This is a genomic window from Desulfofundulus sp. JL263-se, from assembly GCF_056316025.1.
The window spans coordinates 2,795,856-2,911,198 of record NZ_CM149993.1; the positions used below are offsets into that span (position 1 = coordinate 2,795,856).

Consider the following 115,343-nt stretch of genomic DNA (forward strand, 5'->3'; position numbering starts at 1 on the left):
GGTATTCGCCCCTATTAAAACATTGGACCCCATCTCCACCCTGCCCAGGCGAAACTCTTCCGCCAAAAATTCATGGGTTAAAATGTTTGTATTATATCCTATGACGCTATTGTCGTCCAATGTAAATAAAAAAAGTGTTTCTTTACCCGCATCACTGCTTAACCTCCTCACCGCGCAAGTGCCCGGCTATTTCGCTTAACTTTCTCAACCGGTGATTTACCCCGGATTTACCCACGGGCGGTACCATCAATTCTCCCAGTTCCCGCAGACTTGCATCGGGATGCCGCAGCCTGGCCTCGGCTACCTGCCGCAGAGAATCCGGCAGCTTATTTAATCCCATTACTCTTCCAATTAATTTTATATCCTCCACCTGGCGCATGGCAGCAACAACGGTTTTATTCAAGTTGGCGGTTTCACAATTCACAAGGCGGTTTACCCGGTTCTTAACTTCCTTAAACACCCTTTTACTCTCAAAGTCCAGCAGGGCATTATGGGCACCCATTAAGTTCAGGCACCGGGATATTTGATCACTTTCCTTAAGGTACACCACATACCAATTCTTTCTGAAACTTATCCGGGCCGACAGGCCGAACCCTCCCAAAAGGTGCTTTATGTCTCTGGCATGGCGATGGTCACCGGTGGTTATTTCCAGGTGATAGTCCCGGTCGGGGTTGTTAACCGACCCTCTGCCCAGAAACAAACCCCGCAAGTAAGACCTGCGGCAACACTCGCGGGAAAGCAGTTTAGACGGGATACTTTCCTTAAGTAGACCTGACCGGCTCACTATGCCCAAATCCAGCAGTATCTCCCTCTTTTTTCCGGCCGGCACCCGCACCAGGTAAACATTGTTTTTACGCAAACGTACTTTGCGCCGCACCAATACCTCCGTACTTATGCCGAAAAGTTCCTTAACCAGAGAAAAAACTTTTCTGGCCACTGCCGCATTACAAGTACGGATGTCCAGGGATATTTGACCTCCGGTAATATGCAACGCGCCATCCATTTTTGCCAGGGCTGCCAGTTCAGCTTTTTTGCAGCAGCTACTACTTCCCATTACCCTGGCCAGTTCGTTTTTGGTAATTGTGGAAAAGCTCATCCCGCCCCCTCCTTCCATGAGGGCGCCGGCCGGGAAAAACCGAACCCCGCCCCCTGTTTTAGTTCCGGGTAAAGTTCAATGTCTCCGTTTTCTCCAGGGCCCCTTCTATAAGGCTACATATATCCAGCCGTTCCTCGGCCGCGTGCACCTTTTCCAACTTGGGCCTGGTACTAGGGTGCTTGGGGAGAAATAAAGTACAGCAGTCCTCGTAGGGCTGGATGGATATATCGTAAGTACCGATCTGCTGCGCCAGATCTACGATCTGACCCTTGTCAAAGCCCACCAGGGGCCGTAAAACCGGCATGCGGGTCACTTCGTTTATGGCCACCATACTTTCCAGGGTTTGACTGGCCACCTGCCCAACACTCTCACCGGTTATAAGAACCAGGGCATTGTTCCTTTCAGCCAGGAACTGGGCCATGCGGAACATGAAACGCCTCATTATGGTTACCCTGAGTTCTTCCGGGCAGTTTTTCTGGATTTCCTTTTGAATATCGGTAAAATGGACCACATGTAGATTGATGCGCCCCCCGTAACGGACCAGCACCCGGCACAAATCAATAACCTTTTCCTTAGATTTTTCCCCGGTAAAGGGGAAGCTGTGAAAGTGCACCGCCTCCAGCTCAATGCCCCTTTTCATGGACATCCAGCCCGCCACGGGACTGTCTATACCCCCGGAAAGAAGCAACATGCCCTTGCCGCTTACACCCACCGGCAGGCCGCCAGGACCGGGGATAGTTTCAGAAAAAACATAGGCATGTCCTTCCCGCACATCCACCGATACCACCATGCGTGGGTTATGTAAGTCCACCTTAAGTCCGGGCACATTCCGCAACAAATGGGCGCCAACCTTGCGGCTGAGTTCCATGGAATTTATGGGGAAGGACTTGTCGGCCCTTTTTACGGTAACGCGAAAAGTTACCGGCCCGTTGCTTTCACTGGAAATAATTCCTTCCCTTTCCATCCCTTGCTTCAAGGATGTTAAAGCAGCGTCGTAAATGACTTCAGGAGTTGCTTTCACCCGGCGGGCCGGGCTAAAGGATACTATGCCGAACACCCGGCGCAGGCGCTCCATTATTTCACCGGGTTCAATCTCTTCCGCTTCCACCATGAGCCGCCCCCGGAGCTTGGAAATTTTAGGGCGGCCCAGGTCAGCCAGGGCCCGCCGGATATTGGAAACCAGCCTGTTCTCAAAAACAGGACGGTTTTTCCCTTTAAGGCTTATTTCACCGTACCGTATCAAAACCAGGGTTTCGGGCTTGTAAGTTGCTTTTTCATTATTGTTATGCAAAGCTTCGCAGCTCCTTTACAGCTTCTTTTAATTTTTCTAAAACTATTTTAACTTCCTTGACGGTATTTTCAGGGCTGAAGCTAAATCGCACCGCCCCTTCCCTTTCCCGGTCGTTTAGTCCCAAAGACTTTAACACCCCGTGTTCCGCCGGCTTTCGAGCAGAACAGGCCGAGCCGGTAGAGATATATATGCCTTCACCTTCCAGCCAGTGTACCAGCACCTCTCCCCGCACACCTTCAAAGGATATATTTGCTATGTGGGGCGCGGCCCGGTGGCTGCCGGGAGGCGGCCCGTTCAAGCGGCAGCGGGGAATTTCTTCCAGTATACCTTCCACCAGCATTTTGCGAAGGCCGGCCATGTGTTCCGCCGCCCGCCCGCCTCCTCTTTCCAGTTTGGCAACCGCCGCACCAAAGCCCGCAATTCCGGGAACATTTTCCGTGCCGGAACGCAGGTCTCCCTCCTGGCCTCCCCCGGCCATGAGCGGCCGCAATGGAGTTCCGGCAGCCACGTACAAGGCACCCACTCCTTTAGGGCCATGAATCTTATGGGCACTTAAGGAAACCAGGTCAATACCCATTTCCCCGGGGGATAGCGGCAGCCTGCCCAGCGCCTGTACCGCATCCACGTGCCAAACCGGTATCCTGCCCCTTACCTTTGCCTTCTTAATTATTTTTGCTATTTCCTCCAGGGGCTGAACCGAGCCAATTTCGTTATTTACATACATGGTGGTGACTAGAATGGTATCCTTACGGAGGGTCCTCTCCAAGTCCCCGGGACGAATTACGCCCTCTTCGTCCACAGGCAGGTAAGTTACTTCAAAGCCGTCCTCCTCCAGGTCCCTGCATACATTTCTTACCGCAGGGTGTTCAATGGCAGTGGTAATTATATGCTTGCCCCGCCTGGACAGGGAATAGGCAACACCCTTTATGGCAAGGTTATTGGATTCGGTCCCTCCTGAAGTAAAAATCACTTCCTTGGGCAATACCCCCAAAATATCAGCCACCGCCTCCCGGGCCCGGCTTATTACCCTTTCCGCCTCAAGACCCTTCCGGTGGAGGGAAGAAGGGTTGCCGTATATTTTTTCCATGCATTCCACCACGGCCTGCACTACTTCCGGCACCGGCCGGGTGGTAGCACTGTTGTCCAGGTATATTTCCTGCATAAATAAAAAAGCCTCCTAATTAATTTTTTGACGGGATTAACGGGATTAACAGGATATAAAAATTAAGTTTATTTATCAGCCCTTTCTTACCACTAGTATACCGCGAAAAGGCTGAATCCTGTCAACCGTGCCGGATCCGTAACAAAGGCCCGGCTAAAAGCCGGGCCTACCTTCCCGTAACAGCGGCCTGCTTTTCCTTTTCTGGCCCGGGAGAACTTTCCCGGTGTTTGCTCAAGGAAATGACGCGGTTGCCCCTGTCCCGGTGCAGCATTACCAAATACATAATATATCGGGCCAGGCGGTCCGGGTGGTGCCGTACCATATTGCCTTCCCGAACCATATGGCCGGCCAGCACTTTCACCCCGAGTTTGGCAATTTCCTCTTCGTCAAATTTTACCGGCTCCGCTCCTTCCTTCCGGTAGCGGCTAAGAGTACGGCTGTGAATAACCTCATTATTAACCAGCACCCAGTCCACCACGGGGCCGGCATGGCTTAAAATAGCTCTGACATGATCTGCTGCGGTATAACCATCGGTTTCTCCAGGCTGGGTCATGACATTACATACATATATTTTAAGGGCCCGGGAACCTGCCAAAGCCTCGGGCATTCCGCGTACCAGCAAATTTGGCAGAATACTGGTATACAGGCTGCCCGGGCCCAAAACTATGGCATCTGCACATTGTATGGCTTCCAGAGCCTCTTTTACCGGAAAACAAACTCCGGGCTGCAGAAAAACCCGGCGGATCCTTTTGCCGCTTTTAGGAATCCGGGATTCCCCGCAAACAATTTCTCCGTCTTCCATTTCAGCGCAAAGATTTACATCCTCCAGGGTAACAGGCAGCACCTGTCCCCTTACGGCCAGCACCCTGCTAAGTGCCTTTATGGCCTCATAAAAACTGCCGTTCATATTGTTAAGGGCGGCCAATAAAAGATTTCCCAGATTATGCCCTGCTAATTCACCAAAAGGAAAGCGGTACTGAAGAAGTTTTTCCATGAGCGGCTCTTTATCCGCCAGGGCCACGAGGCAGTTGCGGATGTCTCCGGGGGGAAGCATGCCCTGGTCTCCGCGCAGGCGCCCGGAACTGCCGCCGTCATCGGCCACCGTCACTATGGCCGTAAGGTTGGAGGTATATTCTTTAAGGCCCCGCAATAACACTGAAAGCCCGCTGCCGCCACCTATCACTACTATCTTAGGGCCTTTTTTCAACTGGCGGCGCTTAAAAACCACATCCACCACGCTATCTCCAGGGACCAGGATTTCCATCAATGAGCGAAAAGCCCGGCCTAACCCCAGGTAAATTACTGCAAAACCTGCCACCACCAAGAAAATACCTGCGGGTAACAGCCTTTCGGCAATGGGACTCTGCAGGGCTGAAATAATGAAAAATTCGGGGAATATATAACCGGTCAGCAATATGCCCCCCGCTATGACCAGCAGCATTCCCGCCAGCCCCAGGGCCAGCCACCGTTTCACCTGCATTCCGGGGTATAACCATTTAACCAGCTTCATAACTAATCAGCCCCCAGGTTGGTGGTTAATGGTTGGTGATTATTTTCGGTCAACGTCCCTGTGCCGTACCGTCACCCGGTAACCTTTCTTGAGCAAAATATCCCCCAGGCGGTTAGCCAGGGTCACGGAGCGGTGCATACCCCCCGTACAGCCGATGGCAATCATCAGTGTCGTCTTTCCTTCCTCAACATACCTGGGAATCAAAAACTCGATCAAATCGCAGAATTTATGCATGAATTCTTTAGTTACCTCGGAATTCATAACATATTTCTGAACCCTTTCATCATTTCCCGTCAAGGGCCGCAGTTCCTCAACGTAATGGGGGTTGGGAAGAAATCGCACATCAAAAACCAGATCGCTGTCCAGGGGAATTCCGTATTTGTAACCAAAGGAAATAACGGTGATAAACAGGTGATGCTTCCCGTCAACCCCTTGTCCGAAAAGGCTAATTATCTCTTCTTTTAATTGCTGATTGGTCAAATCAGAAGTATCAATAATTTTATGAGCCCTTCCCCTCAAATCTTCCAGGCGGGTCCTTTCCTCTTGGATATTGCGGAGTATTTCTCCGTGATTACCCAGGGGATGCCGGCGGCGGCTTTCTTTATACCGGCGCACAAGGGTCTCGTCGGAGGCCTCCAGGAAAAGTATCTCAAACTCCACACCCTGTTTTTCTAACTCAGATAATACTTCAGAAAGGGCGTTAAAGAATTCCCCGCCCCGGATATCTACAACTAATGCTATATTATTAATTTTTTGTTTTGATTGTGCACACATCTCGGCAAATTTTGGAATTAAAGTGGGGGGTAAGTTGTCCACACAAAAATACCCAATGTCCTCCAAGCTGCGAAGGGCCGTGGTTTTGCCCGCTCCGGACATGCCGGTAACAATTACTAACTTGGACAACTCATCACCCCCTAGAATGGATGTTGGAAGTGGGGAGTTAGAGGAACCGCGTTCACAACCTGCCCTGCGGGAACATCCCACTTCATTAAAAGGGATATACCCTTGTCCATTTCACCTACAGTATCGGGATAATGGGCGTCACTGTTAACCACCACGGGCGCCCCCCAGCGGAGGGCGGCATTTATAACATCATCCTTATTATATTCATGTCCAGTGTTAATTTCCATAGCGCAATGGGTATTGGCCGAGGCCCTGGCAACCTCGTCCAAATCCACTGCCATCATTAAGCCGGGGTGGGTTACCACGTTTACCGGGTGTTTATACATGGCATCGACCAGGGCCTTGGTATTAATATTACGCATGCGGCTCTGCAAGAAGCGGCTTAAGCGTCCCAATTGATTGGGCAAAACCCAGCCCAGAGTTTCCTCCAGGGATTCCGCCATAACCTGGGGGTGCAGGCCTACCAGCAAAATGTCCATCTGTTTGCTTATTTCCGGGGGAATGTCTATACTCCCGTCCAGGCTGGTAACATTGGCTTCCGCTCCCAGTAAAACCCGTACCGGATAACGCTCCTTTAAGGCCATGATATCTTTCTTAATATCCAGGTAGGTGTCCGGACTTTCCACTCCGATAAAAATGCCCCGGGGACCGTGGTCAGTAATGGCTATTTCAGTAAGCCCCTTTTGTGCCGCCGCACGCACGTTATCTTCTACTGTGCCCCTTCCGTCACTATACCGGGTGTGGGTATGCCAGTCAGAAACCACCCTATAAGTTTTCATATTACCTTCCGGCCAGCTCGGCCTTTAGATAGTCTATTATTCTAACCGGGCCGGGATCTATACCGTACAGGGCGGCCAGGTACACGCTGGCATAATCCCCCAAATAAATTAGAGAATACATTCGCGCCAGCATACCCTGCCCGGAGGACTTGATTTCCATTACACCGGAAACCGCCCTGGCCACAATGCCCCTGGTTATTTCCATGCGGATCTTCACCCGGGGGTGATCTTCTTCGTCTTTAAGTATTACAACGTATAGCTTTTCCAAAAATTCTTTGGGCACTTCAAAGCCCACCAGCTCATTGTGGTTTAACTCGGGAAGTACATTCCAATAAGCCGGCGCCTTGGCATTTTCATTTATTTGGCCCTTAAAGCGCTGGGCCACCACCTCGGTGGTGCCGCTGGCCCCCCAGATGACCGGAATCCTGTTGTAAAAATCCCGGGCCAGCTGTTTGGCCAGATTGTCTTCCAGGGAAGCTTCCGGCTTTAAATTTTCCCTGATTTCCTCCAGGTGCTCCACCAGTTCCCTCACTTCGGTTTCCAGGCCCGACAGCAGTCCCAAGCGCTCCAATACGGCAAGGGTGGGAATAAAAAGATACCCGGTGGCGGCGCGGGGAGCAAGCCCGCCGGGGACAGTTATTACCGGCACCCCGTCCCTGTCCGCAAGCTCCTTCAGCTTCCCCCCGGTGGTAAGGGCAACGATGGGGCAGCCCCTGTTGCGGGCTTCCTCGTAAGCACTTAGCGTCTCCTCGGTATTTCCCGAATAGCTCACTACAAATACCAGGGTGCTCCGGTCCACGTATGCAGGCAGGACATAGTCGCGGTTTACGGCCACGGGGACAGCCATTTTCCCGGCAGAATATACCCGCAGCAGGTCTCCCCCTATGGCCGACCCGCCAAGCCCGGTAACCAAAACATTGCTGATTGCCCCGGTCACGGGAAGGGGCCCCTGGGTGCCCAGCCTCCAGGCATTGGCACACTGCTCGGGAAGCCCCCACAGGACCCCGAACATGTTCATACTGTCCACGTTATACATGGCTTGCGGGTCTTTCAGTACGGCTTCTATATTCATTCCGGCACCTGGTTTCCCCGGTAACAGCCGGGAAACCAGGCTCTTCACCTCCCGAAATTATATTTAATCAACCGGCTCCTTTCAAAAATAGACCTTCTTTTATAGCATAAGCAGCGGAAAGATCCACTATACAAGAATTTAAGAGCCGCCCGATATCACCGATATGGCAAGGGCCAGGGCGCCCATAACTCCCACCCTTTTACCCAGCTTTGCCGGGACAATGCGCACGGCTTCCCGGGATGTTTTTAAAGAGTGGCGGGCAAATTCATCTTGTATCGGATTCCAGAGGAACCTGCCGGCATTCATTACCCCTCCTCCCAGCACTACCATTGCCGGGTTCAATAAATTTACCAGGCTGGCTATGGCCCGCCCCAGCACCCTTCCTGCATCTCCTAATATGATCAATGCCTCCGGGTCGCCGCCGGCGGCGGCCCGGGAAATGTGCTCGGCGGTAACATCCTCCACATTCCCCCCGGCTGCAGCAAGGATATTCTTACCCCGGCCCTCCCTTATGAGGGCCCTGGCCCTCCGGGCCAGGGCCGTACCTGAAGCTACGGCCTCCAGACAGCCGCGGCTGCCGCAACTGCAGGCGGGCCCCGCTTCCTCGACAACCATATGCCCAATTTCACCGGCGCCCCCGGCAGTTCCGTGGTAAATCTTTCCGTTTAAAATGAGGCCTCCTCCCACCCCGGTGCTCACCGTCATGTAAATCATGTCCCGGACTCCTATTCCGGCACCGAAGGTTTTCTCCCCCAGGGCGGCAAGGTTGGCATCATTATCCACGGCAACCATTATCCCCAGGCGTTCCTGTAACAGGCCCGCCAGGGGCACATTTTCCCAGCCCAGGTTTGGTGCCTGGTAAACCGTACCGGTACGGGGATCCAGGGGCCCCGGCGCGCCCACTCCCACGGCCTGCACTTTACCGCCGTGACCCGCAGCAGTACACACCCGGTCAAGGGTGGCACAGATATTTTCCAGCACCCGTTCCATTCCTGCACCCGCCTCCGTGGGCACCTGTACCTCGGCCAGCACGTTACCCTCCATATCGGCCAGGGCGGTATAAATTTTGGTACCGCCCAAATCCACCCCTGCAACCAAATTCTTCAATCAGATCACCCCTTATCCTTCACCCAGCACAAACTTCCTTAGAACATGGCCCACACCGTCTTCTTCATTGGACAGGGTGACGTAATCAGCCCTGGCCTTTATCTCTTGCCGGGCATTGCCCATTACCACTCCCAGCCCGGCCCAAGCGATCATTTCCAGATCATTGTAACTGTCCCCCACTGCCATTACTTCCTCCCGGGACACTCCCAAATAACCGGCAACGGCCTCAAGGGCATGCCCCTTGGTGGCAGAGGGGTGGGAAAACTCCAAAAAGTGGGGTTTCGATTTGGTTATATGTAAACTTTCCCCGTAAACGGGTTTGAGTTCCGCCGCCAGTTCGTCCAACAGGTGCTCCTGGGAAACCACTAATACCTTGGTGGGGTCCTGCTTTTTCGCAGTTAAAAATCGTTCCAGGTCCCCCACCACTTCCAAAGGAATCCGGGAAAGGGCCGCGTAACGCCTCCCTTCTTCCGTATCCCTGGCCACGTAGAGAAAATCGTCCACATAAATATTTATGTGATATCCATACTTTTTAACCCTCCGGATAACATCCATGGCCAGTTCAAGGGGTACCGGCCGGTGGTACAGCACCTCTCCACTGCCGGAATGTTTTACCAGTGCTCCCTGGTAAGTAATCAGGGGCCCATTTATGCGGAGTTCCCTGGCAAAGGGCAAACTTGAACGAAACATGCGCCCGGTGGCCAGGGTTAGATGCACCCCCCTGTTCATTACTTCAGACAGAACTTCCCGGGTTGCCTTTGCAACTTTTAAGTCTTTTCCCAGCAAAGTATCGTCAAGATCCAGCGCCACGAGTTTGTACATATGTAAAATTACGCCTCCATGTTGTTATTATTTACTGAAGTTTCAATCTTATCTTTTTATTTCGTCGCATTGTTGCAGTTTACTACACTGCGAATTATATTTAATCTTTCGACAATAAGAACTTGATTGAACAACTGTATCCCATACAACTACCGCCTGCCCGTTTCCAAATAATATGTTACGGCAGTAGATTTTTCAATTAATTAGAAGGTACCGGGACAAAAAAGTGGTAATATATCACCGGGAAGTGATAATTATGCCAGTTACCATGAAAGATATCGCCGACCTAATGGGAAATTTTACAAGGCGCCTTATTAGCAGCGGCTACCGGCCGGAGTCCGTGAAAAGGGCGGTTGCCAAGAACGCCAAGCTGATGGCTCACTCCGTAATAATCGACCAGATCTTAAAACCGGGCGATTGCCAATCATGTCAAACTACCCACGGGTGCACCGAGTGCACCATCTACCAGGAGGGTGCCACCAGGAGGGTACCGGGACACGGCAATCCCAGTTCACCCATTATGTTTATAGGGGAAGGGCCGGGAGAACACGAGGACATGTTCGGCATCCCTTTCATCGGAATTGCCGGGACGGCTTTGACCATGTGGCTGGAAAAAATGCCCTTAAAAAGGGAACAGGTCTACATAACCAATGTGCTCAAGTGCCGGCCCAGGAATAACCGCACTCCAAACCCCAGTGAGTGCCAAACCTGTATCAGGGAACACCTGCAGCAGGAAATTAAAATGATAAAACCCAGGGTAATTGTGGCCGTCGGAGGAGTGGCCTTGAAGGGATTAATTCCGGAAGCCCCCGGTATAACTCAGGCCAGAGGAAATTGGTTTACTTATAACGGCATACCTTTAACCCCTATTTTTCACCCGGCCTATGTCCTTCGCAAGGTTAATGCCGAGTTTATCGAAGTAAACAAGCTGGTATATAAAGACCTTGTGCAGGCATATTCCAGAATATAGTATCCTGACTGAACCAGCGTCAATAATCAGCTTACATATCTTTTAGGAGGAACTTGCAGCCAGCCTTTTATTTTTCCATATTTGCACAAATTGTTAAATATATCTAATTCTTCCTTTAAAAAATCAATAAACATATCGCGCAGAGGATCATTGGTAACTATTGAACGAACAGTACGAATATGATCCTCCAAAAAGTTCTGTATGCCCATAAAAATTTGTTTAAATATGAATTCATCTTCTAATATTTCACTATTTGCAGTAATATTCACGCTTTTAGGCGGCCTGTCAGGTAAAGCCATTTTAAATTTGTTCATCTCTTTTTCCAATTTATCCACTTGTTTTTCTAAAGTACTCGCTAACCCTTCCCCTATAATATATCTAAAATCAGGGTCGTGAACAAAATTCTGGTATATTTGGGTCATTTGTATAATATCGTACCTGGTAACCAGGTGATCCCACAACAAAAATGCTTCCCCAGTACTTAATACAGGCTTTCTGGCAGTTTCTGCCCTTCCTATATGGAAGTTACCTATTTGAACCATGCGAACACTCCTTATAAAAGAGTTATAACGTGTTTATTTAGACACTAAATATTTTATCTCAAAATCCTTCCTTTAAACGTTAAACAAATTTCCATAAAAAGCAACCGGTCTGGCGCCCGGTTGCTGTTTGGGAGAATTTTTCCACGAAAGTATTATCTTTAACAAGCAGGATTTAACTTGGAAAATTTCTCCCAAATTTGGGAGAATTTTTCCACGAAAGTATTATCTTTAACAAGCAGGATTTAACTTGGAAAATTTCCCCCGAAAGGTGAGTATATTCTCCGGAGGAAAAAGTGGGTTGAGGTTAGAAATAAGGAACTCCGGGTTGGTGAGTTTTTCGGGAGGGCCTTTGTGTGAGCTCTACTACCGAAAAAGGAACTAGAAAAAGCGGGGGATGAGAGTACTCCGGCATTTATTCCACAATATACCCTTTATTAAGCCTTTTCGCCTTTGTTGATGCCAAGCTTGATCTGTTGATTGCATTTTCCACGACTTCGTAAAAATTTTTTGCCTTGCCGGGAAATTTACTGCCGGCAGCGCAAATACCCGCCGATACGGTAACGGGGACCCCGAACCCGGAAGTTTCAGCGGCTATTTTACTTATAACTTCACTTGTGAGGGTCTCGGCTTCTTCGAGTTTTTTAAGGGTGACGATGACAAACTCGTCACCGCCGTACCTGCACACATAGTCGCGTCCCTGTTCCGTATTTTCCCGCAGTATTCTCGCTATCTCCTTGAGGCACCTGTCACCGTAAATATGCCCGTACTTTTTGTTTAACTCCCCGAAATTATCAATATCAAGTAAAATGACGGAAATCTGCTGCCCTTTGCTTAATATCCCGGCGGCAAGTCGATATATGTATGCAGAATTATAAGCCCCGGTAAGCGGGTCGTACAATTGACTGGTATACTTCACTAATTGGGCCTTGGTTAGAATTCCCACCAATTTGCCGTTTTCCAATACCGGTAAACGTTCGATCTTGTGCTCTTCCATTAAACCGGCGGCATCCCAGGTTGTATCCAGTGCCGAGCAACAAATTACCCTCCTGGTCATTGCATCGGCTACAATCCTGTTGGGATGGTGGAACCGTACATCCCTTGATGTGATAATACCCACCAGATTTTCATTTTCAACAACCGGCAGTCCCCCTATATCATGCCTCTGCATATATTTTGCGGCCTGCAAAACACTTTCTCCGGGGCCAATTGTAAACACTGGAGTTGTCATGATATCTTTTACACGAAACATCTACAGATCAACTTCCTTTGAAACGGAAACTGTAACACTTATTTTTGCTTTAATCAAAGATTCTTCACTGGTTAATTTGTTAGCTTCTTCAAGTATGAAATCGAGCAATATATCCCGTGATATCCAGTTAAAAAGAATGCTTTTGACAACTACGGCTTCTACAGGGCTGTCCTGGACTGGTATTATCTCATACTGCCCGGGAGCGAGGGCATCCACCATCCTTCGCACCGCCTCGGGACCTATGGGTGCACGCCTGCCAATTAACAACACATCCTGCATTGGAGGAAGGTCAAATTCGGAAAAATGGACTTCCAGCTCAGCTTTCCTTCTGCCGGAACCTACTTTCTTCTTATCCACCATAAAAACCTCTTTTCAACCTATGCCACGGAGAAGAATATCAATATCTAAATATTCACCAAAATTCCGCACATTGTAACGGTTTTTCAAAAAATCCAGTATAAATGTTTCAAATGCTTCCACCAAATACGGTGCAAACTGGGTACCTTTATTTGCGTTCAATTCTTGCAGGGCACCGGTTAACGTTCTTGTTTCCTGGTAGGGGCGAGAACTGGTCATGGCATCAAATGCGTCTGTTATGGTTACAATACGAGCTAGTTCCGGTATTTCTTCCCCGGACAGGCCTTCATAACCCTTTCCGTCCCAGCGCTCATGGTGATAAAGAATTATGGGCAGGTACCTGCGGGCATTTTTAAACTGGCTGATCATTTTAGCACCTAAAACCGTATGTTGTTTAATAACCGCAAATTCTTTTCCTGTTAGCCTGCCGGGTTTATTTAAAATACCTTCATCAATGCAGCTTTTACCGATGTCATGGAGCAAAGCACCAACGGCCAGTGTTTTTATTTGCTCGGAAGTATGGCCGAGATATTCGGCCAATTTTATGGATAAATAACACACGTTGCGAGAATGTTCGAGCAAATCTTCGGAAAACCCTTTTAAAATGGTTTTGACAAGTTCCGGATTGAAGTGCAATTTTTTTACCCCCACGGTAACACAAGGCATATTCATCGAGGCAGGGGGGAATACATACTATAGTTAAAAATAACACTGTTTCTCCCGCAGCCTGGCGATCATGGTGCTTGTACGCACTTTAGACCCATGGCTTTGCGCCCTACTCTTTCGATGTAGTTTGCCTTTGTGAAACAGATATTTTGAACTACAGGAATTATTATACAACTACCGGGCGACAAATTTCAATAAAACTAAACCGGCAGTGTAATTAATTGGTCTTTTTGTTCCAAAATCTTGGAAAATTTGCGGAGATTTACATGAGGAAATTCCATGCTGAAAAAAATTATTGGTGAAAATATACGCCGCCTCAGGCGACAACAGGGATTAACTCAAAAAAAAGCGGCACTCCGTGCCGGCTTTACCCCCTCCTATTGGGGATATCTTGAACGTGGACAAAAAAACCCGTCCGTGGAACTTATCGAAAAAGTTGCAGATACCCTCGATGTTGAGCCATACCTGTTATTCGTTGATTCACCGGACAAAAAACTGCCTGCCGAACTAATGCAATTACTTTACAGAATAAGCAGTATGGGATCCCAGCATATTGAATTTGTTACCACGGTCTTAAAAGCTTACGTAAAAACACTCAAAGAATAGCGAAAAACCGTAACCGGCAGTTTACCGCCCGGTCCGCCGGAAAAAATTATAAACCGCCTCGGCAGCCCGGCAATTCATGCCGGGAACCGCAGCCAGTTCTTTTATACTGGCCTTTTTAATTTCCTCTATGGTACCAAAGGCTTTCAACAATTCCCGGCGCCTTTTGGGCCCTATACCCTCCACCTCGTCCAGAAGGGAGCGCAAGGTCTTTTTATCTCGCACTTTGCGGTGATAAGTCACGGCAAAGCGGTGAGCTTCGTCCCGCAGCCGCTGCAGCAGGTGCAGGGCCCTTGAGCCCCCCGGCAACCTCACCGGTTCCGGTTTTCCCGGTATAAAAATTAATTCCTCCCCTTTAGCCAGCCCGAAAGCGGGAATGTAATCATAGCCTGTCTCCTGCATGGCAGATATTGCGGCTGAAAGCTGCCCCTTACCGCCGTCCACCAGCACCATCTGGGGCAGGCGGTAAAATTTTGCTTCTTTGGTGGATAATTGACCGGTGTTAATCAATTCCTTTTCCTCTTTGGCCCTGGTAAAACGGCGTTTTATAACTTCTCGCATAGCCGCGTAATCATCGGCCCCTTCTACGGTTTTTATCTTAAACTTGCGGTACTGGCCCCTGGCCGGCCTGCCTCCCTCGAAAACAACCATGGAGGCAACGGCGCTGGTCCCCTGGATGTTGGAAATATCGTAACACTCCAGCCGCTCCGGAAATTCTTCCAGCTCCAGGGTCCCGGCCAATTCCTCCAGCGCCTCCCTCGTATCCTCCCGGCGAACAAGCCGGCCGGCCTCTTCTTCCTGCAGCACCAGCAGGGCATTTTTTCCAGCCATTTCCACCAGTTTCCTTTTCTCTCCCCGGCGGGGAACCCTTATATACACCTTACCGCCCCGGCGCTCCGAAAGCCACCGGGAGAGCAGATCTATTTCTTCTTCCAGCAACTCCTCCACCAGTATTTCCCGGGGAATAAATTCCGCCCGGTGGTAATATTGCTTGAGAAAAGAAGTAAGAATTTCAGCCCGCTCCAGGTGTTCCGTTCCGTCCAGAATAAAGTGGTCCCGCCCGATGAGCTTTCCCCCCCGGATAAAAAACACCATAACGCATACCGCCGACGTGCCCCGTCCCATGGCCACCACATCCTGGTCCTCCTGCCCCGAGGAAAGTACCTTTTGCTTTTCCACCACTTCCTCAACCGCCCGCAGCTGGTCCCTTATCTCCGCTGCCTTTTCAAACTCCAGGTTTTCCGCAGCCTTTTCCATGCGGGCCTTCAGGTTTTTAATTACTTCTTCCTGCCGGCCTTCCAAAAACAGTACCACCTGGTTAATCATTTCCCGGTATTCATCTTTATCCACCAGGCCGGAGCAGGGTCCCAGGCAGCGCTTTATATGGTAATTCAGGCACGGCCGGCCCTTGGGGGCCGGATTTTTCTGCTTGCAGGAGCGGAAAGGGAAAAGTTTTTTCAAAAGGCGCAGGGTTTCGTGCACCGCGCTCACCCTGGTATAGGGGCCGAAGTAACGGGCCCCGTCCTTTAAAAGTCGCCTGGTTATAAAAACCCGGGGAAATTCCTCGTTAAGGGTGACTTTCAAGAAAGGATAGCTCTTGTCATCCCGCAGGTAAACATTGTAGCGGGGGCGGTATTCCTTAATCAAGTTGGATTCCAGGATTAACGCCTCCACCTCGGTATCGGTGACTATATAGTCCAGGTCCGCCGCCCTATTCATCATGGCCCGCACCTTGGGGATTTTTCCCGCTTCCTTGCGAAAGTAGCTGCGCACCCTGTTTTTCAGGGAAACGGCTTTGCCGACATAGATGACTTCCCCGTTTTTGTCCTTGAATAAATAAACGCCGGGCTTTTCCGGCAGGTAAGACAGTTTATCCTGTAACGTCACTTTATCACCCCCTTGAGGTGGTCCAACCCCGCCCCTGTGTCCCCCATTCCTCCAATGGTATCATCAGATAATGCTACCTTTAAAGAAAATTGGGCCTGCCCGGATTTGAGAACCTTCTTAAGATATTGGCCCGTATAGGAAGACGGGGTGGCAGCTACTTCTTCGGGAGTGCCGGCGACCACCACGGTTCCACCCCTGTCTCCCCCTTCAGGGCCTAAATCTATAACATAATCGGCTGTTTTAATAACGTCCAGGTTGTGCTCGATAACCACCACCGTGTCCCCGGCGTCAACCAAGCGGTGCAGCACGTTCAGCAGGCGGTGAATGTCGGCTGTGTGCAGCCCGGTGGTAGGCTCGTCCAGGATGTAAAAAGTCCTGCCGTTGGAGCGCCTTGACAGCTCGGTGGCCAATTTCACCCGCTGGGCCTCGCCCCCGGAAAGTTCCGGGGCTGGCTGGCCCAGCCGGATATATCCCAGGCCCACGTCCTGCAGGGTTTTCAACCTGCGGTGAATCTTGGGTATGTGCTTGAAGAATTCCACCGCCTGGTTTACAGTCATGTCCAGCACGTCGGCAATATTTTTGCCCTTGTAGGTTACCTCCAGGGTTTCCCGGTTATACCGGCGCCCCTTGCAGACCTCACAGGGGACGTAAACGTCAGGCAAAAAGTGCATTTCTATTTTTATAATGCCGTCCCCTCGGCAGGCCTCGCACCGCCCGCCCTTGACATTAAAGCTGAAGCGCCCGGGCTTGTAGCCCCGCACCCGGGACTCGGGAGTTTGGGCAAATAATTCCCGGATATCGTTAAAGACCCCGGTATAGGTGGCCGGGTTGGACCGCGGGGTGCGGCCGATGGGTGACTGGTCCACCTCGATGACTTTGTCCAGGTGCTCCAAGCCCCGGATTTCCCTGCACTCTCCTGGCTTTACCTTAGCCCCGTGCAGTTCCTGGACCAGCTTCTTGTATAAAACTTCGTTCACCAGGGTGCTCTTGCCGGATCCCGAAACCCCGGTTACACAAATAAAAGTTCCCAGGGGAAAATAAACGTCTATTTCCTTTAAATTATGGGCTTTAGCCCCGATTACTTCAATTCCCTTACCGTTTCCCGGCCTGCGCGCCGGCGGCACGGGAATAAATTTCTTCCCGCTAAGGTACTGTCCGGTCAGGGACCTGGGCTCGGCCATAATATCCTCCACCGTACCCTGGGCCACCACCCGGCCTCCCTCCACCCCGGCCCCCGGACCGATATCCACAATGTGATCGGCCATGCGAATGGTATCCTCGTCGTGCTCCACCACGATTAAAGTGTTTCCCACATCCCGCAGGTGCAATAATGTTTTCAGAAGCCGGTGATTGTCCCGCTGGTGCAGGCCGATACTGGGCTCATCCAGGATATACAGCACACCCGTAAGGCCGCTCCCTATTTGGGTGGCCAGGCGAATGCGCTGGGCCTCCCCTCCGGAAAGGGTTCCCGCCGCCCGGTCCAGGGTGAGGTAATCCAGGCCCACATTCACCAGGAAACCCAACCGCTCTTGTATTTCCTTGAGCACCTGGCGGCCTATAATTCTTTCCCGCCGGGTAAGCTCCAGGTTTTCCAAAAACTTACTGGCCTCCGACACCGGCATAGCGGTCACTTCGTTAATGGCCTTACCGCCCACCTTGACCGACAGGGCCTCGGGCCTCAGCCGGGCCCCCTTACAGGCCGGGCAGGGTCTGGTGCTCATATATTTCTCTATTTCTTCCCGCTGGTACTCGGATGTTGTTTCCCGGTAACGCCGGGCCAGGTTATTTATTACGCCCTCAAAGGGTGTGCGGTACCGGTGCCGGCGCCCGAAGGTATCCACAAGTTCCACGTCCACCGGCTCCCTGCCGGTGCCGTAAAGGATCTTGTCCAGGTCCCGGGGATCCATATCTTGCACAGGCACGTCCAAACTAAAGCTATATTTCCGGGCCACCGCTTCCAGGTAGCGGTAAGCGTTGGTGCTCTTTATCCAGCCCTCAATGGCCCCACCGGCAATGGACTTGCGGCGGTCGGGAATAATCAAATCCGGGTCCACTTCTTTCTTAATCCCCAAGCCGGTGCATGCGGGACACGCCCCGTAAGGGCTGTTAAAAGAAAACAGCCGGGGCGTAATTTCCGGCAAGCTGAAGCCGCAGTCGGCACAGGCAAAAAGTTCGCTGAAAAGTATTTCCTCCCCATCCACCACCGAGGCCACCGCCAGGCCGCCGCTGTGCTTCAGGGCCACTTCCAGGGAATCGGCCAGGCGCCGGGCGGAATTGGGGCGGATTATTATCCTGTCCACCACTATTTCAATGGTATGTTTTTTATTTTTATCCAGGGAAATTTCCTCGTTTACATCCATCACCCGGCCGTCCACCCGCACGCGAACAAAACCTTCCCGGCGAATTTCCTCCAAAACCTTTACGTGTGTGCCCTTTCTCCCCCTGACCACCGGGGCCAGGAGCTGTAGCCGGGTTCCCTCGGGGAGTTCCAGCAGGCGGTCCACCATTTGCTGCACCGTCTGCCTGGCAATGGGCCTGCCGCAGCCCGGGCAGTGCGGGCGCCCCACCCGGGCAAACAAAAGGCGAAGGTAATCATAGATTTCCGTTACCGTACCTACCGTGGAGCGGGGATTATGGGAAGTGGTTTTCTGGTCAATAGAAATGGCGGGGGAAAGGCCCTCTATATAATCCACATCGGGCTTATCCATCTGTCCTAAAAACTGGCGGGCATAGGCCGAAAGGGATTCCACGTAGCGCCGCTGCCCTTCGGCATAAATGGTATCAAAGGCCAGGGAAGATTTTCCGGAACCGGAAAGCCCGGTAATGACAACCAGCTTATTCCTGGGAATTTCCACGTCTATATTCTTAAGGTTGTGGACCCTTGCACCCTTTACTTTTATTTTTTCCAGCATTCTTCCTTCCTCCAGCTCATTATCTGAAACCGCATAAATTTTACCCTACGGAAGGCTCCACGTACTTACTCTTACCCCGCAGTTCCAGGCGCAGTTCGATAATCATATCCCGCAGCTGGGCGGCCTTCTCAAATTCCAGCTTGCGGGCAGATTGCTGCATTTCCTTTTCCAGCCGGGCTATTTGCTTCTTGATTTCTTTCTTAGTCAGCTTTTTATCGTGCTTGGTAACGTAAGGTACCTCCGGTTCGGCGGCCCGGGTGGCCTCGATTATTTCCCGCACCGCCTTTTTGACGGTTTGGGGAGTTATTCCGTGTTTTTTGTTAAATTCAATTTGCTTCTTGCGGCGGCGCTCGGTCTCCTTTATGGCCCGGTCCATGGAACCGGTAATCCTGTCGGCGTACATGATCACCTTCCCGTGGACGTTACGGGCCGCGCGGCCGATGGTCTGGATCAGCGAGCGCTCGGAGCGCAAATAGCCTTCCTTGTCGGCATCCAGTATGGCCACCAGGCTGACCTCGGGCAGGTCAAGGCCCTCCCGGAGGAGGTTGATGCCCACCAGCACGTCAAAGACGCCCAGGCGCAAATCCCGTATAATTTCCATGCGCTCAATGGTATTGATATCCGAGTGCATGTAGCGAACCTTGACGCCCATTTCCCGGAAATAATCGGTTAAATCCTCGGCCATCTTTTTGGTCAGTGTAGTCACCAAAACCCGTTCCCTGTTTTCCACCCGCTTTCTTATTTCCCCCAGCAGGTCATCAATTTGTCCTTCCGTCGGGCGCACTGAAATTTCAGGGTCAACCAGCCCGGTGGGCCGGATTATCTGCTCTACAACCTGGCTGCTTTGTTCCAGTTCATAATCCCCCGGAGTGGCGGATACATAGATTATCTGATTTATCCGCTGGACAAACTCCTCGAAGGTAAGAGGGCGGTTGTCAAAGGCCGACGGCAGCCTGAAACCGTATTCCACCAGCGCCTGCTTCCGGGAGCGGTCTCCCGCGTACATTGCCCGCAGCTGGGGTATGGCCACGTGCGATTCATCTACAAAAATTATAAAATCGTCCGGGAAATAATCCAGCAAGGTATACGGCGGCTCCCCCGGGGCTCTCCCAGTAAGGTGCCGGGAATAGTTCTCAATGCCCTGGCAATATCCCATTTCCCGCATCATTTCCATGTCGTACCGGGTACGTTGTTCCAATCGCTGGGCCTCCAGCAACTTGCCCTGCCTGTTGAGCTCGGCCAGCCGCTCTTCCAGTTCCTTCTCTATGGATTGCAGGGCGGCTTCCAGCCGCCCCCGGGATATGGCATAGTGACTGGCAGGGAAAATGGATACGTGCTGCCGCTCGCCAAGTATCTCGCCGGTCAGCACGTCAAACTCCACCAGGCGCTCCACTTCGTCGCCGAAAAAGTCCACCCGGATGGCGTGCTCGGCATTACCGGCGGGAAATATTTCCACCACGTCCCCCCGCACCCGGAACTTGCCCCGGGTAAAGTTCACGTCGTTGCGCTCGTACTGGATGTCCACCAGTTTCCTGAGCACGGCATCCCGGTCATAAGTTCCTCCCCGGCGCAGGGAAAGCACCAGAGTGCTGTATTCCTCGGGGTCGCCCAGCCCGTAAATACAGGACACGCTGGCCACGATAATAACGTCCCTGCGCTCAAACAGGGCACAAGTGGCCGAGTGGCGCAGCTTGTCTATTTCATCGTTAATGGAGGCATCCTTTTCAATGTAGGTGTCCGTTTGAGGCACATAGGCCTCGGGCTGATAATAATCATAATAGCTGACAAAATATTCAACCGCATTTTCAGGGAAGAACTCCTTAAACTCGCTGCAGAGCTGGGCAGCCAGGGTCTTATTGGGGGCCAGCACCAGGGTGGGGCGCTGTATCCTTTGAATCACCTGGGCCATAGTATAAGTTTTCCCGGTGCCGGTGGCCCCCAGCAGGGTTTGGTGCCGGTATCCCTTTTCGATACCGCTAACTAACTGCTCTATAGCCTGGGGCTGGTCCCCCCGGGGCTCGAAATTAGAATAAAGCTTGAACTCCACCGTATCACCTTCTGCCTAAAAAACACTGGAACAGGATAAAAAATATTGTATCCTGTTTTTAATTACAAAAACTTACATTACATTATAACATACAAGTGATATCCTCTCCCCAATGAATTTGGGAGAGGATATCACCGCTTTCGATAAAGCCTTACAACTTATTATATCAAAACATAAATACCTGCCGGTAAAGGCAGGTATTTATTCCACTTAAATTCGCACATTACATTCGCCCGCTGGCGATCATCAATATTTTTAAAAGCAGGTTACATATATTTCCCACTTTAACCTCCAGTTTGCCCGCCTTCCTGCTCCTTTCCTCGTTCTTCCACGCTTTCAATTTTCTTAATAGTTCCGTCTATCTTTACTTCCATAACCTTACCTTCCTGGGTGGTTATTTTAAGGGTGGTTCCCCCCTGGCCCTGCTGTCCCTGTTGCCCGCCGGCTTGTTGGTCCTGTTGACCGCCACTCTGCCCGCTTTGCCCGCCGCCCCGCTGCTGCCGCTCTTGCTGTTTCTTCAAACCTTTCCACCGGTTCTGGAGCAAATATATATTATTTCTGCCGATCAGGCGGACGGGGACGATTTTGGCCGGCACGTCGTAGTCTCCGTTTTGCACATAACGGTCAAATTGCCAGTACCCCTCTTTGGCCAGGGCGCCGGCAGCATCCAAAGCATACTGGCCCAGCATTTCGGGCATGGGGTCCACTTCACCGTCATGCTCCCCGCTCATCACCGCCTGGGAGGCCCTTTTATCCGCCCCGACACCTACCGTGATAACGTTCTTATCCATTCCGGCCTGCTTAAAAAATTGTACTGCCGCCATGGCCAGGGAACTATCATTGGCCAGAACCACATCCGGTTGCTTGTCGGAAGCCATGAGCTGCGAAAGGGTGGCCGTAGCCAGCGCCGGGTCCCAGCGGGGATGATCCTGCACCATCAATAGACTTAAATCCGGGTTGGCCTTGACGGCCTCCACATTTGCCGCCGTAATTTCCCGGGCGGCCCGATCCTTGTTATCACCCTGCAAAATCAATACTTTTAGGGGGCGGGACCGGGGAAGTTGGAAAGCCAGGGCAGGGTCTACGGCCCGGGTGACCTGGGCCGGATCCTGCTGACCTTGCTGCCTGCCGTCTGGCTGGCCCTGCTGCCTTTGTTGCCCGCCGCCTTGGGAGGCTAAAGTTAACGCTTCCTGGATAAAACGGACCTGCAGCTCACCAGCCCGGGTGTGATTGGAGGCTATGTAGCCGTCCACGGGAGTATTAACGGGTAAATTCTCCAGGGCCACAACCTTTATATTTTCCTGCTTTAATTTCTGCACCAGCCGGGGGGCTGATGCGGGATCAACAAATTGAATAACAGCTGCCTTAACCTTATCTTGGATCATTTTATCAATATGCTTTTCCTGCTCGGCAGGATCATTTCTGGCATCCATGAAAGTAATGTCCAGTTGCTCTTTTTTCCGGCGCTCTTGCATAATCTTTTTAATAATCCGGTTGCCGTCCCTGCTCATATCGGCCAGGCTCACGGCAATTTTGGTGGGAAAGGCAACAGGCTTCCTCTGCCCCCTCTCCGGACACCCGGCCAGAAATAAAAGAATAAGTACACTAATAGATAATATTACTAAGCGGTAGCGGCGCATGCATACACCCCCGACTTTACCTCTTTATCCTTATTTACATAGTATGGTATTTTTCGCACTTCTTAATGCCTGTCCGGCTGCATAAATATGTAATGCCGGAGGTGTAATTATGCTTTCTGCGCTGTTAAAAAAAATAGTGCAACTTTTCAGGCTTTTTCTGGACCGGCTTGGCCCGTTTAGAAAGAGGCCTACCGGTATCCTGGCAGAAATAGAGGAAGCACTTCGGGACTGGAGATGGGCCCGGGAGGCCATAAATTACGCTGACAGCGACATGATCGATTACGCCATTTACAACTTAAACGCTACCGAAAAACGTTTTACAGGCTTACTCAAAAAGGCCCGCGAAGCAGGCCTTACAGCCTGGACATTGAAAAGTTGCAACCCAAAACCGAAAGTGGGATTTAAAAAAACAGTATCAACACGGGAAAGAGAAAATTAAACTTTTACGTAATAGATACACAAAAACTTCAACCTTTACCCTGACCAACGCCACCCTCCCCTATATTATTGAACCAGCCCCAAAGGGTTACCGGAAAGCGGCGGAGGATAATCCCGCCCTGGCCAAGGGAATAAATACAGTGGGCAGCATGCTGATCTGTCGCCCGGTGGCGGAAGCATACAACCTTCCTTGATAACAGGTTGGAAGAAGCGCTATTAAGAATTTAAAAGAGTCTTCCCAAAACCAAAAAAAAAAGGCTGTTGACTGCATTTTTTATCAACAGCCTTTTTTTATACCAGTCCCAAACCCCGGGCCAAGTAATTGACAGTGATACACACCACCATGCCTACCGCCGTGGGGATAAGGGCGGCCGCGACTGTCCAGCGCCAGCTATGCTGTTCCCGCTGGATGGTAAAAAGAGTGGTGCCGCAGGGCCAGTGGCAAAGGGAAAACAGCATGGTACAGAGAGCCGTTAACCAGGTCCACCCGTGTTGGTCAACTAGAAGATGACGCAGAGCTGCCAAACTGTCCAGTTCCATTAGAGCGCTGCCGGAAACATAACTCATGATCAGGATGGGAAAAACAATTTCATTGGCCGGCAAGCCCAATATAAAGGCCAGCAAAATAAAACCATCCAGGCCCATGTACCTGGCAAAGGGATCCAGCCAGCCCGCTATAGTAGCCAGAATGTTGTTCTCCCCTACTGCAGTATTGGCCAGTATCCAGATTATGCCGCCGGCGGGAGCGGCAATAATCATCGCCCGGGCAAGCACAAATATGACCCGGTCAAGTATGGAGCGAACTATTACCTGACCAATCTGAGGCCTCCTGTAAGGCGGGAGTTCCAGCGTAAACGAAGAAGATTCCCCTCTTAACAGTGTTTTAGAAAGGAGCCAGGAAACAAATAAAGTGATGGCAATACCCAATACTACCAGGCCGGCTACCGCCAAAGTTGCCGCTGCGCTGCTGAGGGACCATGCCGCCGGCCCGCCGATAAAAATGGTAGCCAGGGCAATTAATGTGGGGAACCGGCCGTTGCACGGTACGAAAACATTGGTAAGGGTGGCAATCAGCCGCTCCCGGGGCGACTCGATGATGCGGCAAGCTATTACGCCCGCGGCATTACAGCCGAAACCCATACTCATGGTAAGAGCCTGCTTGCCGTGGGCACCGGCCTTTTTGAAGAAGCGGTCCAGGTTAAAAGCCACCCGGGGCAGATAGCCCGCGTCCTCCAGCAAGGTAAACAAGGGGAAGAAAATGGCCATGGGGGGCAGCATAACCGATACTACCCAGGCCAGCCCCCGGTAGACACCCAATACCAGGAAGCCGTGCAGCCAGGCCGGGGCACCAAGAACCGTAAAGAGTTCCGTTAGCCGGTTTTCTATCCAGAACAATCCTCCGGCCAGTAAAGTTGACGGGTAATTGGCACCCGCAATGGTCACCCACAATACCACCGATAATAGCCCAAACATTATAGGGAACCCCCAAACAGGGGAAGTTAATATATCGTCAATTTTGCGGTCCCAGTCAGTTCCCTTCTGCGTTTGGCAGCTTACGGCGCCGGCGGCAATATTTTCAGCTGCATTATAAATGCTCTTAACAATACTGTCCCGCATTTTATCCTGCCGCGGGCCGGTAATTTTCCTTGCTTCTTCCACCAGGGGGCCCAGAGGTGTTTGATAATTCATGCCAACACCTCCCGGGCCGCCTGAATTTGTTTATCGAAAAACTTCTCCAAGGCCCGGATCAAAGTTATGTCTCCTTCAAGCAAGCGCAGGGCTACCCAGCGGGAATTCAACTCCTCACCTAGTGCGGCCTTGATTTTAGGCTCTAATTGACATACGGCATCTTCTACTTCCGGGGTATACCGTACAAGCTTCGGTTTCGGCTTTATATGTCCCGATACCACTTTACTTGCAACATCCAATAACCGGGGTATACCTTCACCGCTGCGGGCTGCTGTTGCCACAACGGGTATACCCAATGCTTTACTTAATTTGTCGACATTAACGTAAATTTTTTTACGCCGGGCTTCATCAATTAGATTTACGCAAGCAATGACTTTTTCAGTAATTTCCATAACCTGCAGCACCAAATTTAAATTCCGCTCCAGGCACGTAGCGTCAACCACCACCACGGTGGCATCGGGCCTGGCAAAGCATATAAAATCTCTGGCCACCTGCTCTTCAACAGAATTGGCCAGTAGCGAATAGGTACCGGGCAAGTCAACCAAGGTATACTTCCGGCCTTCATGGATAAAGCTACCTTTGGTTTGCAATACTGTTTTGCCGGGCCAATTACCGGTATGCTGGCGCAAACCCGTTAAATTATTAAATAAAGTGCTTTTACCGGTATTGGGGTTTCCGGCCAGGGCAATTACAGGCTGGTTTTCAGAAACCGGTATATTAAATATCTCTCTTATGGCCAGTGTTCCGGTTGACCGGTAGGTTAATCCCATTGACATCCTCCTTATATTTAACCTTTGCAGTATCTTACCAGCACCTTACTGGATTCTTCTTTACGAAGGGCAATTATTGCCCCGCGAATTTTAAAAGCGATGGGATCACCCATGGGGCTGCGGCGTATCACCTCCACCCGGGTACCGGGCACCAATCCCAGATCCATTAACCTTTTCCGGGCTGGGCCTTCGGCCATAACTTTGCTTACCAGGGCAAAGGAGCCGTCGGGCATATTATTTAACGTTGTCGAGCCGGCCATTACAAGTCCTCCCCTACTTTTAGTGTTGATTAAGAATGTTAACGGCGTCTAACAACGCTGACAATAAGAATAATATGTTACTTTGTTCCCCTGTGTTACACGCCGGGAGCAGAAAAAAATAGGGAGCGGCAATTATCGCCATCTCCCCACCTATTCCTTATATTCATCCTTCAAGCCCAGGCCCTTTCTTTTCCGGTAACGGCAATGCTCTAAAAACTTCTCCCGGCACTCCTCGTTACTTTCTAAAAAATCCAGCAGATTTTCTATGGCCCTTATGGTAGGAAGGGTTAAATAGTGTTCCATAGCCTCTGCTTCCGCTTTTATGTCACACTGGGAATTTATAACTTTTAAAAACTTCTGCAATATATTGTTTCTGTCAACGAGAAATTTTCCCACCCTGCGCCCTTTCTCCGTCAGCACCAAATCTTTATATTTTTTATATATCAAATAATTTTTCTCGTGTAATTTACGGATAGCGTTATTAACCGAAGGCAGAGTCACATTCAGGCAGTCTGCAATATCACTAACCCTTACCACATTACTGTGCAATGAAAAGCGGTAGATTTCTTCCAGGTAATCTTCCAAACTTGGCGACAGCACGACGGCACCCCCTATTAATATTCCTGCGTATAACAATATTATGTTAATTCACCGGTTTAGTTTTAATTCAGTCAAGCATTTAAAGGACAAAAAAATGCCTGCCAAATTCAGGCAGGCATTTTACAGCCGGCTATTCTTCCTTTTCCAGAATAATCCTGTGATCCACCAGGGCCAATTCGGCAATCCTGGCCTTGATAATTTTACGGCGGCCAAAAATGTCTTCCAACATTAACCCGTCTTCATGGGGGATAACGCGGTCAACCATTTCCAAAAAGAGCTCCTCCTGGTCGCCCTTACGGATATATGCATTAGCCTCACACACGCTAACTTCACCTCCATAAATATATACACGGCCATACAGCTCCATGTAAAAAAAGCCAGGGATGTACACGCCCTTTAAGGACGGACCTCCGTGGCCCCAAATTTTCTGCCGTTATATTAAGCTGTATGACTTAAGCGGTGCCAGAACCTTCTTGGTTCTTTTACTCGATTATAGCCCCTGTTATTCAGCACTGTCAACGGCAATTTCTACAAAAATTAATTGGCAACAGTAAAGACTTCTATGAATGAACGTGACCGGATATAATGGAACCAAGATTTTGGACATGAAATTAAGGGGTCTTAAGATGCAAATGTCTGTTCGGAAATGCTTCTCACCTGAATTTAAAAGCAAAATTGTACTGATCTGACCAGGGCTGAACGCACAGCCCTGGTCGAGTGGGACAATCCTTAGGGTAAACTTTATTCAGAGGTGTTTATTATGCAGAAACACAAACTTTTATTTGTCGGGGAAAATAACTCCTGCCGCAGCCAGATGGCGGAAGGCTTTGCCCGGGCAATTGCACCGCCCGGTGTTAAAGTGGCGAGTGCGGGGTTAAACAAAAATAAAATAAATACCTATGCCGTAAAAGTAATGTTTGAAGCGGGAATCGACATATCCAAACATACTTCCAAAAGAATAAAAGACCTGGGCATTCAGCTGTTTGACGTGGTGGTTGTTCTCAGTGAAAAAGTAAAGGAAAAATATCCCGTATTTCAAGGTATTCCCGGTATGATCTTTTGGAACCTGCCCGACCCTGCAAAATTAAAAGAAAAAGATGAAAAAAAATTATTAGAAACTTTCAGACAAACTCGCGATGAAATAAAAAGGCTGGTGACTGATTTATTTAAAAACGGCTACTTTGAAGCCCTGGTTACCTTAAAAAATAATGCCGAACTCATTTTGAACAACCTTACTGAAGGAATAGTTGCCCATGACATGTACCGCAGAATATTTTACTTTAACAGCGGCGCTGAAAAAATTACCGGCTACAGCAGGGAAGAAGTCCTCGGCCGAGACTGCCATGATGTATTTCCGGGCAGTTTTTGCGGGGGAAAATGCTCTTTTCGTGAAAAGGGAGTATGCAGGCCGACCAATTCGTCCAACAATTATCCTTTAGACATTATCACCAGGGACGGGGAAAGAAAAAATATCGAAATGTCGGTAGTACCCATGAAGGACAATGACGGTCAAATGATTGGCATACTGGCTTCTTACCGTGATCAAACAAGGGTTCGGGAACTGGAAAGCAGGCTGGGTAAAATTCAGCAATTTGCCGGGATCATCGGCCGGGATCACAAAATGATTCAGATATTTGATCTAATACGCGAAGTTGCCAATACCCAGGTACCGGTTTTAATCCAAGGTGAAACCGGTACCGGCAAAGAACTGGTGGCGGCGGCAATCCACAATGAAAGCCTGCGGGCAGGCAAGCCTTTCGTACCCGTAAATTGCGGTGCCCTTCCCGAAGGAACGCTGGAAAGCGAGTTATTTGGCCACGTTAAGGGTGCATTTACAGGTGCAATCCGTGATAAAAAAGGGCGTTTTGAGCTGGCCGATGGGGGAACGATTTTTTTAGACGAGGTTGGAGAGTTACCCCTTTCTACTCAGGTTAAACTTCTACGTGTACTACAGGAAGGAACCTTTGAACGCGTCGGTGCCGAAAAGACCATCAAGGTGGACGTGCGCGTAATTAGCGCCACCAACCGTGATCTTAAAGAAATGATAGCAAAAGGAAAATTTCGTGAAGACCTGTATTACCGCCTCTGTGTTGTGCCGATAACACTACCGCCCTTACGGGAAAGAAAAAACGACATCCCTCTTCTCGCTCAATATTTTTTAAATAAATTTACTTTAGAGACTAACCACCGGGAAATATTTTTATCTGATAAAGCCCTTTCCGCCATGATGGACTATGACTGGCCCGGCAATGTACGCCAATTGGAAAATGCCATACAGTTTGCCCTGGTAAAATGCAGGGGAAAATTTATTAATTTGGAACACCTCCCCCCGGAAATATCTGAAGGACATAAAAATTTTATCAAAAGCCCCGCTCGTAAAACAAAGCTAAATGCAGAAGCCGTACAAAAAGCACTTTGGGAAGCCGGGGGAAATAAATCCAAGGCGGCCAAAATTCTCGGCGTGGGAAGGGCCACTCTTTACCGGTTTCTTCAAAATCAACATTAAAACTCAGTACTGTCTCATTGTCTCATCAATCTCATTTTTAAATGAGACACCCTTGTTAAAGATTTAAAAGAATGTTACCTCATTTTGTCTCACATCTTGTGAGACATTTTTTGTTTAAGCGGTGCTCGTAAAATTTAAAACCAGGGTGCGGTATTTCAAAAGAGCCCTAAAAAATCGGACCACGCACTTACAAAAGAATTTTTGTGGCACCACTTTTGCGTGTATTAATTTTTAAAATCAAATGAAAGGGGAAATGAATAATGTTTTGTTATCAGTGTTCACAGACTCCAGCGTCTGGCTGCACAAAAAAGGGCATATGCGGTAAAAACGAAGACTTGGCCGGCCTGCAGGATATCTTGATTACCGGCTTGAAGGGTGTTGCCGCTTATGCTTACCACGCCAGAGAACTCGGCCACTCGAATGCCGATGTGGACGACTTCATAAGTAAGGCCCTTTTCTCCACCCTAACAAATGTCAACTTTGACCTGCAGCGCATGGTAAAGCTGGTTCTCAAGTGCGGTGAGATAAACCTGAAAACCATGGCCTTGCTCGACAAGGCACACACGGAAAAATTCGGCGACCCGCAACCGACATCAGTTCCCACGGGAACTAAAGAAGGGCACGGCATACTGGTGTCCGGCCACGACCTGCTGGATCTCTACGAACTGCTCAAGCAAACCGAGGGTAAAGGAATTAATATTTACACCAACGGTGAGTTACTCCCGGCCCACGCCTACCCGGAACTTAAAAAATTCCCTCACCTGGTGGGGAACTGGGGAGGTTCGTGGGTTAAGCAAAAAGATGATTTCGAGGCATTTCCGGGCGCCATTGTGGCCACCACTAACTGCGTTTTAATTCCCAGGGAGTCGTATAAAGACCGCTTGTTTACCTCCGGCGTAGCCGGAGTGGAAGGGGTAACCCATATAGAAAATCGCGACTTTACACCCGTAATTGAAAAGGCCTTATCTCTGCCAAAGCTGCCTGAAAAACAAGGCCCGGCAATCACCACGGGCTTTCATCACAAGGCGGTACTCAGCCTGGCCGAAAAGATCACCGGAGCGGTTAAAGCAGGAAAGATCCGCCATTTCTTCCTGGTCGCCGGCTGCGATTCGCCTCTTAAAAACCATTCTTATTACACGGAATTCGTTAAGATAGTGCCGGAGGACTGCGTTATTTTAACTCTGGCCTGCGGCAAGTACCGATTTAACAACCTGGACATGGGAACAATTGACGGCATCCCCCGACTGATAGATATCGGTCAGTGCAACAACGCCTACTCGGCGGTACAAATTGCCACCGCGCTGGCCGAAGCATTTAAATGCAGCGTTAACGAGCTTCCTCTTTCCCTGGTGCTTTCCTGGTTTGAGCAAAAGGCGGTTGCCATACTGCTGACATTGTTCCACCTGGGCATTAAAAAGATTTATTTAGGACCGAGACCCCCGGCATTTATCACCCCGGGAGTACTCAAAATATTACAAGACGCTTTTGACCTAAAGCTTATTGATAAGCCTGAAGTTGATTTCGCTGAGATGCTTAACCAAAAACAGGTTTAAATCTACACTCCCCGCATTTTGTTTTAAATTACCCGCCTTAAAAAAAGGTGGTGGCTACATGTTTAGCAGGTGCCCGGGCTCAGCTGCCGACACGCCTACTCTAAAAATAAAGAAGTGTCCGGACTGCGGAGGAAAAGGTTGAAGTTTTTTCCAATGACGTGCGGGTAAAGTGCCACAAGTGCGGGTTCACGGTCTATAACGACATTGAGTCGTGCATACAGGTGTAAACATGCAAAGCAGTGTGTCGGCGAGGAATTATACAACAGGCTGATAAACGAAAGACAAGCAGCTGCTGACCCCTAAAAGAAAGGATGATAATCAATAATGATAAAAAGAAAAATTATTAAGATTAACGAAGAAAAATGCAACGGGTGCGGGCTTTGTCTTCCCGGCTGTCCGGAAGGAGCACTTCAGATCGTTGATGGAAAGGCAAAACTCGTCAAAGAAAGTTTTTGTGACGGCCTCGGGGCATGTATTGGCGAATGTCCCCAAGGTGCGCTGGCTATTGAAGAAAGAGAGGCAGAAAAGTACGACAAGGAAGGAGTAATCGCCCATCTCCGGGAAAAGTCGCCCGAACTTTTAGAAAAACACCTTCAGCACCTAAAGACCCATGAACACGAACTCCACCAGCACCATACTACCTTCTCCTGCCCTTCAGCCCAGGTAATGCACTGGAAAGACAAAGAAGAGGGAGAAGTTTCAGGGCTTAACCAGTGGCCGATCCAGCTTCACCTGGTTCCGCCTTCGGCGCCGTATTTTCAAAATGCAGATTTAGTCCTGGTTGCAGATTGTGTTCCTTTTGCCTACCCCAAACTTCATAACGACTACTTAAAAGGAAAAGCGATTGCCGTCGGCTGCCCAAAACTCAACGACAGTACCGCTTATGAAAGCAAAATCAAGCAGATAATACAAAATTCTAACTTAAATAGCTTAAAAGTCATCTACATGGAAGTTCCCTGCTGTTATGGCCTGGTACACATTACTAAAGAAGCCTTAAGGAAAAACGGCAAAGACATACCTTTAGAAACCGTCATGGTTGGAATTAAAGGTGAGATCAAGGAAGAAAATGCCCACCCAAAGATACGGTAAAACCTTCCGGATGAGATCTAGCTGAACCATTACAGAGTCCATTGGATGGAGAGAACAGACTGGTAGCCCCACGAACTGCAAACCCGCTGGCCGGTCTGCAGAACAGGCTGGAGTGTGGTTCGATTCCGACTTCTCCCCTCCAAATGGCCATTAACTGCCCCCTTACTTTCTTCCAGCCACCCTTTCCCAGAAGTTGCGCCACCAGCGCCCCAGGGGCCCGGCGGTTTCCAGTTCCATATAATTGCGCTCATTGCCCTCCGGTATGGGGAGAAGTCCCAGGGGTTGTCCGGGAGGGGGAGAAGGTACCAATTCCCTCCGGTAGGTACCGTCCTTCATGCTGATGTAACCCAACTCCACCGCCCACATCCAGTAGCTTAGCGCATATTCAAGTTGACTCCGGGTGTGTACCGGTATTCCGTTAATGGAAACCAATACATCACCGGAGCGAATTCCCGCCCGCCATGCACGGCTCCCCGGAATCACGTCCAGCACCCGCAGGCCTTCCGGGTGGGGCGCGTAAAGGGGGGCCCCGGCAAACTCCATCTTTCGCCCCAGGTGAATCACCGTTTCATGTCCCAGGGGAGAAAATATTGCCGCTGCCAGGGCGATTATCCCTGAGGCCTCGGATACTACCGCCAAAACCAGTAGAATTATGCTGTACCCGGCCAGAAAAACCGAGGATAATTTACTTTTTTCCCGGGGAGTTCTGGCAATAGCCAGGTCACCGTAACCCAGCCCCGCCACCACCGCAATCAATGCATACACCAGGTTTTCAGGATCTCCGGCCACTCCCGGCTTTAAAAGGGGCCACCATTCAGGCATATTTACACCCTGGCCCGCAGCACCTCCGGCTCCCACCACCGCCAGGGCCACTATGGGGATGGGCCAGAATTTCTGCAAAGTAAAGCCGCCCACCACATTGCCCCGGCGGTCCTTAAAATACGCAGGAACGGCCCCCAGGTGGCCGCTTACCAAAATAAGAAGGCTTTCCACCATGTGTAAAATGGCCACCAGGGCAAGCACCTGGGGAATATTTACGGGAGGGAAACCGAAAAGCAGCTTGCTCAGGGCCAGGATACCCCCGGCATAGGCAAAGCACAAAAACCTTGCGTTGATAAGCATCAGTAATATGGCCACCGGCCAGAGATATACAAGCCCGGACTCATTCAGGGTAAGCCCGACAACCACCATAAGAACGCTGCCCAAAATCCCTCCGGCCAGGCCGAAACCCGTGGCTGTTACCACATCCCTCCAGACCCCGCCGGCCTTAATACCGAAAAAATCTTCCTTTATGGAAGCCATGCGCCGGTATTGCAGGGCAACCAGAGCCACAACCAGCCAGAAAATGGGCTGGGTCAGCATGGTTAACATTTTTATTAAAATCATGGGAATTACCTGGCCAAAAGGAAACACCGTTTCACCCCATCAAAAATACAGATGTTGGAAGCTTAACCCTTAAGAATATCAATTGCTTTTTGTAGCTGTAAATCCTTCCCACTTTGCAGGTTTTGCTCGACAATAATATCCGGCCTGATACCCTTTTTATGAATATTGTGGCCGCCGGGAGTGAGATAGCGGGCCGTGGTAAGCTTTAAAGCGGCGCCGTTATCCAGGGGAAATACGGTCTGCACTATTCCCTTGCCAAAGGTAGTGGTACCTACCAATTTCCCGGAACCAGTATCTTTAATGGCCCCGGCTACAATTTCCGCCGCACTGGCACTGTTTCCGTTAACCAGCACCACCAGCGGTATATCCAGGTACTTATCGTCGGCCTTATAAGTATAATCCTTGCCCTTACGGTAATCCACATGTACTATTGGCCCTTCGGGAACAAACTTGTCGGCCACATCCTTGGCAGCCAAAAGTTCCCCGCCGGGATTGTTTCGCAAGTCCAGGATTAAGGCTTTCATTCCCTGATCTTTTAATTGAGCCAGGGTTTCTTCCAGTTCTCCCGCAGTTTTCTCGTTAAACTGAGTAATGGCCACGTGGGCTATTGATGTCCCTTCAATCATGCGCCCTTCCACTGTAGGCACGCTGATTTCTTCCCTCACCAGGGTGACCTTCAGGGGCTTTTCCCGCCCCTCCCGGAGTAAAGAAAGGGTAATACGGGTGCCAACCGGGCCGCGCATAATCCCCACCGCAGTTTCCAGGTCCATACCCCGGGCATCCTTACCGTCAATGGATACTATTTTATCACCGGCCCTTATTCCCGCCTTTGCCGCCGGCGTATCCTCAAAGGCTCTTATCACGGTAAGGTAATTGTCCGTCACCCCCACCAGTATACCCAGCCCGCCAAAGGTCCCGCGAATTTGTTCCTGCAAATGGGCATAGGTTTCGGGATCGAGATAAGCGGAGTAAGGGTCTTCCAGAGACTCCACCATTCCTTTAATAGCCCCGTCCACCAGAGTTGTAGTGTTCACCGGCTCCAGGTATTGAGACCTGACCAGGGAATATACCTTAATAAAATTACCTAAATGCTTATAATTGGTGGCAAGCACCCCGCCGGCAAAAAAAACGCCGAAAAACAAAAGTAGGGCCACCACGGCAAACAGCCAATATATACCCCCGCGCCGCCATCCATAAGGGCTTCTCATTTTTCTGTTAACACCTGCCATCCCGTTTTGTCTACATACGCCTATTATACTACTTAAAAGTGCCGTAAATTACAATTATAAAACGAATAAAAAAGCCCGCACCGGCGGACATAAAAGGAAATAAAACACTCCTACATATAATTGCGCGGGTTTACAGGGTTACCGTTTTCTCGTACTTCGAAGTGCAGGTGGGGCCCGGTGGACATTCCCGTGCTTCCTACTTTGGCGATGGTTTGACCGGCTTCCACCCACTGCCCGTAACCCACAAGCTGGGAAGAAAGGTGAGCATAAAGGGAGGTTAAGCCGCCGCCGTGGTCAATCATCACTACTTTCCCGTAGCCGCGCATGGTAGTGACACTGATAACTTTACCGCTCTGGGCGGCCACCACCTTTGCCCCCCACGGTGCCGCAATGTCCATACCCGTATGTAACTTCCTGATTCCAAGTATAGGATGTATGCGGTATCCAAAGGGTGAAGTCACAGTCGTATGTCCGGGAACGGGCCATAGGAAAGCACCGGATACCCGGGGCATATTCCCGTCACTGTTTCTCTGGGCGATACGGCGCAAAATTTCTTCTTCTTCCTGCTCCAGCCTGCGCACCTCGGCCTGATAGCGGGCAAGGTCCTCCTTTGCGGATACCAGAAGCTGGCGCCTGGCCTCGCTCCGGGCAGCCAATTCCTTCCTTGCAATATCCTGCCGCCTGATAAGGGCTGCTATGCGGTCACGCTGCTCTTCCAGGCTTTTCTTTTTGTTTTCCAGCTCGTCCCTTTGTTTTTGACACTCCGCTATAAGTTCCGCATCCCGGGCTACCACCCATTTGAGCATTTCATACCGGTTCAAAAAATCACTGAAGTCCCGTGCACCCAATAAAACCTCCAGATAACTTACCGGGCCGTTCTCATACATTGCCCGCACCCTCTGGCGCAGTACTTTATCGTTTTTCTCCAGCTCGGCCTCGGCTTTTTCCAATTCTTTTTCCGTAGAGCGCAGGTCCGCCAGGGCCCTGTCAAGCTTAAAGCTGAGCTCCCTTATCTCGCGCTCCTTTTCATTTATCCTTTTATTCAACATGGCCAGCTGGGCCGTATAACTGGAAACTTCTTGCTTCTGCCTGCGTACTTCCTCCCGCTTGCGGTTAAGCTCAGAGCGCGTTTGTTTTAAAAGGTCGTCCAAATCATCCCCATAGGCCAGTCCCAATCCCCCGCCCATAACGGCAATGGCCACTATCAAAAAGCATATTTTTTTTATCAAACGGGAACCCACCGCCATCCCCCCTGATAAAAGCTTTCAATCATCAAACCTTTAAAAATCTCCTGACCGAAATGGCGCTTCCCAGGGCGCCTATAAAAAGCCCTAGAATCACCAGCCCGGTTAGGGTATAATTTATGGTTTTCGGGTCATTAATTAATTGCATAAACGGTAAAATCGAATTTATTTTTGTTACCAGGGAATGATAGCCAAAATATATTACTCCTGCCGTAATTAACCCTCCCAGCAGGCCCAGCACCATACCCTCCAGCAAAAAGGGCATGCGTATAAACCAGTTTGTGGCCCCCAGTACCCTCATGATGCCTATTTCCTGCTGGCGGGCAAAAACTGACATGCGAATGGTGGTAATTATAAGACATACCGCCGCCAGCCCGAGAAGAACCACCACGGCCACTCCCATAGTCCGGACCCAGCGGGAAATTACTAAAAGCTTTTCCACCACTTCGTGGCCGTAGCGCACCTTTTCCACGCCCTCAAGCTGCTCTATCTTTCGGGCTACCAAAGGTACCAGGGAAGTACTTAAGGTTTTGACCCGGAAAGAATCGGGTAGAGTATTATTTTCCTCCAGCCCGGCCAGAGCCTCCTGTTTTTCCCCGAAGCTCTCCTTCAATTCTTCCAGGGCTTGGTCACGGGATATAAATTTGACGCTTTCCACTCCTCCCAGGTATCTAATTTGCTCCCCGAGGTTTTCCAGCTCCTCTTCAGAAACACCGTTTTCCACAAATACGCTTATTTCAACGCTGGACTCCACGCGATCCGCCAGCTGGCGAACATTGAGCATTACCAGCACCGAACTGCCCAAAATGAAAAGGGAAATAATTATAGTACCTATTGAGGCCAGGGAAAGCCAGCTATTGCGGATAAGGGAATTAAAGGCCTCCCGCCAGTAATATCCAATGTTGTTAAAGTTCAACAGCCGGACGCCCCCTCTCCCCGTCCTGTATTAGCTTGCCGGCGGAAAGTACAATTACCCGCCGCTTCAGGGCATCTACTATATCCCAGGCGTGAGTGGCAATCAAAACAGTGGTTCCCCTGCGATTTACTTCCAGAAATAAATTTATTATGTCCCATGAAGTATCCGGGTCTAAATTCCCCGTCGGCTCATCGGCAATAATAAGGGGCGGCCTGTTAACTATGGCCCGGGCTATACAGGCCCTTTGCTGCTCGCCTCCGGAAAGCTGGGCGGGCAGCATATCTGCTTTATCCTCCAGCCCCACCATTTTCAGCACCGGGGGAACGGTCTTGCGAATTTCCTTCCGCCCCATCCCGGCAATTTGCAGGGCAAAGGCCACATTCTCAAAGACAGTCTTTTTGGGTAACAGGCGAAAATCCTGAAAAACCATGCCTATCTTACGACGCAACAAGGGAATTTCCTTACCCTTGTAGCGGGCAACATTTTTTCCGTTAAAAAGGATCTGGCCCCTGCTGGGCAGTTCCTCCCGGCAAATCAGCTTGATCAGGGTAGTTTTGCCGGCGCCGCTGGGACCCACCAGGAAGACAAATTCACCCTTGGAAATATGTAAGGTAATGTCATTTAGCGCCTTCACGCCATTGTCATATATTTTGGAAACATTATACATCTGGATCATTTCTTTCTACACCCCGGCTCATCATTTCGACACCCGGCGGGCAATTCCTCTTTTTAAAAACAAAAACCCCCATCGCAAGGGGGTTGAAGATAATGGTATTTACTTTAGCGCTTTCTTGCCAGTACATCTTTAACGGCGGAAACTATGTGAGAAGCCGTTAAGCCGTATTTTTCCATGAGCTCACCGGGTTTGCCCGACTCGCCGAAAACGTCGGGAATGCCCACCCGCATCAAAGGAACTGGAACACTTTCACCCAGCACCTCCGCCACGGCGCTGCCCAGGCCGCCGATAATACTGTGCTCCTCCGCGGTAACCACCGCACCGGTTTCCCTGGCGGCCTGGATTACCGCTGCCACATCCAGGGGCTTTATAGTGTGCATGTCCATCACGGCTGCTGAAATTCCTTCCCTTTCCAATTGGGCCGCTGCCTCCAGGGCCACGGATACCATGATTCCGCAGGCAATAACGGTAACATCCTTTCCGGAACGGAGCTTTATGGCCTTGCCGGGTACGAATTCCAAATCTTCCCCGTATATGACGGGAACCTTGGAACGGCCGAGCCTTATATAAACGGGGCCGTTTATTTCCGCCGCCGCCCGCACCGCTGCGGTGGTCGCGGGCCCGTCGGCGGGAACTAAAACGGTCATATTGGGCAAAACTCGCATAAGAGCAATATCTTCCAGGGCCTGGTGGGACGCCCCGTCCTCCCCTACGGTAATCCCGGCATGGCTGGCCCCTATTTTAACGTTCAGCCCGGGATAGCAAATACTTTGCCTTAGCTGGTCATACGCCCTGCCGGTAGCAAAGACAGCAAAAGAGCTGGCAAAGGGAATTTTACCGGCGGCAGCCAGCCCGGCTGCGGTACCCATCATATTTTGCTCCGCAATTCCCACATCAAAAAAGCGGTCCGGAAACTCTTTACCGAAATTAATGGTCTTGGTGGACTTGGCCAAATCAGCATCCAGAACCACCACGTCCTTATTCTCTTTGCCCAATTCCACAAGTGCTCTGCCATATGCCTCCCGAGTGGCTATTTTTTCGGTCATCGACAATCCTTCTCTCCTTTCTCTAGGCCAGTTCCTTTAAGGCCCGCTCCACCTCGCCGGCCTTGGGGGCCGCGCCGTGCCAGTCAACTTTATTTTCCATGAAGGAAACTCCTTTACCCTTGGTGGTTTCGGCAATAATCATGCTTGGAGTCCCCTTGACATTACGGCTGTATTCAACGGCGCTCAATATTTGCCTCATATCGTGCCCGTTAATTACCTGCACGTCCCAGCCGAAGGACTTCCACTTCTCTATCACCGGCTCGGGGGACATAACCTCCCGGACGGGCCCGTCTATCTGGAGGCCATTATAATCTAAAAAAACCGTTACGTTATCCAGCTTGTAATGCGCCGCGGCCATGGCAGCCTCCCAAATCTGGCCCTCCTGGATTTCCCCGTCACCCAGCAGCACATAAACCCGGTAATCCCTGCCGTCCAGCTTCCCAGCCAGGGCCATGCCATTGGCGGCGGAAAGCCCCTGGCCCAAGGAGCCTGTGGACATTTCCACCCCGGCCACCTTTCTCATATCCGGGTGTCCCTGCAGCGGGCTGCCCAGCTTGCGCAGGGTTTTCAATTCTTCCACCGGAAAATATCCTCTTTCGGCAAGGGCGGCATACAGTACCGGCGCCGCATGTCCTTTGGAAAGCACAAAGCGGTCCCTATCCGGCCAGTCCGGCTTCTGGGGGTCAATGCGCATAACTTGAAAATACAGGGCCGTAACTATATCTGCGGCTGAGAGCGACCCGCCGGGGTGCCCGGAGCCGGCCTCACCAACCATACTCACCACATGCCGGCGAATTTGCCTGGCTTTCTCTTCCAAAGTGGAAATGGTTTGCTCGTCCATCCCGCACCTCCGTTATAACTTATTGATTATTGTTTGCCATAAGCCTTAAACCCTTCGCCCAATACTTCCCTTACATCCGTAAGGATGACAAAGGCCGAAGGATCTATATCGTATATTACTTCCTTTAACGTGCTCACTTCCGAGCGATTAACCACCGTAAGAAGCACTTCCCTGTCGGTTTGGGTGTATACCCCCTTACCCTTAAGGGCGGTAGCCCCCCTGTCCAGCTCTCTGGTAATGGCCTCGGCTATGGCATCAGTCTTTTCGGAGATAATGAAAAAGGCCTTGGCATAGCTCATGCCCTCCTGAACCAGGTCAATCACCCAGGCAGTGATAAAAATGGTCAGCAAGGCATACATGGCCAACTCCCAGCTGTGGAAGGTCAACCCGGCCGATACTACCACCACGGCATCTACAAAAAAGAGCAGCTGTCCCACATTCATCCCGGTATAGCTGCGCAATATAGCAGCGGCCAGGTCGGTCCCGCCGGTGGTGCCCCGGTAGCGAAATACCAGCCCGAGCCCGAGGCCCACCACGGCCCCGCCGTAAAGGCTGGCCAAAAGGGGCTCCTGGGTGGGAACCGGCAAAAACCTGTCCAGGAGATCCACGGCTGCAGACAGGGCAATGGTACCGTAAAGGGAACGGAAGCCGAATGTCAGCCCCAGGCGGTAAATACCCATGGCAAAGAGAGGAACATTCATAAACAGCATGGTAAGCCCCACCGGCGGACCCAGTAAATAGTGCACCACGGTGGCCGCCCCGCTAACCCCCCCGGCCGCTATCTTATTGGGGATGAGGAACATATCCAGTCCCAGGGCGGTTAATATCACCCCGGCAGTAACCCAGGCAAATTCTACAAGCGACTTCATTTTCACGGAACATCTCTCCACCTGACGCAAAAACAGCTAGCAGTAGCATTTCCCGAAAGGGTCGCGGGTATTAAAAACAAAAAAACACCAAGATACACTTTTCTAGCAGAGAAAAGAATTTCCTCCCCCGGTGTCGAAAAAAAGGCGGCCCGGGCACACACCCTGGCCACTGGCTTCAATAAGTTAAAATCAGGTGCCGGGCAGTTTTTCACACCCTCTGAGGAGAACGCCCGGTTCATCCCGGGTGTTTTTCTTCTATTGCTCCTCAAGGGCTTTAATTGAGTACTCACCGGCTGATAAAATTTTGGGACTTTGGTCCTATATTTTAGGACCGAAGTCAATTTTGGTATAGTAAAAAAAGCTTTATGATATACTGAGTAGTCTCTAAGCTGGCTAAAAAGCGCCCGGCATAGAGTTGCAAGCAGGACGGGGCCCAGTGCAGGTGCTTTAAAACTGCAGGCAGGCCCGGAGGGAACAGCGGGAACCCAGCACGTAGCAGAGGGCTGTAAATATTATCTCGGTGGCATATGAAAGTAAGGCAGGCAAAAGGAAGACAAAAAGGAAATAGTTTTGCCGCAATGCTTGCAGTAGTACCGGCGGATTAACTGAATTTTCCGGTTACGGCATTGCAGCGATAAATACCTGTTTCCGTGGGGATTAAAAAGGATTTACTGGTTATTTGCCGTTTGCTGGTAGTTCGACAGATGGACTGACCTAATAAAAAAAGCTAATATAAAGTGAAAAAGGTTTGCAGATTGCTCTGGCATCAAAAGCGATTGCAGGTTGTTCAATCTGATATATGGGCCCGGTTGGGGCTAGGCTTGGGCTAAATAAAAATGAGAATTTAGAAGAAGGGGTGGCTGAGCGCACATGATGAAGGGAAAGCCGGTGTTCTATCAAGAGCTCAAACAGATAGGTTTACAGGAACTTTTAAAGAGTATGAGCCGGGCCCTGGGACTGGCGGTTATGGTTGCGTACCCGGGCGGCCATCCGCTGACCGAACCCTCTAACCTGTGTTCTTTCTGCGCCCTGCTTGACAGCAATCCGGAAGCGCGGGCAAGGTGTGCAGCTTCGCACGCGGCCTCTGTGAAGGCTGCTGTAGCTGCAGGAGAGGAGGTTCTTCACACCTGCCATGCCGGGCTGATGCATATGGCGGTTCCCCTGCAGGTGGGTGGAGAGATCGTAGCCGTGGTGCTGGGCGGCAACGTAGCCCTGCGTCCGCCGGCAGAGGAGGCAATAGCGCGGCTGGCCCGGGAAACGGGCCTTGACCTGAGAAAGCTTCAAGCGGCATCCGGAGCGATACCCATCTGGCCAGAAGATCGGCTCCGGACTACCATGGCGCTGGTACAGGCGGTAGCGGACACCGTAGCCCGGCTGCTGTACGCCAGACAGGAACTTCAGAGGAAGGTGAACGAACTTACCACTCTCTTTGAACTAACCCGGACGGTCTCCGGCAGTCTCCAGGTGACCGAAGTGGCGCAGCAGGCCCTGAAAGCGGTGCTGGGGCTGACCGGAGCCACCAGCGGTTCGGTGGTAATGCTGAGTGAGGTAATGCCGGGGGTTACGGAAAGCGAAACGGCGGCTACCCTGGAACCCTGCAGCGAGTTCCGGGTTGTACCTGCAGGCGAAATAATTGCCGCCGTTGAGCGAGAGGCCCGCACCGCACACTTTGACAGCCATCCCGAAGGCAGCACGCCTGAAGAAAGGCGGCCGGCGGTAGCCATACCCCTTACGGTCGGGGGTAAGGTAACGGGCGTACTGACCATAGCAGGCAGGCCAGAAGGTGCGCGCTTTACAGAAGATGAGACCGTTTTTTTAACTACCCTGGGTACCAGTCTTGGGCTGGCGCTGGAAAATGCCCGCCTGTTTCGCCAGTTGCAGGCAAGGGCAACCATGCTGGAACGACTTATTGAAGTAGGACAAGTGATATCGAGCAGCCTCGATATGGACCTGGTCCTTGAGTCGGCTCTGGCGAATTTAAGAGATGTGTTAGGTGTACAATGGTGTGCGCTACGGCTGCTTGACAAGGAGACGGGCGAACTGGTGCTGAAGGCCAGCCTGGGTATGAGTTCGGAATTGCAAGCCAAGGCAGGCCGTGTCCGGCCGGACGGTACCCTGCTGGGCAAGGTTCTTCAGACGGGAGAGCCCGTTATCGTGGAAGATCTGACCGCTAACGGAACCTGCCTGCACCTACCTTACTACGCGGCGGAGGTGCGGGCCGTCGCCGTGGTGCCGGTGGAAGTGGGCGGAAAAATTCTGGGCACATTGAAGGTTTATTCCCCTGTACCGCGGCACTGGAGGAAAGAAGAGATCGACTACCTATCGACCATCGCGAGCCAGACCGGGCTGGCACTGGAGAACGCGCGCCTGTACTTGTCGCTGCGGGAGTATTATTCGAGTGCCGTGCAGGCGCTGGCGGCGGCGTTGGAGGCCAAGGACGTTTACACGAGAGGTCATTCCATGCGGGTAGCGAAGTGGGCGCGGGCATGTGCCCGCGTGCTGGGGCTTGGCATTGAAGAACAGGAACAGGTATACGTGGCCGGGCTTTTGCACGATCTGGGCAAGATCGGTGTGAGGGAGGACATTCTGCTCAAGCCGGGGCCCCTCACTGCGGAAGAAAGAAAGGAGATGCAGCGCCACCCGCTGGTGGGGGCCAGGATTCTGGAGCCGGCCAGGTTTCCGGCTGCGGTCATTGCAGCCGTGCGGCACCATCACGAAGACTACGGGGGCGGTGGTTATCCCGCGGGCCTGGTGGGAGAAGAGATCCCGCTCCTGGCGCGCATTATCCGCGTGGCGGATGCTTACGATGCAATGACATCGGCCAGGCCGTACCGCGAGGCGCTCACTGCGCGGCAGGCGCGGGAGGAACTGCGGCGGTGTGCAGGTCAGCAATTTGATCCCGGGGTGGTGGATGCTTTCCTGCGGATTCCGCAAGATAAAATGGAATATACTATACCGGCGGATTAAAATCCGGCCGCCGAATTAAAAACCGGCCCGGGGATTAATTATCTATGTTTGCCTGCAAAAAATGCAGGCAATTCAAGAGTTCTACGTGATAAACATGGCTGTGGGCTTGATGGATAACTCTGCGAGTTACCCACAAGGCCCACAGCCACTACTACGACTACTATCAACCACCTTCTTAACTAGGTATAGATAAATAGTTCACAACGTAGAATTCAACTTGCTTTTAGGTTCGTCATGTACTATAAAAACTACGTTTAATCTTGGTACATTTAAACTACCCCCGGGCCATTTTTTGCAGATACGCCGATATGAACTGGTCAATATTGCCGTCCATCACCGAGTCCACGTCGCCCACTTCCACCCCGGTGCGGTGGTCCTTCACCATTCTGTAGGGGTGGAAGACATATGAACGTATCTGGCTGCCCCAGGCGATTTCCCGCTGCTCGCCCCGCAGGGCCGCCAGTTCCTGCTCCTTCTTTTGCAGCTCCAGGTCCAGCAGCCGGGCCTTTAATAACTTCATGGCGGTATTCCGGTTGGAAATCTGGGAGCGCTCGCTCTGGCACTGGACCACAATCCCGGTGGGAAGGTGGGTTATCCGCACCGCGGAATCGGTTTTGTTCACGTGCTGCCCGCCGGCCCCGCCGGAGCGGAAGGTATCAATCCTGAGGTCTTCCGGTTTAATTTCCACGTTTATGTCTTCCTCTACCTCGGGCAGGACGTCCACCGAGGCAAAGGAGGTATGTCTTCGCCCGGCAGCGTCAAAGGGGGAAATGCGCACCAGGCGGTGCACACCCTTTTCAGACTTCAGGTAACCGTATGCATAAAGCCCTTCCACCCCTATGGTGACGCTTTTTATTCCCGCCTCGTCTCCCTGGAGCATATCCATCACGTTTACTTTATAGCCCCGGTCCTCGGCCCACCGGGTATACATGCGCAAAAGCATTTCCACCCAATCCTGGGCCTCGGTACCGCCCGCCCCGGCGTGCAGGGTCACAATGGCGTTGTTGCTGTCATAAGGCCCGCTGAGCAGTACTTCCAGCTCCATTTTCTTCAGCCGGGCCTTCAGGCCGGCCAATTCCGACCGGGCCTCGGCGGCCAGCTCCGCAGCTTCTTCCTCTTCGCCCAGGTCCACCAGGGCAGTAAGATCTTCATAGCTCCTTTCCACTTCTTCAAAGGCCGATACCCGGTCCTTCAGATCGGATACCCTTTGCATTATCTTCTGAGCCCTTTCCTGGTCGTCCCAGAAACCCGGGGCCAGCATTGATTCTTCCAGCCGGGCGATTTCCTGCTTTTTAGCAGCAATGTCAAAGAGAAACCCTCAAATCTTTAATACGTTTCCCTATGAGCTCCAGTTCCTTCTTCAGTTCACTGAACAACATTATTCCCTCCAAAGTAAACTTCGTATAAAAATTATTATCAGACAGGATAACAGTATTTAACAGGATAAAATTAATTGTATTTATTCTTATCTATTCCCTACCGCAGCATTTTTTGTATTTCTTACCGCTGCCGCAGGGGCAAGGGTCGTTGCGCCCCACTTTTTTCCCCCTGCGCACGGGCTTTCCTGCCCCTTCTTCACCGCCATACCTGTTCTCAACCACCTGGCGCTGCTCCCGGGGAGTCTGAATCACGTTTACCCGGAAAACGTAACGCACCACATCTTCCTGGATAGCGGCCACCATGTTCTGGAACATCTGGTAGCTTTCAAACTTGTATTCCACCAGGGGGTCCTTCTGGCCGTAAGCCCTGAGTCCGATTCCTTCCCGCAGCTGGTCCATGGCATCCAGGTGGTCCATCCACTTTTCATCCACTATGCGCAAGAGCACCATGCGCTCTATTTCCCGCAGCACATCCGCGCCCAGTTCTTCCTCCCGGAACCTGTAAGCATCCAAAGTCTTTTCCAGCAGGTATTCGTATAATTCCTTGCGCCCCATGTCCTGCAGGTCTTCTGCGGTTAAATCATGATCCGGCAGAAAAACCTGCCCGGCGTAAACCAACAGGCCGGCGAGATCCCACTCTTCGGGGTAAACCCCCTCCGGGGCGTAGGTATCTACCGCCCGTTGCACCACTTCTTCCATCATTTGCCGGACAATTTCTCCCGTATTTTCGCCGGTCAGGACCTGCCTCCGCTGCCGGTAAATAACCTCCCGCTGCTGGTTCATAACGTCATCGTACTGCAGCACGTGCTTGCGGATATCGAAATTCCTGTTTTCCACTTTCTTCTGGGCGCTTTCCAGGGAGCGGGTAATAAGGCTGTGCTCAATGGGGACGTCTTCCTCCATCCCCATTTTTTCCATAAGGCCGGCGATGTTATCCGACCCGAAAAGCCTCATAAGGTCATCTTCCAGGGAACTGTAGAACTGGGTACTGCCGGGATCGCCCTGGCGGCCGCAGCGGCCGCGCAGCTGGTTATCAATGCGCCGGCTTTCATGGCGCTCGGTCCCGATGATATGCAGGCCGCCCAGTTCCACAACCTTGCGGCGCTCTTCTTCGCATTCCCGCTTGAATTTTTGCAAATACTGATTATAAAGCTTTTTCTGCTCCGGGTCTTCCAGGTTGCCGTCATAACCCCGGCGCTTGAGTTCCTGCATGGCCAGAAACTCAGGGTTGCCGCCCAGCAAAATGTCGGTGCCGCGGCCGGCCATATTGGTGGCTATGGTTACTGCACCCAACCTGCCTGCCTGAGCCACAATTTCAGCTTCCTTTTCATGATACTTGGCGTTGAGTACCTGGTGGGGAACCCCCCGCTTGCGCAGCATCTGGCTCAGCATTTCCGACTTTTCAATGGACATGGTCCCCACCAGAACCGGCTGCCCGGTGGCGTGGCGCCGGACAATTTCATCAACCACCGCCTTAAATTTGGCCCTTTCGGTTTTGTAAACAACATCGGGCAGGTCCTTCCTGATCATGGGCTTGTTGGTGGGAATAACCACCACGTCCAGCCCGTATATTTTTCTGAATTCCTCTTCCTCCGTGGCGGCGGTACCGGTCATCCCGGCCAATTTATTGTACATGCGGAAGTAGTTCTGGAAGGTTATGGTGGCCAGGGTCTGTGACTCCCGTTCTATTTTTACACCTTCCTTGGCCTCAATGGCCTGGTGCAGGCCGTCGCTGTAACGCCGCCCGAACATCAGGCGGCCGGTGAATTCGTCCACAATTATTACCTGGCCGTCTTTAACTACGTAATCCCTGTCCCTTTTCATCAATGCATGGGCTTTCAGGGCATTATTCAAATGGTGGGTCAGCTCCATGTTTTGCTCATCGTAGAGGTTTTGCACGCCCAGCATGCGCTCAACCTTGGCCACGCCCTCTTCTGTGAGAACCACAGAATTGGCCTTTTCATCCACTATATAATCGATTTCCGGCTTAAGCTTCGGCACAATGCGGGCAAATGTATAGTAATGGTCCGTGGCCTTATTGGCCTGTCCCGATATGATCAACGGGGTCCGGGCCTCGTCAATAAGGATGCTGTCTACTTCGTCGATTATGGCGTAATTTAATTCCCTCTGCACCAGCTGGTCGGGATGAAGGGCCATGTTATCGCGAAGGTAATCAAAACCGAATTCATTATTTGTGCCATAGGTAACGTCCGCATTGTACGCGCCCTTTCTCTGCTCCCAGTTCAGCCCGTGAACTATCAGCCCCACGGAAAGGCCTAAAAAGCGGTATACCCGCCCCATCCACTGGCTGTCCCTGGTGGCCAGGTAATCGTTCACGGTGACTACGTGAACGCCCTTCCCCGTAAGGGCATTCAGATATACCGGCAGGGTAGCCACTAAAGTTTTGCCTTCACCGGTTTTCATTTCGGCAATGCTCCCCTGGTGCAGTACAATACCGCCCATGAGCTGCACATCGAAATGTCTCATCCCCAGTACCCGCCGGGACACCTCCCGCGCGGTAGCAAAGGCTTCCGGCAGCAGCTCATCTAAGGACTCTCCCCGGTCCAGCCGCTCCCGGAACAGGATGGTTTGCCTTTGGAGCTCCTCGTCACTCTTGCTCTGCATTTCAGGTTCCAGGCTATTTATTTTATCAACGGTTTTCTGTAGCTTTTTAATTTCCCGAGCATTATCATCCAGGAGATTACGTAACATTTTCAGCATAGTAAAATCACCTTTCTAATAATAAAGGAACCCTCCGGTTCCTGCACATACTATAAGTTTACCTATCTTATTCTAGCACTAAGCAGTAAGAGTAGCAAGAAAATTGCAAGGATGAAAAAGAGGGGACAGTACCCCTCAAAAAAGGATACTGTCCCCTCTTCGCCTATTCGTATTCCGGCTCTATGAGGCCGTAATTTCCGTCTTTGCGCCTGTATAATACATTGATTTGCTCCGTTTCGGCATTGGGAAATACAAAGAAACTGTGTCCCAAAAGATTCATTTGCAGAATCGCCTCATCCACCGCCATGGGTTTTACAGGGAAACGCTTGGTACGTACAATCTTCGGGCCCTCTTCTTCCCGGTCTCCTTCCATAAAAGCCGCTCCCCCGGCTACCTTTTGATCGCCCTGTCCCCGGCGGCGCATCAATTTACCCTTATATTTCTCTATTTGCTTCTCCAATTTATCCACTACCATGTCCACCGAAGTATACATATCGCCGGTGCTTTCTTCACCTCGGAGAATCATTCCGTTAATAGGGATGGTTACCTCAACCTTATGGGACTGGTTTTCAACATTCAAGATAACCTGGGCATCTCCCATGTTATCCAAAAACTTATCCAGTTTTCCAACCCTCTTTTCAACATATTCCTTGAGGGCGTCGGTTACTTCAACATTCCGCCCGCGCACCAGTACTTTCACATTCCCAACTCCTTTCCGAGGTGAGTATTACTTATTATTCCCGAAATAAGGAAATAATCTTCCGCAAACTGTAAGTGAATTGTAAAGTATTTTTTCATTAAACGCAACATCATTTCGCCGGGTTGTAAAAAAAATATTATAACCTAGTGCCAGCGGGACTGAACAGTTATGTATAAACTGTAAAGCCCCGTGTAACCGGGGCTTTGTTTCTTATAATTTTACTACATTTGCAGCCTGAGGGCCACGGGCACCTTCCACAATCTCAAACTCTACCGCTTCACCTTCTGCCAGGGTCTTAAAACCTTCTTCCCGAATGGCAGAAAAGTGAACGAATACGTCACCTCCGTCCTCCCTTTCAATGAAACCATAACCTTTCTTTGCATCAAACCACTTAACCCTACCTTTCATAAAACACTCCTCCTAAAAAATTTTACTCCCGTGGCCTTGCACCACGATAGCAGAATATTAACACCTAATATCTTTCGTGTCAAGTTGTTATTTTTTCCCATATACAATAAATAAAAGCTTTATCGACAAAACTTTCTTGTCAATTCAGGGGTGTGAATTCTAAAACTGTGGATGATGTGGATAACTCTGTTAATAACCCGGATTTCAAAGCACCGGGAATGTTAATAAAATAAATTATTTGCCACATATTGTCTAAATGCGTTTCCTTGACCTGTAATCTACGTCAATATTTCCCGATAACTCCACCTGCTGCGGTAAGAACAAATACTCCTGCTGTTTGACACTGTCGCAATCTTGTGGAAATATTTTCCATAGTCGAGCCCGTGGTAAGCACATCATCGACAAGCAATACATTCTTATCCCTGATTTTTTCAGGGAAAAGAACTGAAAAGGCATCACATAAATTTTGTTCCCTTTCCCGCCTGGAAAGGCCCGTTTGCGGCCTGGTTTCCCTGATTTTCACCACTGACCGGGCATCCACCGGTAAATCCATGATCCGGCCCAATTCCAGGGCCAATAACTCGGCCTGGTTGAAACCCCGGCGGGCAAGGCGCCCGGGAGAAAGGGGAACCGGAATAATCACATCGGTCCGGGTAAAAACTTGTTCCCTGCGGGCAACGCCCGCCATTAACTCCCCCAGGGCCCTCACTACACGGCGGGTACCCCTGTATTTCAAATGTAATACCGCTTCCCGGAGCACCCCCCGGTAGGGGGCCACCGCCCTGGCCATATCGAAAGACGGCCTCCGGCTAGAACACAAAAAACAGGGATAACTGCCGACACAAACCCCGGCTGCCGTAACCCCGTTATTAACCGGTGTTCCCGGGAATCTACCGCAAATGGGACAGACCGGGCCGGTTCCCTGCTCACGCAGCCACGCCCGGCACTGCCGGCACATTTCAGCGCCGGGACTGTGAGTCCCACACAGCGGACAGCTTTCCCGGGGCGGGTATACGAGGTCTAAAAACCCCTGCCAGAAGTGCTTAAGGTTCACCGTGGACAACCCCTGAACTTTCACGAAATCCGGGATATGGTAATCTTCTTATCCGCACCGGGTAAATCCATAAGGGAATAAACCTCGGTGCGGTCGCGACCGTTCTCCTTGGCCCGGCGCAAGGCCCGTTCCGCCTTACCAAGCAATTCTTCCATATCCCCGGCATCCCGGGGATAGCAGGCTACCCCCAGGCTGACCCGCACACTGCACCGGTATTCCCCGTTGTCGACAATACTGCTGTTAACCGCCCGCCTGATATCTTCAGCCAGTTTAGCTGCCAGAGCTTCTCCTACTCCCGGCAATAAAACGGCAAATTCTTCTCCGTCATAGCGGGCCACCACTCCTTTGGGCCCCACCACCGAAGATATGGTCTTGCCCACAAAAGAGAGCACGGCATCCCCTACCTCATAACCGCAGCTGTGATTAATTCTTCTAAGGTGATCAATATCTACCATAATTAGAGATACCTGTACGTTTTCACGGCTTCTTTCTGTAAGCTCCTTTTCCATGTACTCAAAAAAGTAACGGCGGTTATAAAAGCCGGTTAATTCATCGGTCCTGGCGGTTATTTCCAAACACTTGTTTAGCCTGGCATTGGCCACGGCAAGTGCCGCCTGGCCGGCAATGCCGGTAAAAATATGCAGGTGACTTTCGTTAAAAACAAAGGGGCGCTTATCCCCCAGGACCAAAAGGCCCACTACCTCCTTTTCCGCTAATAATGGAATAACAAGCAAAGACCTGTGTACCTGGGTTAATCCAGGCTGAATATTGACCCGCGGGTCCCGCCTGGAATCATAAATTATGGCCGGCTCACCACTCTGGGCCAGACACCCTAAAAATTCCCGCCCGGGGAAAACCAGCGACCCCTTTAGCTGGCGCTTGTAAGCCCCCGCCAGGGCCCTTGCCTCATAACACCTTTTTTCCTCCGACCAAATATAAACGATACCCGTATGATATCTTACCACCCGCCTTGCTTCTTTAAGGATTAATTCCAAAATCCCATCCAGGCCCAGCTTATCCCCCAGGGCCTTTGCTACCTCGTAGAGAACCCGGAGCTCCCGGTTGGCCAGTTCCAGGTGCACATAAAGCCGCAATACAAACTGCATAACCAACACCGGCAAAAAAAGCAATAACACGCCCCACAGTCCCGTATTATTGTACAGTACCACCATAAGCGCCCCCAAGGGGGTAGTAACAATATATGTCAGCCCGTCCCAGCGGAGAGCGTCCTTCCAAAAAATAAGGGGATTATTTTTTCTTTCCGGAAAAAGATAAAAATATATGAGAAGCTGATTGATGGCAAAACAACTGACCAAAAAACCGGCAAGGGGAACAATATTCCCCCAATCCAGGCGCTCCGAAAGGCTTCCCCCAAGATATGTATACATAAAATCGGCCCCTGTGATGGCCAGCACATACTGGGAAGCATTAAATAAAATAGTGGGCAAAGAATTATTCCGGGCCATTCCCTGCCCCAGCAAACATCCCAGGGCAGTGATCCACACCGCCCCGGCAGGGCCGAATATGACATAAGATGAAAAAATTACCGTAAAAATGGCGGAAAGCTGCCCCTGGGGAAAGGTAATCGCAAACCATTCAGCCAGCATTGCCAGGGCCAGCATAAAGAGCATGTCCCCGGTCAGGTCAAGATCGAGCATGGGGAACAAATAAGAAACAAACCAGTAAGCCAGAAAAATTACCGTCCATCTATAGATAATAAAGGGCAATTTACGGATTACCTTCATGGTATTGTCACCCCGTTAAATTTTAAACGCATCCCAAAGTTCATTGATTATTCGACAAAGAACAGGTAATTACCTCCGAAAAAGGGAAAAACTTAGCAGTAAAAAAGAAAATATAGCAAAAATAACGGGAGCTTAAATCCCCCGTTATTTTTCCCTGCCGGATACGTCATCTTTTGAATTTTCCTGGCGAAAACGCAATCCGTACCTGAGAGACAGCCGCCGCAATATAAGGGGTGTTTCATCCTGTGAGCCTGCATCAACCAATTCCAGTTCCGTTTCCGGCATCCGGGAATTTTTCTTGCGTATAAGGTTACGCACCAGGCCCTCTGCCATATCCGCCTGGTTATGCAGGGTTACCACCAGTATTTTTTTATCCCGTTCTCTTAATTCTCTTATCAACTCCTGGACAAACCGTATGAGAATATAGAAAAACCAGGCCAGGGTAAGGGTTAAAAAAATTAACGTTGTCAACGGGATCACCCCTCTCCTTGCTCCACACTATGCAGTACCGGGCAGAGAGGTGACAAAAAAAGAAACGGGAGACCTTATTTGACTCCCGCCTACAATCCTGCCTCTTTTCTTAAAATTTCAGCTTTATCGGTACGCTCCCACGGCAGATCAATATCCCGGCGGCCGAAGTGGCCGTAGGCAGCCGTATTACGGTAAATGGGACGCCTCAAATCCAGCGACTTGATAATCCCCGCCGGGCGAAGGTCGAAATGCCTGCGGATTAGTTCAACAATTTTCTCTTCATCTACTTTATTGGTGCCAAATGTATCTACCATTATTGAAACGGGCCTGGCCACGCCGATGGCATAAGCCAGTTGAATTTCGCACTTATCCGCCAGTCCTGCGGCAACCACGTTTTTAGCCACATACCGGGCGGCATAGCTGGCAGAACGGTCCACCTTTGTGGGGTCCTTGCCGGAAAAGGCCCCGCCGCCGTGACGGGCCATGCCGCCATAAGTATCAACAATAATCTTGCGCCCGGTAAGTCCCGCATCCCCCTGGGGCCCCCCAATGACAAACCTGCCGGTAGGATTTATAAAGTAACGGGTCTTGGAGTCAAGCATTTCCGGGGGCACAACGGAACGCACCACCTTCTCAATAATATCTTCCCGTATTTGTTCCAGACTGACCCTGGGATGGTGCTGAGCGGAAACCACAATGGTATCCACCCTGACCGGCCTGTCACCTTCATATTCCACGGTAACCTGCGCCTTGCCGTCCGGGCGCAGGTATGGCAGTTCCCTGGTTTTGCGGGCAGTGGCAAGCCTGCGGGTCAGTTTGTGGGCAAGGGTAATGGGAAGTGGCATGTACTCGGGCGTTTCATTGGTGGCGTAGCCAAACATCATACCCTGGTCACCGGCGCCGATGGCCTCAATTTCATCTTCGGTCATTTCACCGGAACGGGCTTCCAGGGACCTGTCCACGCCCATGGCAATATCGGGGGACTGTTCGTCAATGGAAGTAATGACAGCACAGGTATCACAGTCAAACCCGTACTTGGCCCGGGTATAACCAATTTCCCTTACTGTTTCGCGGACCACCTTGGGAATATCCACGTAACACCTGGTAGTGATTTCGCCGCCGACAACGACGAGACCGGTGGTAACATAGGTTTCGCAGGCAACCCTGCCTGCCGGGTCTTCCGCAAGAATGGCATCAAGAACAGCATCGGAAATCTGATCGGCAACCTTATCCGGGTGACCTTCCGTTACCGATTCAGAAGTAAACAGGCGTTTTGCCAATATCAGAACCTCCCTTATAGGTTTTTATGCCGGCACTTATGCATCCGGCACAAAAATCGCCCCAAAAATAAACCATTTTGGGGCACCTAAGTATTTTTTAATTGCAACAAGGCCGCCAATCCATGCCAATTAAAGAAGTTGCTTGCCTGAATCGCCCCGCCTTTACACTTCAACCAGCACGGCATCCTGGCCGATCTTTTTCACTTTATCCCAGGATATGACCACATCCTGACCGGCACCGAAAAGGCGAAAATATTTTTTGCGGCCCTGCAGTACCAGTGCCTTCACCTTACCAGTTTCCAGATCCAAATGCATATCCTTTACGGGGCCCAATTTGGCACCGTCCACTATATTAATTATATCCTTACGGCCCAGCTCGGAGATTTTAAACAACACTGCTGCCACCTCCTCCTGGGCCATAATATGCACCGGGCCCGAATTCGGTTACAAATAAAACAGGATTGAAATTTATTCAAATTTGTAAATTCGCCACGTTTTAAAATTATCCTTGTAGTGTAACCTCAATTTTTATTTTATCTTGTAAATTTTTAATCCCGCCAGGAATTATCTTTTAATCCTAATTTTTCACACACTTCTTCCCGTAATTCCTGTACCCTGTTTTCACTTTCTGCCTCAGCGTAAATTCTAAAAAGGGGCTCCGTTCCGGACGGGCGGACCAGCACCCAGGAGCCGTCCTGCAATACCAATTTTACCCCGTCAAGGGTAACCCGGGAAGCAACAGGTACCCCGGCCAATTTCTCCGGGTTAAAGTCCTTCATTTTTACCAGTACCCGCTCTTTTTCCTCCCGGCTTGTATGAACATCCCGCCGCTTACTAAATACCGGCCCGAATTGTTCATATAAATCTCGTAAAAGTTCCCCCAGGCTCTTTCCATGAACGGCAACCATTTCCGCCGCCAGGAAACCGGCCAGGATGCCGTCTTTTTCCGGAATATGACCCTTTATGGAAAGACCTCCGCTTTCTTCGCCACCAAGTATACAACCCCTTTCCAGCAAGTTCCGGCCGATATATTTAAAGCCTACCGGAGTTTCAAAAACCTCCTGGCCGAATTTCTCCGCCATCCGGTCAAGAAGGTGGGTGGTGGCCACCGTTCTGGTAACAGGTCCCTGCATGCCCCGGCTCTTTACCAGGTGGTAATACAAAAGGGGAAGAAACTGGTTGGGCGTGATATAAGTGCCGTCGGCATCTATAATTCCAAACCGGTCCGCATCCCCGTCCATGGCCAGGCCAAGGTGAGCCTTTTCATTAATTACCCACTCCTTGAGCTCTCTCAGAAGTTTTACCTTTGGTTCGGGCAAATTCCCGCCGAAAAGCGGGTCCCGGCGACATTGAATTTCATACACTTCGGCGCCCGCTTCCCTTAGCAGGGCCTCCAGATAGCCGATTCCACAGCCATACATGGGGTCCACAATTACTCGCAGTCCCGCCCGGCCGATTGCCTCTACATCAACCAGCCTGTTCATGTGGCGGGCATAATCAGGAAACGGGTTAATTTCTTTAATCTCGGCTTTCTTTTTGTTATTCACCACCCTGGCAATAATCCCGGCAATATCTCCCCCCACCACCGCTTCCTCCAGGGCTGAAGCCTGCTCCTGATCCCATTTGCCCGGAATAACAGCACCCATTTTTCCCCAAAAATTTTTTTGCAACCTGTCCAGGTTTCTTTCTATCTCCCGGGTTATGTGGGGAAGGGCCGGCCCGGCATAATCGGGAATAAACTTCAGCCCGTTATACTCCGGCGGGTTGTGACTGGCAGTAATCATCACCGCCCCGGCAGTATCCCATAATTTCACGCCGAAGGCCGTCACCGGAGTGGGAGTGGGGGATTCGGTCTTATAAACCGGCATGCCGTTTTCCGCCATAGTATCGGCAACGGTGTCGGCAAACCTGTCCGACAGAAAACGGTTGTCATAACCTATCACTACCCCCTTACCTCCCATTTCGTGGGCATTTATATAACCGGCAATGGCCCGGGAAACCAGGCGGACATTATCAAAAGTAAAATCGTCGGCCATAATTCCCCGCCAGCCATCAGTGCCGAATTTTATGTTTCTGGACATATATAATACCTCCTTAGCAATTTTGTTGCTTATTATTTCGCTTAACCCCTTGGTACCACGGCAAAACCGGCGGTAACCCCCGTCAGCTGTCCATTCTGTGCTTGCGGCGTTTTTGTATGGGAACCTTGTCCGTGGGATCCGTAAGGTGGTCTATTTTATCCTGTTTCAAATCTACATATAAGTTGCCGCCGGTATCCAGGGCCGCAAAATTCACATCGGATACACTGGTTACCCCTTGTTTTTCCAGCTCCTTAAAAAGCCATTCCTCGGTCAGGTTATTCTGAATCAGGTTTTGCTCGATAATCTTCCCGTCCTGAATAATTTCCGAGGAAATTCCCTCATATTTGGTAGGAATATTTAAATCCGAGGGGGTCACCGGGCGCTTATGGCTCTTGGGAAGCACGCTCAGTGAGCCATTGGGCTCGGCCACGGCAAACTCCACATCCCCAATATCGAAGATTCCCTGTTCCCTCAACTGCATTGTAAGATTATCCATATTATACAAGAGCTTTTTCATATTATCTTCCAAAATTTTACCATTATGAATCACCACCGTGGGCTCACCCTCCAAAAGCTTTCGTGCAGGGCGGTATTTCAAGGCCACCCATTCGGCGGCAATGGTTAAAAGGCCGAAAACTGCCAGGCCAAAGGCGTAATAATAAGCACTCTCCCCGAGTTCGACCACCAGCGATCCCGCTATGGAGCCAACCACAATGGCATTTATAAAATCGGCCACGGTAAGCTGGTTCACCTGGGATTTACCGATCAGCCTGGTTACCAAAAGAATTAGCACAAAGGCGCCCAGTGCACGAAGCAAAATTTCCGTGTAAGGACTCATTTCTTACCCCTCCCTGACAGTATAAATTTACAAGAATTAGTTTTCCGGCCAGTTCTGTTATTATACCCCACAAGGCTGGAAGTTACCTTAAACAGTTTTATTTTCACCAATATATGGCAATACTATTCCCAGGAGGGTGATCCGCCGTGAAAAAAGCCGAACTTTTAAAAACCCTTAATGAAAGAAAAAAAATGCTGCAACAGTACTTGGAGTTTATCTATTCCCAGCGTAGAATCACAGATTCCCGCGCAAAAAGAAAATAACGGGGGCGGTTTTCGATATACTGAAGTATATATCGAAAACCGTCCCCGTTATGTGTTTATACCCTTTAAAAATTAAAAACCGTTCCCCATTGCTTCCTTTTTCTCTCCGCAAACCAGGTTTTTAAGATATGCCCGGAATTCCTCCACAAGATCCGGCCTCTCCAGGGCGAATTCCACCGTGGCCTTCAAGTAACCCAATTTATCTCCCACGTCGTAACGCCTGCCTTCAAATTCATAACCGTATACGGCATCCCTTTTTGCCAGCTCTCTCAAAGCATCGGTAAGCTGAATTTCACCCCCTGCCCCGGGAGGGGTATTGGCCAAAATATCAAATACCTCGGGCTGAATAATATAGCGCCCCATAATGGCCAGCCGGGAAGGAGCCTCTTTCGGATCAGGTTTTTCAATCAAATCGCGGCACCGGTATACTCTTTCCCGGACAACTTCGGCATCCAAAATCCCGTATTTACTGACTTCACCCGGGGGAACTTCTTTGACGCCTATTATGCTCCCACCCATTTCTTCGTACAAATCCAGCATTTGCTTGAGACAGGGCACATCACTGCGGACAACATCGTCCCCCAGCATAACGGCAAAGGGCTCGTTTCCTATAAATTTTCTCGCGCAATATACCGCGTGGCCCAGGCCCCTGGGCTCTTTCTGCCTTACATAATAAATATCCACCAACTCACTTATATCTTTAATTAATTCCAATAATTCCGTTTTACCCCTGCTGCGTAAAAGTTCCTCCAGAAGGGGAGACTTATCAAAATGGTCCTCTATTGACTTTTTGTCCTTACCCGTAATGATAAGTACGTCTTTAATGCCCGAATTTACCGCTTCTTCTATTATGTACTGAATGGTGGGAGTATCAATTATAGGTAGCATTTCCTTGGGCTGTGCCTTGGTAGCGGGCAGAAAGCGGGTTCCCAATCCTGCTGCCGGAATAACAGCCTTTTGTACCTTCACATCATCACCCCCTGGATTTTTTAAGTACTACTTGTAATAATTAGTTAACGCCCTGCCATATTCCTCTAAATTTTTTCCGACAAAAAAAGTGCCCTTGCAGGCACCCTCAAACCTTAACTGGCTATTTTATTAGTTAAGCCGCTTATACATCCAAAGAACGTTTTTGCCGGCTGTTTTCCACGGAGATGGTTGTCCCCCTTCTCCTTCCAATAACACCGACCTTGTTGGCCAGCCAGATTGCCGCTGCCGACAGTATAACCAGCAGTACTGCCGCCTGGTCGGTGGAAACCACATTCAAAACCACGGCGCTTGCTCCCAGCACCAGGCTTACACCGTAAATTGCCAGCACCGTCTGCCGGTGGGAAAGTCCCATGGCCATCAGTTGATGGTGGAGGTGCTCCTTGTCCGGCTGGAATATGGGCCGGTGATTATGATAGCGTCGTACAATGGCAAAGAAGGTGTCCAAAAGTGGTATCCCCAAAATCACCAGGGGTATGATTACTGATATGGCGGTGATACTCTTGGTAAAGCTGATAATGGACATTACCGCCAGGGTAAACCCCAGGAACATTGACCCCGAGTCACCCAGGAATATATTTGCCGGGTGGAAATTATGCCTGAGAAAGCCCAAAACCGCAGCGGCAAAAGTAAGGGCCAATAACACAACCTCTGTCATCCCCGGCACACTGAACAAATAATGCTGGGTCCAGGCCACGGCGGCCAGCGTAAGGGCCGCAATACAGGATATTCCTCCGGCCAGCCCGTCTAACCCGTCAATTAAATTAATGGCATTGGTAACGGCCACGATCCAAAAAACAGTTACCGGAACGGCCAACCACCCCAAAAAAAGCATGTTACCGGAAAGGGGGTTGGTAACGTAATACACCTTGATCCCAAAGGGTACTACCGCAAGAGCCGCTGCTATCTGTCCCAGAAGCTTGACTTTTGCAGGCAATCCCTTAATATCATCAACAATTCCCAAAACCATTACCAGTGTACCGCCGGCCAAAAGGCCTAACAGGGGCGGGTCTATCTGCTGGGACAATAACACCGACGGCACAAAAGCCATATATACGGCAAGACCCCCGATACGGGGCATGGGCTGCTTGTGCACTTTGCGGGCACCGGGCTTATCCACCGCTCCCCAGGAAAAAGCCTGCTTTCTAACCCACGGAGTAAGTACCCAGCCCAAAATCACGGCCAGTATAGGGGCGGCAATCGCCTTGATCACGTTCTATCCCTCCGGATAGTAATAAACACTTGAAAACAGTATCATTTCTATGATACCACCGGCAATAATAGAATCCAAAGGTCAAAAAACCGCAATACCGGAAACTGAGCATCTAATTTCATACCAATTCGCCAAAATTCGCAGAATGGCTTGTCTCAGGCTTAATTTTCGTCCTCTCAATTTCTTAATCACCCTGAGCTATGGCAAACATTAATTCAGCTTCTGCCGCCACATCTTCACCCACCCGGGCCACCGCCCTGGCCTTGCCAATGCCGCCCCTGAGCTTCAACAGTTCCACCTCTATGCGCAAGGTATCCCCGGGAATCACCCGGCGGCGGAATCTGGCTTTATCAATGCCGGCAAAGAAAGCCATCTTTCCTGCAAATTCAGGCATACTTAAAACTGAAACCGCTCCTACCTGGGCCATAGCTTCGATTATGAGCACCCCCGGCATCACCGGATAATCCGGGAAATGCCCCTGAAAAAAGGGCTCATTTGCGCTAACATTTTTAATCCCCACAGCCCTTTTGCCGGGCTCCATTTCTTCAATCTTGTCCACCAGCAGGAACGGGTACCGGTGGGGTATAATTTCCTTTATTCGGTTAACATCCAGCATGTAATATCCCCCTGTTTGTATAATTTCCCTTAAAGTATACCATTTTTACCCACGGAATAAAAAAACTATTGAACTTTGATCCCAAAGGAGTGGGTTTTATACATTTACCTGTCGGCACCGAAAACAAACTTTGCCCCCTCCCGGGCCTTTTCCCTCAACGGGGCCACCCTTTGCAGCAATTCCTGCCGGCCCAGGGCAAGGACGCTCTCCACACTGCCGAGCAGCGCCTCCCCGTCCAAATTATCCGGGGAGCCTGCCGGCTCCAGTCCCAGGCGGGAAAGGAAGCGCTCCACCTTGGGATCGTAGGCAACGCCCACCGGGGGCACCCCCAGCGCGGCGGCAAATATGAGGGAGTGCAGGCGCATACCCACAAGCAAGTCGAGATTGCTTACCACCGAAAGCATTTCCGGAACGGAACAACTCCGGCGCAATATCACACTTCTTTCACTCATCATCTCGGCAACGGCTTCTGATATTTGCAGGTCCGCAGGGTGCTGCATGGGTAAAAAAATAACCTGCATCCCCTTTTGGGCCAGCCGGTCGCACACCCAGGCAATTATAGACTGCCACCGGTCTCCCTCCCAGGGGCGCACGGAAATGCCGGCCAGCGGACCATTCCCCGGTTCAACCCCGGCGGCCTGCAAAATAACCCGGCCCGGCTCGCGGGACACCGTTTCCGGATCCAATCCCAGGACCGGGTCCGCCGTCACCGCAACCGGCTTTTTTACACCCATGGCCAGCAAATCGGCCCGGGATTCTTCGTCCCGTACCGTAATGGCCGATACCCCGCTGGCCGCCCGGGCCACCATATAACGCCCCAGGCTGCTTTTTACCGGCCCTATCCCCTGGGCATAGAATATCACGGGCTTGCCCAGCATGCGGGCCAGCCATACCACACCCAGGTAATAAACCAGGTTTTTGATACCGGTAACGTCCTGCAATAAGCTGCCCCCGCCGCTAATTAACATATCCGCTTTTCGCAAAGCCATTATAACTTCACCCGGCTTCCACCTGTTTACCGCCTCCACACCGTAGGTGCGGGCGGTATATTCCGGGTTGGCGGAAAGGACCACCGGGCGGAAATTGGAGTCCCGCTCCCGCAGGACCTGCAGCATGCTGTAAAGGACGGCCTCATCCCCCAAATTGTGAAAACCGTAGTAGCCTGAAATAACGGCCCGCACCATGTATACCCTCCGTTAGTAAGGCCGGTGCTCTCCGCAGCGCCCGGGTGCTTCACGCCGGCAGAGCTGCGCAATTCCCTTGCCGGGCAGAACCGGCCTTAAAAATTCTAATTGACGGGCAGTTTTTGCAATAAATGCCTCCCCGCCTGCCAGAGGGCAATCAGCACCAAGCCCCCGAGAATGCCCAACCACAGGCCGTTGAATCCCCGCAGCAGGGAAATTACCAGCGGGGTGTGGATATGGGCGAAGGTATTAACCATGGAAACCTGGCCGATGGCCCCCAGGATTAAAAGAGGCATATAGCGATCGTCCCGGTAGCCCGTATACAGCAAAAGCAAAAGCAGGGGGTGGCCCAGCAGAAATTCCTTGGTGCGGGGTCTTACCGCCAGGGCATTTTCCAGAAAAGTCCTGAACTGCTGCTCCAGGGGCAGGACAGCACCCGCGTCCGCATTGCCGGTACGCACCAAATATATTAATAAAACCACGGCCAGAACTCCCGCCAAGGCGGCTAATCCCACCGTAACCGGGTTTTTTACGGTGCGCGCCAGCTTTTGCGCCCAGTTTTCTCCCCGCGGCACGGTGAAGAAAAAGTATCCTGCCGCCAAAGCCAGGGGGATTACGTGCGCGGCCTTAACACCCGCAAACTGGTCAATCTTGAGCATAAATCCTGCATCGGCCAGCAGCCCCACCATCAAAACAGCCCCCGTCAGGGAAAAAAGGGAAATTTTGAACAGTCGCAATACGGCCCCGGCAGGAGAGAGACCTTTTTCCCGCACGCCCCAGATAACGGCAAGGGTGGGAAAAATAATTACCGAAGCCAGGGCCATCAGTTTTCTGGCCAGTGTCAGCAAAGGCGGGCTGGCAAGGCCTGCCCCCATGAGAGCGAGCCACACTATAAGTCCCGCCGCCCCCAGTACCGCCCACCGGGAAGGGAACAGCCGCAGGGCAAGCAGCAGCCCGCCGGCCAGAACACCCAGCCCGATAACCAAAATACTCCACCGGGACACATTTAAAGGGCCAAAGAGGGAAGCCCGGCCAAAAGTAAACCCCTCTTTTTCCAGGGAGTTATGCAATTCTCCCAGCAGGCTTTCCAGGTTAACATTAAATATATCCGAATATTCCGTTCCGGTAAAAAACCTTACCAGAAGTATTCTTATATTCCGGTCCGTAGCGGCCAGCTCATACCTGTCCACGGCACCCCCGGGAGTATACTTACCCATTTCTTCGTTTGAAATGGTATGCAGCCTTACAACCTTCTTATCCAGCAGCCGGGCGAGGTTGTTGAAGCCCTTTTGGTCAAAAAATTCTATCTGTACCAGGGGCACCCCGAGCTGTTTTATCTCGTATCCGAGAACCCTTAACAGTTCTTTATCCTTATACCCGGGCAATTGTTCGTCGTTAAATAAGATCCCTGTAAGATTGGGCACCCGGTGCAAGGAGCTGAATACATCTTTAATTTCCCGTTGTTTTACCTCCGGCCAGGTACGGGGCTGTACCAGGATGTTAAATCCGGCCCGGGCAACCTCCTCCATCCGCTCAATGGGAAAACCCAGGCCCCACTGTTCCAGCCGGTCAGGCGACAGCGGAGTCAATATTACATAATAACCCCCGGTCAACTCTTCTGCTTCCACGGGCAACCCCTTGGCCCGCAAATTGGCCGTTACCCGCTGCCAGGCATTTTCATCATCGGTAAGCAAATATGTAAAACCGGGGTTAAACTCACCGCCGGGAAACGATTGGGGGTTGTAAGTACGCAACTCTCTCCCGGTTCCTATCACAAATTCGCCCCTGTCTTTCAGCGTTTTGGGGGTATCTTCCTTAAACAGAACAGTGGTTACACCCTGCCCGCGCAACTTCGCCAAAAGTTCCGGGGTGTCGCCATCCCGGAACTGGGCTAAGCCCGCCACTTCGTCGTAAACCACCGCTATTTCCATTTCCCGGTGTTCTTTTTCCAGGTTGTAGCGCTGCCAGGCCGCATACCCTGCTGCCACCAGGGCAATCCCTATTAAAAAAATCAGGCCCCTTATAAACCACCTGTTATGCATATATTAATTCCCCTCGGATTTAACGTATTTTTGTACCGGGTCTTCATAACCCACCCATTCCAGAAAATCCTCGATCAGCATGTAACCCATGCCAACGGTAATTACGTCATTATTTTCGCGAATTCTTTCCAGCAATTTTTCATCCCAAAAGCCCTGTTCCGCCAGGTAATCAAAGGCCTTATACTTATTCATATCCAGCCCGAGATAGCGACAAAACATGTAGGCCGTATCATAAACCGTAAGGATGTTACCCTCTTCCCAGAGTTGGGGATATGTCTCTACATTGGCCCCCGCCTGCTTGACGGCCCGGGAAAGGGAAGTAATAAATTTTCGCTCTTCCATTTGCCGGTCCAGGCCGTAATCATTTTTATAGCCTCCCCAGGCCAGCCCCAGCCGGCGCATAAATTTGAGCCCTGAATAAGCCCAGTGGCGGGTCACATTCAGCGGCCTTACTTTGAAGGGCTTTAATTCCATTCCCTGTTCATTCAGCCGCTCCTGCAATTGGGCCATGTACCTCTTAGATCCCGCCAGTTCTCGAATGGACATCTTCTTTTCCAGGGCCATGGCCACCGCCGCCCCGGCCGACTGGCCTGCGGCCATGCCTACGGGAATGGTACGGGCACTCCCGGCGGCCAGTGAATCGTAACTGGCCGAGCGACCTACCACAAGCAGGTTATCCACTCCCCGAGGAATCAAAGAACGTAACGGAATTGCATACTGAAGCGGGTTGCCCACCGTAACCCTTGTCTTTGGGCCCGGTGGCCTGTATGTCCACGGGATAGGAGCCAAAGGCCACGCGGTCATAAAAATCCCGATTTTCCAGCACATCATCAATGGTGAGCCGGTATTCACCCAATACATGCCGTGACTCTCTTATGTACAACTCCGGCGCCACACCGGCCAACCTTACACCTTTAAAGCCGGGCACTTCCCGGGAAATAAAGTCCACTACCCGCGGCAGTTCCAGCAGGGCCAGTGTCCTGGCCTTTTTCCTTGAAGCGGGGTCCAGGGGGTTGACACCGAATATTTGCAGGGCATTAACTAAAACGCTGCCGTCGTCCTGCCTCCCGACGTTTAAGCCCCGCAGGGCAATCCGGGAAGAAAAGGGCTTATACCGGGCAGTTTCTTTGCCAAATCCCCAGGCGCTGCGCCAATTGGCGCCGCTGTTCCAATCTCGATCCCGGTGCATTAAATAGTAATAAATATTAAACCAGTCCAGGTTATTAATTCCCTCTAAGCGAAATACCAGGGTTGCGGCCATATTATCCTCCGGCCTGCCTAAATCTGCATGTCCCACGGTATAAGGCGCACCGGCTGCAGCTGCCAAGTCTGCATCCTGGGTGGCATCAATTACAAAGGCAGCCTTTATTTTCAAAATCCTTCCATCTTCTGCAAGTACCCTTACCCCCTCTACCCGGCTCCTTATTTCACCTTTATCCAGGAGTGGCTCGAAATTTTCCACGGACATTAACACATCCAGCTTTTTCTCGGCATTCACCATGTTATGAAAGACATTTATGGCTGCCTGCACGTCAAAGGAATCACCGCCCACCTGGCGATAAAATTCCTCAAAGATGCCGCGATTAAGAATTTCCCCGTTAGGGCCGTAGTTCATGTCTATACTGTTCAGCCATCCCCGGGTCATGAGCCCCCCCAGCACCGGGCGGATATCAACCAGCAGAGTGGAAAGCCCGTTCCGGGCGCCGGAAACAGCGGCGGCAACCCCTTCCGGGTCACCGCCCACCACGATCAGGTCATATTTTTCCTTGATATCCGCTTCCTTCAGGGCCACCTGCTCCGGACTGGAAAATATCAAATCCGGGCGCAATAAAATTACCCCGCCCAACAAAAAAAGAAAGATGGCCGGCAAAACTAGCCACTTTTTCATTCCCACAACCCGTTCCTCACTCATGCCAGCAGTCCTAGATAGAGGTGCCGCTGTTATCAATGTCAATTATTATTTCCACCTGGCCGCCGCCACCACTTGTGGCCGGCTGGTTTTGCGGCAAGCCCTCCGGCGGCCTGGATTCATCCGGGGATGCCTGGCTAGCGTCACCGTCCTCCGGGGGCAGCCCGGCGCCATCACTTTCTTCAAGTCTATCCTGCCCGGACGAATTTTCTCCGGGCTCCGGGAAAACATTGCCGTTAACGTTATTTACCGTTTGGGAGTTTTCAATTTGCCGGGCAGCGGCAGGCTCGTTATTTACTTTATCGCTGTGCTGGGAGAGCAATACCTTTTCATCCTGCCTGGGCTTGGGCCTTAAGTCTTCCGTGGGCCCCTGCACAATCTCCTTTACAACTTTACCCTCTTCGAAAAGGGCCAGGGCCACGCGCCTGGCCTGCTCCTGGTCCACGGCCCAGAAACTTCCCTGTTCGGTATTTAAAAAGTGTCCGGGCAGGGTTTGGGTTACAATTTCTACGGAATCTAAATTTTTGCCGGCCCTGGCCAGCTTAATCATTTGGGGCAAGCCCATGTTTGTTTCCACATTTTCATAGATTTCCGGGATTAACTTGTGCAGCCTGGTTATCGTCTTCGGCTGCATGACCTCCCTGGCAAGGGCCTTTAAAAATTTCAACTGGCGGCCGGTACGGTCGATATCACTCCCGTCTCCACGGTAACGTACATATTGCAGGGCCTTATCCCCGTCCAGCCGCTGTTCTCCCTTTTTAAGATTAATGCTAAACTTGCCCCCGTAAGCCCGTTCATAATGATACATATCCTTTTCCACATACAGAGTTACCCCGCCCAGGGCGTCTACAATATCCTTAAAACCGTAAAAGTTGGTGAGGATATAATAATCCAGCGGGATTCCGATAAGCTGTGATACCGTTTTCATGGCCAGTTCCGGGCCGCCATAGACATTGGCGGCATTAATCTTATTCCACCCGTACCCGGGTATAAGCACCCGCGTATCCCTGGGAATGGACAGCATGGATATCCGGTTTTCCTTATCATTATAGTTTAAGACAATTATGGTATCGGTACGGCTGTAATTGTCTCCAGCCTCCCGGTCGTCGGTACCCAGGAGAAGGACATTAAACCCCTTAATTTGGGACGACTTATCCCCCTTGCCAGCATCAATGCCCCCCAAATCGCTACCACTGCCACCTACGCCCGGTATAGGGAAAAACCAGCCTGAAACAAAGCCATAAGCACCTGTAAATACGGTCAGGGCCGCAATAACGGCCAGAACCAGCGGAAGAATTTTTCTCCTTTTTTTTCGGCGCCTCCTGCGCACGGTCATAACTTATCATCAACCTTTCGGCATAAAAGTCGCTTAGCCGCGGTACATAATTACGGCCTGCCTGATGGCCTTAATGCCTCTCCCGTCATCCCGGGGAATGGTAAAGAGGTGATTGGCGGGAACATATTTATTAGCGGTATAGTTAGTTCCTGTAGTAATATCGGGAATGCCGCTGCCAGTAGGATCAACAATAACCGCCGCCCCGGAGCGCAATATGAACTCCGTCCCGGCGGAACCTATAAAAGTCTCACCCGGCTGCAGTGTTTTGATTTGCCACTCCAGGGAAGCCCCACCTGCGGACTGAATACTTTCCAATATTTCCTGGAACTTTTGCTGAACCAGGTTTTGTACATAACTCCTGGTAACCAGCGGGTCCGAAGGACTTCCGGGATCTCCGTAATCGGCCAGTGCCAAGCTTGACATTCCCAGTACAGCCAGTATCAAAATTAATCCAAAGGTCCAAAATTTATTCTTGAAACGCACAGTATCCCCCCATTTTCAACATAAATACAAACAGTTCTTCGACATCTGCAGAATATTTCCTGCCATAATAGTTATCAACATTAAGTTTTCAGGCGGTATTTTTTGGCAACCAGCCAGGCAAACTTTGGCAGCGCCGTCATCCGCCGCCAGCGGGAAGGCTCCCTTATCAGGCGATAAAGCCACTCCCCTTTGAGGCGCCGAACCCAAAGGGGCGCACGGCGGACATTCCCAGAAATAACGTCAAAACTCCCCCCCACCCCCACGGCCACACAATTTAAACATTTAAGGTGCCGGTAAATCCACAATTCCTGCCGGGGAGCTCCCAGAGCCACAAACAGTATGTGGGGGCGGGAAGCAAATATTTTATCAAGAACCTCTCCTTCTTCATCATCTTTAAAATAACCGTGGTGAGTTCCTGCCACGATAAGGCCGGGAAATTTTTCCTGCAGGTTTTTTCCGGCGGCATCAGCCACACCGGGAGCGGCACCCAGCAAAAAAATCCTCCAGCCGTCGGAAGCCGCCCGGCGGGCCAGTCGGAGCATCAAGTCAATGCCGGTCACCCGCTCCGGCACGGGACAGCCGGCCACCCGGGAGGCCCAAACAATTCCTTCCCCGTCAGGAGTTACAATGTCCGCACTGTTAACCACTTCCAGCAAGCGGGGTTCATACTGGGCCCGGTAAAGATATTCGGGATTGAGGGTGATTATTTGATGGCCTCCTCCCCGGCATACCAGCTCAGCCACCCGGTTTTCGGTCTCTTCCATATTTAAAGCGTCTATCCGCGCGCCTAAAATTTCTACCTTCATAAAATATGTAGAACAGCCTCCCCGAAATGAGGTTCCCTAAAATTCTGCAAAAAGTTTCTTGCCTCTGGCCCCGAATTCCTGCCCTGGAACCTAAAACAACTTAATCCCGGCGCAGCGCTTCGATGGGGTCGAGCCTGGAAGCCTTGCCGGCGGGCATAACCCCGAAAACTACGCCCACGGCGGCGGCGAACCCAAAGGCCAGCAGGGCCGTCCACCAGGACACCAGGGGCGGCCACTTGGCCACCCTGGCGACCAAGTAGGCGCCTCCGACACCGAGGATCATACCGATGGCTCCCCCTATGAAACAAAGCACCACGGATTCAATGAGAAACTGCACCAAAATGTCCCTGCGGCGGGCCCCCAGCGCTTTGCGAATACCTATTTCCCTGATGCGTTCCGGAACCGAAACCAGCATGATGTTCATGACCCCGATTCCTCCCACGAACAGGGATATCCCGGCAATGGAGCCGATAACCAGGGTCATGATCCCGGTGACCCTGTTGGCCGCGGCCATTTCCTGTTCCAGGTTCACGCTGGAATAGCGCCCCGGGGCGTTGTGCCTTCTTTCCAGGATTTTTACCGTTTGCTGCATGGCCGTTCCCACCTTGTCCCTGGACCGGGCACTGCCCTCAAGGGAGTGAATCGAACCCCTCGGGAATATGGATTGCCATACCCGGATGGGGATATAAACTTTTTTGGTTTCCCCCATTTCCAGCAAAGAACCGCCCTGCTTGATGACGCCCACCACCACCAGGGAAGTGCCGCGCATCAAGATCTTTTGCCCCAGCGGGCTGCCGTTGCCGAAAAATTCCCGGGCCAGTTCCTCGTCCACCACCGCCACCTTGCGCCTGCCCACCGCGTCGGCCGCACTGAAGGGCCTCCTTCAGTTCCAGTTTCCTAATGTGGGCGTACTCGGGCAAAGTCACCACCACTTCGGCGAACTTGCTTTTCCGGCCGCCGCGCACCTGAAGGTAAGTCGAACTGGGAGGAACCAGGTACTGCACCTCGGGAACAAGCTGTTTAATCACCTCCACGTCCTGCAGCGCAAATTCCCTGCCGGTGCGCGGCTCGTCGCTGCGCCAGTCCACATAAATAAAGAAAATATTTGTTCCTATTTTTTCCAGCTCCGCATCAGCAGCGCCCTGCCCCCCTGGTCCACGGCCACCACGGCGATGACCGCCGCAATGCTGATGGTAATGCCCAGGGCGGTCAAAAACGAGCGCAGCTTGTTGCTCCAGATGCCTTCCAGAAGGTTTGAAAAACAAAACCGTCTTGCGGTTGCGAATGGCGGCCAGCTCGTCATCGCCAAGCCCGCTGACCTCCACCCCGTCCAGCCTGTAGGAGCCGGAGGTGGGTGTGTCCAAACAACCCAGCAGGTTCAGCAGGGTGGACTCGCCCGAGCCATGTGGTCCATATCCTTAAGTGCACATTACTACTTTTTCTTATGTGTCAATCTACGGAATATAACATAAGAAAAAATCACCGGCGTAAGCACCATTATAGCGAAGCAGGCAATAAATGCGTGAGCGCCCCAGGGTGACGGGACCGGCACCAAAGCAAGACATATAAAACCGCCTATCACCCATACCTTGGCCCCCAGTTCATGGGTTTGTCTCCAGACCGCCTCATTGGCCAAGGTCCAAGGAGTCCTTATACCAAAAATGAAATTAGGCGAAATAAATTCCATAGCATGCCCAACCAAGATAAAAGAGATGGCGATAGCGCCATTTATTATAAGATGTGCTTGCACATCATAACCAAGGGCTAACGCTAAAGAAATAGTATGAATAGTTATGATAAGCATCATTATAACCCAGCGCATTAGCCTATAAATACTTGCAAAACGGACATAGTTCCTCCGGAATGGGTCTACTAAAGGTAGTACCAATAACAGAATATATACCCCCAAAATAAAGAGCGGGCTTATAAAAGCAGCCGAAAAACGTGAAACATAATCGTTTACCTCACCCTTTAAGTTCCAATGAATGGGTACCTCTTGGGGAAGTATAGGGTACAAGATAGCTCCTATAATAAATAGCCCGGCAAGAATCACCCATAGTGGCCAATCTGGCTTTAACGTCTCCCAACTAAGAGAATACGCATTCTCATCTTTTCTCTTCATAACCCATCACTTCCTTGACTTTTCAACTATTTTATCAAATTTTTTAGAATGTCTTCTGTAAAAGCCAGGTACTTTTTTAAACATAATTAGACACTTAATCTGCCTATCGATTATTATGTAGATAGCTCAGCAAAACAGGAAACTTGTGAGATTGGTGCGGTTATCCACAGGTAAAAGAAAGGTGATAGTATGCAGCAAGTTGGATGTGCCGGGAATTGTTTTCCCTGAACTTTCCCAGTACCGGGAAAAGACGCACGGCTGAGCGCTTTTCTCCAATTGCTCAGGGACTTCAATTTGGTGCCACGGCAGGGATAAAAGCAATCCCTACGGTGGCCTGGTTTTTTGCCCCAAATTGAAGAGGAAATGTTTCCTTAAATTTGCTCTTGATATATTACCTTAAATTTACCGTTACATTATATCAAAACAATCATAAAAAAATTGTAAGCTGAAAAGATAGTCCTTTTTCATTTATTTGTTGCACATTTTCTATGATTGTACTGCACAATTTCTCTATACTGTGACTTAAAACTAATAAGTACATCGTAAATATATAAAGAAAGAGAGAACTAGATTCTCTCTTAGAGAACTAGATTCTCTCTTCTTAAGTCCAGATAAATTTATTGGGGGGAGGAGGTCACTCGTAAAATAAGGACAGCCTGGATTCAGGCTGTCCCCCTATAACAAGCCGGTTTTGACATTAAATATTAAGGATGAATAGATTTCTAAAAGTTTCAAGGCATAATTCCTGGAAGATAACCTTTTTGAATTTTGGCGGGCATTCTCAGCCATTTTTTTTCTGAGATTTTCGTTTTGTAAAAGAAGCCTTATCTTATTTATAAAGGCCTCCTTCGATAAAGGAGTTAAGAAACCGTCGACCCCTTCCTCCACCATTTCCGACACCCCGTTTGCATCCACCGCGACCACCGGCAACCCTGCAGATTTGGCCTCCGGTATAACAAGTCCCTGGGTTTCGGAAACGGAGGCAAAAACAAAAATATCCGCTTCATGATAACACTTAATTACTTCTTCCTGGGGTAAAAGCCCGGTGAAAGCAACTTTTTCCGTCAAGCCCAGGTTTTTGGCCATCTCCTTTAGTTCCCTTTCCTGAGGCCCTTTACCCACCAGAACAAGCCGGACTTCAGGAAAGTCCCTACTGACAGCGGCAAAGCACTCTAAGACAAAAGCAATATTTTTCTCCCTACCCAATCTCCCCACACACAGAAGTATTTTTTCATGCGCCTTTATGCCGTAACGCTTACGTAACCAGCCCGGCTCTTTGATCGTAAATTTTTCTATATTTATACCCGTAGGTATTACCTCCAGGGGTGTTATAACACCTAATCGTCTTAAATAATTTTTTGCTGCCACTGTGGGAGTTATAACAATATCACACCGGTTACAAAAATTAAGATAAATTTTCCGGATTAACAGTTTGGCAACATTTTGCGGAATAGGAAGGTAGTGACTGTAATACTCATAAAAAGTATGACAGGTATAAACCAGAGGCAGCCCTAACTGCCGGGCATTTTGCGCCCCCATCCAACCCATAGGAAAAGGATGATGAACATGAATAATATGGGGCTTTATCTTTTTGAGAACAGCTCGCAAATGCCGGGAAAAGGGAAAGGCCAAATAATAATCCGGGTTGGTGGGTGAGGGCATTGATACAAAGCGAAATACCTTTTTCTCTTTTGCACAATTAGGGTACCTCGGGGCAAAAAGAAATACTTCGTGGCCCAGGGAAGAAATTTCTTCATTTAAGGTCTGTATTGAATGAACGACACCGCTATTGTAAGGCAGATAACAGTCTGTAATAACCGCTATTCTTAAACCCATAAGCCACTACCTCAATACATTTTTTTGATCCATTTAAATATTTTTCCGTTAGTTTACATTATTATTCTTCTCTTCCACCATCACAGATGTGATTGAGTCCCTGACTTTTTGAATGCCGGCCTCATCCCGGCTGCCACTAACGGTAATGATTTTATGAAAGCCTTCCTCAAGTACCGGAACCTGAAGGGAACGGTACATTGAGGCTATAATGTCACCATGGACGATCCATTCGCCCGGGCGAAGTTTGTTCCGATGCTGAATTTGTTCCAGCGGCACGTCAAAAAAGATCCCGAGCACCTTTTGGCCGTACCGCCGGGCCAATTCAATCCACGGGCGGCGCCGCTCGCGGGTTAAATTTGTCGAATCGAAGGCCACAGACCGACCGAGGCGCAAATAGCCTTCCACCAGCGCTTTAACTATTACCCAAACCTGCGGCTCTACGGTCTTGTTAAAAATAACTCCAAATAATTCTGAACGAATTTTATCCGGAGAAACGATAACAAAGCCGGACTCAGGCAAGCCAAGTTTCTTAAGCAAGGTTGACTTGCCTGAACCGGGCAGGCCGATATTCATGATGAACATTAAGTATCACCCCGTGGATACACCTGGAAGAATTCTGGCTACATTAACCCAATATAAAGTGCTAAAATTTATAATACCTGATTATTTGTTTCCTCATACGGGACGATTTCAGGTATGAAAGAAAAAGCTGCATTATATTTAGTTAACCAGCCGCAAGGAATGCCTAATTAAAAATCCCGCGGAAACCTGATGTAAACCTGCTGTGCATCCGGCAACTGTCAGAGCCTTAAAGCATAATGCCGGGAGGTATATCTAACACCTCCCGGCTTAAATTTTTACCCGTTACCTTGCCTTCGCCAATTCATGCCCGAAATATTTCCGCTTAAAGGACAGGGCCACATTCACCAGGCCGATCATTACCGGCACTTCGATAAGGGGTCCGATAACCGCGGCAAAAGCCTGGCCGGAGTTAATGCCAAACACCGCCACCGCCACCGCAATGGCCAGCTCAAAATTGTTACTGGCTGCCGTAAAGGACAGGGTGGTGGTCTGTTCGTAATTTACGCCCGACTTCATGCTGACATAGAAAGAAATCAGAAACATGAGCAGGAAGTACAATATCAGGGGCACCGCTATCCTCAGAACATCCATGGGCAGTGTTACAATATAATTCCCCTTTAAGGAGAACATTACTATAATGGTAAACAACAAAGCCACCAGAGTAAGGGGGCTGATTTTGGGTACAAATTTATTTTCATACCATTCCCGGCCTTTTGCCGGCATAAGGGTAAACCTGGTTATTATGCCTGCAATAAAAGGTATGCCGAGGTAAATGAAAACACTTTTGGCCACTTCAGCCATGGAAATATGTATTTCCAGGGACCTGAGACCAAGCCACTCCGGAATGAGGGTAATGAAAACATAAGCATATACCGAGTAAAATAACACCTGAAATACGGAATTTAAAGCTACCAAAGCCGCGGCATACTCTGTATCACCCTTGGCCAGCACATTCCATACGATAACCATGGCAATGCAGCGGGCAAGACCGATCAGGATAAGGCCCACCATGTATTCCGGGTAATTTTTTAGAAAAATTACTGCCAGTAAAAACATCAGCACGGGCCCTGCCACCCAGTTTTGAAAAAGACTCAGGCCCATTACCTTAACATTGGTAAACACTTTACCTATTTCTTCGTATTTTACCCTGGCCAGGGGCGGGTACATCATAATGATAAGGCCGATGGCAATGGGTATATTTGTGGTTCCCACCTGAAATTTGCCCCAAAAATCTGCAATTGGGGGATATAAATATCCCCCGGCCACACCAGCGGCCATGGCCAGGAAGATCCATAAAGTTAAGTACCGGTCCAGAAATGAAAGTTTACGGGTAACCGTTTCTGCCATGATTTTGCCCTCCTCAATAAGTTAATATATAAAAATTGTTTTATGTATTAACCAAAAATTTTTTGGCCATGCATTCTTACTCGCCTTGTTTTGCCTTGACGTATTCCCTGTACAAAGCCTGACATACTTCTCCTTGGCTGAGTCGGGTATAGTAGTTATAAGATCTGGCTCTTTTAAAAAGTTCTTCCTTGATATCTCCCTCGGACAGAGACCTGGGGTTACAGCATTGGGCCATACTGAAATCACCTCCTATGAATGATTATTTATAAACAATTGCTTATGTTATAATACTTTAATATTATATTGTCAATTCCTAAAGTCGCTAAGGGCAGGCAATTAACTGCCTGGCCCATAAACAGTCGGCACAGGACGGGCTGTTATGTCGGCCATGGAATCCATCCTAACCATCATTTATGATTCTATTGCTTATTTAACTTACAATACTCCCGAAGAGCATACCCGTAAACGTTGCCAACATAACCACCAGCAAAACATAAACAATGGTCTTTTTGGTACCCATGACGTTTCTGACCACCAGCATGTTAGGCAGGCTTAAAGAAGGTCCGGCCAGTAAAAGCGCAAGGGCGGGGCCCTGCCCCATACCCATGTCCAAAAGCGCCTTTACAATAGGCACTTCAGTCAAGGTAGAAAAATACATCAGAGCGCCGATAACCGAGGCCACCAGGTTGGAAGACAGGCTGTTTCCGCCCACCGAGGCCGAAATCCACTGTTCCGGAATAACGGCTTTAAGCACGCCAGCCACAAAAACCCCTATCAAAAGAACGGGGAAAATCAGCTTCACAAATCCCCAGGTTTCTTTTAGCCAATCCAAAACCTCATCCGTGTCATACCAGGCAATGAGCACCGTGGCTAAAAAGCTCAACAGCGCAAATATAATGGAAACTCTATTCCAAAACGGTATGGATGCGGTACCGAAAACAAGGATGGCCACCAGGACCCCGAAAAAGGCCAGGAGATGTCCTATGGGCTTCCCTTCCTCACCGGCAAACATACCCCCGTCGTCAAGGCCTTCTTCTTTTCTTTCTTCTTGTTTTCTAAAGATCAGGGCCATTAAAAGACCAATAACTATGGAAAACAGCACGGCGCCCACGGCCCGGGCCAGCCCCAGTTCCCAGCCCATTTTCCTGGCCGTGAGCACTATGGCCAGGATGTTGACCGCCGGGCCGGAAAAAAGAAAGGTTACCGCCGGGCCCAGCCCGGCACCCTTTTTATGGATACCGGCAAAAAGGGGCAGCACCGTGCAGGAACACACGGCCAGGATGGTCCCGGACACCGAGGCTACACCATAGGAAAGGTGTTTCGGGGCCCGGGGGCCGAAATATTTTAACACCGCACCGGTAGATACCACCGCGGCTATGCCGCCGGCGATGAAGAAAGCCGGCACCAGGCAGGTCAGCACGTGAGCCGACAGGTATTCCAGGAGTTCGTTGAACCCGCTCTGCAACACACCCGTAAATGTCATTTTTTTCATCTCCTAGCTTAAGTCCATTAATGCTTTATCTAATTGATTCGTTTATAAGCCGGTATCCATGGAATTTTTGATCTTATCGCAAATTTTCCGCACATCCCCCGGTAAAAGGTCAAAGTCATGGCTTTTCTTTATAGGCAGGCATGCTCCAGGGTTTTCCTGGCGCAATGCTGGGGGCAACCGTCAATGGCCGCGATTCTCTTGACCCCCTGACCGATTCGACGAAGCTTTCCAGGTACCCGCCGATTCCGGCCAGGCAGTACATTTTCCCCACCTTGTCCTTTGTAAGTTCCACTGCCGCCTGGTTGGCTATTTGCCTCGCGTTGGACGCCCCCGAATAGGGGAAAATAAGAATCTCCGTAGCCTCACAGGTACAAAAACAGGTGCAGGTTTCGGCTATCTTTAAACCCCCTCCTTTTGCATTTCTTCCTGGATGTAGCGGATAATATCCTTATGTTTGGGTACCCGCCCGAATACCTTAACCTTACCGTTGATCACCAAACCCGGTGTCATTAGAATATTGTACTCGGCAATTTTGTCCATGTCTTCCACTTTCTCCACATCAGCTTTGACTCCCAGTTCGTCCAGCGCTTTGTACACTGTTTTTTCGGTCTCCTTACATTTCCTGCAACCGGGTCCTAACACTTTAATTTCCATATTTATCCTCCTCCTTTAAATCAGCTGTCCCTGTTATCCTTTCCTTGCGCTAAGCCACACCCGGAAACCCTTTCCAGCTTCCTTAAGCCGCTCATGCTCCCCGGTAAAGAGGGGGACGGGCCTTCCAGCTGCGTGAAAGAAACCTGCCCTCTTATTAGTTATTGTTTATATAATGATAATCTTATATATAAACATTGTCAATATAGTTTTTAATCTACCACCATTGGCATAATAAATATTTCCTCCTATAATTATATAATAATTGTCTTATTTTCCAGCAAAAAAATATTTTCACAAAAGAGGGGTGTTAAATTATACGGGGCTGTGAACACTGCGGTTTGCGGGTTAACGACAAATGAAAATAAAACAAAATCAAATTGCCGCCGGCGCGGGGAACAGACTTGCCTGGCCTTTGCCGCCCAGCTGGTAACGGGAGGAAAACATCCGTCCAGCACTCAACTTATTAAGTGCTGGACGGGGCCGAGATCTCCCTGTCGCAGTATCCACATTTGGGGGAATTTTTCCACGAAAATATTATCTTTAACAAGCAGTACTTAACTTGGAAAATTTCCCCCAAATCCCAGGGGTGGATAAATCCAATCCGGAAAGGAGCGAAATCCTGGTCATGGGGAGGCCGCTTAACCGAAATTAAAAACGGTTAGGTTTTTTGAACCAGGTAACAGTAGCCCCTTATACAGAATTTTACTGGAACTAAGGAGTCTGGAGATTGCCATTTTCGCAGCCAATAGATTTTAGGTCAGGCGAAAGACTTGGCGAGCCGACAGGATGCAAGGCTCACAGACAATTAGCCAGAACCGCTCCTAAGATCTGGTAGGGACGGGCTCTGTCCTGCTGTAGAGCGGGGCAACACACCGGCGGCGCCGGCCGAGAGGTGCCGGCGCCGCGAGGTAGAGACCCTCTCAGTCAAAGATTTCCTCCAGAATTTTAAGCCAGGTCGGCTTCTTATGTTTATGTTTGTGACTACCATAATAGGGCTCCCGGTGGTGCTTTTTGTAATAATCCTCATATTCATCTTCGATGGAATTGTTAGTCCTATCCTTATAAAACTCCATGATGTAAGCCCAGACATATATCCGGCCTGAATCATTCCCGAGAATTTTGCAGGCACTAAAAACCTTTCCACCAAAATGCGGCTTTATTAAATTTTTATCTAAATACGCCAAAATAGCAACATCATTTTTACCAGCCGGTGGATTATTTACATTCGCATCCTTGACATTATTGGCATCGCCATCACAACCAAGAAGAATAAACGATAACGCCAGCATTATACTGAATACTAAAGCAATAGATTTTTTGCACATGGCTTGACAAAGGCGGTTTGGGCGTAGTCGCCAATACGTTGTTATGTGACGTTGTAATACCGAAGCACCCATATAGCTGTTAATATATTTGACCTAATACTACCTAGTACAGAGGTATATTTGAGTAATTTCTAGAAACTCCAAAAAAGTATTATTGTTAAAGATAGATAATTTTCTTCCCGATGTGGAACCTAAATCATTTGGAAACTTTATTCCTAGAACCCATCCGAGCATGAGAAAAACTATTGAATATAGAATAGTATAATGAAATCCTGAATCTCCATTTGACCAAGCTTTTAATCCCAATGAATTTAAGACAGAGTCACCTAAACAAAAATTCGTTCCGAGACTAAAGGAAAATACCTATAATGGACCCAAGATTTTGGACACGAAATCAGGGGGTCTTAAGATACAAATGTCTGTTCGGAAACACTACTCACCTGAATTTAAAAGTAAAATTGTACTGGAAATTCTAAGAGAAGAAGAATCAATTTCCGAAATATCTTCAGAATATGGCATCCATATTTGGGGGAAATTTCCCAAGCCAAATCTTGCTTATTATAAAGACAATATTTCCGGGGGAAAATTCCCCCAAACCACCCAGCTAAGACGCTGGAAGAAAGAAGCCGTTGAAAGGCTGCCCCAGCTGTTTTCAAATCAAGAAAAGAAAATTGAAGCCATGAAGGCGGAATACGAAAAGCAAATCCAGGAATTATATGCTGAAGTTGGGCGACTAACAACACAACTTTCCTGGCTGAAAAAAAATCTGGTCTCTGATCTGACCAGGACTGAACGCGCAGCCCTGGTCGAGTGGGACAACCCTGACATCCCCATCAAAACCCAGGCAGAACTGCTGGGACTTAACCGTTCGAGCCTTTATTACAAGCCGGTAAAACCGTCACCAGAAGAAATCACCATCAAGCACTGCATTGATGAAATATATATACAATATCCTTTTTACGGCTCAAGGCGCATTACTCCCCAGCTCCGCCGGGAGGGTTTTATTATCAACCGTAAAGCGGTTCAACGCCACATGCGCGAAATGGGAATCTCCGGCATTTGCCCGGGCCCGAACCTGAGCAAGCGAAACAGGCAGCACCAGGTATACCCTTACTTGCTCAGAAACCTTGACGTCACCCATCCCAACCACGTCTGGGGTATTGATATTACCTACATCCGCCTGCAAAATTGGCCATCATGGACTGGTACTCCCGTTACGTGGTAAGCTGGGAACTCGATCAAACTCTGGAACTACTTTTCGTAATTGAGGCTGTAAAAAGAGTCCTGGCCCGAAACAAACCGGAGATAATGAACAGCGACCAGGGAAGCCCGTAAGGAGATAAACCGTTATCTGGAATTTTATAATTATTCAAGGCCGCATCAATCATTGGACTATCAAACTCCAGCTGAAATTTACTTTCAACAGAAAAATAACACTTTCAGGGAGGCGGCATATACCGGGGAAAATATTACAGATCTGGGAGGAGAAATTGGTTTTCACCTTTAAAAATAAGAGTTAATCACCATGAACAAACATATGTTTGTAGCTTAAATTTTTAAAATTTGTGTCTTGACAATGGGGTCCACCTAGTATGAGGTAATGTGCTGGCATATTCCCCGGAGCCGCCCCGCCGGCATTAAACGAAATACCACATGCGGGGTGGATGTCAAGGCCGCCGCTCCTCCGGGAAACTGGAAGGGGTTTGCCTGCCTGGTTTAGTGTTTTGTTAGAAACAGTGCAATATAAACAGTTTCGTCCAACTTATAATTCGTAACTGAAAAAACGCTATGCAAACTGTAACCGAAAGAGTTTATGATACGTTAGCCTGCTATAACTTCCCCCAAGAACACCGGAAACGATTACGTACTACAAACATCATGGAGCGGTTAATACGGGAAGTGCGACGGCATACAGACGTAGCTTGTACGTTTCCCGATGCTGGCAGAACAGGCATTATATGGATATGACCTTGTTTTACGAATCCAATTGCCAAAAAGTAGGTCATATCATGTCAAAGGAATCATAACTTATTGGAGGCTCTGCCCCCCAAACCCCCGAGGTTTAACGCTTTAGTTCTCCTCAAGGGTAACATTTTTAGGGGTGGGCCGGTACTTAAACTAGCCCAAGTTACCCCCGGCAGAACCCCGCCGGGCGCTCAGGTTGCTCCTCAGCAGTGCCCTATCCTCCCGGCGGGTAAGAGCCAATTATAGTGTTTCCTAATTCCCGGTTAGGAAATGCGTGGGAAATTACACACAAAAATTGACACAACCCTGGGAGAGCACCTTTGAAACAGCAGTTTTTGACCGCTATAAGCGTATGGAGCCGGAAATTGAGGATATTGCCTGGCACCAATGAACGGCAAAAACTGCCTTCAGGACCTAAATGCCGCGACTGTTTCGGGATTCGTGTAGCAAGGTCCAGCCGCAGCATCCAGATAGTTCACGAGGCGTAATACCTAGCCTACCCCGCAGTGTCTGGATTCATCACGTCCCTGGGCCAGTATATGTCATCGAGAAACTGGTATCCGTAAGCCACTTCCTAAAAGCCGGATTATCACTGAACTGCTTGAACAGCTCGGTATAGTCTGCCAGAAGCTCGACAATTACCCGTTGCAGGGCCCTGTCGTGCTCGATGCGGGCGTTTTGCTTGTCAGAGTTCTTCATTGCATTCTGATATGCCCTATCCGCCGCAACCTTCATCGGAATCTCCTCGATAATCACCTTGCGGATCTTGTCTGCATCCTTCCAGTCGATGTTGCCGAACTGCTCGTTAAAGGCCTTGAGGATATTGCTCAGGCGATCCAGTTGCGGCTCGGGCATGTGGCCGCCACCAGCAGCGGGGACGGGGTCGATCTCCGCGTCCTGATCGGCCAGAGTGATGCTCATCGCCGAGCGTACCTCCGCCCGGTAGCTGTCCATGTCGATCGCTTCCAGGATGCCTTTGGAAAGGTCCTTTTCCTTGGGCGCTGGCAGCTTGAGGATTAGGAAGTTAAGAAAGATGGAGAGCTTCTCCCAATCGGCGATGCTATAGGGCAGGATCGAGGCCAGGAAGCCGTAGGTCCGCACGAATGCTTTGGCCTTGCCCTTGAAGTCTACCTGCCCATCCTCGTCCAGTTCCTCCACATAAGTGGCAACGCAGGTCTCCAGGATCGGGTCGAGCCGGTCCCGGCCGGCGCCTTTCACGTAAAGCTCGACGAGCTGCTCCACCTGGTCGGGGGCGTAGACCTGGTAGCGGTCCAGGTCCGCTTTCAGGTCATGGAGCTTGTTCGGGTCTGTCTCCTCGCTCAGGATGGTCGTGCGGTAGTAAGGCTCAAAGGCCTTCCGGATGGTATCGGCGTCGTTCTGGAAGTCAAGCACGAAGGTGTCGTGCTTCTTCGGGTGCGCCCGGTTGAGGCGTGAGAGTGTCTGCACCGCCTTGATGCCCGACAGCGGTTTGTCCACGTACATCGTGTGCAGCAGAGGCTCGTCGTACCCAGTCTGGAATTTGTCAGCGCAGATGAGAAAACGGTATGGATCTTCGCGGAAGCGCTCGGGGATCTGGTTACTCGGAAAGCCGTTGAGGGACGCCTCCGTCACCTTCTGCCCGCCGTACCCGTGTTCGCCGGAGAAGGCCACAATGGCCTTCCATGGGCTCTTGCGTTCCTTCAGGTAGTCGCGGATGGCATAAAAGTACTGGATCGCCCGCTCAATACCGCTGGTAACCACCATGGCCCGGGCCTGGCCGCCGATCTTGTGCTTGGCCAGCACCTGGTCGTGAAAGTGGTCCACCATGATTTCGGCCTTCTGGCGGATGGCGTGCTCGTGGGACTCCACGTAACAGCGTAGCTTCTTCTGGGCCTTCTTGACGTCAAATTCCGGGTCGTCTTCCACCGTCTTAATTAGCCGGTAGTAGCTCTCCACCGGCGTGTAGTTTCTCAGCACGTCCAGTATGAAGCCTTCCTGAATGGCCTGCTTCATGGTATAGCTGTGGAACGGGCGATGTTTGACCTTGTCGCCCTCTGGATGCGCCTCGCCAAAGATCTCCAGCGTCTTGTTCTTGGGGGTAGCGGTGAAGGCGAAGTAGCTAGCGTTCGGAAGCATCTTCCGCGATTCCATGATGCGGTTGATCACATCCTCCACCGTCTCCTCCTCTTCCTCGCCACCCCGCTCCGAGAGCGCAATGTTCATCTTGGCGGCCATGCGCCCACCCTGGCTGGAGTGGGCCTCATCGATAATGATCGCAAAGGTGCGCCCCCGGTGCTCGTTGCCGATCTCGTCCAGGATGAAGGGAAACTTCTGGACGGTGGTAATGATGATCTTCTTACCGGCAGTCAGGAACCGGCGCAGGTCCCCCGAGCGCTCGGCATGCCCCACCATGGAGGCCACCTGAGCAAACTGCTTGATGGTATCGCGAATCTGCTTATCGAGCACACGCCGGTCGGTAACGACGATCACCGAGTCGAAGATCTCCTTGCTCCCCTGCTTCAGTCCGACGAGCTGGTGGGCCAACCAGGCGATAGAGTTCGACTTACCGCTACCGGCTGAGTGCTGGATGAGGTAGCGACGACCTACGCCATGCTGGCGGGCGTCGGCCAAAAGCTTCCGGACCACGTCAAGCTGATGGTAGCGGGGGAAGATCTGAAGCCGCTTTTTGCGCCCCGTGCGCGGGTCCTTCTCCTCCACGACCTGGGCGTAGTTTTCGATGATGTCCGTCAACCCCTCACGGGTGAGGATCTCGCGCCACAGGTAGTCGGTCTTGAGGCCGCTGGGGTTGGGCGGGTTACCGGCCCCATCATTCCAACCCTTGTTGAAAGGCAGGAACCAGGAATCCTTGCCCCTTAGGTGCGTGCAGAAGCGCACCTCCTGGTCGTCCACGGCGAAATGCACAAGGCAGCGGCCGAATTGGAAGAGCAGCTCGCGCGGATCGCGGTCACGTTTATACTGCTGGACCGCATCTTCCACGGTCTGCTTGCTCAGGCGGTTCTTAAGTTCGAAGGTAGCGACGGGTAAGCCGTTAATGAAGAGGCACAGGTCGAGGGCGCGCTGGGTCTCGTCCTTGCTGTAACGCAGTTGGCGCGTAACGCTAAAGATGTTAGCGGAAAAAAGCTTTGCGGCCTGTTCGTTACCCGGCGAGGGGGTGCCGTAGAAGAGAGCAACATGCGCTGGTCCATGCTTGACTCCGTGACGCAGCACGTCCACCACGCCGCGCTTGGCGATCTCCCCCTGCAACCGGGCGAGAAACTGCCGCCGCTTGGGGCCTTCCGCGTGCAGCTCGAATTGTTCGACTACCTTGGGCTGCGTCGCCTGCAGGAAGGCCAGCAGCTTCGCCAGGTCCACGGCGTGGTCACGGTCGTAGTCCGCCGGATCGCCCAGAACGTAGCCAGCGCCCCCGTAGGAAGCGGCTGGTTCGCGTACTTCACCCGTCTGTGGCACAGCCTCAATGGGCACACCGGTGAGCGCCGCGACGATCAGGCTCTCCAACCCCTTCTCACTGAAATCAGTTGTCGGCATCAACGGCCACCTCCTCGATGCCGGTCGTCTCCTTCGATTCAACGTACTCGACCCAATCGTCTGGAACGTCGGCCTCGTCCAACTCGGGCAGATCCACACCGCGCACGTCCAGTTTGCCCGTGACCACGTCGGCGATTAAACGAGTTCGATATTCGCGGATGAGATCGATCTTGCGTTTGGCTAGACGAATCGCACCATCTATCGAAGCTATCTCATGCTGAACCATCCGAATAATCTGATCCTGTTCGTCCAATGGGGGTATGATAACTCGCAAGTCAACGAGTTTCTCTCGGGTCAGATGGGCAATACTGACCCGATTCACAATAGACTCAAAATAGCCTCGTTTGCCCATCAAGAAAAACAAATACAGCAGAAACCTCGATCGCACCTTCGAATTCGGTGTAATCTTGTGTACGGAGTTCTGGATGTAACACTCCTTCAGTTCGCCGTTCCAAAGACAGGCACGTCCTACTTCGCCGCCCTCACTTACGAGTATGTCGCCAGGTTGGAGGCGCAGTGTTTTCATCTCTGAAGGCGAAAACCACATTTTCGCTACATCGTCTAGCTTGGGAACAAACCATTGGATATTGGCTGAACGCAGATATGGCTTCAGCTGATAGCCGTCAGATGACGTGGTCATGAGCATTTTTCCAAGGGTTATTTTTGCGACATTCTTAAGGCGGAAACTTTTCCAATGTTCCGGCACATCTCCCAGCCAGTCGAGGCCGGAGGGCTTGAGGCGGACGTTCGGGTCGAAGCCGCGAGTCACAGCCCGGTGGATGATGGCCTGCTTCTGCTCGTTGAGTAGCTCTATCAGCCGCTGCTTGGCGCGGATGAAGCGGTGGATACGGCGATCAATGGTCTGGAGAAAGCGAGCGATCTGTTCTTGTTCATCAACCGGGGGTACGGGGCTCTTTATGGTCTTAAAGTCTTCGTACCGTAGACTTAGCTGGTCATCACAAATCCCATAGGAGTACCTATAGAACTCCTTCGTAAACGACGGAATGCGAAATAGGTAATGATAGTAACGTGTATCAATCCGCCTGGTATCACGAGGACGTACCACAATATACGCCGGGCTAACAAGACCTCTGTACTCCGACCGGCCAACTGCTCCCTGCCACATTCTCATTTTGTTGTAAGCCAGGTCTCCAGGCTGGACGAGTTTATAGTTACTTTTGTCTTCGTTGGATGAGTCCTTCTTAAAGCTACTGCGGAGGAGTTGTTCTTGGCGAACAACTCCGTGTGTGATGGTCACGGAAAGGAGTTGCTCCGATACAAAGCCGCGTTCGATACGCTCAGAGAAGATTGCGCGGTGGGGATATGTCTTCCAATGCGCCGGAATCTTCCCCAGCCAGGGCAAGCCGGAATCCTTGTATTCGGGGTAAGGCTTCAGTTTGATACTCATAGCCCCACCTCCCGCAGAAGTTGGTCAGGGTCCCAGATGCGCTCGGCGATCTGACGGTAGAGCTCGCTGCGAGCGTCGAGATCGGCCTTCCTGAAATGCTCGTGCGGCTGAAACGGCAGTCCGCTCTCGCGCACGAACCGCAGAAAGCCCGGGTTATGTTCGTAGCACTGTGGGTGCAGCGAGCGGGCCAGCAGGTTCTGGGTGTTATAGTACAGCAGCTTCTCTTCATACGTAAGGTCGCCGTAGCTGGCGTTGAAACTCTTGGGCAGGAGCAGCAGTCCGCCGATGCGATTGCGATAATCGGCAAAATCCGCGGGATTTGGAAATTCATCGGTGTGTCGTTTGGGCTTATCGGCCCAAATATGCTCTACCTCATAGCGGTTTTTACCATGAACACTCACGTACTCAAGGTACCGCGACGGCATGCCTGACTGCCGTTCCACGTAGTCGGTGATGCGGGCCAGGATGCGGTGCAGGTACCGGCAATTTTGCTGATGTAGATAGAGGCGATCGTTAGTGGCGAAGGTCCCCTGCTCCTTGTCCAGCGTCTCCCGCAGCTTCACTGCCAGCACCTCAGGCTCAAGGCCGCGGATCTCCCTCATCACTAGAAACATAACGTACTGCATGGTCGAGTAGGCAATACTGCGGAAGTTCCACAGTCGCCAGGTGAGCAGGATGTCTACGAAAATCGCCACCAGGCGCAGCTTGAGCTGTACCACCTCTTCAATGTCGTCGGGACGGAGCGGTGCGAGCAGCAGCATGTACTGCAAGGTGAAGCCGTGGTGAGCGTTGTAGAGCACGTGTTCGAGGCCGGGCACAAGCTTCTCGGAGGCTTCCATCAACCGCAGATACTGGCGCGAGTAGAAGTCGAAGTCGCGCTCGATGAAGCGGTAGAAATCTGTGCTCTGCTTAAGACCAATGGCTTCGTGGTTATCGCGCACCCAGCGGTGGTACTCGGTGCCAATACGATCGAAGTCCTCCGGCCGGGCATCCTTTTTGCGCTCGCGTATTTTGGTTGCGTACTGGCTGCGCAGCCAGGCCTTAAAGAAGTCGACCTCTACCTCCTTGCCCCGCTCTCCCAGCTGGAGCATACGGCTTTTCCAAAGTGCGTTCGCCGCTGTCTTCTTGCTGGCGTCGGTGATGTTCGCGAGCAGGAAACCCTTGAGCATGTCTGTCGGGCTAAGAGACAGCCCGCGGTCGTTCATGGTCTCGAAGATCGTGTAAGCGTCGTCGTCCGAGTAGGCGGTAATCTCCACCAGGTGGACGTTCTCGATGAGCCAGTCAATGAAGTACGGCAGGGCTTCCCCACGCAGTTCTTCGGGAAAATACTCCTCGATGTCGCCGTAGCGGGCGAAAAGGTTCTGGACTGACTCGGGCTTATCGGTGGGGTCAAAAGGCTTACGGTCGAAGAGCGCTTCCATGCACGGGATGCGTTCCTCGATGTCCAGGTTGAAAGACTTCTTGCCATACTTCTCGGAGTAGATCAGTTCGTCAATGTTCACCTGGTCGGCACGTCCCTGCTGGAGGTTCCGCAGATAAATCAGGAGCAAGGACAGACTGGTTAGGCGCTGTTGGCCATCCACGATGAAGTTGGTGTTGTCCTTACGGCTGATGATAATCGAGCCAAGGAAGTAGTGACCGTATTCCGCCACTTGCTCCCGCGGGTGACCGAGCTGATAGTCCTCCAGGAATCTGCCTGACAGGTCCTCAACCAGTTCGCGGATTTGCTTCTCCTGCCACTTGTACTCGCGCTGGTAGTAATCGATCGAGTATTTGACGCCCTTGAGCAACTCGCAGACGGTCTTGGTTTTCCCGAGGATCTCCCTCATTGTGCCCCCTCCGTCTCGATGAGAATCTGATCGAGCAGACCCTCGGTTTCCCTCTCTAGCGCCTCGATGTCGGCGCGAATCTCCTCCAGCGTGCGCAGGGACTGCGGTTTGTAGAAGTACCGGGTGAAAGAGATCTCGTAGCCGATCTTGGTCGCTTTTTCATTGATCCAGGCGTCCGGAACGTAAGGCAGTACCTCACGGCGGAAGAAGCCTTCAATGCCACCCTCCTCCAGGAGTGGCACTTGCTCGGTATCACGCAGCTCCGTGTCCGGCTCATACTCCACCACGCAGGGTTTTCCGTCGAGAGTCACGGCGTAGCGGCCGCGGGTGGGGTCGGCCTCGACCTTACCCGGCCTGTGCACCTTCTTGATAATCGGCTGTGCGGCCTCGTCCCTTTCGGCTAGTGCGGTCTGCAGGAGCTTCTGCCGCTTGGCGGTGAGCTTGACGCCATGATGGTACGCATCCTTCTCGACGGCGGTACGGAAGGCGTTAAAATCAAGATGCGGGCCCGGACCAAGCACCTCGGCTATTCGATCCACCAGGTTAGCCAGCGCCTCTTCGTCCGCTTCCTTACAAGTCTTCCGGAACCGGGCACGGGCAGTCTCGGACAGGTCCACCTTCAGGCGCAGCGGTCGCTCGACCGTAATTTTCCAGTAGCCAAACGCCTCGTTGGGGAAGATCTTCGACTGCTCCGTCTCCTCGAACGCGAGATAAACATCCACGATGCGACGGATGTCGTCGTCGGAGAGTTCACAGTTCTTCTTACCCAGGTTCTTACGTAACGGCTTAAACCACTGGGTGGCATCGATGAGCTGGACCTTACCCTTTCGATGCTCGGGCTTGCGGTTGGTCAACACCCAGATGTAGGTGGCAATCCCTGTGTTGTAGAACATGTTCAGCGGCAGGGCGATGATGGCCTCAAGCCAGTCGTTCTCCAGGATCCAGCGCCGGATGTTGCTCTCGCCCTGACCGGCGTCGCCGGTGAAGAGCGATGATCCGTTGTGCACCTCCGCGATGCGGCTGCCAAGCGGCGTGTCGTGCTTCATCTTGGACAGCATATTTACTAGAAACATGAGCTGGCCGTCGCTAGAGCGGGTGATTAAGCTGAACTCCGGATCACCAGCGTGCTCGACGACGAAACGGGGATCCTTGATGTCGCTCTTGCCACCCATGCGCTCGAGGTCGGTCTTCCAGCTCTTGCCGTAGGGCGGATTAGAAAGCATAAAATCGAACCCGCGAGTGGGGAAGCCATCCTGCGAGAGCGTCGAACCCAACCGGATGTTTTCCGCCGCGCCCCCCTCGCCCTTGAGCAGCAAATCTGCCTTGGCGATGGCATAGGTCTCCGGGTTTACCTCCTGACCGTAGAGGTGGATAGAGACCTCCCTGCCGTGCTCTCGGGCCAGCTCGGCAAGCCGTTCCTCCGCCACGGTCAGCATACCGCCGGTACCGCAGGCACCGTCATAGAGAAGGTAGGTGCCCGACTCGATTTTGTCGGCAATAGGCAGAAAAATCAGGTCGGCCATGAGCTTCACCACATCTCGCGGAGTAAAGTGCTCGCCCGCCTCTTCGTTATTCTCCTCGTTGAAGCGACGGATGAGTTCCTCGAAGATCGTCCCCATCGCATGGTTGTCAAGCCCTGGGAGCCGGACGGAACCATCTGGGTTGAGAACCGAGTAAGGGCTCAAGTTGATGGAACTGTCGAGAAACTTCTCAATGAGGTGGCCTAGTATGTCGGCTTCGACCAGCGTCGGAATCTGATTGCGGAACTTAAACTTGTCCAGGATCTCCTGAACGTTGGGCGAGAAACCGTCGAGGTAGGCCTCAAAGTCGGCCTTGAGTTGCTGTGCCCTGGCGCGGGCCCTTAAGTCACGCAGGGTAAAGGGCGATGTATTGTAGAAAGGCTGGCCCGACGCCTGTCGGAGCGCGGCATCCTGATTGGTAATGCCGGCCTGGTCCAGCCGCTGCTTCATGTCCAGAACGGCCTGCTTGGTCGGCTCCAGCACCGCATCGATGCGCCGGATGACCGTCATCGGCAGGATTACGTCGCGATATTTGCCGCGCACATACACGTCCCGGAGCACGTCGTCCGCAATGTTCCAGATAAAGTTGGTGATCCAGTTGAGATCGCCGTTAGTCATGCTGCTCCTCCCCAGTAAGATAAAGTCCACGTTTAAAATGCTGATACGCCTAAACGCTTTGCTCAGCCATTTAATTCTCGTTTCGTGATGGTCTGAGCACGAACGCATGCCTCCAGTAACAGGAAGAAAAGCCGGGGCGTCCCTCCTCAGTCTCAGAAACCCCGTTCACAACAATGAAGCTCAACTTCAGGGCGGCAAGTATTACCGATAATATATTTAATATATTTAATATATTTAACAATAGAAAAGCAAATCCTTCCAGAATTCCCAAGGAAGAACTCTTTTTGGAGCGCCATTACCGAACCCGGATTAACCGGCATTTAGGACTGGTCTACGCCATCCCCTTTTTGGAGCAACCGCTGCAAGGTGGCGAAGCCGATATTCAGTTTACCGGCTGCCCCTAAATTTTCATCGAATAGACATGCTGCTTCTAGCTTCCTTTTAACCCTATCTTTACCAAAAAAATTTCTGGCATCCAAATTGAATACCAGAAACTGGTGGATAAATGTACAACTTTTTTATCTACTGTACAACTTTATTATTCATTGTACAACTTTTTTATCTGTTAACAAAAGGGAGCCATTAAGCTCCCTTTCTCACTCCACCGTAACCGACTTTGCTAAATTCCTCGGCTGATCCACTTCACAGCCCCTTTCCACGGCCATGTAGTAGGCCAGAAGCTGCAGAGGTATAACTGCCAGCACCGGTGCCAGCGCCGGGTGGGTTTGGGGCAGGTAAACCACCTGGTCGGCCACTTGCTCCAGTTCGGCCAGTCCCTCGGGGGCCAGGGCAAGCACGGTGGCGTCCCGGGCCTTTACTTCCTTGATGTTGCTCACCATTTTATCGTATACGTCCCGCTGGGTGGCCAGGGCCACCACGGGTACGCCCTCCACGATCAGGGCCAGGGTGCCGTGTTTGAGCTCGCCGGCGGCGTAGGCCTCGGCGTGGATGTAGGAGATTTCCTTCAGCTTTAACGCGCCTTCCATTGCCACCGCGTAGTCCAGGCCGCGGCCTATAAAGAACGAGTTTTCGCAGCCGGCGTACCTGGCGGCGAATTCCTTTATAACGCTGCCGTTTTCAAGCACGGATTCAATCTTGTCGGGGAGTTCCCGCAGGCGGGAAAGTATTTCCTTTGCCTCTGCACTGCTAAAGGTTCCGCGCTTTTCCGCCAGGTAGAGCCCCAGCAGGTACATGGCCACCAGCTGGGTGGTGTAGGCCTTGGTGGAGGCCACGGCAATTTCCGGGCCCGCCCAGGTATACAATACGTCATCGGCCTCCCTGGCTATAGAGCTATCCACCACGTTGGTTACGGCCAGGGTCCAGGCCCCGTTTCTTTTTGCTTCTCTGAGAGCGGCCAGTGTGTCAGCCGTTTCGCCGCTCTGGCTTACCGCAATTACCAGGGTGTCGGAATCCATGATGGGATTGCGGTAGCGCAATTCAGAGGCAATATCCGTCTCCACCGGAATCCGGGTCATTTTTTCTATCATATATTTGCCCACCAGCCCGGCATGATAGGCCGTGCCGCAGGCCGTAATGTATATTTTGTTTATCCGGCTCAGCCTTTCTTCCCCCAGGGTGATTTCTTTCAGTATAACCTTACCTTCTTCCGGGTTGATGCGCCCGGCCAGGGTATCCCTGACGGCCCGGGGCTGTTCATGTATTTCCTTGAGCATAAAGTGCTCGTAACCGTTCTTTTCGGCCTGCCCGGCCTCCCAGTGAACTTCGAACACTTTCTTTTGTACCCGGTTTCCACTGCTGTCAAAGATTTCTACCCCGTTGGCGGTGAGGTCCACCACTTCACCGTCCTCCAGGATATAAGTCCGGCGGGTATACTTTAAAAGGGCCGGTATATCGGAAGCCAGGAAATTCTCCCCTTCCCCCAGTCCCACCACCAGCGGGCTGTCGTGGCGGGCCGCCACCAGGCGCCCGGGCTCACCGGCGCAAAGGACCGCCATGGCATAAGAACCTTCCAGCCTGGGGAGCACCCGCCGTACCGCCTCCAGCAGGTCGCCCCGGTAGAATTCCTCCACCAGGTGGGGCAGTACCTCGGTATCGGTTTCGGATTTGAATACGTGCCCCCGGGAAATCAACCACTCCTTGAGAACCAGGTAATTTTCTATAATACCGTTGTGCACCACGGCAAACCTGCCGCTGCAGTCGGTATGGGGGTGGGCATTTTCATCGGTGGGCCGGCCGTGGGTGGCCCAGCGGGTATGGCCGATGCCGCAAACGGCCTCCCGGCAAAACCCGTTCATGGAGGATGCCAGCCCGGCCAGTTTGCCGGCCTGTTTTTTTACCTGCACACTGCCGCCTTCCAGCACGGCCACCCCGGCGGAATCATAACCGCGGTATTCCAGCCTGGCAAGCCCTTCCAAAAGGATGGGTATGGCCTTTTGCCTGCCCAAATAACCAACTATTCCGCACATATATATAAAAACCTCCGTTTCTATCCAGCTAACCATTTATAAAAATAAACACCCGGGACACAGCAAATTCCCGGCACACGCGTCACACTGTGCTTTTCGCTTCGGGATAATTTTCCAAGCCTGCTGTGGAAAATTCTCCCGAATGCCACCGGGCACCTTTTGTCCCGGCGGTTACCCGCCGGTTTTGTAGTGCCGTTAACGGTCGTGGCCCAACCGGGGAGCATCCGCCGAAAACCTCGATAAACTCCCACCTCGTCACCCAGCATTCAATGGAATATTTGCAACATAAATGATACAAACCTTTAGAGACATGATATTATGTTTTCAAAAAGATGCTAACATACCATTGAGTGCTGGGTCTGGCGCTTCGTTTACTGGTTTTCCTTAGACCTTACGGGCCCGGTAAACACCCCCCTTCCCTGGAGTTCAACGGGAATCCACACTTTGCACCACCCGAACCAGCTCATCCACCACGGAGCGGAGCCGGCTCATATCTCTTCCTTCCGCCATTACCCGCACCAGGGACTCGGTACCCGACGGGCGAACCAGTATACGGCCCCGGCCCTGTAATTCTCCTTCCATCTTCTTTATGGCATCTGTCAAAACAGGACTTTTCATTACCGCTTCCTTGTCGGTTACACGGACGTTTTCCAGCAACTGGGGAAAGGTTTCCATCTGTGAGGCCAGCTCGGCCAGGGTACGGCCGCTTTCTTTCATTACTTTCAACAGGTAAAGGGCCGTTAATATCCCGTCGCCGGTGGTGCTGTGTTCCAAAAAGATAATGTGCCCCGACTGCTCGCCGCCAAAGCAAGCCCCCGTGCGCAGCAATTCTTCCAGTACATAACGGTCCCCTACTTTAGTTTCCACCACCCTTATACCGGATTCCTGCATGGCCAGCCGGAGTCCCATATTACTCATCACCGTGACCACTACCGTGTTCTCCGCCAGTTTACCGGCGGCCTGCAGGTGCCTGGCGCAGGCAACCATAATGTGGTCGCCGTCCACCACCCGACCCCGGGCGTCCACGGCAATAAGCCTGTCGGCATCCCCGTCGTGGGCCAATCCCACGTGGGCGCCGTGCTCGACAACCGCCTTTTGCAGCGCTTCCGGGCGGGTGGAGCCGCACCCTGTGTTGATATTAATGCCATTGGGGCTGTTGAAGATAGGTACTACCTCGGCCCCCAGTTCCCTTAAGACCCGGGGAGCCACTTCATAGGCCGCGCCGTTTGCGCAGTCCACCACTATTTTAAGACCCTTTAAATCGGTAGGTACAGCCTGCTTTAAAAACTGCACATACCTGTCGGCTGCACCTTCCACCACTTCAACACGGCCCACTCCCCCGCCGGTGGGAGCGGGAACAGAACGGCAGCCGTCCTCCATTAAACATTCTATTTCCGCTTCTTGCTCCTCGGACAACTTGTAGCCGCCGGGCCCGAAAAATTTGATTCCGTTGTCTTCCACGGGGTTATGCGAGGCCGAAATAACTACCCCCCCCGCGGCCCCGAGGGCCCTGGTAAGGTAGGCAACGGCCGGTGTGGGCATGATCCCCGTCTTTAAAACATTCATGCCCGCGGAACATATACCTGCCACCAGCGCTGCCTCCAGCATTTGGCCGGAAATACGGGTATCCCTGCCGACAACCATGTATTCTCGCCCGCCGTTTTTCCCGAGAACAGCCGCCCCGGCTTTCCCCACATTAAGGACCATCTCCGGGGTAAGGGTTTTATTGGCTATACCACGCACTCCATCGGTGCCGAAAAATGCCATGTAAATCCTCCTAAACATAAAGATTATACTTGTTATTGCAAAAATCAATTCAAATTATAACTTTAACTGCATATACCGTCAATTTAAAACATTTCCTTGCCCGGAAGGTCAATATTATATTATATAAACATCTTATGTTTTGCCGCTTTCAAAGGTCAATAGCAGGTGAAATTTCACTCGCCTCCTTCCGGTACCACTGGTTCCGTTACCCCGCCGCCCCCATTGGAGCTGTCATCCGGGACAATTCCCACCGTCACCCGTACTTCCCGGCAGGGACATTTCCCTAACGATTATCCCCCAGCTGACCCCGCCGGGTCAAGCCATACTGTAATTAAAAAAGAAAAACCGGCCCTCGGCCGGATTTCTCCAAATTTTTTAATTGACAAATCCTGACGCGTTTTTCAAGCGCCGTTTTCTGTCGAAAATACCCTTTGATAAAGTAACAAGAAAATATTTATCTTTTTTGGAACAACCAACATCCCAACCATCTGCCATGGCTAAACGGGCTATCCTCTCAGCAGAGGCGGCAGTGCTCACGTTCCTTATGATGACGGTCCCTCCTCTGACCCTTTCCAATTCCCTTCGTACCACACGTTCCACGTCGGATATGGAAAGGTTTATGGCATTTAATGTCCTGCGCACCGTTCTTCTCCTTCCCTTTGTTAAATTTTTATCTTGATTATGAATTTTATAAACTATTCTACAATTCTATTAATAATCCTCCCCTCGATGTTTAATTTTTAAAAATTTAATTTTTCAATATTTTTTAAAAATTAAGGCAAAGGAAAAAGGGTAAAGAGCCTATGGCCCCCCGTTAGCTGTAAGATGCCTCTCTCCTTTACGCTCCTCACTCTGCTGCAGGAGGCCGTAGGCAATGCTGTCTACCAGCGCCTGCCAGCTGGCTTCAATGATATTGGAACTCACACCGACTGTGCCCCAGGTTTTCCGGCCGTCACCGGTTTCCACCAGCACCCTTACAACCGCGCCCGTACCGTCCTTTCCGTCCAGCACGCGAACTTTATAATCAGTCAGGTGCATATTTTTTATTTCGGGGAAGAAATCATTCAAGGCCTTGCGCAGGGCGTTATCCAGGGCATTCACAGGGCCGTTGCCTTCTGCGGCCGTATGAACCTCATGCTCTCCCACCGTCATTTTTATAACCGCCTCGGAAGATACCTGCCCGTTGTCACGCATCTCAATGATTATCCTCAAATTATCCAGTTTAAAGGGCTCCCGGTAACCGTGAAAGGCCTTGCGTATGCGCAGGGCAAAAGAGCCCTCCGCTCCTTCAAATTGGTAACCCTGATTTTCCAGTTCTTTTATTTCTTCCAGCACACGGCGCCCCTCTTCACCGGCACCTTCCACATCCAGGTTCAGCTCCCGGTACTTGTAAAGTAAATTGCTCATACCGCTCAATTCCGAAATCAAAACCCGGCGGCTGTTTCCTACCAGTTCCGGCCGGATGTGCTCATAGGTGCCGGAGTGTTTTTGGAGGGCGCTCACATGCACCCCGCCCTTATGGGCAAAGGCGCTGGCTCCCACGTAAGGCTGGTTGCTCAAAGGAGGCATATTGGCCAGCTCGCTGACAAAACGGGACAAGTCGGTAATCTTTTTTATACTTTCCCGGGGCAGAACTTCAAAGTTACATTTAAAATATAAATTTGGAATTAGCGAGCACAAATTGGCGTTGCCGCAGCGCTCCCCGTACCCGTTTACGGTACCCTGCACCTGGGCGGCCCCGGCCTGAACGGCGGCCAGGGAGTTGGCAACCGCCAGCTCGCAGTCGTTGTGGCAGTGTATACCCAGGGGTAAGGGTATCCGCTTTTTTACCAGGCTTACAATTTCTGCAATTTCCCAGGGCATGGAGCCCCCGTTGGTGTCACAAAGGATGATGCGAGAGGCCCCGCCTTCCATGGCGGCATCCAGGGTGGCCAGGGCATATTCGGGGTTTGCCTTATAGCCGTCGAAAAAATGCTCGGCGTCGTAAAAAACTGTCAGCCCTTTGGCGCGCAGGTAGGCAACCGACTCCCTGATCATTTTCAGGTTTTCGGCCAGAGTCGTTTCCAGAGCCTTTTCAACATGAAAGTCCCAGCTCTTTCCGAAAATGGTAACAGTGCTGGCGCCGGATTCCACCAGGCAGTGCAGGTTATAATCTTCCTCCGGCCGTATACCGGGCTTGCGTGTACTGCCGAAGGCCGTTATGACGGCATTTTTGAAGGATAAGTTTTTTACCCGCCGGAAGAAGGCCATATCTTTGGGGTTGGAGCCCGGCCAGCCCCCCTCCACGTAATGGAAGCCCATCTCATCCAGTTTTTGCGCAATCTTCAATTTATCTTCCAGAGAGAAGGTAATCCCCTCCCCCTGGGCCCCGTCCCGTAATGTGGTATCGTATATCTCGACGGCTTTCAAATCTATCGACCCCCGGAAGTAGCGTCCAGGTTTTCCACAATTAAGTCTCCCATCTGGGAAGTATTTACTTCCTGCCTGCCCCTTTCCATGATGTCCGGAGTCCGGTAACCGGCTTCCAGCACCCTGGCTACCGCCCCTTCCACGGCTCCTGCCGCTTGGTCATGGCCGAGGCCGTAGCGCAACATCATAGCCACTGAAAGTACAGTTGCAATGGGATTGGCCTTACCCTGCCCGGCTATGTCCGGGGCAGACCCGTGAATGGGCTCGTAAAGCCCTACCCTGCCTCCCAGGCTGGCCGAGGGCAGCATGCCAATGGAGCCGGTGAGCTGGGCCGCCTGGTCGCTTAAGATATCCCCGAACATATTTTCGGTAACAATTACATCAAATTGCCCGGGATTGCGCACCAATTGCATGGCACAGTTATCCACCAGCATATGTACTACTTCCACATCTGGATACTCACCGGCCAGTGAATCAACCACCTCCCGCCAGAGGCGGGAACTTTCCAGCACGTTGGCCTTATCCACCGAAGTTAATTTTTTCTTTCTCCGGCGGGCCATTTCAAACCCCATGCGGGCAACGCGCTCTATTTCCCAGTCGGAATATTCCAGGGTTTCCACCACCCGCCGGCCCCCGCCCGGCACGGTTTCCCGCCTTTTTTCACCGAAATACAGGCCCCCGGTCAACTCCCTGACCACCAGCAAATCCAAATTCTCCACTACTTCCCGCTTCAGGGTGCTGGCACCGGCCAGGGATGAAAAAACTTTAACCGGGCGCAGGTTGGCATATACCTCCAGCTTTTTACGCAGGGGCAGAAGGGCCCCGGCCTCGGGCCGCAGATGTACCGGCAAGTTATCCCACTTGGGCCCCCCCACCGCCCCCAGGAGGACGGCATCGCTTTCCAGGCACAGGCTTAATGTTTCTTCAGGTAGAGGAGTCCCCGCTGCATCGTACGCCGCCCCTCCAATAAGGGCCTCCTTTATTTCAAACTGCAGGGAAAACTTTTGGCCCGCTGCCTTTAAAACCTTCACCGCCTCGGCCGTAACTTCAGGGCCCACTCCATCCCCCGGAAGCACCGCTATCTTAAACATTTTCTTTCACCCTCTTCGCCACGTATTTTATCAGCCCCCCGGCGGAAATAATTTCCTGCATGAAGGGAGGAATGGGAGTGGCCGTATATTCTTCACCCCGGGTGTGATTGATTATCCTTCCGCTTTCCACATGCACCGAAATTTCGTCCCCTTCCCGGATACCGTCCGCGGCCTCGGGCGACTCGAAAATGGGCAGCCCTATGTTAAAGGCATTCCGGTAAAATATGCGGGCAAAGGACCTGGCAATAACGCAACTTACACCGGCGGCCTTAATGGCTATGGGGGCATGTTCCCTGGAGCTGCCGCAGCCGAAATTTTTTCCCGCCACAATTATATCCCCCGGCTGTACTTTTTCAGGAAATTCCGGATCCGCATCCTCCATGCAGTGGCGGGCCAGTTCAGCCGGGTCCGAGGTATTCAGGTAACGGGCCGGGATGATGGCATCGGTATCCACATCGGCACCAAATTTCCACGCTTTTCCTTTTAGTTCCATCATTCCACCTCCCGGGGATGGGCTATGCGTCCCAGCACGGCTGAAGCAGCGGCAACTGCCGGATTGCACAGGTAGACTTCGCTTTCGGGGTGCCCCATGCGCCCCACGAAGTTGCGGTTGGTGGTGGCCACCGCCCGCTCTCCCGCCGCCAGTATGCCCATGTGCCCGCCCAAACAGGGGCCGCAGGTGGGTGTGCTGACGGCAGCCCCGGCATCGATAAATATCTCAATAAGACCTTCCTTAAGGGCCTGCCGGTAAACCTCCTGGGTGCCGGGGATTACCAGCAATCGTGTATTGGGATTTACCTTACGCCCCTTTAATATTAAGGCCGCCTGGCGCAAATCCGAAATGCGCCCGTTGGTACAGGAGCCGATAACGGCCTGGTCAATGGTTATACGGGAAACTTCTTCCACCGGCTTTACGTTTTCGGGAAGGTGGGGGAGGGCCACCTGGGGTGAAAGGCCGGATACATCAAATTCATAGACTTCAGCATACCTGGCTCCCTGGTCGCTGGTATAGAAGGAATAGCCCCTCTTGGCCCGGCCCTGTACATATTCCCAGGTTATATTATCGGGGGCTATGATACCGTTTTTGGCCCCGGCCTCCACCGCCATATTGGCCATGGTAAACCTGCCGTCCATATCCAGGTCCTCAATCACCGGGCCGCAAAATTCCATGGCCTTGTAAAGGGCGCCGTCCACCCCTATTTGTCCGATGGTGAACAGTATGAGGTCCTTGCCCCCCACCCATTGGGGAAGTTCTCCCCGGTAGATAAATTTCAGGGACTCGGGCACTTTCAGCCAGGTTTCCCCCAGGGCCATGGCCGCTGCCAGGTCAGTGCTGCCCACGCCGGTGGAAAATGCCCCCAGCGCCCCGTAAGTACACGTGTGGCTGTCGGCACCTATCACCAGGTCGCCGGGCACTACCAGCCCCTGCTCGGGCAGCAGGCAGTGCTCTATGCCCATCCTTCCCACTTCAAAATAATTGGTAAGCCCGTGCCTGCGGGCAAAGTCCCTGAGTATCTTGGCCTGCCCGGCGGATTGGATATCCTTGTTGGGAACAAAGTGGTCGGGAACAAGCACCACCCGGTCTTTATCCCATACCGTTTCCACGCCCAGCTTCTCAAACTCCCGTATGGCAACGGGAGCCGTTATATCATTGCCCAGAACCAGATCTACTTTTACATTGATAAGCTCGCCGGGCTCCACCTGTTCCCGCCCGGCATGGACGGCCAGAATTTTTTCCGTTATGGTCATGGCCATGCTGTCTCACCGCCTTCCGTTATTCCTTTCGTAGATCATTTTATTTACCGCATTTACATAGGCCCTGGCACTGGCCTCCAGCACGTCGGTGCTGATGCCCCGCCCCCGGTACACTCTCTTACCGTCAACGGTTATCTTCAAGTTTACGTCTCCAAGGGCATCCTTTCCGGAGGTAACGGCGTTTATGCCCCAGCTTACCAGCCGGCAGCTTATGCCGGTAATCTTATCCACAGCCTTGCAAATGGCGTCCACGGGGCCGTTTCCGCAGGCCGCCTCCTCCAATACCTCGTCACCGTGGCGCAGTCCCACCGTGGCCGTAGGAACAACGGTGCTCCCGCTGCTTATGTGCAAATAGGTAAGTTCGTAAGTTGCCGGTACACGCAGAATTTCTTCCTCTACGATGGCCTCCAGGTCCTGGTCGGTGATTTCCTTTTTCCTGTCTGCCAGGTCTTTAAAGCGCATAAAGGCCTTATTTAAATCTTCTCCGGCCAGCACATAACCCAATTCGGCCAGCCGCTCCTTGAAGGCGTGCCTGCCGCTGTGCTTGCCCAGTACGATATTGCTGTGGCTGATGCCAATCATGGCGGGATTCATTATTTCATAGGTTGTGCGCTCCTTTAGCACGCCGTCCTGGTGTATCCCCGACTCGTGGGCAAAGGCGTTTTTCCCCACTATGGCCTTGTTGGGCTGGACGGGCATGCCGGTCAGGGTACTGACCAGCTTGCTGGTGCGGTAAATTTCTTCCGTGTTAATACCGGTTTCCAGGCCGTAAAAATCCCGGCGGGTGCGCAGGGACATAATTACCTCTTCCAGAGAGGCATTTCCCGCCCGCTCCCCTATACCATTAATGGCACCTTCCACCTGGCGGGCCCCTTCCTTTACCGCAGCCAGGGAATTGGCCACGGCCAGGCCCAGGTCATCATGGCAGTGAACACTGATAACCACCTTTTCAATGCCCTTTACCCGCTCTCGAATACTGCGGATAAGTTTCCCGAACTCATCGGGGGTGGCGTACCCCACCGTGTCCGGGATATTTATAGTGGTGGCCCCTGCGGCAATGGCAGCCTCCAGCACCTGGCACAAAAAATCCGGGTCACTGCGAAAGGCGTCCTCCGCGGAAAACTCCACATCCGAGGTATACTTGCGGGCGTGCTTAACCCCCTGTACGGCGGCCTCTATCACCTGTTCCCTGGACATGCGCAGCTTGTGCCGCAGGTGAATGTCCGAGGTGGCAATAAAAGTATGGATGCGGGGCTGGTCGGCGTACTGCACGGCCTCCCAGGCCCGGTCAATATCGGCCAAATTTGTGCGGGCCAGGGCGGCCACGGTAACGCCCCTTATCTCCCGGGCAATGGTTTGCACCGCCTTGAAATCACCCTGGGAGGTAACGGGAAAGCCGGCCTCAATTATATCCACCCCCAGCCTGGCCAGCTGCCTGGCTATTTCCAGTTTTTCAGCAACGTTAAGGCTGACCCCGGGGGATTGTTCCCCGTCTCTTAAAGTGGTATCAAAAATGTAAACCCGTTCTCCGCCCATCAATTGCCCCCCTTGTTAAGAGGTTTTATTTTTCGCTCAACATTCTATGGCCTCGCTTATGGCCTTACCGGCCGGCACCATGGGAGTGACATTTTCCTCTTCACTCACCAGGCAGTTAACCAGTACCGGCCCGGGTAAATCCAGGGCTTTCTTAACTGCTTCGCCGGTTTCATCCCCGGTGCGGACGGTAAAAGCCTCTATGCCGTAGGCCCGGGCAAATGTTTCGAAATCCGGGAGGAACTTATACCTGGTAGCGATATAGCGCTTATTGTAATAAACCTCCTGCAGCTGGCGCACCATGCCCAGGGAATTGTTGTTCAGTATGAAAATCTTAACGGGTAACTCCTGCTCCACCGCCGTGGCCATTTCCTGCATGGTCATCTGGAAACTCCCGTCACCGGTGATCAGAATCACCGTTTCGCCGGGAAGCCCCGCCTGGGCCCCAATGGCAGCGGGCAGGCCGAACCCCATACATCCCAGGCCGCCGGAAGAAATCAGGCCCCCGGGGCGTTTAAAGCGGTAGTACTGCGCCACCCACATTTGGTGCTGGCCCACATCGGTAACCACAGTGGCATTCCCCCCGGTGTACTCGTAAATCTTTTCAATAATGTACTGGGGCTTCAGATCGCGGCCGTTGCAGCAGTAGCTCAAGGGATATTCCTTTTTCCACTGCTCCACCTGCTCCAGCCACCGGGTATTTTCCTTCTTTGAAATCAGAGAGTTGATTTTGCTTAATACCTGCTTTACATCCCCCACTATGGGCACGTCAACCAGCACGTTTTTCCCTATTTCAGCAGGGTCAATATCCACGTGTATAACTTTGGCCCGGGGGGCGAACTGGGCGATCTTCCCCGTCACCCGGTCATCGAACCTGGCCCCCAGGGCAATCAAAAGATCGCACTCCGTGACCGCCCGGTTGGCATAGCGCGTGCCGTGCAGCCCCAACATGCCCAAAAACAGCGGGTGATCCCCGGGGAAACTGGAAAGCCCCATAAAAGTATTGGTAACCGGAGCATTGATGGTTTCCGCCAGGCAGCGCAGCTCTTCCACGGCACCGCTGTTGAGAATACCCCCGCCGGCATATATAACGGGGCGTTCACTTTGTTCTATTAACTTAACCGCCTCGTTAATCTTTTGCGGGTGTCCCCGGTAAGTAGGCCGGTAGCCGCGGAGGTCAACATCCACGGGGTATTTAAAGTCGATTACCGACTCGGCAACGTCCTTGGGCAGGTCAATTAAAACCGGGCCCGGCCTGCCCGTGGAAGCTATGTGAAATGCATTCTTCATAACGATGGGCAGCCGCCGGGGATCCTTCACCAGGTAATTGTGCTTGGTGATGGGCATGGTAATGCCCGTTATATCCACTTCCTGGAAGGAGTCGGTTCCCACCTGGCTGGTGGAAACCTGGCCGGTAATCACCACCAGGGGCACCGAATCCATGTAGGCATTGGCAATGCCTGTAACCAGGTTGGTGGCCCCGGGGCCGGAGGTGGCCATGCACACCCCCACTTTACCGGTGGCCCGGGCGTAGCCGTCGGCGGCATGCACCGCCCCCTGCTCGTGCCGCACCAGCACATGCTTGATGCGCGACTCGTACAGGGCATCGTAAACAGGCAGAATGGCACCCCCGGGAATGCCGAAAATTATTTCCACCTTTTCGTTCTCCAGGCAGCGCACCAGGGCCTCCGCAACGGTCATTTCCACGAGAGATTCCCCCTCTTTATTAAAGTTACTTATTCAGCCAGGGCATCATCTTACGCAGCTCGGCTCCCACCTTTTCAATCTGGTGCTCCCGTTCCTTTTTGCGCATGGCATTAAACACCGGGCGATTGGCCTGGTTTTCCAGTATCCACTGCTTGGCGAACTCTCCGGTTTGGATTTCTTTTAAGATTTGTTTCATTTCGGCGCGAACATTTTCATTAATAATCCTCTTGCCCGACATGTAATCGCCATATTCGGCAGTGTTGCTGATGGAATAGCGCATGAGGCTGAGCCCGCCTTCGTTGATAAGGTCCACAATAAGCTTGAGTTCGTGCAGGCATTCGAAATAAGCCATTTCCGGAGCGTATCCGGCCTCAACCAGAGTTTCAAAGCCGGCCTTGATTAATTCGCTGACACCGCCGCACAACACCGCCTGTTCGCCGAAAAGGTCGGTTTCAGTTTCTTCCTTGAAAGTGGTTTCAAATACGCCGGCCCTGGTACACCCGATCCCTTTGGCATAGGCCATGGCCATTTCCCTCGCCCGGCCGCTGGCATCCTGGTAAACGGCAACCAGCCCGGGAACACCGAGGCCCTCTTTGAACATGCGGCGTACCAGGTGCCCCGGGCTTTTGGGGGCCACCATAAAAACATCTACATCCTTCGGGGGGACGATCTGGCCGTAATGAATGTTAAAGCCGTGACTGAACATGAGGGCCTTGCCGGAAGTTAAGTAGGGCTCTATTTCTTCCTTATATAACTTGGCCTGAATTTCATCCGGCACCAATACCTGAATGACATCTGCCCGGCTGGCCGCCTCGGGCACGGTTAATACCTCAAAGCCGTCGGCCTCGGCCTTTTCACGGCTGGGGCTGCCCTCCCTGAGGCCTATGATAACGTCAAGCCCGCTGTCCTTTAAGTTTTGGGACTGTGCGTGCCCCTGGCTGCCATATCCCAGTATGGCTATTGTCTTATCCTGTAATACCGCCAAATCAGCATCCTGATCATAAAAAACCTTAACCATTTATTCTTCCTCCTTACTATCATTAGTTTTTGAGCCGGCCTCGGAAAGCCCGGTATACCTGGAACCCCTTAACATGGCTATTTTGCCCGTTCGCACAAGCTCCCTGATTCCATAGGGCCGAAGAGATTCTTCAAAGGCATTTATTTTACCTTCATTGCCGGTACATTCCAGAGTAAGGGTCTTTTTCCCCAGGTCCACGATGCGGGCCCTGAAAACATCGGCAATTTGCATTATCTCCCCCCGGATGGAGGGGTCGGCGTTTACTTTAATGAGGACCAATTCCCGGTCCACAAACTCCTCGGAAGTAATATCCCTTATCTTTATTACGTCAACCAGCTTGTTCAGCTGTTTGTTCACCTGCTCTAAAACCCGGTCATCTCCCTCTACCACAATGGTCATACGGGAAACAGTGGGATTATCGGTCCTGCCCACTGCCAGGCTGTCTATATTAAAGCCCCTCCTGCTGAAGAGGCCGGCCACCCGGGCCAGAACACCGGGATTATTTTCCACCAGAACAGCCAGAGTATGCCGCACAGCCGCACCTCCCATCATCCCAGCATCTTATTTATGGCCTCTCCCGGCGGTACCATGGGGAATACGTTTTCCTCGCGCTCAATAATAAAGTCCATTACCACCGGTTTATCCACTGACAGCGCGTGCTCCAGGGCCGGCCGTATGTCTGACGGATCGGTCACCTTGATGCCCACCGCCCCGTAGGCCTCCGCCAGCTTGGCAAAGTCGGGATTGACCAGCTCGCTGTAAGAATAACGGCGGTTGAAGAATAACTCCTGCCACTGGCGCACCATCCCCAGGTAGCCGTTATTTAAGATAGCCACTTTTACCGGCAATTTATAATGTACCGCCGTGCCCAGTTCCTGGATATTCATTTGGAAGCTCCCGTCCCCGGTTATGTTAAATACCGTCTCTTCCGGGCAGGCCACCTGCACTCCCAGGGCGGCGGGAAAGCCGAAGCCCATGGTTCCCAGCCCTCCCGACGAGATAAAGGTGCGGGGGCGGGTAAAGGTATAATAGTGGGCGGCCCACATCTGGTGCTGGCCAACATCGGTGGCAACCCTGGCCTGCCCTTTGGTAACGTTACAAATTTCGCGGATTACCTGCTGGGGCTTTATGCGCCCGTTTTCCTCGTAACTAATTGGGTATTCCTTTTTCCACTTGTTTATGGTTCCGTTCCAGGCACTCTCCACTCTGGATTGCAGCTGTTCCAGGATGGCTCGCAGGCATCCCCTTACATCTCCCACTACAGGAAAGTCCACCCGTACATTTTTTCCTATTTCCGCCGGGTCTATGTCAATGTGGATAACCCGGGCGCGGGGGGCAAAGCTATCCAGTTTACCGGTAACCCGGTCGTCGAAGCGCACTCCCACGGCCACCAGAAGATCGCACTCGTAGACGGCGTAGTTGGCATATTTGCTCCCGTGCATTCCAAGCATTCCCAGGGACAGCGGGTGATCGCCGGGGAACGCCCCCAGCCCCATTAAGGTGGTGGTAACGGGCATCAACATTTTTTCCGCCAGTTCCTTCAATTCCCTGTGGGCGCCGGAATTAATCACTCCGCCCCCGGCATAAATAATGGGCCGCTCAGCTTCGGCTATAGCCCGAACGGCCCTGGATATCTGCTGGGGATCCGGCTTAGTAACGGGACTGTAGCCGGGCAAATGCACCGGCCCCGGGTCCTCGTATTCTGTAACCGCACCCGATACGTCTCGGGGAATATCCACCAGCACCGGTCCGGGACGTCCGGTAGTGGCAATATAAAAGGCTTCCTTTACCACCCTGGCTAAATCTTTTACATCCTTGACTATATAATTATGCTTGGTAATGGGCAAAGTAATGCCGGTAATGTCAGCCTCCTGAAAGGAATCCTTGCCCAAAAGGGTGGTGGGTACCTGGCCGGTAAAGGCGACCATGGGTATGGAATCCATATGAGCGTTGGCAATTCCTGTAACTAAATTGGTAGCCCCGGGGCCGGAAGTGGCCAGGCAAACCCCGGGCTTTCCGGAAGCACGGGCGTACCCGTCGGCGGCATGAGCAGCACCCTGCTCATGCCGGGTCAAAATGTGCTTTATGTCCGCGTCATACAGAGCATCATATATGGGTAAAGCTGCGCCGCCGGGGTAGCCGAATATGGTATCCACCCCTTCGGCAAGCAGGCTTTCCACCAGGATTTCAGCCCCGGATTTCTTCATTGCCAATTCACCTCCGGTCATTATTTCCGCCATGCTCCAGTACCGCCCCGGTACTGGCAGAAGTAACCATCCGGGCGTACCGGCCCAAATATCCTTCTTTGATTGACGGCTCGGGGGCCGTCCACTTCGCCAGGCGGGCGGATATTTCCCCTTCCGCCAGCTCCACATTTAACCGGCAATTGGGAATATCTATTTCAATAATATCCCCGTCCTGCACTACGGCAATGGGCCCCCCCCTGGCTGCCTCGGGGGAAATATGACCTATGGATGCACCCCGGGTGGCGCCGCTGAACCGGCCGTCCGTTATAAGGGCCACATCCTTATCCAGCCCCATGCCGGCCAGGGTGGCGGTGGGAGTAAGCATTTCCCGCATACCCGGCCCTCCCCTGGGGCCTTCGTAGCGGATTACCACCACGTCACCTTTCTTTATCTCGCCATTCATTATGGCCCGGGTGGCGTCCTCCTCCGACTCAAATACCCGTGCCGGGCCCCGGTGTACTAACATTTCAGGGGCCACCGCCGACCTTTTGACCACTGCGCCGTCCGGGGCCAGGTTGCCCCGCAGCACGGCAATGCCGCCGGTGGGACTGTAGGGATTATCCACGCTGCGGATTACATCGGGCCTTAATACTACGGCGCCCCGGATATTCTCAGCCACTGGTTTCCCCGTTACGGTCTTGAGGCCGGTGTTGATAAGCCCCTTTTTCGCCAGAAGAGCCATTACCGCCGGGATTCCCCCCGCCTCATCCAGGTCCTCGATATGGTGTTCCCCGGCAGGGCTCAACTTGCACAAATTGGGTGTCTTTTGGCTGATAGTGTTTATCTTATCCAGGTCAAGCCCTATGCCGGCCTCATGGGCAATGGCAGGCAGGTGCAGGACCGAATTGGTGGAACATCCCAGGGCCATATCCACGGCCAGGGCATTTTCAAAAGCAGCGGGAGTCAGGATATCGGAAGGCTTTATTCCTTCCCGGACCAGCTCCACAACCCTGAAGCCGCTTTCCTTGGCCAGGCGGCGGCGGGCCGCGGAGACTGCAGGCAGAGTACCGTTACCCGGCAGGGCCATGCCCAGGGCCTCGGTAAGACAGTTCATGGAATTGGCCGTAAACATTCCTGCACAGGAACCGCAGCCCGGGCAAACTGACTCTTCCAGCCGGGCCAGTTCTTCTTCGGTCATCCTGCCGGCCTTAACAGCACCCACCGCCTCAAAAATATTGCTCAGGGACAACTTTTTGCCCTTGAAATTACCCGCCAGCATAGGCCCGCCGCTCACCACCACTGCCGGTATATCCAGCCGGGCAGCGGCCATAAGCATGCCCGGAACAACTTTGTCGCAGGCGGTAACCAGCACCAGCCCGTCAAAGGGATGGGCGGTGGCCATTATCTCAATGGAATCGGCAATTATTTCCCTGCTGGCCAGGGAATATTTCATGCCCGCATGCCCCATGGCAATGCCGTCACATACCGCAATGGTGGGAAACTCCATGGGGGTGCCCCCGGCCATTCTAATACCTGCCTTAACGGCTTCGGTAATTTCCCGCAAGTGCACGTGGCCGGGCACCACTTCATTAAAGGAATTAACCACTCCGATCAGGGGGCGCTCCAGTTCCCGGTCCACCAGGCCCAGTGCCTTTAAAAGAGACCGGTGCGGAGCTCTTTCCAGGCCTTTTTTTATCACGTCGCTGCGCACGATAATTCCTCCTTAGATTGCTGCGTTGAAAAAACTATCCAACAGGATTAACAGGATAAAACCAGGATTTAAAATTTTTATAAATTATTACGATATTTATTATATCGTTATATATATCCAGTAAATCCTGTAAATCCCGCCGAAAATAATTTAAAATTATTCCTTAAAGATCTGCGGGCCGTCCACCTTGGTCAGTTCACGGAAAGCGCGAATGAGCTTCCAGGTAATTTCTCCCGGCTTGCCGTTACCTATGGTTCTGCCGTCAACCTTAACCACGGGAATAAGCTCGGCGGCGGTACCGGTTAAAAAGCATTCATCGGCATTATATACATCGTGCCTGGTAAATAATTTCTCTTCCACGGTTATGCCCCTTTCCCGGGCCAGGTCCATAACGCAGTTGCGGGTAACTCCTTCCAAAATGCCCGCGTAAGAAGGCGGAGTGATGAGCTTGCCCTTTTTCACCAGGAAAATGTTATCTCCGGTAGCCTCGGCCACGTACCCCTCCTGGTTGAGCATAATGGCCTCGGGCACCCCGGCCAGGTTGGCCTCAATCTTACCGTAAATGTTATTCAGGTAATTGAGGGATTTTACCCGCGGGTTGCAGGCCTCGGACAAGTTGCGCCGGGTAGCCACGGTTACCACTTCCAGGCCCCTGGTATATAATTCGTCAGGATAAAGTTGTATAGAGGCCGCAATACAAAAGATGGTTGGTTTTTTACACTTCCTGGGATCCAGCCCCAAATCCCCTATACCCCTGGTGGCAACCAAGCGTATGTATGCATTCCTGAGATTATTGCGGCGGCAGGTTTCCAGCACCACCTCGCTCATTTCTTCCTGGCTAAGGGGTAATTCCAGCATTATAGTCCGGGCCGACTCGTAAAAGCGCTCAATATGTTCTTGAAGCTTGAATACGCGGTTATGATAGGCCCGGATACCTTCAAATACCCCGTCGCCATACAAGAGGCCGTGATCGAACACTGAAACGATAGCTTTTTCCTCCGGTACAAATTCCCCATTCAGATAAATAGTTAATCCCATACTTCCCCCACTCCTGTAAGTAGTTTAAGTTTAATATACTAATGAAAAATCAAAAGACCCCGCTGATATAATTCCTTTTCAGAGTGGAACCTATCCGCTCGGGTCTTTTATCCCCACGGTGTAACCCCGGGCCCGGCGCAAACAGCAGCTGATATTTGAATAATCCGGCACCGTCTTTCCCAAGGCCTGTACCGCTCGGTCCAGTCCTCCCGGCTGCAATACAGCGGGAGCGGAACCCTAGGTACACTTCCCTCTCAACCGTATAAAATTGTTAATAACTAAAAAACCTCTCGCACCTGACAGCCATTTCTGTCAGGGACGAGAGGCATACTTCACCCCACGCGGTACCACCCTGTTTGCTCCTATCGCAGACAGGAACCACCTCTTTATGTGTCGAAGCCGACACTTGGTTGATAACGGGTCCGTGCCCGGCCCTGCCTACTGGCCACGGCTTTCGACAGGACGGCTCCGGGGCGATATTTCACCTGGGTCGGCACCGGTTTTCAGCTCCCCCGGCTCTCTGTGGCTCGACTTGTCAGGCTACGCTCCCCTTCACGGCCTTTTTCCTTTAAGCTTGTTATCAAAGTATACAGCAAAACCCCCTCAGGGTCAACAGTTTTTTAGCCAGGTTTTCATAAAGGGGAAATAATAAAAGTTAATTTAAAAGTGCTAATACCGCGGTCCCCTTTTTCCGGCAATAAATTAATGACCACCCAGTACCTGCAGGGCCACCATGCTTATTCCTATAACGGCACCTAAAATAGCCCCCAACCAGGTTATGGCAACCAGTTCCCGGCGCATGATACCCAGCACCAGGTCCTCCACCTGAAGCACGTCCAGTTCTTGCACCCGCCGGCGCACCAATTGGCTGAAATCTACAAAATCCAAAATGCCCGGCAGGAAACGGTCCACGAAATTTCGGTAAAATCCCAGCACCTTTTCCTCCAGCTGCACCGTTTCCCCGGAGGCAAAGACCGGCCATAAATCAGCAACACTGGTCATTAAAAATGAGGAGGCCAGTTTATCGATAAAGTCCTGCACCATAATCTCAGAACCCGGATTGGACGCTATTTTTTCAATAACTTTTTTAAAATACTCCTCCACTTCTTCCCGGTTACTGATGCCCAGCAATTGCCCCCAGGTCATACCGGTATCCGCCAGGGCCTTTTCAGCCCTGGCGGCAAGCCCGGACAAAATCTCCCCGGAACATATTCTGTCACTCAGCCAGTCACCTAGTTTTACTATTATTTTTTCCCGGATTTCAGCATCCACCGCCAAAACCAGGTCACATATACGCCGGTTCTGCAAGTCGTCAAGCAGCTGTTTCATTTTCTTTACAAGCTGCTCCCGGCTTTCGGGCCCGGCAAAAAAATTGGTTACTTCCTCCACAATCCTATCGGCAATTTGCCCGGGATCGCCTCCTAAAAGGCCCAAAACATTGCCCAAAATCCGGCGAACCTGGCTCCTGCTGAAAAAACCTTCCACCCGTTTGGCCAGCAATTCTTTGGTCTCCGGCGAATTGAGGTAATTCTCCACCAGTATCACAATGCGGGGCCCCTGCTTTTCCACGCATTCCCTGAGCCCATCCAGTAAGGGCCCCGGTATGCACTCTTTTACGGTAAGAGTGCTTGTACACAGCTGGCCGGCTCTTTCAGCCAGAAACTCCTTAATGCGCTGCCGGCAATTACTTCCATACAGCAGCCCAGCAAGAGCCTTCTGCAGGGACCTTTTACCCCGGGCAAATTCCTCCGTTGCAAACAACTCCCCCGGTTTCCGCTCCAGCAGGTTAATTACCCCCGCCGTCAGCACTTCCGCCAAAAGGTCCCGGAATCGCTCCCCTCGAATACCCTTTAAAGTGCAGCACTTAACTTGCTCCAGCCATTTCCCCCTTGTGGGGGAATCAATACCCAAATCCTCCAAAATATCTTCCAGGGTCTTGTCTCCGGCATTACGTATCTTTTCCCGGATAAAAGCTCGAATCTGTTTCTCCGCCTGGGGCGACAGCAACTGCCCCGAAATATACTCCCCGGTCAGCAAATACCCGCTTACCGCCTCCCCGATACTTTGGGCCAGGCGGGCCTTTTCTTTGGGTATCACCCCCGGGGTTAAAGGTATCCGGATGCCCAGTATATATTTTGCGGTCAGAGGGCGAAAGAGCATTTTTATGGCAATCCAGTTGGTAACATAACCGATTACAGCGCCCACCAGGGCGCTTATCACCAGCTGTCCCCAGTTAAACATATTCTCCCCAATTCTGCTTTTTCGTTCTGGTAGAAATCATCCACCGTAATCTGCCGAATTTTATTCCCTATTCCATAATTTTGCCGGTTAGCCTTTATTATAACACGCCCGGCACTCCTGAGCGTCAAAAAGGACCGCGTCCAGGCTGTTTTCGGCAACGGCCGCAAAGCCCGGTTCCCCGGCCGTAAAGTGCCAATTTAAACCGCTACTGTGGGCTTAACTTCTCCCCGTGCGCGGCAGTATTTAAACGCCTATCAAATGTCAGCATGATCAGCTCAGGAATTTCCGCCTGCAGTGTTTTAGCAGTAGCAAGGTGCCATAAGTCAGCACCCCGCAAGGGCCATTTGGAAGCAAGCTTTTTGATATATTCTTCCTTGGGCCCGATATACAACTGTCTCCAGGGCCCATTTTCCAGCGCCTCTATGGCGGCCTCGACAAGCACATCTGCTAAAAAACGCTCGCGCTGGATACGGGAGATAACGGCATACGTTTCAGCTACAGCCAGAGTAGAAATTAAATGAACTCCTTCTTTACGGGCCCAGGCAGAAGCCACCTCGCTATACGCATCCTTAAATAGGGCAGATATGATGGCAGAGGTATCCCAGTATACCACAATGAATGTACTTTGGCTCATGCATTGCGTTCCTCCTGCAAGATTTTCCGGGCCAGTTCATCATCTATGGGAATGGGCGGGGGAATGCTGCGCACTTTTTTCCTGGGAGAGGCAATCCACCCGTTCTTTTCAAGGTTTTTGATACGCACCTCCAACGACAGCATTTCTTCTGATACCGGAACAATTTTACCTACAGGCTTACCGCGGTCAGTGAGAATAACCTCTGCCCCCTGCCGGACATTCTTCAATAGCTTGCTCAAATTTTTTTTTGCTTCCCGAATGCCAACACTAATACTTTCCACTTAATCACACTTCCTTTGTGGTAACAGTGGTTACATTCATTATAATTGCTTGGAACTATGTTATCAACAATTTTTTATATAAACCGCTACACATCCTGGAATTTTTTCAATAACTGTGGCGGTTTCTGTTATACTCTAGTCTACTTATAACAAAAATATCAAGAAAGCCCCGCAAATCTTTGCGGGGCCTCGCAAGCCACGGTACGTACAAGTAAACCATTACTTAAGTTCCTTTACTTATAAATCACCACACTAAATAATTCAAGCCTGACCCGCCAGCCTCTCCCGGTGGCGGTTTATTATTTCCCGCACCCTTTCCGGGGCCGGCCCGCCGAATACTTTGCGGGCGGCCACGCACCTTTCCGTGGCAATGAAGTCATATACGTCTTCGGCAATAGCCGGGCTGAACTGCCTGTACTCATCAAGGGTAAGTCCCTCCAGGTCCTTTTCCTTTTCCAGGCAGTACCATACTATTTTCCCCACCACTTCGTGGGCTTCCCTGAAGGGCAGGCCCTTGTTCACAAGGTAATCCGCCAGGTCGGTGGCGCTGGTAAAGCCGCCGCCGGCGGCCTTTCTCATGGTTTCTTTCTTCACCCGCATGGTGGCCAGCATGGGGCGGAATACCAGGAGGCACTTTTTCACCGTGTCTACAGCGTCAAAGAGGGATTCCTTGTCTTCCTGCATGTCCTTGTTGTAGGCCAGGGGAAGGCCCTTCAGCATGGTCAAAAGCGCCTGCAGGGAACCGAACACCCGGCCGCTTTTTCCCCGTACCAGTTCCGCCACGTCCGGGTTTTTCTTCTGGGGCATCATGCTGCTCCCGGTGCTGTAGGAATCGTCAAGCTCTATAAATCCGAATTCCGCCGAGGACCACAGGATAATCTCCTCGCAGAAGCGGCTCAGGTGCATCATGATCATGGCCGCGGCAAAGACAAATTCCACCACGAAATCCCGGTCGCTCACCGCGTCCAGGCTGTTTTCGGCAACGGCCGCAAAGCCCAGTTCCCCGGCCACGAAGTGCCTGTCCAGGGGGAAAGTGGTGCCGGCCAGGGCCCCCGCGCCCAGGGGCATGACATCGGCCCGGCGGCAGCAGTCCCGCAGCCTGTCCACGTCCCGGTCGAACATCATAAAGTAGGCCAGCAGGTGGTGGGCCAGGGTGACGGGCTGGGCCCGCTGCAGGTGGGTGTAGCCGGGCATCACCGTTTCCACGTGCTCTTCCGCCAGGTTCAGGAGGGTCTCCTGCAGTTCCCGGAGAAGACGGATAACTTCATTGATTTCCTCCTTGACGTACATGCGCATGTCCAGGGCCACCTGGTCGTTGCGGCTGCGCCCGGTGTGCAGCTTTTTGCCCACCGGCCCTATTTTTTCGGTGAGCAGCTGCTCCACGTTCATGTGAATGTCCTCGGCCTCCACGGAAAACTCGACTTTTCCGGACTCTATGTCATCCAGGACCTCCCGCAGGCCCTGCACGATTTGTACCGACTCCTCGGGCGTGATTATCCCGGTTTTGCCCAGCATTTTGGCGTGGGCAATGCTCCCCAGGATATCGAATTTATAGAGTCTTTTATCGAAGGAAATGGACGAGTGAAAGTCGTCCACCAGTTGGGATGTTTTCTTCTGAAAGCGTCCGGCCCATAATTTTCCCATTATAACCCCCTCTTCCTCAATGTTGCCGGTTAACCTCTATTATAGCACCCCTGGCAACGGGTTCAAAAGAATTTCCCCTATCACGTAATTAATGTATAAAATTAGAAAGCACCTCAGGTATTACTCCGCTTCACTCACTCGCCGCTTTTGGAGCAACGATGGGGTACCCGGATCACTAGTGCTTCCCGGCCAGGCAAAAAAAGGGCTAACAACAAACCAATTACCGGGAAAAATATCATAACATGAAAAACCGCCGGGAGTCCCCAATGGTCGGCCACCCAACCTAAAAATGTAGTACCTGCTCCGCCCATCCCGATGCCAAAACCCAGCATAAGTCCCGAGGCTAGTCCAACATTATTGGGCAACAACTCCTGACCAAAAACTACCGTTACAGCAAAAGTAGATATTACTGTAAACCCCATTAAGGCCACTAATATAGTTGTCCAGATACCGCTAAGAAGTGTGAATAAATATAACAAAGGTATCAGCAGAGCCATAGAAAAAACGATTACGTTTTTAAGCCCCCAGCGATCGGCTGCCGGCCCTCCAGACAAGGTACCAAAAACACCCATGAACAAATATATTGAAGTAAGCGCAGCTGCATAAGCCTCACTTTCATGTAAGTAATGAATGTAATATTGTGGGAGAAAGGTCACCATACCGAAATGAACCCCAGAACGCATGATAACTATCAGTATCAACAGTACAACTGGGATAATCATTTTTATTGTACTCAAATTTTTAACGGTATTTACGGAAGGAATTTCTTTTTTCGGCAAACCCACTTGTTCTAAGGTACCGGTCTGGGTGCTCGCAATGTTAGACAAGTAAATCCAAAGCAATAGGGCCATAGTACCATTTAATACTAAAAACCCCAATGACCCCTCTAATCCTGCTAACTCAAAGAAAAAACTGGCTAAAACTGGACCAGCTGCAAAACCGAGGTTACCGCCTACTGAAAACATGGACATCCCTGTGGCCTTGCGCGACCCGCTTGCAAAACGGGCAAATTTGGAACCTTCAGGATGATAGGCAGCCACACCCAGCCCGCTAATCAATGCTGCCAGCAACAAAACTGGATAGTTAGGACTTAAGCCGGTAAAAGCCATGCCCAATCCCGCCAGCAGACAGCCCAAGGGAACGAGCGAGGCAAGTCGAAAACGATCACTTAAAATTCCAAAAACCGGCTGTATAACGGAGGAACTGAAATTAAATGCCAGCATCACTATCCCCACCTGTAACTGGCTCAGCATGAACGAAGGCTGCAAAAAAGCCAGAAACATGGACAATGCTCCCTGATTAATGTCAGTTATAGCGTGACCTGCTCCTAATAACCCCAGTAACTTTTTGTTCATTTTCATTTTTTTCACCTTTTTTAAGAATATACCTCCCCAAACTCTCCCTCCTGCCGCACAGCAACCCGGTCACCATACTTCTGGAGAAGGCCGTGCACTTTGCAATTCCCTCATAATCGAGACCAACCACATATTTTACTACCATTACTAACCTCTCTTCAGGCGACAACCCCAGCAATTCAAAAGTTCTACGTGACAAACATGGCTGTGGGCTTGATGGATAACTCTGCGAGTTACCCACAAGGCCCACAGCCACTACTACGACTACTATCAACCACACTATTAACTAGGTATAGATAAATAATTCACAACGTAGAATTCAACTTGTACTATAAAAACTACGTTTAATCCTGGTACATTTTTAACTCTTACCCGCGGTTCCTTTTATCTAAGCCCCGCCTTCCTTTCCATCATGGCCCGCACTTTGAGGGGCAGGCCGAAGAGGTTTATAAAGCCCCCGGCATCGGCCTGGTTGTACACCTCGTCCTCCCCGAAGGTAGCCAGTTCCGGGTCGTAGAGGGAATAGGGAGAAGTCACCCCGGCGGGGGTGCAGTTGCCTTTGTAGAGCTTCATGCGAACCGTCCCGGTAACGGTGCGCTGGGTTTTCTCCACAAAGGCGTCCATGGCCTCCCTTAAGGGGGAGAACCACAACCCGTCATATACCAGCTCGGCGTACCGGACGGCCAGCTGCTCCTTAAAGTGAAGAGTATTCCGGTCCAGGGTCAACAGCTCCAGTTCCCTGTGGGCAAGAAATAAAATGGTGCCGCCCGGGGTTTCGTAAACGCCCCTGGATTTCATCCCCACCAGGCGGTTTTCCACCATATCTACCACGCCCACACCGTTGGCGCCCCCCAGGGCATTTAATTTTTCCAGGAGCGATACGGAGTCCATTTCCTGCCCGTTCAATTTACGGGGTATGCCCTGTTCAAATTCCAGTTCCACGTAAGCAGGCTCATCGGGGGCCTTTTCGGGAGGTGTGGTCAGCAACAGTAAATCCTCCGGGGATTCCTTGCCGGGGTCTTCCAAATCCCCGCCCTCGTGGCTCAAGTGCCATATATTCCTGTCCCTGCTGTAGGGCTTTTCTCTGGTGGCCGGTACGGGGATTCCCCTCTCCCGGGCATAATCTATGGCGTCTTCCCGGGAACGGATATCCCATTCCCGCCAGGGGGCGATAATTTTCAGTTCCGGCGCCAGGGCCTTTACACTCAGCTCGAAGCGAACCTGGTCGTTTCCCTTGCCGGTAGCGCCGTGGGCCACGGCCTCGGCGCCTTCCTTCCGGGCTATTTCCACCAGTTTTTTACTGATCAGAGGCCGGGCCATGGAGGTGCCGAGGAGATATTTACCCTCGTAAATGGCCCCGGCCCTCAGCGTGGGGAATATATAATCCTCTACAAATTCCCGGCGCACGTCTTCAATATATATTTTCTGGGCGCCGCTTTTAATAGCCTTTTCTTCCAGGGGCTCAAGTTCCTCGCCCTGGCCCAGGTCGGCAACCATGGCAATAACTTCGCAGCCGTAATTTTCCTTTAGCCAGGGAATTATTATGGAGGTGTCGAGGCCTCCGGAGTAGGCCAGCACTACTTTTTTCACTTCCAACCGCTCCTTTAGAAAAAGTTTAGACAGGATTAACAGAATGTACAGGATTAAAAATTTTATAATTGTTTAAAAATACCAATACCATCCAATAATTATTAAAACTTTAATCAGGTATAAATATCAAAAATTAAATAACTTAAAATCCTGTTAAATCCTGTTCATCCTGTTTAATATTAAATTTTTTTACCCCATTAAAAGCGCCAGTAGCGCCTTTTGAGCGTGGAGGCGGTTTTCAGCCTCGTCAAAAACCACGGAATGGGGGCCGTCAATTATTTCCTCCGTTACTTCTTCGCCCCGGTGGGCCGGCAGGCAGTGCATAAATATATAATCCGGCTTGGCCCGCTTGACCAGGCCGGCATTGACCTGATAAGGGGCGAACACCTTAATTCGCTCTTCCTGCTCGGACTCCTGGCCCATGCTGGCCCAGACATCCGTAACCACCACATCAGCATCTTGAACCGCTTCCAGCGGATCTGTCGTCACCATAACACTCCCGCCGGTCTCCCCGGCTATGAGGCGGGCCTCCTCTACTATTTCACGCCTGGGCATGTATCCTTCCGGAGAGGCCACGCTAATGTGCATTCCCGTTTTGGTACAGCCGTATAACAGGGAGTGGCAGATGTTATTTCCGTCCCCTACGTAGGCAAGTTTCAGGCCCGCCAGCTTCCCCTTGTGCTCCCGCACGGTTTGCAGGTCGGCCAGTATCTGGCACGGGTGCAGGAGGTCAGTAAGCCCGTTTATTACCGGAATCTCCGCGCTTTTAGCCAATTCTTCTACATCTTCCTGGGAAAAGGTGCGAATCATGATACCGTCCAGGTACCTGCTCAATACCTTGCCGGTATCGGAAATGGTTTCCCCGCGGCCCAGCTGCAGGTCGGCCGCGCTGAGATACAGCGCGTGCCCCCCCAGCTGGAACATGGCCACTTCAAAGCTCACCCGCGTGCGGGTGGACGGCTTCTGGAAAATCATGCCCAGTGTTTTTCCCTGCAAAAGGGAAGAATGGTTACCCTCTCTTTGGGCTGCCTTCAGCTCATCCGCCAGGTCCAGTATTTGTATTATTTCTTCGGGGGAATAGTCCCTGAGGGACAGCATATCCCTTCCTTTGAGATTTCCCCTTAATGTTGGCATAAAATCACCACTTTCCATTAAATTTTACCCAGTACTTCATCCAGTATCTCCACAGCGCGGTCTATTTCCGCCCGCTCCACGATTAAGGGAGGTATAAAGCGCAGTACATTCCCGTTCACGCAGTTAATAAGTAATCCTTTTTCCTGGCACCGGGTTACAATGCCCGCGCCCTCCATGCTTAATTCCATGCCCAGCAAAAAGCCCATTCCCCTTACCTCTTTTACAAAGGGATACCTGAATGCCAGTTCCTCCAGCCGCTTCTTGAAGTAGGTACCGTTGGCGGCCACCTTTTCCAGGAATCCTTCTTTCAGCATGGTTTCCATGGCCGCCAGGCCCGCCGCGCAGGCAAGGGGATTGCCCCCGAAGGTGGAGGCGTGGTCTCCGGGCTGAAATGCCGCGGCCACTTCCTCCCTGGCCAGGAGAGCCCCGATGGGGAAACCTCCGGCCAGGGCCTTGGCCAGGGTGATAATATCGGGCTCCACCCCGTAATTCTGGTAGGCAAAGAGTCTGCCGGTACGTCCCAGGCCGCACTGCACCTCATCAAAAATCAGCAGCAGGCCGCGCTCCACGCATAATTGTTTGACGCCCTCAAGGTAGGATTGCCCGGCCACATTCACGCCGCCCTCCCCCTGCACGGGCTCCAGCATGACGGCGCAGGTATTGGGGCCGATGGCCTTTTTCAGGGCATCAAGGTCGTTAAAGGGCACGTATTTAAATCCCGGCGGCAGCGGCTCAAATCCCTTCTGGTATTTGACCTGCCCGGTGGCGGTAATTGCAGCCAGGGTGCGCCCGTGGAAGGATTTCAGCGCCGTTATAATTTCATACTTTTCCGGGCCCCCCTTTTGCTTGGCATATTTACGGGCAAGCTTTATGGCCCCTTCATTGGCCTCGGCGCCGCTGTTGCAGAAAAAAACCTTATCACAGCAGGAATTTTCCACCAGCAGGCGGGCCAGCCTGGCCTGGGGCTCTATATAATACAGGTTGCTGACATGCATGAGCTTGCCTGCCTGTTCGGTAACGGCCTCCACCACAGCAGGCGGGCAGTGGCCGAGGGAATTGACGGCCAGCCCGCCCACGAAGTCCAGGTATTCGTTCCCTTCCGCATCCCAAACCCGTACGCCTTTGCCCTTTACCAGCGCCAGGGGAATACGCCCGTAAGTCTTCATTATATATTTTTCACTTAATTCCACTATTTTCCCGGTATTCACCCCAAAGCCCTCCCCTTAGATTACTCCACCATGGTACCTATTCCCTTGTCTGTGAATACTTCAAGCAAAATGGAATGGGGTACTCTCCCGTCCAGAATGTGTGTACTCTTGACCCCGTTCCTGACGGCAGATACGCAGCACTCCACTTTGGGGATCATTCCGCCGTCGATTATACCTTTTTT

The 115,343-nt window shown here is 51.5% G+C and carries 99 protein-coding genes, 4 pseudogenes, 1 riboswitch and 1 other annotated feature (2 of these 105 cut by a window edge); of the genes and pseudogenes, 12 read left to right on the top strand and 91 right to left on the bottom strand.

What is annotated here, in order from left to right; translation table 11 throughout:
* The 10 genes from ACX4JR_RS14520 to ACX4JR_RS14565 all read right to left on the bottom strand — a co-directional run.
* Positions 1 to 120, bottom strand: the 5' portion of a protein-coding gene (locus ACX4JR_RS14520; RefSeq protein ID WP_476058726.1) for a hypothetical protein. It extends 81 nt beyond the left edge of the window; only the first 120 of its 201 coding nucleotides appear in the window; the start codon lies at positions 118 to 120; its stop codon lies off the left edge, out of view.
* 31 nt (positions 121 to 151) lie between these two features.
* A complete protein-coding gene (gene whiA / locus ACX4JR_RS14525; protein WP_476058727.1) occupies positions 152 to 1,096 on the bottom strand; it encodes a DNA-binding protein WhiA in 945 nt (314 codons plus the stop codon).
* A 58-nt stretch (positions 1,097 to 1,154) separates the two neighbouring features.
* Positions 1,155 to 2,387 (bottom strand): tRNA uracil 4-sulfurtransferase ThiI, encoded by a 1,233-nt coding sequence (thiI, locus tag ACX4JR_RS14530; protein ID WP_476058728.1) that lies wholly within the window; start codon positions 2,385 to 2,387, stop codon positions 1,155 to 1,157.
* The gene (locus ACX4JR_RS14535; RefSeq protein ID WP_476058729.1) at positions 2,380 to 3,549 is read right to left on the bottom strand and encodes a cysteine desulfurase family protein; all 1,170 of its coding nucleotides are present in this window, start codon (positions 3,547 to 3,549) and stop codon (positions 2,380 to 2,382) included. Before ACX4JR_RS14535 ends, thiI begins: the two co-directional genes overlap by 8 nt.
* Before the next feature lie 166 nt (positions 3,550 to 3,715).
* Positions 3,716 to 5,059, bottom strand: coding sequence for a gluconeogenesis factor YvcK family protein (locus ACX4JR_RS14540; RefSeq protein WP_476058730.1), 1,344 nt, complete (start codon positions 5,057 to 5,059; stop codon positions 3,716 to 3,718).
* A 39-nt stretch (positions 5,060 to 5,098) separates the two neighbouring features.
* Entirely contained in the window at positions 5,099 to 5,962 is an 864-nt protein-coding gene (gene rapZ / locus ACX4JR_RS14545; protein ID WP_476058731.1) for an RNase adapter RapZ, read from the bottom strand.
* Positions 5,963 to 5,973: 11 nt separating this feature from the next.
* A complete protein-coding gene (locus tag ACX4JR_RS14550; RefSeq protein ID WP_476058732.1) occupies positions 5,974 to 6,741 on the bottom strand; it encodes a PHP domain-containing protein in 768 nt (255 codons plus the stop codon).
* 1 nt (position 6,742) lies between these two features.
* Complete coding sequence (locus ACX4JR_RS14555) at positions 6,743 to 7,861, bottom strand: bifunctional phosphoglucose/phosphomannose isomerase (protein WP_476058733.1); 1,119 nt, start codon at positions 7,859 to 7,861, stop codon at positions 6,743 to 6,745.
* Positions 7,862 to 7,951: 90 nt separating this feature from the next.
* The gene (locus ACX4JR_RS14560) at positions 7,952 to 8,920 is read right to left on the bottom strand and encodes an ROK family protein (RefSeq protein ID WP_476058734.1); all 969 of its coding nucleotides are present in this window, start codon (positions 8,918 to 8,920) and stop codon (positions 7,952 to 7,954) included.
* Positions 8,921 to 8,932: 12 nt separating this feature from the next.
* A complete protein-coding gene (locus ACX4JR_RS14565; RefSeq protein ID WP_476058735.1) occupies positions 8,933 to 9,742 on the bottom strand; it encodes a Cof-type HAD-IIB family hydrolase in 810 nt (269 codons plus the stop codon).
* A gap of 256 nt (positions 9,743 to 9,998) precedes the next feature.
* On the opposite strand from ACX4JR_RS14565, the gene ACX4JR_RS14570 reads away from it, so the two are divergent.
* Positions 9,999 to 10,712, top strand: coding sequence for a uracil-DNA glycosylase (locus tag ACX4JR_RS14570; RefSeq protein ID WP_476058736.1), 714 nt, complete (start codon positions 9,999 to 10,001; stop codon positions 10,710 to 10,712).
* 26 nt (positions 10,713 to 10,738) lie between these two features.
* Here the strand turns inward: ACX4JR_RS14570 and ACX4JR_RS14575 are convergent, their stop codons facing one another.
* The 4 genes from ACX4JR_RS14575 to ACX4JR_RS14590 form a co-directional block, all read right to left on the bottom strand.
* Positions 10,739 to 11,254 (bottom strand): DUF3231 family protein, encoded by a 516-nt coding sequence (locus ACX4JR_RS14575; protein WP_476058737.1) that lies wholly within the window; start codon positions 11,252 to 11,254, stop codon positions 10,739 to 10,741.
* 412 nt (positions 11,255 to 11,666) lie between these two features.
* Complete coding sequence (locus ACX4JR_RS14580; protein ID WP_476058738.1) at positions 11,667 to 12,482, bottom strand: GGDEF domain-containing protein; 816 nt, start codon at positions 12,480 to 12,482, stop codon at positions 11,667 to 11,669.
* A gap of 21 nt (positions 12,483 to 12,503) precedes the next feature.
* Positions 12,504 to 12,863 carry a hypothetical protein gene (locus tag ACX4JR_RS14585; protein WP_476058739.1) on the bottom strand — a complete coding sequence of 120 codons (360 nt, stop codon included), beginning with the start codon at positions 12,861 to 12,863 and terminating at the stop codon, positions 12,504 to 12,506.
* Between the two features lie 12 nt (positions 12,864 to 12,875).
* The gene (locus tag ACX4JR_RS14590; RefSeq protein ID WP_476058740.1) at positions 12,876 to 13,496 is read right to left on the bottom strand and encodes an HD-GYP domain-containing protein; all 621 of its coding nucleotides are present in this window, start codon (positions 13,494 to 13,496) and stop codon (positions 12,876 to 12,878) included.
* Positions 13,497 to 13,578: 82 nt separating this feature from the next.
* Positions 13,579 to 13,668: riboswitch (cyclic di-GMP riboswitch) on the bottom strand.
* Positions 13,669 to 13,805: 137 nt separating this feature from the next.
* On the opposite strand from ACX4JR_RS14590, the gene ACX4JR_RS14595 reads away from it, so the two are divergent.
* A complete protein-coding gene (locus ACX4JR_RS14595; RefSeq protein WP_476058741.1) occupies positions 13,806 to 14,132 on the top strand; it encodes a helix-turn-helix domain-containing protein in 327 nt (108 codons plus the stop codon).
* Between the two features lie 21 nt (positions 14,133 to 14,153).
* Here the strand turns inward: ACX4JR_RS14595 and uvrC are convergent, their stop codons facing one another.
* The 4 genes from uvrC to ACX4JR_RS14615 all read right to left on the bottom strand — a co-directional run bounded on the left by uvrC (position 14,154) and on the right by ACX4JR_RS14615 (position 22,615).
* Positions 14,154 to 16,016 carry an excinuclease ABC subunit UvrC gene (gene uvrC, locus ACX4JR_RS14600; protein ID WP_476058742.1) on the bottom strand — a complete coding sequence of 621 codons (1,863 nt, stop codon included), beginning with the start codon at positions 16,014 to 16,016 and terminating at the stop codon, positions 14,154 to 14,156.
* Positions 16,013 to 18,928 carry an excinuclease ABC subunit UvrA gene (gene uvrA, locus ACX4JR_RS14605; protein WP_476058743.1) on the bottom strand — a complete coding sequence of 972 codons (2,916 nt, stop codon included), beginning with the start codon at positions 18,926 to 18,928 and terminating at the stop codon, positions 16,013 to 16,015. The genes uvrC and uvrA overlap by 4 nt, the downstream gene beginning before the upstream one ends.
* 40 nt (positions 18,929 to 18,968) lie before the next feature.
* Positions 18,969 to 20,975 (bottom strand): excinuclease ABC subunit UvrB, encoded by a 2,007-nt coding sequence (gene uvrB, locus ACX4JR_RS14610; protein ID WP_476058744.1) that lies wholly within the window; start codon positions 20,973 to 20,975, stop codon positions 18,969 to 18,971.
* A 284-nt stretch (positions 20,976 to 21,259) separates the two neighbouring features.
* Positions 21,260 to 22,615 (bottom strand): sugar ABC transporter substrate-binding protein, encoded by a 1,356-nt coding sequence (locus ACX4JR_RS14615; RefSeq protein ID WP_476058745.1) that lies wholly within the window; start codon positions 22,613 to 22,615, stop codon positions 21,260 to 21,262.
* A gap of 109 nt (positions 22,616 to 22,724) precedes the next feature.
* Here ACX4JR_RS14615 and ACX4JR_RS14620 point away from each other — a divergent pair, with 109 nt between their 5' ends.
* Both ACX4JR_RS14620 and ACX4JR_RS14625 read left to right on the top strand, forming a co-directional pair.
* A complete protein-coding gene (locus ACX4JR_RS14620) occupies positions 22,725 to 23,054 on the top strand; it encodes a DUF2508 family protein (protein ID WP_476058746.1) in 330 nt (109 codons plus the stop codon).
* Positions 23,050 to 23,247: a hypothetical protein gene (locus tag ACX4JR_RS14625; protein ID WP_476060579.1), complete on the top strand. Its 198-nt coding sequence runs from the start codon at positions 23,050 to 23,052 to the stop codon at positions 23,245 to 23,247. The genes ACX4JR_RS14620 and ACX4JR_RS14625 overlap by 5 nt, the downstream gene beginning before the upstream one ends.
* 97 nt (positions 23,248 to 23,344) lie before the next feature.
* On the opposite strand, the gene ACX4JR_RS14630 is transcribed toward ACX4JR_RS14625, so the two are convergent.
* From ACX4JR_RS14630 to ACX4JR_RS14650, 5 genes are all read right to left on the bottom strand, one after another.
* The gene (locus ACX4JR_RS14630; RefSeq protein WP_476058747.1) at positions 23,345 to 24,742 is read right to left on the bottom strand and encodes a nucleoside recognition domain-containing protein; all 1,398 of its coding nucleotides are present in this window, start codon (positions 24,740 to 24,742) and stop codon (positions 23,345 to 23,347) included.
* Complete coding sequence (locus ACX4JR_RS14635) at positions 24,739 to 25,512, bottom strand: FeoB small GTPase domain-containing protein (protein WP_476058748.1); 774 nt, start codon at positions 25,510 to 25,512, stop codon at positions 24,739 to 24,741. Before ACX4JR_RS14635 ends, ACX4JR_RS14630 begins: the two co-directional genes overlap by 4 nt.
* A 17-nt stretch (positions 25,513 to 25,529) precedes the next feature.
* Positions 25,530 to 25,772 carry a FeoA family protein gene (locus ACX4JR_RS14640; protein WP_476058749.1) on the bottom strand — a complete coding sequence of 81 codons (243 nt, stop codon included), beginning with the start codon at positions 25,770 to 25,772 and terminating at the stop codon, positions 25,530 to 25,532.
* Positions 25,773 to 25,922: 150 nt separating this feature from the next.
* Complete coding sequence (locus tag ACX4JR_RS14645) at positions 25,923 to 26,372, bottom strand: iron dependent repressor, metal binding and dimerization domain protein (RefSeq protein WP_476058750.1); 450 nt, start codon at positions 26,370 to 26,372, stop codon at positions 25,923 to 25,925.
* 130 nt (positions 26,373 to 26,502) lie between these two features.
* The gene (locus ACX4JR_RS14650) at positions 26,503 to 26,694 is read right to left on the bottom strand and encodes a CooT family nickel-binding protein (protein WP_476058751.1); all 192 of its coding nucleotides are present in this window, start codon (positions 26,692 to 26,694) and stop codon (positions 26,503 to 26,505) included.
* A 438-nt stretch (positions 26,695 to 27,132) separates the two neighbouring features.
* Between ACX4JR_RS14650 and ACX4JR_RS14655 the strand changes: the two genes are divergently transcribed.
* The 3 genes from ACX4JR_RS14655 (at position 27,133) to ACX4JR_RS14665 (ending at position 31,520) form a co-directional block, all read left to right on the top strand.
* Entirely contained in the window at positions 27,133 to 28,878 is a 1,746-nt protein-coding gene (locus tag ACX4JR_RS14655) for a sigma 54-interacting transcriptional regulator (protein ID WP_476058752.1), read from the top strand.
* A gap of 260 nt (positions 28,879 to 29,138) precedes the next feature.
* Positions 29,139 to 30,431, top strand: coding sequence for a hydroxylamine reductase (hcp, locus tag ACX4JR_RS14660; protein ID WP_476058753.1), 1,293 nt, complete (start codon positions 29,139 to 29,141; stop codon positions 30,429 to 30,431).
* Between the two features lie 324 nt (positions 30,432 to 30,755).
* On the top strand, positions 30,756 to 31,520 hold the full coding sequence (locus ACX4JR_RS14665) for an ATP-binding protein (protein ID WP_476058754.1): 765 nt from the start codon (positions 30,756 to 30,758) through the stop codon (positions 31,518 to 31,520).
* 162 nt (positions 31,521 to 31,682) lie between these two features.
* Here the strand turns inward: ACX4JR_RS14665 and ACX4JR_RS14670 are convergent, their stop codons facing one another.
* From ACX4JR_RS14670 to ACX4JR_RS14705, 8 genes are all read right to left on the bottom strand, one after another.
* Complete coding sequence (locus ACX4JR_RS14670; protein WP_476058755.1) at positions 31,683 to 32,933, bottom strand: PDZ domain-containing protein; 1,251 nt, start codon at positions 32,931 to 32,933, stop codon at positions 31,683 to 31,685.
* 35 nt (positions 32,934 to 32,968) lie between these two features.
* Complete coding sequence (locus tag ACX4JR_RS14675) at positions 32,969 to 34,114, bottom strand: S41 family peptidase (RefSeq protein WP_476058756.1); 1,146 nt, start codon at positions 34,112 to 34,114, stop codon at positions 32,969 to 32,971.
* Positions 34,115 to 34,245: 131 nt separating this feature from the next.
* Positions 34,246 to 35,364 (bottom strand): murein hydrolase activator EnvC family protein, encoded by a 1,119-nt coding sequence (locus tag ACX4JR_RS14680; protein ID WP_476058757.1) that lies wholly within the window; start codon positions 35,362 to 35,364, stop codon positions 34,246 to 34,248.
* A gap of 43 nt (positions 35,365 to 35,407) precedes the next feature.
* The gene (ftsX, locus tag ACX4JR_RS14685) at positions 35,408 to 36,295 is read right to left on the bottom strand and encodes a permease-like cell division protein FtsX (protein ID WP_476058758.1); all 888 of its coding nucleotides are present in this window, start codon (positions 36,293 to 36,295) and stop codon (positions 35,408 to 35,410) included.
* Positions 36,285 to 36,971: a cell division ATP-binding protein FtsE gene (ftsE, locus tag ACX4JR_RS14690; protein WP_476058759.1), complete on the bottom strand. Its 687-nt coding sequence runs from the start codon at positions 36,969 to 36,971 to the stop codon at positions 36,285 to 36,287. The genes ftsX and ftsE overlap by 11 nt, the downstream gene beginning before the upstream one ends.
* 104 nt (positions 36,972 to 37,075) lie before the next feature.
* Entirely contained in the window at positions 37,076 to 38,017 is a 942-nt protein-coding gene (locus ACX4JR_RS14695; RefSeq protein ID WP_476058760.1) for a transketolase family protein, read from the bottom strand.
* Positions 38,018 to 38,039: 22 nt separating this feature from the next.
* Positions 38,040 to 38,858, bottom strand: coding sequence for a transketolase (locus ACX4JR_RS14700; RefSeq protein WP_476058761.1), 819 nt, complete (start codon positions 38,856 to 38,858; stop codon positions 38,040 to 38,042).
* 26 nt (positions 38,859 to 38,884) lie between these two features.
* A complete protein-coding gene (locus ACX4JR_RS14705; protein WP_476060580.1) occupies positions 38,885 to 39,727 on the bottom strand; it encodes a YitT family protein in 843 nt (280 codons plus the stop codon).
* Positions 39,728 to 40,597: 870 nt separating this feature from the next.
* Here ACX4JR_RS14705 and ACX4JR_RS14710 point away from each other — a divergent pair.
* The gene (locus tag ACX4JR_RS14710; protein WP_476058762.1) at positions 40,598 to 42,694 is read left to right on the top strand and encodes a PocR ligand-binding domain-containing protein; all 2,097 of its coding nucleotides are present in this window, start codon (positions 40,598 to 40,600) and stop codon (positions 42,692 to 42,694) included.
* A 274-nt stretch (positions 42,695 to 42,968) separates the two neighbouring features.
* On the opposite strand, the gene prfB is transcribed toward ACX4JR_RS14710, so the two are convergent.
* From prfB to ACX4JR_RS14865, 31 genes and pseudogenes are all read right to left on the bottom strand, one after another.
* A protein-coding gene (gene prfB, locus ACX4JR_RS14715; RefSeq protein ID WP_476060581.1) for a peptide chain release factor 2 occupies positions 42,969 to 44,070 on the bottom strand; the annotation gives its coding sequence in 2 pieces (ribosomal slippage) (positions 42,969 to 44,000 and positions 44,002 to 44,070; 1,101 coding nt in all).
* A gap of 93 nt (positions 44,071 to 44,163) precedes the next feature.
* Positions 44,164 to 46,794, bottom strand: a complete 2,631-nt coding sequence (secA, locus tag ACX4JR_RS14720) for a preprotein translocase subunit SecA (protein ID WP_476058763.1) — start codon at positions 46,792 to 46,794, stop codon at positions 44,164 to 44,166.
* A 163-nt stretch (positions 46,795 to 46,957) separates the two neighbouring features.
* Positions 46,958 to 47,494: a ribosome hibernation-promoting factor, HPF/YfiA family gene (gene hpf / locus ACX4JR_RS14725; protein ID WP_476058764.1), complete on the bottom strand. Its 537-nt coding sequence runs from the start codon at positions 47,492 to 47,494 to the stop codon at positions 46,958 to 46,960.
* A 210-nt stretch (positions 47,495 to 47,704) separates the two neighbouring features.
* The gene (locus ACX4JR_RS14730; RefSeq protein WP_476058765.1) at positions 47,705 to 47,902 is read right to left on the bottom strand and encodes a cold shock domain-containing protein; all 198 of its coding nucleotides are present in this window, start codon (positions 47,900 to 47,902) and stop codon (positions 47,705 to 47,707) included.
* Between the two features lie 283 nt (positions 47,903 to 48,185).
* The gene (locus ACX4JR_RS14735) at positions 48,186 to 48,956 is read right to left on the bottom strand and encodes a ComF family protein (RefSeq protein WP_476058766.1); all 771 of its coding nucleotides are present in this window, start codon (positions 48,954 to 48,956) and stop codon (positions 48,186 to 48,188) included.
* A 20-nt stretch (positions 48,957 to 48,976) separates the two neighbouring features.
* Positions 48,977 to 50,701, bottom strand: coding sequence for a GGDEF domain-containing protein (locus ACX4JR_RS14740; RefSeq protein WP_476058767.1), 1,725 nt, complete (start codon positions 50,699 to 50,701; stop codon positions 48,977 to 48,979).
* Positions 50,702 to 50,845: 144 nt separating this feature from the next.
* A complete protein-coding gene (locus ACX4JR_RS14745) occupies positions 50,846 to 51,172 on the bottom strand; it encodes a hypothetical protein (protein WP_476058768.1) in 327 nt (108 codons plus the stop codon).
* Positions 51,173 to 51,261: 89 nt separating this feature from the next.
* Positions 51,262 to 52,452: a methionine adenosyltransferase gene (gene metK / locus ACX4JR_RS14750; RefSeq protein WP_476058769.1), complete on the bottom strand. Its 1,191-nt coding sequence runs from the start codon at positions 52,450 to 52,452 to the stop codon at positions 51,262 to 51,264.
* A 162-nt stretch (positions 52,453 to 52,614) separates the two neighbouring features.
* Entirely contained in the window at positions 52,615 to 52,848 is a 234-nt protein-coding gene (locus tag ACX4JR_RS14755; RefSeq protein WP_476058770.1) for a YlmC/YmxH family sporulation protein, read from the bottom strand.
* 152 nt (positions 52,849 to 53,000) lie between these two features.
* Positions 53,001 to 54,533 carry a phosphoglucomutase/phosphomannomutase family protein gene (locus ACX4JR_RS14760; RefSeq protein WP_476058771.1) on the bottom strand — a complete coding sequence of 511 codons (1,533 nt, stop codon included), beginning with the start codon at positions 54,531 to 54,533 and terminating at the stop codon, positions 53,001 to 53,003.
* Positions 54,534 to 54,615: 82 nt separating this feature from the next.
* Complete coding sequence (locus tag ACX4JR_RS14765) at positions 54,616 to 55,371, bottom strand: YetF domain-containing protein (RefSeq protein ID WP_476058772.1); 756 nt, start codon at positions 55,369 to 55,371, stop codon at positions 54,616 to 54,618.
* A 335-nt stretch (positions 55,372 to 55,706) separates the two neighbouring features.
* Complete coding sequence (gene galU / locus ACX4JR_RS14770; protein WP_476058773.1) at positions 55,707 to 56,603, bottom strand: UTP--glucose-1-phosphate uridylyltransferase GalU; 897 nt, start codon at positions 56,601 to 56,603, stop codon at positions 55,707 to 55,709.
* 142 nt (positions 56,604 to 56,745) lie between these two features.
* Positions 56,746 to 57,834 (bottom strand): MraY family glycosyltransferase, encoded by a 1,089-nt coding sequence (locus ACX4JR_RS14775; RefSeq protein WP_476058774.1) that lies wholly within the window; start codon positions 57,832 to 57,834, stop codon positions 56,746 to 56,748.
* A 184-nt stretch (positions 57,835 to 58,018) separates the two neighbouring features.
* The gene (fabZ, locus tag ACX4JR_RS14780) at positions 58,019 to 58,450 is read right to left on the bottom strand and encodes a 3-hydroxyacyl-ACP dehydratase FabZ (RefSeq protein WP_476058775.1); all 432 of its coding nucleotides are present in this window, start codon (positions 58,448 to 58,450) and stop codon (positions 58,019 to 58,021) included.
* 104 nt (positions 58,451 to 58,554) lie between these two features.
* On the bottom strand, positions 58,555 to 59,634 hold the full coding sequence (gene csaB, locus ACX4JR_RS14785) for a polysaccharide pyruvyl transferase CsaB (protein ID WP_476058776.1): 1,080 nt from the start codon (positions 59,632 to 59,634) through the stop codon (positions 58,555 to 58,557).
* A 104-nt stretch (positions 59,635 to 59,738) separates the two neighbouring features.
* Positions 59,739 to 61,676: a DUF5693 family protein gene (locus ACX4JR_RS14790; protein WP_476058777.1), complete on the bottom strand. Its 1,938-nt coding sequence runs from the start codon at positions 61,674 to 61,676 to the stop codon at positions 59,739 to 59,741.
* Between the two features lie 3 nt (positions 61,677 to 61,679).
* Positions 61,680 to 63,588 (bottom strand): annotated as a pseudogene (locus tag ACX4JR_RS14795) (FAD-dependent oxidoreductase).
* A gap of 10 nt (positions 63,589 to 63,598) precedes the next feature.
* Positions 63,599 to 64,921, bottom strand: a complete 1,323-nt coding sequence (locus ACX4JR_RS14800; protein ID WP_476058778.1) for an LCP family protein — start codon at positions 64,919 to 64,921, stop codon at positions 63,599 to 63,601.
* A 33-nt stretch (positions 64,922 to 64,954) separates the two neighbouring features.
* Positions 64,955 to 65,404: a hypothetical protein gene (locus tag ACX4JR_RS14805; protein WP_476058779.1), complete on the bottom strand. Its 450-nt coding sequence runs from the start codon at positions 65,402 to 65,404 to the stop codon at positions 64,955 to 64,957.
* An 80-nt stretch (positions 65,405 to 65,484) separates the two neighbouring features.
* Entirely contained in the window at positions 65,485 to 66,210 is a 726-nt protein-coding gene (locus ACX4JR_RS14810; protein WP_476058780.1) for a WecB/TagA/CpsF family glycosyltransferase, read from the bottom strand.
* Between the two features lie 100 nt (positions 66,211 to 66,310).
* On the bottom strand, positions 66,311 to 66,802 hold the full coding sequence (locus ACX4JR_RS14815; protein ID WP_476060582.1) for an ABC transporter permease: 492 nt from the start codon (positions 66,800 to 66,802) through the stop codon (positions 66,311 to 66,313).
* Between the two features lie 3 nt (positions 66,803 to 66,805).
* Positions 66,806 to 67,078: pseudogene (locus ACX4JR_RS14820) on the bottom strand (ABC transporter permease); the annotation flags it as partial.
* Positions 67,079 to 67,458: 380 nt separating this feature from the next.
* Positions 67,459 to 67,622: pseudogene (locus tag ACX4JR_RS14825) on the bottom strand (macrolide ABC transporter ATP-binding protein); the annotation flags it as partial.
* Between the two features lie 20 nt (positions 67,623 to 67,642).
* On the bottom strand, positions 67,643 to 68,332 hold the full coding sequence (locus ACX4JR_RS14830) for an SdpI family protein (RefSeq protein WP_476058781.1): 690 nt from the start codon (positions 68,330 to 68,332) through the stop codon (positions 67,643 to 67,645).
* 675 nt (positions 68,333 to 69,007) lie between these two features.
* Positions 69,008 to 70,168 carry a glycosyltransferase family 4 protein gene (locus ACX4JR_RS14835; RefSeq protein WP_476058782.1) on the bottom strand — a complete coding sequence of 387 codons (1,161 nt, stop codon included), beginning with the start codon at positions 70,166 to 70,168 and terminating at the stop codon, positions 69,008 to 69,010.
* A gap of 48 nt (positions 70,169 to 70,216) precedes the next feature.
* Positions 70,217 to 70,750: an AAA family ATPase gene (locus ACX4JR_RS14840; protein ID WP_476058783.1), complete on the bottom strand. Its 534-nt coding sequence runs from the start codon at positions 70,748 to 70,750 to the stop codon at positions 70,217 to 70,219.
* 282 nt (positions 70,751 to 71,032) lie between these two features.
* Positions 71,033 to 72,097: an ACR3 family arsenite efflux transporter gene (gene arsB / locus ACX4JR_RS14845; RefSeq protein ID WP_476058784.1), complete on the bottom strand. Its 1,065-nt coding sequence runs from the start codon at positions 72,095 to 72,097 to the stop codon at positions 71,033 to 71,035.
* Between the two features lie 76 nt (positions 72,098 to 72,173).
* Entirely contained in the window at positions 72,174 to 72,332 is a 159-nt protein-coding gene (locus ACX4JR_RS14850; RefSeq protein WP_476058785.1) for a hypothetical protein, read from the bottom strand.
* Between the two features lie 195 nt (positions 72,333 to 72,527).
* Positions 72,528 to 73,580: a permease gene (locus tag ACX4JR_RS14855; RefSeq protein WP_476058786.1), complete on the bottom strand. Its 1,053-nt coding sequence runs from the start codon at positions 73,578 to 73,580 to the stop codon at positions 72,528 to 72,530.
* Between the two features lie 124 nt (positions 73,581 to 73,704).
* Positions 73,705 to 73,881, bottom strand: a complete 177-nt coding sequence (locus ACX4JR_RS14860) for a hypothetical protein (protein ID WP_476058787.1) — start codon at positions 73,879 to 73,881, stop codon at positions 73,705 to 73,707.
* A gap of 107 nt (positions 73,882 to 73,988) precedes the next feature.
* Complete coding sequence (locus tag ACX4JR_RS14865) at positions 73,989 to 74,243, bottom strand: thioredoxin family protein (RefSeq protein ID WP_476058788.1); 255 nt, start codon at positions 74,241 to 74,243, stop codon at positions 73,989 to 73,991.
* 324 nt (positions 74,244 to 74,567) lie between these two features.
* On the opposite strand from ACX4JR_RS14865, the gene ACX4JR_RS14870 reads away from it, so the two are divergent.
* Positions 74,568 to 74,801: a (Fe-S)-binding protein gene (locus tag ACX4JR_RS14870; RefSeq protein WP_476058789.1), complete on the top strand. Its 234-nt coding sequence runs from the start codon at positions 74,568 to 74,570 to the stop codon at positions 74,799 to 74,801.
* A 362-nt stretch (positions 74,802 to 75,163) separates the two neighbouring features.
* On the opposite strand, the gene ACX4JR_RS14875 is transcribed toward ACX4JR_RS14870, so the two are convergent.
* On the bottom strand, positions 75,164 to 75,640 hold the full coding sequence (locus ACX4JR_RS14875) for a hypothetical protein (RefSeq protein ID WP_476058790.1): 477 nt from the start codon (positions 75,638 to 75,640) through the stop codon (positions 75,164 to 75,166).
* Positions 75,641 to 75,983: 343 nt separating this feature from the next.
* Here ACX4JR_RS14875 and ACX4JR_RS14880 point away from each other — a divergent pair.
* Both ACX4JR_RS14880 and ACX4JR_RS14885 read left to right on the top strand, forming a co-directional pair.
* Positions 75,984 to 77,075: pseudogene (locus ACX4JR_RS14880) on the top strand (IS3 family transposase).
* Between the two features lie 281 nt (positions 77,076 to 77,356).
* Positions 77,357 to 77,536: a transposase gene (locus ACX4JR_RS14885; RefSeq protein WP_476058791.1), complete on the top strand. Its 180-nt coding sequence runs from the start codon at positions 77,357 to 77,359 to the stop codon at positions 77,534 to 77,536.
* A gap of 516 nt (positions 77,537 to 78,052) precedes the next feature.
* Here ACX4JR_RS14885 and ACX4JR_RS14890 read toward each other — a convergent pair.
* Genes ACX4JR_RS14890 through ACX4JR_RS14905 form a run of 4 tightly spaced genes read right to left on the bottom strand, consistent with a single transcriptional unit; the run spans position 78,053 to position 86,433 of the window.
* Positions 78,053 to 81,058: a type I restriction endonuclease subunit R gene (locus tag ACX4JR_RS14890; protein WP_476058792.1), complete on the bottom strand. Its 3,006-nt coding sequence runs from the start codon at positions 81,056 to 81,058 to the stop codon at positions 78,053 to 78,055.
* Positions 81,045 to 82,466 carry a restriction endonuclease subunit S gene (locus ACX4JR_RS14895; RefSeq protein WP_476058793.1) on the bottom strand — a complete coding sequence of 474 codons (1,422 nt, stop codon included), beginning with the start codon at positions 82,464 to 82,466 and terminating at the stop codon, positions 81,045 to 81,047. Before ACX4JR_RS14895 ends, ACX4JR_RS14890 begins: the two co-directional genes overlap by 14 nt.
* Entirely contained in the window at positions 82,463 to 84,295 is a 1,833-nt protein-coding gene (locus ACX4JR_RS14900; RefSeq protein WP_476058794.1) for a DUF262 domain-containing protein, read from the bottom strand. The genes ACX4JR_RS14895 and ACX4JR_RS14900 overlap by 4 nt, the downstream gene beginning before the upstream one ends.
* Complete coding sequence (locus ACX4JR_RS14905; RefSeq protein WP_476058795.1) at positions 84,292 to 86,433, bottom strand: type I restriction-modification system subunit M; 2,142 nt, start codon at positions 86,431 to 86,433, stop codon at positions 84,292 to 84,294. The genes ACX4JR_RS14900 and ACX4JR_RS14905 overlap by 4 nt, the downstream gene beginning before the upstream one ends.
* A 173-nt stretch (positions 86,434 to 86,606) precedes the next feature.
* On the opposite strand from ACX4JR_RS14905, the gene ACX4JR_RS14910 reads away from it, so the two are divergent.
* Positions 86,607 to 86,837 carry a hypothetical protein gene (locus ACX4JR_RS14910; RefSeq protein ID WP_476058796.1) on the top strand — a complete coding sequence of 77 codons (231 nt, stop codon included), beginning with the start codon at positions 86,607 to 86,609 and terminating at the stop codon, positions 86,835 to 86,837.
* 192 nt (positions 86,838 to 87,029) lie between these two features.
* Here the strand turns inward: ACX4JR_RS14910 and glmS are convergent, their stop codons facing one another.
* The 24 genes from glmS to argB form a co-directional block, all read right to left on the bottom strand.
* Complete coding sequence (gene glmS, locus ACX4JR_RS14915; RefSeq protein WP_476058797.1) at positions 87,030 to 88,859, bottom strand: glutamine--fructose-6-phosphate transaminase (isomerizing); 1,830 nt, start codon at positions 88,857 to 88,859, stop codon at positions 87,030 to 87,032.
* A 426-nt stretch (positions 88,860 to 89,285) separates the two neighbouring features.
* Positions 89,286 to 90,626 carry a phosphoglucosamine mutase gene (gene glmM, locus ACX4JR_RS14920; protein ID WP_476058798.1) on the bottom strand — a complete coding sequence of 447 codons (1,341 nt, stop codon included), beginning with the start codon at positions 90,624 to 90,626 and terminating at the stop codon, positions 89,286 to 89,288.
* Positions 90,627 to 91,001: 375 nt separating this feature from the next.
* Positions 91,002 to 91,268 carry a hypothetical protein gene (locus ACX4JR_RS14925; protein WP_476058799.1) on the bottom strand — a complete coding sequence of 89 codons (267 nt, stop codon included), beginning with the start codon at positions 91,266 to 91,268 and terminating at the stop codon, positions 91,002 to 91,004.
* Positions 91,269 to 91,427: 159 nt separating this feature from the next.
* Complete coding sequence (gene cimA / locus ACX4JR_RS14930; protein WP_476058800.1) at positions 91,428 to 93,035, bottom strand: citramalate synthase; 1,608 nt, start codon at positions 93,033 to 93,035, stop codon at positions 91,428 to 91,430.
* A 2-nt stretch (positions 93,036 to 93,037) separates the two neighbouring features.
* Positions 93,038 to 94,126 (bottom strand): 3-isopropylmalate dehydrogenase, encoded by a 1,089-nt coding sequence (gene leuB / locus ACX4JR_RS14935; protein WP_476058801.1) that lies wholly within the window; start codon positions 94,124 to 94,126, stop codon positions 93,038 to 93,040.
* Positions 94,119 to 94,619 carry a 3-isopropylmalate dehydratase small subunit gene (gene leuD, locus ACX4JR_RS14940; protein ID WP_476060583.1) on the bottom strand — a complete coding sequence of 167 codons (501 nt, stop codon included), beginning with the start codon at positions 94,617 to 94,619 and terminating at the stop codon, positions 94,119 to 94,121. The genes leuB and leuD overlap by 8 nt, the downstream gene beginning before the upstream one ends.
* Positions 94,619 to 95,881 carry a 3-isopropylmalate dehydratase large subunit gene (gene leuC, locus ACX4JR_RS14945; protein ID WP_476058802.1) on the bottom strand — a complete coding sequence of 421 codons (1,263 nt, stop codon included), beginning with the start codon at positions 95,879 to 95,881 and terminating at the stop codon, positions 94,619 to 94,621. The genes leuD and leuC overlap by 1 nt, the downstream gene beginning before the upstream one ends.
* Positions 95,882 to 95,887: 6 nt before the next feature.
* Positions 95,888 to 97,417: a 2-isopropylmalate synthase gene (locus tag ACX4JR_RS14950; RefSeq protein WP_476058803.1), complete on the bottom strand. Its 1,530-nt coding sequence runs from the start codon at positions 97,415 to 97,417 to the stop codon at positions 95,888 to 95,890.
* A gap of 36 nt (positions 97,418 to 97,453) precedes the next feature.
* Complete coding sequence (gene ilvB / locus ACX4JR_RS14955) at positions 97,454 to 99,121, bottom strand: biosynthetic-type acetolactate synthase large subunit (RefSeq protein ID WP_476058804.1); 1,668 nt, start codon at positions 99,119 to 99,121, stop codon at positions 97,454 to 97,456.
* Between the two features lie 25 nt (positions 99,122 to 99,146).
* Positions 99,147 to 100,139, bottom strand: a complete 993-nt coding sequence (gene ilvC / locus ACX4JR_RS14960) for a ketol-acid reductoisomerase (RefSeq protein ID WP_476058805.1) — start codon at positions 100,137 to 100,139, stop codon at positions 99,147 to 99,149.
* Positions 100,140 to 100,673, bottom strand: coding sequence for an acetolactate synthase small subunit (gene ilvN / locus ACX4JR_RS14965; RefSeq protein ID WP_476058806.1), 534 nt, complete (start codon positions 100,671 to 100,673; stop codon positions 100,140 to 100,142).
* Positions 100,674 to 100,687: 14 nt separating this feature from the next.
* The gene (gene ilvB / locus ACX4JR_RS14970; protein ID WP_476060584.1) at positions 100,688 to 102,346 is read right to left on the bottom strand and encodes a biosynthetic-type acetolactate synthase large subunit; all 1,659 of its coding nucleotides are present in this window, start codon (positions 102,344 to 102,346) and stop codon (positions 100,688 to 100,690) included.
* Positions 102,347 to 102,353: 7 nt separating this feature from the next.
* Positions 102,354 to 104,036, bottom strand: a complete 1,683-nt coding sequence (ilvD, locus tag ACX4JR_RS14975) for a dihydroxy-acid dehydratase (RefSeq protein ID WP_476058807.1) — start codon at positions 104,034 to 104,036, stop codon at positions 102,354 to 102,356.
* A 156-nt stretch (positions 104,037 to 104,192) separates the two neighbouring features.
* Positions 104,193 to 105,074 (bottom strand): branched-chain-amino-acid transaminase, encoded by an 882-nt coding sequence (gene ilvE / locus ACX4JR_RS14980; RefSeq protein ID WP_476058808.1) that lies wholly within the window; start codon positions 105,072 to 105,074, stop codon positions 104,193 to 104,195.
* Between the two features lie 311 nt (positions 105,075 to 105,385).
* Positions 105,386 to 105,639, bottom strand: a binding site (T-box leader).
* Between the two features lie 137 nt (positions 105,640 to 105,776).
* Positions 105,777 to 107,315: a DUF445 family protein gene (locus tag ACX4JR_RS14985; protein WP_476058809.1), complete on the bottom strand. Its 1,539-nt coding sequence runs from the start codon at positions 107,313 to 107,315 to the stop codon at positions 105,777 to 105,779.
* A 205-nt stretch (positions 107,316 to 107,520) separates the two neighbouring features.
* On the bottom strand, positions 107,521 to 107,949 hold the full coding sequence (locus ACX4JR_RS14990; RefSeq protein ID WP_476058810.1) for a type II toxin-antitoxin system VapC family toxin: 429 nt from the start codon (positions 107,947 to 107,949) through the stop codon (positions 107,521 to 107,523).
* The gene (locus ACX4JR_RS14995) at positions 107,946 to 108,230 is read right to left on the bottom strand and encodes a type II toxin-antitoxin system Phd/YefM family antitoxin (protein WP_476058811.1); all 285 of its coding nucleotides are present in this window, start codon (positions 108,228 to 108,230) and stop codon (positions 107,946 to 107,948) included. The genes ACX4JR_RS14990 and ACX4JR_RS14995 overlap by 4 nt, the downstream gene beginning before the upstream one ends.
* 261 nt (positions 108,231 to 108,491) lie before the next feature.
* On the bottom strand, positions 108,492 to 109,874 hold the full coding sequence (gene argH / locus ACX4JR_RS15000; RefSeq protein WP_476058812.1) for an argininosuccinate lyase: 1,383 nt from the start codon (positions 109,872 to 109,874) through the stop codon (positions 108,492 to 108,494).
* 134 nt (positions 109,875 to 110,008) lie between these two features.
* Positions 110,009 to 111,229 (bottom strand): MFS transporter, encoded by a 1,221-nt coding sequence (locus ACX4JR_RS15005; protein ID WP_476058813.1) that lies wholly within the window; start codon positions 111,227 to 111,229, stop codon positions 110,009 to 110,011.
* Entirely contained in the window at positions 111,180 to 111,503 is a 324-nt protein-coding gene (locus ACX4JR_RS15010) for a hypothetical protein (protein ID WP_476058814.1), read from the bottom strand. Before ACX4JR_RS15010 ends, ACX4JR_RS15005 begins: the two co-directional genes overlap by 50 nt.
* Positions 111,504 to 111,613: 110 nt before the next feature.
* Complete coding sequence (locus tag ACX4JR_RS15015; RefSeq protein ID WP_476058815.1) at positions 111,614 to 112,819, bottom strand: argininosuccinate synthase; 1,206 nt, start codon at positions 112,817 to 112,819, stop codon at positions 111,614 to 111,616.
* 189 nt (positions 112,820 to 113,008) lie between these two features.
* A complete protein-coding gene (gene argF, locus ACX4JR_RS15020; protein ID WP_476058816.1) occupies positions 113,009 to 113,953 on the bottom strand; it encodes an ornithine carbamoyltransferase in 945 nt (314 codons plus the stop codon).
* Positions 113,954 to 113,970: 17 nt separating this feature from the next.
* A complete protein-coding gene (locus ACX4JR_RS15025) occupies positions 113,971 to 115,161 on the bottom strand; it encodes an acetylornithine transaminase (RefSeq protein WP_476058817.1) in 1,191 nt (396 codons plus the stop codon).
* Between the two features lie 20 nt (positions 115,162 to 115,181).
* A protein-coding gene (argB, locus tag ACX4JR_RS15030; protein ID WP_476058818.1) for an acetylglutamate kinase crosses the window boundary here: on the bottom strand, positions 115,182 to 115,343 show its final stretch. 723 nt of this gene lie beyond the right edge of the window; the window shows 162 of its 885 coding nt (coding positions 724-885); its start codon lies off the right edge, out of view; the stop codon is at positions 115,182 to 115,184.

Excerpts from the sequence above, each read along its gene's own strand:
- whiA (WP_476058727.1), bottom strand. The coding sequence starts at position 1,096 with ATGAGCTTTTCCACAATTACCAAAAACGAACTGGCCAGGGTAATGGGA.
- ACX4JR_RS14535 (WP_476058729.1), bottom strand. The coding sequence starts at position 3,549 with ATGCAGGAAATATACCTGGACAACAGTGCTACCACCCGGCCGGTGCCG.
- ACX4JR_RS14540 (WP_476058730.1), bottom strand. The coding sequence starts at position 5,059 with ATGAAGCTGGTTAAATGGTTATACCCCGGAATGCAGGTGAAACGGTGG.
- ACX4JR_RS14550 (WP_476058732.1), bottom strand. The coding sequence starts at position 6,741 with ATGAAAACTTATAGGGTGGTTTCTGACTGGCATACCCACACCCGGTAT.
- ACX4JR_RS14565 (WP_476058735.1), bottom strand. The coding sequence starts at position 9,742 with ATGTACAAACTCGTGGCGCTGGATCTTGACGATACTTTGCTGGGAAAA.
- ACX4JR_RS14570 (WP_476058736.1), top strand. The coding sequence starts at position 9,999 with ATGCCAGTTACCATGAAAGATATCGCCGACCTAATGGGAAATTTTACA.
- ACX4JR_RS14575 (WP_476058737.1), bottom strand. The coding sequence starts at position 11,254 with ATGGTTCAAATAGGTAACTTCCATATAGGAAGGGCAGAAACTGCCAGA.
- ACX4JR_RS14580 (WP_476058738.1), bottom strand. The coding sequence starts at position 12,482 with ATGACAACTCCAGTGTTTACAATTGGCCCCGGAGAAAGTGTTTTGCAG.
- ACX4JR_RS14585 (WP_476058739.1), bottom strand. The coding sequence starts at position 12,863 with ATGGTGGATAAGAAGAAAGTAGGTTCCGGCAGAAGGAAAGCTGAGCTG.
- ACX4JR_RS14595 (WP_476058741.1), top strand. The coding sequence starts at position 13,806 with ATGCTGAAAAAAATTATTGGTGAAAATATACGCCGCCTCAGGCGACAA.
- uvrA (WP_476058743.1), bottom strand. The coding sequence starts at position 18,928 with ATGCTGGAAAAAATAAAAGTAAAGGGTGCAAGGGTCCACAACCTTAAG.
- ACX4JR_RS14615 (WP_476058745.1), bottom strand. The coding sequence starts at position 22,615 with ATGCGCCGCTACCGCTTAGTAATATTATCTATTAGTGTACTTATTCTT.
- ACX4JR_RS14620 (WP_476058746.1), top strand. The coding sequence starts at position 22,725 with ATGCTTTCTGCGCTGTTAAAAAAAATAGTGCAACTTTTCAGGCTTTTT.
- ACX4JR_RS14630 (WP_476058747.1), bottom strand. The coding sequence starts at position 24,742 with ATGAATTATCAAACACCTCTGGGCCCCCTGGTGGAAGAAGCAAGGAAA.
- ACX4JR_RS14635 (WP_476058748.1), bottom strand. The coding sequence starts at position 25,512 with ATGGGATTAACCTACCGGTCAACCGGAACACTGGCCATAAGAGAGATA.
- ACX4JR_RS14640 (WP_476058749.1), bottom strand. The coding sequence starts at position 25,772 with ATGGCCGGCTCGACAACGTTAAATAATATGCCCGACGGCTCCTTTGCC.
- ACX4JR_RS14655 (WP_476058752.1), top strand. The coding sequence starts at position 27,133 with ATGCAGAAACACAAACTTTTATTTGTCGGGGAAAATAACTCCTGCCGC.
- hcp (WP_476058753.1), top strand. The coding sequence starts at position 29,139 with ATGTTTTGTTATCAGTGTTCACAGACTCCAGCGTCTGGCTGCACAAAA.
- ACX4JR_RS14665 (WP_476058754.1), top strand. The coding sequence starts at position 30,756 with ATGATAAAAAGAAAAATTATTAAGATTAACGAAGAAAAATGCAACGGG.
- ACX4JR_RS14675 (WP_476058756.1), bottom strand. The coding sequence starts at position 34,114 with ATGAGAAGCCCTTATGGATGGCGGCGCGGGGGTATATATTGGCTGTTT.
- ftsE (WP_476058759.1), bottom strand. The coding sequence starts at position 36,971 with ATGATCCAGATGTATAATGTTTCCAAAATATATGACAATGGCGTGAAG.
- ACX4JR_RS14695 (WP_476058760.1), bottom strand. The coding sequence starts at position 38,017 with ATGACCGAAAAAATAGCCACTCGGGAGGCATATGGCAGAGCACTTGTG.
- ACX4JR_RS14700 (WP_476058761.1), bottom strand. The coding sequence starts at position 38,858 with ATGGACGAGCAAACCATTTCCACTTTGGAAGAGAAAGCCAGGCAAATT.
- ACX4JR_RS14705 (WP_476060580.1), bottom strand. The coding sequence starts at position 39,727 with ATGAAGTCGCTTGTAGAATTTGCCTGGGTTACTGCCGGGGTGATATTA.
- ACX4JR_RS14710 (WP_476058762.1), top strand. The coding sequence starts at position 40,598 with ATGATGAAGGGAAAGCCGGTGTTCTATCAAGAGCTCAAACAGATAGGT.
- secA (WP_476058763.1), bottom strand. The coding sequence starts at position 46,794 with ATGCTGAAAATGTTACGTAATCTCCTGGATGATAATGCTCGGGAAATT.
- ACX4JR_RS14730 (WP_476058765.1), bottom strand. The coding sequence starts at position 47,902 with ATGAAAGGTAGGGTTAAGTGGTTTGATGCAAAGAAAGGTTATGGTTTC.
- ACX4JR_RS14740 (WP_476058767.1), bottom strand. The coding sequence starts at position 50,701 with ATGAAGGTAATCCGTAAATTGCCCTTTATTATCTATAGATGGACGGTA.
- ACX4JR_RS14760 (WP_476058771.1), bottom strand. The coding sequence starts at position 54,533 with ATGTCCAGAAACATAAAATTCGGCACTGATGGCTGGCGGGGAATTATG.
- ACX4JR_RS14765 (WP_476058772.1), bottom strand. The coding sequence starts at position 55,371 with ATGAGTCCTTACACGGAAATTTTGCTTCGTGCACTGGGCGCCTTTGTG.
- fabZ (WP_476058775.1), bottom strand. The coding sequence starts at position 58,450 with ATGCTGGATGTTAACCGAATAAAGGAAATTATACCCCACCGGTACCCG.
- csaB (WP_476058776.1), bottom strand. The coding sequence starts at position 59,634 with ATGGTGCGGGCCGTTATTTCAGGCTACTACGGTTTTCACAATTTGGGG.
- ACX4JR_RS14790 (WP_476058777.1), bottom strand. The coding sequence starts at position 61,676 with ATGCATAACAGGTGGTTTATAAGGGGCCTGATTTTTTTAATAGGGATT.
- ACX4JR_RS14800 (WP_476058778.1), bottom strand. The coding sequence starts at position 64,921 with ATGACCGTGCGCAGGAGGCGCCGAAAAAAAAGGAGAAAAATTCTTCCG.
- ACX4JR_RS14810 (WP_476058780.1), bottom strand. The coding sequence starts at position 66,210 with ATGAAGGTAGAAATTTTAGGCGCGCGGATAGACGCTTTAAATATGGAA.
- ACX4JR_RS14815 (WP_476060582.1), bottom strand. The coding sequence starts at position 66,802 with ATGCAGCAAACGGTAAAAATCCTGGAAAGAAGGCACAACGCCCCGGGG.
- ACX4JR_RS14830 (WP_476058781.1), bottom strand. The coding sequence starts at position 68,332 with ATGAAGAGAAAAGATGAGAATGCGTATTCTCTTAGTTGGGAGACGTTA.
- ACX4JR_RS14835 (WP_476058782.1), bottom strand. The coding sequence starts at position 70,168 with ATGGGTTTAAGAATAGCGGTTATTACAGACTGTTATCTGCCTTACAAT.
- ACX4JR_RS14840 (WP_476058783.1), bottom strand. The coding sequence starts at position 70,750 with ATGTTCATCATGAATATCGGCCTGCCCGGTTCAGGCAAGTCAACCTTG.
- arsB (WP_476058784.1), bottom strand. The coding sequence starts at position 72,097 with ATGGCAGAAACGGTTACCCGTAAACTTTCATTTCTGGACCGGTACTTA.
- ACX4JR_RS14850 (WP_476058785.1), bottom strand. The coding sequence starts at position 72,332 with ATGGCCCAATGCTGTAACCCCAGGTCTCTGTCCGAGGGAGATATCAAG.
- ACX4JR_RS14855 (WP_476058786.1), bottom strand. The coding sequence starts at position 73,580 with ATGACATTTACGGGTGTGTTGCAGAGCGGGTTCAACGAACTCCTGGAA.
- ACX4JR_RS14865 (WP_476058788.1), bottom strand. The coding sequence starts at position 74,243 with ATGGAAATTAAAGTGTTAGGACCCGGTTGCAGGAAATGTAAGGAGACC.
- ACX4JR_RS14875 (WP_476058790.1), bottom strand. The coding sequence starts at position 75,640 with ATGGGTGCTTCGGTATTACAACGTCACATAACAACGTATTGGCGACTA.
- ACX4JR_RS14885 (WP_476058791.1), top strand. The coding sequence starts at position 77,357 with ATGCAAACTGTAACCGAAAGAGTTTATGATACGTTAGCCTGCTATAAC.
- ACX4JR_RS14890 (WP_476058792.1), bottom strand. The coding sequence starts at position 81,058 with ATGCCGACAACTGATTTCAGTGAGAAGGGGTTGGAGAGCCTGATCGTC.
- ACX4JR_RS14895 (WP_476058793.1), bottom strand. The coding sequence starts at position 82,466 with ATGAGTATCAAACTGAAGCCTTACCCCGAATACAAGGATTCCGGCTTG.
- ACX4JR_RS14900 (WP_476058794.1), bottom strand. The coding sequence starts at position 84,295 with ATGAGGGAGATCCTCGGGAAAACCAAGACCGTCTGCGAGTTGCTCAAG.
- ACX4JR_RS14905 (WP_476058795.1), bottom strand. The coding sequence starts at position 86,433 with ATGACTAACGGCGATCTCAACTGGATCACCAACTTTATCTGGAACATT.
- ACX4JR_RS14910 (WP_476058796.1), top strand. The coding sequence starts at position 86,607 with ATGAAGCTCAACTTCAGGGCGGCAAGTATTACCGATAATATATTTAAT.
- glmS (WP_476058797.1), bottom strand. The coding sequence starts at position 88,859 with ATGTGCGGAATAGTTGGTTATTTGGGCAGGCAAAAGGCCATACCCATC.
- glmM (WP_476058798.1), bottom strand. The coding sequence starts at position 90,626 with ATGGCATTTTTCGGCACCGATGGAGTGCGTGGTATAGCCAATAAAACC.
- leuB (WP_476058801.1), bottom strand. The coding sequence starts at position 94,126 with ATGTTTAAGATAGCGGTGCTTCCGGGGGATGGAGTGGGCCCTGAAGTT.
- leuD (WP_476060583.1), bottom strand. The coding sequence starts at position 94,619 with ATGGAACTAAAAGGAAAAGCGTGGAAATTTGGTGCCGATGTGGATACC.
- leuC (WP_476058802.1), bottom strand. The coding sequence starts at position 95,881 with ATGGCCATGACCATAACGGAAAAAATTCTGGCCGTCCATGCCGGGCGG.
- ACX4JR_RS14950 (WP_476058803.1), bottom strand. The coding sequence starts at position 97,417 with ATGGGCGGAGAACGGGTTTACATTTTTGATACCACTTTAAGAGACGGG.
- ilvC (WP_476058805.1), bottom strand. The coding sequence starts at position 100,139 with ATGGTTAAGGTTTTTTATGATCAGGATGCTGATTTGGCGGTATTACAG.
- ilvB (WP_476060584.1), bottom strand. The coding sequence starts at position 102,346 with ATGAAGAAATCCGGGGCTGAAATCCTGGTGGAAAGCCTGCTTGCCGAA.
- ilvE (WP_476058808.1), bottom strand. The coding sequence starts at position 105,074 with ATGGGATTAACTATTTATCTGAATGGGGAATTTGTACCGGAGGAAAAA.
- ACX4JR_RS14985 (WP_476058809.1), bottom strand. The coding sequence starts at position 107,315 with ATGTTTAACTGGGGACAGCTGGTGATAAGCGCCCTGGTGGGCGCTGTA.
- ACX4JR_RS14990 (WP_476058810.1), bottom strand. The coding sequence starts at position 107,949 with ATGAGCCAAAGTACATTCATTGTGGTATACTGGGATACCTCTGCCATC.
- argH (WP_476058812.1), bottom strand. The coding sequence starts at position 109,874 with ATGGGAAAATTATGGGCCGGACGCTTTCAGAAGAAAACATCCCAACTG.
- ACX4JR_RS15005 (WP_476058813.1), bottom strand. The coding sequence starts at position 111,229 with ATGAACAAAAAGTTACTGGGGTTATTAGGAGCAGGTCACGCTATAACT.
- argF (WP_476058816.1), bottom strand. The coding sequence starts at position 113,953 with ATGCCAACATTAAGGGGAAATCTCAAAGGAAGGGATATGCTGTCCCTC.